General features: G+C 34.9%; 83 protein-coding genes and 1 rRNA gene (1 of these 84 running past the window's edge). 51 read left to right on the top strand and 33 right to left on the bottom strand.

Annotated elements, in window-relative coordinates; genetic code table 11:
- From AMQ68_RS07970 to AMQ68_RS07955, 4 genes are all read left to right on the top strand, one after another.
- Positions 1-681, top strand: the 3' end of a protein-coding gene (locus tag AMQ68_RS07970; RefSeq protein ID WP_054510125.1) for an ATP-binding protein. It extends 684 nt beyond the left edge of the window; 681 of the gene's 1,365 nt are visible here — the last part of the coding sequence; its start codon lies off the left edge, out of view; the stop codon is at positions 679-681.
- Between the two features lie 87 nt (positions 682-768).
- A complete protein-coding gene (locus AMQ68_RS07965; protein WP_054510124.1) occupies positions 769-1,809 on the top strand; it encodes a lipopolysaccharide assembly protein LapB in 1,041 nt (346 codons plus the stop codon).
- Between the two features lie 110 nt (positions 1,810-1,919).
- The gene (prfB, locus tag AMQ68_RS07960) at positions 1,920-3,029 is read left to right on the top strand and encodes a peptide chain release factor 2 (RefSeq protein ID WP_054510123.1); all 1,110 of its coding nucleotides are present in this window, start codon (positions 1,920-1,922) and stop codon (positions 3,027-3,029) included.
- A gap of 87 nt (positions 3,030-3,116) precedes the next feature.
- Positions 3,117-3,818 (top strand): DedA family protein, encoded by a 702-nt coding sequence (locus AMQ68_RS07955; protein ID WP_054510122.1) that lies wholly within the window; start codon positions 3,117-3,119, stop codon positions 3,816-3,818.
- A gap of 43 nt (positions 3,819-3,861) precedes the next feature.
- On the opposite strand, the gene AMQ68_RS07950 is transcribed toward AMQ68_RS07955, so the two are convergent.
- Positions 3,862-4,731, bottom strand: a complete 870-nt coding sequence (locus AMQ68_RS07950; RefSeq protein ID WP_054510121.1) for an alpha/beta hydrolase — start codon at positions 4,729-4,731, stop codon at positions 3,862-3,864.
- Between the two features lie 199 nt (positions 4,732-4,930).
- On the opposite strand from AMQ68_RS07950, the gene AMQ68_RS07945 reads away from it, so the two are divergent.
- Together AMQ68_RS07945 and AMQ68_RS07940 are read left to right on the top strand one after the other, a co-directional pair.
- Positions 4,931-5,815: a DUF808 domain-containing protein gene (locus tag AMQ68_RS07945; RefSeq protein ID WP_054510120.1), complete on the top strand. Its 885-nt coding sequence runs from the start codon at positions 4,931-4,933 to the stop codon at positions 5,813-5,815.
- 77 nt (positions 5,816-5,892) lie between these two features.
- Positions 5,893-6,810 carry an acyltransferase family protein gene (locus AMQ68_RS07940; protein WP_071254749.1) on the top strand — a complete coding sequence of 306 codons (918 nt, stop codon included), beginning with the start codon at positions 5,893-5,895 and terminating at the stop codon, positions 6,808-6,810.
- A gap of 2 nt (positions 6,811-6,812) precedes the next feature.
- On the opposite strand, the gene AMQ68_RS07935 is transcribed toward AMQ68_RS07940, so the two are convergent.
- The 6 genes from AMQ68_RS07935 to proS form a co-directional block, all read right to left on the bottom strand.
- The gene (locus tag AMQ68_RS07935; protein WP_054510118.1) at positions 6,813-7,493 is read right to left on the bottom strand and encodes a DUF4304 domain-containing protein; all 681 of its coding nucleotides are present in this window, start codon (positions 7,491-7,493) and stop codon (positions 6,813-6,815) included.
- Between the two features lie 103 nt (positions 7,494-7,596).
- Positions 7,597-8,724 (bottom strand): molecular chaperone DnaJ, encoded by a 1,128-nt coding sequence (dnaJ, locus tag AMQ68_RS07930; RefSeq protein ID WP_054510117.1) that lies wholly within the window; start codon positions 8,722-8,724, stop codon positions 7,597-7,599.
- A 79-nt stretch (positions 8,725-8,803) separates the two neighbouring features.
- Positions 8,804-9,340, bottom strand: a complete 537-nt coding sequence (locus tag AMQ68_RS07925) for a nucleotide exchange factor GrpE (protein ID WP_054510116.1) — start codon at positions 9,338-9,340, stop codon at positions 8,804-8,806.
- Positions 9,341-9,680: 340 nt separating this feature from the next.
- Positions 9,681-11,021: an Nramp family divalent metal transporter gene (locus AMQ68_RS07920; protein WP_054510115.1), complete on the bottom strand. Its 1,341-nt coding sequence runs from the start codon at positions 11,019-11,021 to the stop codon at positions 9,681-9,683.
- A 114-nt stretch (positions 11,022-11,135) separates the two neighbouring features.
- Positions 11,136-12,431: an OmpA family protein gene (locus tag AMQ68_RS07915; RefSeq protein WP_054510114.1), complete on the bottom strand. Its 1,296-nt coding sequence runs from the start codon at positions 12,429-12,431 to the stop codon at positions 11,136-11,138.
- A gap of 128 nt (positions 12,432-12,559) precedes the next feature.
- Positions 12,560-14,035, bottom strand: a complete 1,476-nt coding sequence (gene proS, locus AMQ68_RS07910; RefSeq protein ID WP_054510565.1) for a proline--tRNA ligase — start codon at positions 14,033-14,035, stop codon at positions 12,560-12,562.
- Between the two features lie 144 nt (positions 14,036-14,179).
- Between proS and AMQ68_RS25575 the strand changes: the two genes are divergently transcribed.
- Genes AMQ68_RS25575 through AMQ68_RS07900 form a run of 3 tightly spaced genes read left to right on the top strand, consistent with a single transcriptional unit; the run spans position 14,180 to position 16,700 of the window.
- A complete protein-coding gene (locus AMQ68_RS25575) occupies positions 14,180-14,833 on the top strand; it encodes a hypothetical protein (RefSeq protein ID WP_241775105.1) in 654 nt (217 codons plus the stop codon).
- Positions 14,830-15,264: a hypothetical protein gene (locus tag AMQ68_RS25570; protein ID WP_241775104.1), complete on the top strand. Its 435-nt coding sequence runs from the start codon at positions 14,830-14,832 to the stop codon at positions 15,262-15,264. The genes AMQ68_RS25575 and AMQ68_RS25570 overlap by 4 nt, the downstream gene beginning before the upstream one ends.
- A gap of 32 nt (positions 15,265-15,296) precedes the next feature.
- Positions 15,297-16,700, top strand: coding sequence for an OmpP1/FadL family transporter (locus tag AMQ68_RS07900; RefSeq protein WP_054510113.1), 1,404 nt, complete (start codon positions 15,297-15,299; stop codon positions 16,698-16,700).
- 73 nt (positions 16,701-16,773) lie between these two features.
- Here AMQ68_RS07900 and AMQ68_RS07895 read toward each other — a convergent pair whose 3' ends face one another.
- The 5 genes from AMQ68_RS07895 to AMQ68_RS07880 form a co-directional block, all read right to left on the bottom strand.
- On the bottom strand, positions 16,774-18,426 hold the full coding sequence (locus AMQ68_RS07895) for a RagB/SusD family nutrient uptake outer membrane protein (RefSeq protein ID WP_054510112.1): 1,653 nt from the start codon (positions 18,424-18,426) through the stop codon (positions 16,774-16,776).
- 12 nt (positions 18,427-18,438) lie between these two features.
- Entirely contained in the window at positions 18,439-19,692 is a 1,254-nt protein-coding gene (locus AMQ68_RS25565; RefSeq protein WP_369678625.1) for a TonB-dependent receptor, read from the bottom strand.
- Complete coding sequence (locus AMQ68_RS25915) at positions 19,587-21,182, bottom strand: TonB-dependent receptor plug domain-containing protein (protein ID WP_369678624.1); 1,596 nt, start codon at positions 21,180-21,182, stop codon at positions 19,587-19,589. The genes AMQ68_RS25565 and AMQ68_RS25915 overlap by 106 nt, the downstream gene beginning before the upstream one ends.
- A 363-nt stretch (positions 21,183-21,545) precedes the next feature.
- Positions 21,546-22,271, bottom strand: a complete 726-nt coding sequence (locus AMQ68_RS07885) for a ZIP family metal transporter (RefSeq protein WP_054510564.1) — start codon at positions 22,269-22,271, stop codon at positions 21,546-21,548.
- On the bottom strand, positions 22,271-22,999 hold the full coding sequence (locus tag AMQ68_RS07880) for a cyclopropane-fatty-acyl-phospholipid synthase family protein (RefSeq protein ID WP_054510111.1): 729 nt from the start codon (positions 22,997-22,999) through the stop codon (positions 22,271-22,273). The genes AMQ68_RS07885 and AMQ68_RS07880 overlap by 1 nt, the downstream gene beginning before the upstream one ends.
- A gap of 136 nt (positions 23,000-23,135) precedes the next feature.
- On the opposite strand from AMQ68_RS07880, the gene AMQ68_RS07875 reads away from it, so the two are divergent.
- Positions 23,136-24,299: a class I SAM-dependent RNA methyltransferase gene (locus tag AMQ68_RS07875; RefSeq protein ID WP_054510110.1), complete on the top strand. Its 1,164-nt coding sequence runs from the start codon at positions 23,136-23,138 to the stop codon at positions 24,297-24,299.
- Positions 24,300-24,369: 70 nt separating this feature from the next.
- On the opposite strand, the gene AMQ68_RS07870 is transcribed toward AMQ68_RS07875, so the two are convergent.
- The gene (locus AMQ68_RS07870) at positions 24,370-25,800 is read right to left on the bottom strand and encodes a hypothetical protein (RefSeq protein ID WP_123905647.1); all 1,431 of its coding nucleotides are present in this window, start codon (positions 25,798-25,800) and stop codon (positions 24,370-24,372) included.
- Positions 25,801-26,325: 525 nt separating this feature from the next.
- On the opposite strand from AMQ68_RS07870, the gene AMQ68_RS07865 reads away from it, so the two are divergent.
- Entirely contained in the window at positions 26,326-26,736 is a 411-nt protein-coding gene (locus AMQ68_RS07865; RefSeq protein ID WP_054510108.1) for a hypothetical protein, read from the top strand.
- Positions 26,737-26,745: 9 nt separating this feature from the next.
- Here AMQ68_RS07865 and AMQ68_RS07860 read toward each other — a convergent pair whose 3' ends face one another.
- On the bottom strand, positions 26,746-27,552 hold the full coding sequence (locus AMQ68_RS07860; protein ID WP_054510107.1) for an AraC family transcriptional regulator: 807 nt from the start codon (positions 27,550-27,552) through the stop codon (positions 26,746-26,748).
- Between the two features lie 42 nt (positions 27,553-27,594).
- On the bottom strand, positions 27,595-28,602 hold the full coding sequence (locus AMQ68_RS07855) for an SDR family NAD(P)-dependent oxidoreductase (protein ID WP_054510106.1): 1,008 nt from the start codon (positions 28,600-28,602) through the stop codon (positions 27,595-27,597).
- Between the two features lie 198 nt (positions 28,603-28,800).
- On the opposite strand from AMQ68_RS07855, the gene AMQ68_RS07850 reads away from it, so the two are divergent.
- Positions 28,801-29,805 carry a glycosyltransferase family 2 protein gene (locus AMQ68_RS07850; RefSeq protein ID WP_054510105.1) on the top strand — a complete coding sequence of 335 codons (1,005 nt, stop codon included), beginning with the start codon at positions 28,801-28,803 and terminating at the stop codon, positions 29,803-29,805.
- Positions 29,806-30,431: 626 nt separating this feature from the next.
- Here the strand turns inward: AMQ68_RS07850 and AMQ68_RS07845 are convergent.
- Positions 30,432-31,658, bottom strand: coding sequence for an aminotransferase class I/II-fold pyridoxal phosphate-dependent enzyme (locus AMQ68_RS07845; protein ID WP_054510104.1), 1,227 nt, complete (start codon positions 31,656-31,658; stop codon positions 30,432-30,434).
- A 157-nt stretch (positions 31,659-31,815) separates the two neighbouring features.
- Here AMQ68_RS07845 and AMQ68_RS07840 point away from each other — a divergent pair, with 157 nt between their 5' ends.
- The gene (locus AMQ68_RS07840; protein WP_054510103.1) at positions 31,816-32,274 is read left to right on the top strand and encodes an Lrp/AsnC family transcriptional regulator; all 459 of its coding nucleotides are present in this window, start codon (positions 31,816-31,818) and stop codon (positions 32,272-32,274) included.
- Between the two features lie 3 nt (positions 32,275-32,277).
- On the opposite strand, the gene AMQ68_RS07835 is transcribed toward AMQ68_RS07840, so the two are convergent.
- From AMQ68_RS07835 to AMQ68_RS07825, 3 genes are all read right to left on the bottom strand, one after another.
- Positions 32,278-33,309 carry a bestrophin family protein gene (locus tag AMQ68_RS07835; protein WP_054510102.1) on the bottom strand — a complete coding sequence of 344 codons (1,032 nt, stop codon included), beginning with the start codon at positions 33,307-33,309 and terminating at the stop codon, positions 32,278-32,280.
- A 231-nt stretch (positions 33,310-33,540) separates the two neighbouring features.
- Positions 33,541-35,616, bottom strand: coding sequence for a thiamine pyrophosphate-dependent enzyme (locus AMQ68_RS07830; RefSeq protein ID WP_054510101.1), 2,076 nt, complete (start codon positions 35,614-35,616; stop codon positions 33,541-33,543).
- 75 nt (positions 35,617-35,691) lie between these two features.
- Complete coding sequence (locus tag AMQ68_RS07825; RefSeq protein ID WP_054510100.1) at positions 35,692-37,812, bottom strand: S8 family peptidase; 2,121 nt, start codon at positions 37,810-37,812, stop codon at positions 35,692-35,694.
- Between the two features lie 294 nt (positions 37,813-38,106).
- Between AMQ68_RS07825 and dnaE the strand changes: the two genes are divergently transcribed.
- From dnaE to AMQ68_RS07800, 5 genes are all read left to right on the top strand, one after another.
- Entirely contained in the window at positions 38,107-42,768 is a 4,662-nt protein-coding gene (gene dnaE, locus AMQ68_RS07820) for a DNA polymerase III subunit alpha (protein WP_054510099.1), read from the top strand.
- Positions 42,769-43,130: 362 nt separating this feature from the next.
- Complete coding sequence (locus AMQ68_RS07815) at positions 43,131-45,644, top strand: T9SS type A sorting domain-containing protein (protein WP_054510098.1); 2,514 nt, start codon at positions 43,131-43,133, stop codon at positions 45,642-45,644.
- 185 nt (positions 45,645-45,829) lie between these two features.
- Positions 45,830-49,411, top strand: coding sequence for a T9SS type A sorting domain-containing protein (locus AMQ68_RS07810; protein ID WP_082384001.1), 3,582 nt, complete (start codon positions 45,830-45,832; stop codon positions 49,409-49,411).
- Positions 49,412-49,549: 138 nt separating this feature from the next.
- Positions 49,550-51,514, top strand: a complete 1,965-nt coding sequence (locus tag AMQ68_RS07805) for a T9SS type A sorting domain-containing protein (protein WP_082384000.1) — start codon at positions 49,550-49,552, stop codon at positions 51,512-51,514.
- 272 nt (positions 51,515-51,786) lie between these two features.
- The gene (locus AMQ68_RS07800) at positions 51,787-52,989 is read left to right on the top strand and encodes a choice-of-anchor J domain-containing protein (protein ID WP_054510095.1); all 1,203 of its coding nucleotides are present in this window, start codon (positions 51,787-51,789) and stop codon (positions 52,987-52,989) included.
- Between the two features lie 60 nt (positions 52,990-53,049).
- Here the strand turns inward: AMQ68_RS07800 and AMQ68_RS25300 are convergent, their stop codons facing one another.
- Together AMQ68_RS25300 and AMQ68_RS07795 are read right to left on the bottom strand one after the other, a co-directional pair.
- Positions 53,050-53,208: a hypothetical protein gene (locus AMQ68_RS25300; RefSeq protein WP_160317982.1), complete on the bottom strand. Its 159-nt coding sequence runs from the start codon at positions 53,206-53,208 to the stop codon at positions 53,050-53,052.
- Between the two features lie 44 nt (positions 53,209-53,252).
- Positions 53,253-54,080 carry an ion transporter gene (locus AMQ68_RS07795; RefSeq protein WP_054510094.1) on the bottom strand — a complete coding sequence of 276 codons (828 nt, stop codon included), beginning with the start codon at positions 54,078-54,080 and terminating at the stop codon, positions 53,253-53,255.
- A gap of 62 nt (positions 54,081-54,142) precedes the next feature.
- Between AMQ68_RS07795 and AMQ68_RS07790 the strand changes: the two genes are divergently transcribed.
- From AMQ68_RS07790 to AMQ68_RS07745, 10 genes are all read left to right on the top strand, one after another.
- Positions 54,143-55,240, top strand: coding sequence for a Nif3-like dinuclear metal center hexameric protein (locus AMQ68_RS07790; RefSeq protein ID WP_054510093.1), 1,098 nt, complete (start codon positions 54,143-54,145; stop codon positions 55,238-55,240).
- Between the two features lie 2 nt (positions 55,241-55,242).
- Positions 55,243-56,022: a zinc ribbon domain-containing protein gene (locus tag AMQ68_RS07785; protein ID WP_054510092.1), complete on the top strand. Its 780-nt coding sequence runs from the start codon at positions 55,243-55,245 to the stop codon at positions 56,020-56,022.
- A 193-nt stretch (positions 56,023-56,215) separates the two neighbouring features.
- The gene (locus tag AMQ68_RS07780; RefSeq protein WP_054510091.1) at positions 56,216-57,205 is read left to right on the top strand and encodes a hypothetical protein; all 990 of its coding nucleotides are present in this window, start codon (positions 56,216-56,218) and stop codon (positions 57,203-57,205) included.
- A 148-nt stretch (positions 57,206-57,353) separates the two neighbouring features.
- The gene (locus AMQ68_RS07775; protein WP_369678633.1) at positions 57,354-57,725 is read left to right on the top strand and encodes a PAAR-like protein; all 372 of its coding nucleotides are present in this window, start codon (positions 57,354-57,356) and stop codon (positions 57,723-57,725) included.
- The gene (locus AMQ68_RS07770) at positions 57,725-60,781 is read left to right on the top strand and encodes a hypothetical protein (RefSeq protein WP_054510090.1); all 3,057 of its coding nucleotides are present in this window, start codon (positions 57,725-57,727) and stop codon (positions 60,779-60,781) included. Before AMQ68_RS07775 ends, AMQ68_RS07770 begins: the two co-directional genes overlap by 1 nt.
- Positions 60,782-60,863: 82 nt before the next feature.
- Positions 60,864-61,727 (top strand): hypothetical protein, encoded by an 864-nt coding sequence (locus AMQ68_RS07765; RefSeq protein ID WP_123905646.1) that lies wholly within the window; start codon positions 60,864-60,866, stop codon positions 61,725-61,727.
- 68 nt (positions 61,728-61,795) lie between these two features.
- Complete coding sequence (locus tag AMQ68_RS07760) at positions 61,796-62,659, top strand: hypothetical protein (RefSeq protein WP_123905645.1); 864 nt, start codon at positions 61,796-61,798, stop codon at positions 62,657-62,659.
- On the top strand, positions 62,659-63,495 hold the full coding sequence (locus tag AMQ68_RS07755) for a hypothetical protein (RefSeq protein WP_054510087.1): 837 nt from the start codon (positions 62,659-62,661) through the stop codon (positions 63,493-63,495). Before AMQ68_RS07760 ends, AMQ68_RS07755 begins: the two co-directional genes overlap by 1 nt.
- Before the next feature lie 16 nt (positions 63,496-63,511).
- Positions 63,512-63,937, top strand: coding sequence for a DUF3592 domain-containing protein (locus AMQ68_RS07750; RefSeq protein WP_054510086.1), 426 nt, complete (start codon positions 63,512-63,514; stop codon positions 63,935-63,937).
- A 200-nt stretch (positions 63,938-64,137) separates the two neighbouring features.
- Positions 64,138-64,581 carry a DUF3592 domain-containing protein gene (locus AMQ68_RS07745; RefSeq protein ID WP_054510085.1) on the top strand — a complete coding sequence of 148 codons (444 nt, stop codon included), beginning with the start codon at positions 64,138-64,140 and terminating at the stop codon, positions 64,579-64,581.
- A gap of 296 nt (positions 64,582-64,877) precedes the next feature.
- Here the strand turns inward: AMQ68_RS07745 and AMQ68_RS07740 are convergent, their stop codons facing one another.
- Positions 64,878-65,804, bottom strand: a complete 927-nt coding sequence (locus AMQ68_RS07740) for a hypothetical protein (RefSeq protein WP_054510084.1) — start codon at positions 65,802-65,804, stop codon at positions 64,878-64,880.
- A 502-nt stretch (positions 65,805-66,306) separates the two neighbouring features.
- Positions 66,307-68,085: a long-chain fatty acid--CoA ligase gene (locus AMQ68_RS07735; RefSeq protein WP_054510083.1), complete on the bottom strand. Its 1,779-nt coding sequence runs from the start codon at positions 68,083-68,085 to the stop codon at positions 66,307-66,309.
- A gap of 241 nt (positions 68,086-68,326) precedes the next feature.
- Here AMQ68_RS07735 and AMQ68_RS07730 point away from each other — a divergent pair, with 241 nt between their 5' ends.
- Together AMQ68_RS07730 and AMQ68_RS07725 are read left to right on the top strand one after the other, a co-directional pair.
- A complete protein-coding gene (locus AMQ68_RS07730) occupies positions 68,327-69,466 on the top strand; it encodes an acyl-CoA dehydrogenase (RefSeq protein WP_054510082.1) in 1,140 nt (379 codons plus the stop codon).
- A 26-nt stretch (positions 69,467-69,492) separates the two neighbouring features.
- A complete protein-coding gene (locus AMQ68_RS07725; protein WP_054510081.1) occupies positions 69,493-69,858 on the top strand; it encodes a hypothetical protein in 366 nt (121 codons plus the stop codon).
- Positions 69,859-70,157: 299 nt separating this feature from the next.
- On the opposite strand, the gene AMQ68_RS07720 is transcribed toward AMQ68_RS07725, so the two are convergent.
- Positions 70,158-71,210: a cupin domain-containing protein gene (locus AMQ68_RS07720; protein ID WP_054510080.1), complete on the bottom strand. Its 1,053-nt coding sequence runs from the start codon at positions 71,208-71,210 to the stop codon at positions 70,158-70,160.
- 352 nt (positions 71,211-71,562) lie between these two features.
- Positions 71,563-72,501 carry a DUF4349 domain-containing protein gene (locus tag AMQ68_RS07715; RefSeq protein ID WP_054510079.1) on the bottom strand — a complete coding sequence of 313 codons (939 nt, stop codon included), beginning with the start codon at positions 72,499-72,501 and terminating at the stop codon, positions 71,563-71,565.
- A 428-nt stretch (positions 72,502-72,929) separates the two neighbouring features.
- Here AMQ68_RS07715 and AMQ68_RS07710 point away from each other — a divergent pair, with 428 nt between their 5' ends.
- Entirely contained in the window at positions 72,930-75,161 is a 2,232-nt protein-coding gene (locus tag AMQ68_RS07710; protein ID WP_054510078.1) for a reprolysin-like metallopeptidase, read from the top strand.
- A gap of 80 nt (positions 75,162-75,241) precedes the next feature.
- Here AMQ68_RS07710 and AMQ68_RS07705 read toward each other — a convergent pair whose 3' ends face one another.
- Entirely contained in the window at positions 75,242-76,837 is a 1,596-nt protein-coding gene (locus AMQ68_RS07705; protein WP_054510077.1) for a peptide chain release factor 3, read from the bottom strand.
- Between the two features lie 277 nt (positions 76,838-77,114).
- Positions 77,115-78,305 carry an MFS transporter gene (locus AMQ68_RS07700; RefSeq protein ID WP_054510076.1) on the bottom strand — a complete coding sequence of 397 codons (1,191 nt, stop codon included), beginning with the start codon at positions 78,303-78,305 and terminating at the stop codon, positions 77,115-77,117.
- Positions 78,306-78,463: 158 nt separating this feature from the next.
- On the opposite strand from AMQ68_RS07700, the gene AMQ68_RS07695 reads away from it, so the two are divergent.
- From AMQ68_RS07695 to AMQ68_RS07650, 10 genes are all read left to right on the top strand, one after another.
- The gene (locus tag AMQ68_RS07695; protein WP_054510075.1) at positions 78,464-79,294 is read left to right on the top strand and encodes a CPBP family intramembrane glutamic endopeptidase; all 831 of its coding nucleotides are present in this window, start codon (positions 78,464-78,466) and stop codon (positions 79,292-79,294) included.
- Between the two features lie 99 nt (positions 79,295-79,393).
- Positions 79,394-79,978: an RdgB/HAM1 family non-canonical purine NTP pyrophosphatase gene (gene rdgB, locus AMQ68_RS07690; protein ID WP_123905664.1), complete on the top strand. Its 585-nt coding sequence runs from the start codon at positions 79,394-79,396 to the stop codon at positions 79,976-79,978.
- A gap of 198 nt (positions 79,979-80,176) precedes the next feature.
- Positions 80,177-81,091: a ribonuclease Z gene (locus AMQ68_RS07685; RefSeq protein WP_054510074.1), complete on the top strand. Its 915-nt coding sequence runs from the start codon at positions 80,177-80,179 to the stop codon at positions 81,089-81,091.
- Between the two features lie 10 nt (positions 81,092-81,101).
- On the top strand, positions 81,102-81,869 hold the full coding sequence (locus tag AMQ68_RS07680; protein ID WP_123905663.1) for a TIGR02757 family protein: 768 nt from the start codon (positions 81,102-81,104) through the stop codon (positions 81,867-81,869).
- A gap of 9 nt (positions 81,870-81,878) precedes the next feature.
- Positions 81,879-82,409 carry a DUF1003 domain-containing protein gene (locus AMQ68_RS07675; protein WP_054510072.1) on the top strand — a complete coding sequence of 177 codons (531 nt, stop codon included), beginning with the start codon at positions 81,879-81,881 and terminating at the stop codon, positions 82,407-82,409.
- Positions 82,410-82,733: 324 nt separating this feature from the next.
- Entirely contained in the window at positions 82,734-84,980 is a 2,247-nt protein-coding gene (locus AMQ68_RS07670) for a choice-of-anchor L domain-containing protein (RefSeq protein WP_241775082.1), read from the top strand.
- Positions 84,981-85,166: 186 nt separating this feature from the next.
- On the top strand, positions 85,167-87,533 hold the full coding sequence (locus AMQ68_RS07665) for a choice-of-anchor L domain-containing protein (protein ID WP_054510070.1): 2,367 nt from the start codon (positions 85,167-85,169) through the stop codon (positions 87,531-87,533).
- Positions 87,534-87,692: 159 nt separating this feature from the next.
- A complete protein-coding gene (locus AMQ68_RS07660; RefSeq protein WP_054510069.1) occupies positions 87,693-91,280 on the top strand; it encodes a choice-of-anchor L domain-containing protein in 3,588 nt (1,195 codons plus the stop codon).
- A gap of 125 nt (positions 91,281-91,405) precedes the next feature.
- Positions 91,406-93,784 carry a choice-of-anchor L domain-containing protein gene (locus tag AMQ68_RS07655; protein WP_054510068.1) on the top strand — a complete coding sequence of 793 codons (2,379 nt, stop codon included), beginning with the start codon at positions 91,406-91,408 and terminating at the stop codon, positions 93,782-93,784.
- 489 nt (positions 93,785-94,273) lie between these two features.
- Positions 94,274-96,652: a choice-of-anchor L domain-containing protein gene (locus tag AMQ68_RS07650; protein WP_054510067.1), complete on the top strand. Its 2,379-nt coding sequence runs from the start codon at positions 94,274-94,276 to the stop codon at positions 96,650-96,652.
- Between the two features lie 68 nt (positions 96,653-96,720).
- Here AMQ68_RS07650 and rsmA read toward each other — a convergent pair whose 3' ends face one another.
- The gene (rsmA, locus tag AMQ68_RS07645; RefSeq protein ID WP_054510066.1) at positions 96,721-97,491 is read right to left on the bottom strand and encodes a 16S rRNA (adenine(1518)-N(6)/adenine(1519)-N(6))-dimethyltransferase RsmA; all 771 of its coding nucleotides are present in this window, start codon (positions 97,489-97,491) and stop codon (positions 96,721-96,723) included.
- A gap of 91 nt (positions 97,492-97,582) precedes the next feature.
- On the opposite strand from rsmA, the gene AMQ68_RS07640 reads away from it, so the two are divergent.
- The 5 genes from AMQ68_RS07640 (at position 97,583) to rluF (ending at position 101,169) form a co-directional block, all read left to right on the top strand.
- Positions 97,583-98,482, top strand: coding sequence for an ABC transporter permease (locus tag AMQ68_RS07640; protein ID WP_054510065.1), 900 nt, complete (start codon positions 97,583-97,585; stop codon positions 98,480-98,482).
- Between the two features lie 2 nt (positions 98,483-98,484).
- Positions 98,485-98,781 (top strand): DUF3098 domain-containing protein, encoded by a 297-nt coding sequence (locus AMQ68_RS07635; RefSeq protein WP_054510064.1) that lies wholly within the window; start codon positions 98,485-98,487, stop codon positions 98,779-98,781.
- 89 nt (positions 98,782-98,870) lie between these two features.
- Positions 98,871-99,689, top strand: a complete 819-nt coding sequence (locus AMQ68_RS07630) for an undecaprenyl-diphosphate phosphatase (RefSeq protein WP_054510063.1) — start codon at positions 98,871-98,873, stop codon at positions 99,687-99,689.
- A gap of 44 nt (positions 99,690-99,733) precedes the next feature.
- Positions 99,734-100,432, top strand: a complete 699-nt coding sequence (gene truB / locus AMQ68_RS07625) for a tRNA pseudouridine(55) synthase TruB (RefSeq protein WP_054510062.1) — start codon at positions 99,734-99,736, stop codon at positions 100,430-100,432.
- A gap of 11 nt (positions 100,433-100,443) precedes the next feature.
- Complete coding sequence (rluF, locus tag AMQ68_RS07620; protein WP_054510061.1) at positions 100,444-101,169, top strand: 23S rRNA pseudouridine(2604) synthase RluF; 726 nt, start codon at positions 100,444-100,446, stop codon at positions 101,167-101,169.
- 136 nt (positions 101,170-101,305) lie between these two features.
- Here rluF and AMQ68_RS07615 read toward each other — a convergent pair whose 3' ends face one another.
- Complete coding sequence (locus tag AMQ68_RS07615; RefSeq protein WP_123905644.1) at positions 101,306-102,610, bottom strand: helix-hairpin-helix domain-containing protein; 1,305 nt, start codon at positions 102,608-102,610, stop codon at positions 101,306-101,308.
- 207 nt (positions 102,611-102,817) lie between these two features.
- Between AMQ68_RS07615 and AMQ68_RS07610 the strand changes: the two genes are divergently transcribed.
- Positions 102,818-103,903 (top strand): serine hydrolase, encoded by a 1,086-nt coding sequence (locus tag AMQ68_RS07610; RefSeq protein ID WP_054510060.1) that lies wholly within the window; start codon positions 102,818-102,820, stop codon positions 103,901-103,903.
- Between the two features lie 78 nt (positions 103,904-103,981).
- Here AMQ68_RS07610 and AMQ68_RS07605 read toward each other — a convergent pair whose 3' ends face one another.
- On the bottom strand, positions 103,982-104,323 hold the full coding sequence (locus AMQ68_RS07605) for a MerR family transcriptional regulator (RefSeq protein ID WP_054510561.1): 342 nt from the start codon (positions 104,321-104,323) through the stop codon (positions 103,982-103,984).
- 150 nt (positions 104,324-104,473) lie between these two features.
- Between AMQ68_RS07605 and AMQ68_RS07600 the strand changes: the two genes are divergently transcribed.
- Positions 104,474-105,355 (top strand): AraC family transcriptional regulator, encoded by an 882-nt coding sequence (locus tag AMQ68_RS07600; RefSeq protein ID WP_054510059.1) that lies wholly within the window; start codon positions 104,474-104,476, stop codon positions 105,353-105,355.
- Between the two features lie 222 nt (positions 105,356-105,577).
- Here the strand turns inward: AMQ68_RS07600 and ccoG are convergent, their stop codons facing one another.
- Entirely contained in the window at positions 105,578-107,020 is a 1,443-nt protein-coding gene (ccoG, locus tag AMQ68_RS07595; RefSeq protein ID WP_054510058.1) for a cytochrome c oxidase accessory protein CcoG, read from the bottom strand.
- Positions 107,021-107,280: 260 nt separating this feature from the next.
- On the opposite strand from ccoG, the gene AMQ68_RS07590 reads away from it, so the two are divergent.
- Positions 107,281-108,174 carry an SMP-30/gluconolactonase/LRE family protein gene (locus AMQ68_RS07590; protein WP_054510057.1) on the top strand — a complete coding sequence of 298 codons (894 nt, stop codon included), beginning with the start codon at positions 107,281-107,283 and terminating at the stop codon, positions 108,172-108,174.
- A 311-nt stretch (positions 108,175-108,485) separates the two neighbouring features.
- Here AMQ68_RS07590 and AMQ68_RS07585 read toward each other — a convergent pair whose 3' ends face one another.
- A complete protein-coding gene (locus tag AMQ68_RS07585; RefSeq protein WP_054510056.1) occupies positions 108,486-109,793 on the bottom strand; it encodes a DEAD/DEAH box helicase in 1,308 nt (435 codons plus the stop codon).
- A 688-nt stretch (positions 109,794-110,481) separates the two neighbouring features.
- Here AMQ68_RS07585 and rpsA point away from each other — a divergent pair.
- Positions 110,482-112,284 (top strand): 30S ribosomal protein S1, encoded by a 1,803-nt coding sequence (gene rpsA / locus AMQ68_RS07580; protein WP_054510055.1) that lies wholly within the window; start codon positions 110,482-110,484, stop codon positions 112,282-112,284.
- A gap of 118 nt (positions 112,285-112,402) precedes the next feature.
- Here the strand turns inward: rpsA and AMQ68_RS07575 are convergent, their stop codons facing one another.
- Positions 112,403-112,873, bottom strand: a complete 471-nt coding sequence (locus AMQ68_RS07575; protein ID WP_054510054.1) for a VanZ family protein — start codon at positions 112,871-112,873, stop codon at positions 112,403-112,405.
- 1,385 nt (positions 112,874-114,258) lie between these two features.
- Between AMQ68_RS07575 and AMQ68_RS07570 the strand changes: the two genes are divergently transcribed.
- A 16S ribosomal RNA gene (locus AMQ68_RS07570) occupies positions 114,259-115,343 on the top strand; the annotation flags it as partial.

Genomic DNA, 115,343 nt, shown 5'->3' with positions numbered 1-115,343 from the left:
GATGATTTTGATGAAATTATGATGCAGAGAACGGCGGAAACCGATATTGCTTCATGCAATCTTGAAACGCAGGAAATTATTCTTCATCACATCGGAAAATTTGAAAAAGAAGATTTGTTGATGGTCGGTTCAGCGAATACGGTTTCGGAAATTGATGAAGAAATTCTCGCTCCTGGAAGGTTTGATGTCATGATTCCTATTTTCCCTCCTAATGCTTTGGAACGTTCAGAAATTATTCTGTATGCCATGACGAAAGGTCTTGAACAAGATTCATTATTATATAAGATTCTTAAAAATAATAAAGCGGATAAAATTCCTTTCTGGCAAGATATTTCATCTAAAATGAAGGTTTTCAGCAATACGATGTTGATTGATTTTACCCAGAGTTTAAAAAAACGCATTAAAAATTTATATCAAAGATCTAAAAATGAAAATCTAAAGATTGACCAAAATCTTTTGGATGGCGCTTTCAGAGATGCAGGAGGAAAACTTACAGAAGAATATCTGGAGCAGATTGCAAGATTTTTAGCGGATGTTGTCATCAATAATTTTGACGATTTTCAATACAGAGTTCAATCTCTAAAAGTAGAGTTGGAGTCTTATAGAGTCGTTGAAGAACCGCAAAGAATTATTGGGTTTTCTCATAATGGGGAAGAAGAAAAAGGGAAGGATAAAGGGTGATTTTTAGGAGTTATCTAATAGAACATTTAGTTGTTAAAATTGCAGAGGTTTTATTGAAAATAATTTAATTTGCAATAAAAACACACAATGAAAAAAGGGTTATTAATTTTTCTTCTAGCAAATTCAATGCTTTGCTTTTCTCAAAAGAAAGAAATGGCGGAGGCTATGAAAAATAAAAACTATCAGAAAGCTATTTCTTTAGGATATAAATTACTTAGTGAGAATCCTGATGATTTTGAAATTAATCTTGGAATGTCAATGGTTTATAATGGATATTCAGATCATAAAAATGCTCTTTTTTATTCAGAGAAGCTTGAAAAATTAGCCCAACAAGATTGGGAATATTGTTGGGCATTTATTCAATTGATGCGGACTCATTATGAGGTTGGAAACAACATAGTTTCTAGGGGATATTATACCAAAGCAAAAAATAATAAAGGAACCAAAAATGCAGACTTAGAATTAAATTATTTAGGGAGGTTGCTTGGTTTTGATACAATGTATGATAGCTGGAGAACTATAGAAACAGCAAATATTATATTTCATTTTGAAGGTTCTATCAACCAAGATAAGATTAATGAAATTGTAAAGTCTAGACAAAATTCTTTTATAAAGATTAATGATTTCTTTAATTCAAAACTTCCAAAAAAAATTGATTTTTTTGTTTGGAATTCTGAAGATAGCTACAATTCATTTTTAAATAAAAAATTAGGCTTTGCAAATCCTATTTATTGTATAGCCCACAATAGATTAAACCAAAGCTCGGGACATGAAATTGCTCATAATATTAGCTTTTGGTCTGGAAATTACAAAAAAAATCAGACGAAATTTGTAAATGAAGGAATTGCTGTCTGCTTTGATCTGAATAGTGATGATAAGTTTAAGATTGCTAAAGAAGTATATAAAATTCATCCAATAGACATAAAGAAAACTTGGCAAGAAAATTTGGAAATTGATGAAGATATTTTGTATCCTATTTCAGGAGCTTTTGTTCAATATTTAATTAAGTATGATAAAGAGAAATTTCTTACACTTAATGATAATCAAACTTATGAAAATGCAAAGAAGATTTATGGAGATAAAATAGATTCTTTAATAAATGATTTTACTGCTACATTAAAAGAATAGCTACAATGAACTGTTTTTAATGTAAAACTCACGATAATTCATTATTCATAATGTATGACTTATCATTAATATAAAAACTTTATCCGTATTTTTGTAAAAAAGAAACATTCGTGATCAACAACGACCAGATAAAAGAAGTTCAATCCAGAATTGAAGCCCTATATAAATATCTTCAGATAGAAAAAAAGAAGATAGAGATTTCCAATGATGATGAAAAAACTGCCGCACCTGAATTTTGGGATAATCCTAAAACAGCTGAAACTTTTCTAAAACAGCTTCGTTCCAAGAAAAAATGGGTAGAAGGATATGATGAGATCAATTCTCAGTTTGAGGATTTGCAGGTTTTAATGGAATTTGCCAAAGAAGATCCAGATTCTGAAAAAGAATTGGATGAAACATTTCCTAAATTGGTAGAGAAAATTGAAGATCTTGAGTTTAAAAACATGCTTTCTAATGAAGGGGATGAGCTTTCTGCCGTTTTACAAATTACTGCAGGCGCCGGAGGTACAGAAAGTTGTGATTGGGCTGCAATGCTGATGAGAATGTACACCATGTGGGCAGAGAAGCAAGGCTATAAGATCAAAGAACTCAACTATCAGGAAGGGGATGTTGCCGGAGTAAAAACGGTAACCTTAGAAATTGAAGGGGAATATGCTTTCGGTTATCTGAAAGGTGAAAATGGAGTTCACAGACTGGTAAGAATTTCACCATTTGACAGTAATGCAAAACGCCATACCAGTTTCGTTTCTGTGTATGTTTATCCTCTGGTAGATGATACGATTGAAATTAATATTAATCCTGCTGATATTTCATTTGAAACCATGCGTAGCTCAGGAGCGGGTGGACAAAACGTAAACAAGGTGGAAACAGCGGTTCGTCTTCGTCACGCCCCAACAGGAATTATCATTGAAAACTCCGAATCTCGTTCACAGCTTCAGAATAAAGAAAAAGCGATGCAGTTGCTTCGTTCAAGACTATACGAAATGGAATTGGAAGAACGTTTGAAAGCCCGTAATGAGATTGAGGCCAACAAAATGAAAATCGAGTGGGGAAGTCAGATTAGAAACTACGTGATGCATCCTTATAAATTGATAAAAGATGTGCGCTCTGCTCATGAAACTTCAGATGTAGATTCTGTGATGAACGGAAATCTTACACCTTTCCTGAAAGCCTATCTGATGGCAGATGGAACGGCGGCTTCTGAGGATCTGGACCTATAAAATGTCATGCTTAAATTTTAGTTAAAATCGCCTAATAAATTTCCATTTGACATTTATTAGGCCTATTTTTGTTACTTATCAATATATATGGAAGATTTCACTAGCTGGAAAGATTTATTAAACCCGGAGTTTTATATAAAAATGGGAGGGTTTTGGCTTATTTTATTTATTGTTTTCGCTGAAACTGGTCTTTTTGTAGGATTTTTTCTACCTGGAGATTCTTTACTTTTTGTTTCAGGAATTTATGCTGTTGATATTATCAAAGAGACTTTTGGCTCCACAGGTAGTGACTTCTTAGATACCACAATTTTAGCTTCGGCAGTTGCCGTTGCTGCAATTATTGGGAACGAGGTAGGATATTACTTTGGGGTAAAAGCAGGACCTGCTTTATACAAAAAGCAAGATACGATGTTGTTTAAGAAAAAATACCTGTATCAGGCTCATGATTTTTTCGAGAAACATGGTGCATTAGCAATTATCATGGCTAGATTTTTACCTGTTGTAAGAACTTTTACACCAATGGTTGCTGGGATTGTAAAAATGGACAAAAAAGAGTTTTTGAGAGATAATATCATCGGAGCTGTTCTTTGGTCGTTTATATTAATTTTTGCAGGACATTATCTTGACAAATTGTTTATGGAACAATTTGGAATCAATTTAAAGCAAAAACTGGAATATATAATCATTATTATCGTTTTAGTAACAACGCTGCCAGTGGTCGTTAAATTCCTATTTGGCAAGAAAGCAGATCATTCTAAATACGAGAATAAAGATCAAGATTCAGAGTAATATAAAATAAGATAACATATTAATAACCTGCTATTAAAGCGGGTTATTTTTTTATCCAATCCAGAATATTGGGATAGATGATGCTGTCTCTTTTCGTTTTATTAAAAAACCGTGGAACGTGACCTGTCTTTTTCATAAAGATTAATTTATGGGGAATATTTTTCTCAGTAAGAACAGAATCCAGCAATAATCCCTGATGTTGATTGACTAAAAAATCCGTATTTCCTTGAAATAATAACGTAGGAACGTTCGTAACATTCGCAATCGGACTAGCTTTTTGAAATTCCTCAGACAGATTTTTTCGGTCAAATTTTATTCCGACCACCTTTTGAAAAGTAGGTGAAGTATATTTAGAGTAAAATGAATTTAAATATTCTTGAGAATAAAAATCAGTCGGCCCACTTAAGGAGATAATCTTTTTAACTTGATCAGGATGTTGATAACCATACAGTAATGACAAATGTCCACCCGCACTTTCGCCTAAAAGAATATAATTGTTGGATTGCAGTTCTGCTTTATCGGCTAGAGAATTAAATTTCTCAATGGCTAAACCTATATCTTCTAACTGCTGCTTGTAAGTGATTTTTTTTGCTGTTGAAACCAGTCGGTAATTCATATTAATGCTTGGAATGTTATTCTTAAAAAGCATTTTCTGAATTTGGATCATGTGTTCTTTTTTTCCGAGTGTCCACGCACCGCCATGTACAATAAGAACGACGGGAGAATCTACAGGATATTCTGTTGGTAAGAAAATATCCATTTTCTGTCTTTTATGTTCTCCGTATTTTAGGTTATAGATCTTTTGTTGATTATTGGTTCCCACCCAGACTCTGAATTTTGTATTACAAGAATTTAATAAAAAGCTAGTGCATCCTAACACTAAAAAATGATATCGGAGAATGAGCTTTTTCATAGGTTAAAATTACAGAAAAATAATAGCAAAAAATATTTCTGATGAATGATTTTTATAGATGTGTAAATGATTTAGGAATATCTTTTTTAGAATTCAAGAATCTTTTCTTTAGTAAATTGCCCTTAAAAGAAAATGAAAAATGGAATTAAAACATTATTTTTGCTGAACTTAACATATATTAAAAAAACATTAAAATAATATGGCATCTGGTTTTTTTGCAATTTTAGATGATATCGCAGCGCTGATGGATGATGTAGCAGTGACTACTAAAATAGCGACTCAAAAAACAGCAGGGATCTTAGGAGATGACTTGGCTGTAAATGCAGAAAAGGCCACCGGCTTCCTTTCTTCGCGTGAGCTACCTGTTTTGTGGGCGATTACTAAAGGTTCTTTCATCAATAAACTAATCATTTTACCTATTGTGTTTTTGCTCAATTGGTTGTATGCTCCGGCGATTAATTATGTATTAATTCTTGGAGGATTATATTTAGCTTTCGAAGGGGTTGAAAAAGTGATAGAATTTCTTTTTCACGGTGATAAAAAAGGTCATGAAGTTGTAAAAGAAATTGAAGTATCCGAAAAAAGTGCTGAAGAAATAGAAAAAACAAAAGTGAAATCTGCAATTACTACAGATTTTATTTTATCAATCGAGATTGTAATTATTGCTTTGGGAACCGTATTGGAAGAAAGTCATCCTTTCATTACACAGATTTTAGTAACAAGTTTAGTGGCGTTTATTGCGACTGTGGGAGTTTATGGAATTGTTGCGCTTATTGTAAGAATGGATGATGCAGGATTTAAATTAATCAAAAAAAGTAATGACAAAGGTTTCTTCGGAAAGCTGGGACATTTATTGGTGAAGGCTTTACCTGTTATTATTAAAGTTTTAGGTGTAGTGGGTACAGTTGCTTTAATAATGGTAGCAGGGAGTATTTTTGCCCATAGAATAGAATATTTTCATGAATTATTTCCAACGTGGCCGGATGTTTTAAAAGAACTTACTTTCGGAATTGTAGGCGGACTAGGAGCGGTGGCCTTATTTACACTAGGAAAGAAAGGATATTCTTTAGCTACCCGAAAATAATTTTTCTGAAAAAAATAAAACTTATATTAGCTTATGAATACATCTAAACCTTGTATTCATAAGCTTTATTAATAAATATGAGAAATTTAGCGGTTGACATATTAAAAATTATACTCGCATTTTTTGTGGTTTTTTTGCATATGCACTTGCTGAGAGATTCTTATCCTTCATTAAGTTATGTTTTGGTGAACGGGCTTTTCAGAATAGGAGTTCCTGTTTTTTTAATAATAACAGGATATTATTTTTATCATGTAGATGACATTAATAAATTAAAAAAATGGCTGATAAGAATATTCTTGCTGTATGCAATATGGTCTATCATCTATATTCCTTTCTGGAAAGAAGATAAAGTATTCATTAATATACTATTTGGTTATCATCATTTATGGTATCTTATCGGGACGTTCTTCGCAGGTATTATATTGTTTGCCTTAAAAAATAAATCGCCTCAATTTCTTTTACTAACAATTTTGTTTCTATTTGGGTGTGGGTACATGATACAAATGTTGGGGAATCTTCATTATTTTACGGGAGAGTTAGATACAACATTGAATTTATTTCCTTCGTATAGAAATTTCCTGTTTGTCTGTTTTCCTTTTCTGGGAATAGGTTTTCTTATTAAAAAGTTAAATATTGATGTAAAACAAAAGCCGTCATTGCTACTTGTTGCAGGCTCAGTAGGCCTTGTTGTGTTAGAAGCTTTTTTGAATTATAAAGTGATAGGATTGGATAAAAAAGAAAGTATAGATCTATTGATTTCCCTACTCATTGCCTGCCCAATTGTATTTTTATACTGTAAAAGTATCCCCGTAAAAACAGATTCTAAAATTTTAGCAAGTATCTCCACCGCTATTTATTTGGTGCATCCTCTGATCATGGAATGGATTTTTAATCTTCACCTTCCTTCATTCGAGTTTGTGATCTTTATAACTGTATTGTTAATTGTAAGCTTGATATTGGTGTTGATCAATAGAAAGATAAAATACCTGCTGTAGATCTACTTTATTTTTAAGCCGTTTACAAAAGCCAATGTAATCTTATCTGCTCCGTGGAATTCAGAATAATTGAGATCAATTTCATCCTGAGTTTTTAGTTTCTCATAAAGTTTAAGAATATTTGCTTTGTAAGGGCAACTATTTACAAAATTATTTAAGAAGATTTCGGCGGTCTCTTTTTCAGAAAAGCAGAGGAGAAAGTCTAAAGGAGAGATAGAATCTTCTGACCATTGATTAAACTTTGTTCCGTTCTTCTTTAAAAAATCAATGGCTGTTTCTTTTGAATTAAAGATTTCAAAAATAGGGAAGAGGTATTGTTGTATGTTTTCTGTGATTTCGTTGATTGATTTTTCATACGATAAACCAGCTAAATTCCATTCTTTCCAATTATTAAATGGAGTTAAATAACCAATCTGATTTCCAAAAATTAAACCTTGTGAATACTCATTTTTTGTCTGTTCTATCTGCCATTTCTTTAAACTTTTAGAATAAATATTGAGATGAGGAAGTATCTGGATAGATGAAGAATCATTTCTAAAACTCGACTGAAAATAAATCTCAAAATAGAGGTCTTTATCAAGAGAACTTTTCTTAAGTCTTTGTCCTTTTTCTAGAATTTTAAATCCTTCAAGGGTATTGGCGATTTCGTTGCAGGCATTTAAAAATACAGTTCTTGTGTCCATTAGTTTCTTAAGATAGTTTTGATTAATTCAAATAAAAACAAATATAAAAGAAAATAAGAAAGCATAAAAAAAGAGACTTGCAATAAGTCTCTTTTAAATATTTTTAGTTGAATAAATCTTTCACTTTATCAAAGAAAGTTTTTTCTTTTCCGGAAGGTTCTGCAACCATTTCTCCGCTAGACATCTGCTTTTCGAAGAAGTCTTTTTGTTCTTTCGTAAGTTTTTGAGGAGTCCATACATTAATGTGGATGAACATATCTCCTTTTCCGTAGCTGTCGATGCTTGGTAAGCCTTTTCCTGCCAGTCTTAGGATCTTTCCTGATTGTGTACCAGGCTCAATGGTAATTTTTACTTTTCCGCCAACAGTAGGAATTTCTCTTTTGGTTCCTAATGAAGCTTCAGCAAATGAAATATATAATTCTTGGTGAAGATTATCACCTTCTCTTTTAATTACTTGGTCTACTTCTTCCTCTACAATCACCAATAGGTCTCCGGGAATTCCTCCAAATGGAGCGTCATTACCTTTTCCTCTTACATTAAGCTGAATTCCGTCTCTTGCTCCTGCTGGAATGTTGATCGTGATTTCTTCTTCATCTTTTATTAAACCTTGTGCATTGGCTCCTGCTGGAATTTTATCGGCAACTTTACCGATTCCCTGACAAGTTCCACACGTAGTCTGTGTCTGCATTTGTCCGAACATCGTGTTCATTACTTTCAACTGAACACCAGATCCGTTACATGTAGGACACGTTTTTGAAGTCGCACCAGGTGCCGTCTTCATTTTTTTTACTTTAAGAGTTTTTTGGGTTCCATTCACCATCTCTTCAAGGTTCAGCTTGATTCTGATTCTTAAGTTAGAACCTTTCACTTGCTGTTGTCCTCCGCCACCAAAGCCACCGCCACCGCCGAAATGACCACCGAAAATATCTCCAAACTGACTGAAAATATCTTCCATATTCATTCCGCCGCCGAAACCGCCTCCGCCGCCTCCAAAGCCGCCGTTTCCTCCAACTCCTGCATGGCCATACTGGTCATATCTTGCACGCTTATTGTCGTCGCTTAATATTTCATATGCTTCTGCAGCTTCTTTGAATTTCTCTTCGGCTTCTTTATCTCCCGGATTTTTATCTGGGTGAAATTTGATCGCCATTTTACGGTATGCTTTCTTTATTTCTTCGGCTGATGCAGATTTGCTAAGTTCAAGAACCTCGTAATAATCTCTTTTTGACATGTCTTTATATGAGTGATTTGTAATGAGTAATAGGTAATAAGCAATTTTGAATATTACCTATTATTCATTGCTTATATTTTTAATTTCCTGTTACTACTTTTGCAAAACGAATAACTCTTTCGCCTAACATATATCCTGTTTCGATAACGTCTACAATTTTACCTTTCAAATCTTCTGAAGGAGAAGGAATCTGAGTAATAGCCTCATGAAGATCTACATTAAAAGTATCTCCGGCTCTTACTTCCATCACTTTTAAGCCCTTTTCAGTAAGTTTGTTTTTAAGTTTTTGGTAAATAAGCTCAACTCCTTGAAGGTCTGATTCATTTCCGTTTTTAGCGATTTCTTTTAGCGCTCTTTCAAAATCATCCAATACCCCAAGCATAGAGATCATCATCTCCTGATTTGCATACTGGAAAAACTCCATTTTCTCTTTAGAAGTTCTTTTTTTATAATTTTCAAATTCAGCGTAAAGACGGATGTAACGGTCTTTCTCTTCTGCCAAAAGTTCTTCTGGAGTAGGAGCGTTTGTCACATTTTCTTCAGAAACTGTTTCATTCTGAGTATTCGTATCTTGTTGTGTATTGATATTTTCTTCGTTGATATCCTGATTTTCCATTTTCAATAACTATTTTAATGAATTATTTGGCAAAGATACTGCCAAAGAAAAAATCAGGACATTAAGGCAGGATTAACGATAAATGATCAATAAGAAATGGTCATTTTTTCCTACTTGATTAATTTACGACTTCACAGTAAAATATTTTTTCAGAAGCTATTCTCGCTATCCACTCATACTCCTCGCGCCAGCACACGCCAAGGCTAAAATCCTCCAACGCTCCCATTTTCTTGCTGTGGGGTAACCGTTCCTATCGAGGCTAAAAAGTCAATAGAGAATTTCAATTGTCAATTTTTCCAGTTTGATTGTAGATTCACAATTGATCATTCACCATTCACATTTAAAACTGTTCTCCGAAAAAGGTTTGATACAGCAAATAAAGATTTAAAATAATAATAACAAATGAAATAATCCAGATGCAGACTTTCATCAATGGTTTATTGACGAATTCTCCCATTTTAGCTTTGTCGTTGGTAAACATCACCAACGGAACAACAGCAAAACTCAGTTGCATAGAAAGGATAACCTGACTCAAAACCAATAATTCAGTCGTTCCTTTTTCACCATATAATATAGCGACAATTAAGGCAGGAATTACAGCGATTAATCTTGTAATCAATCTTCTTAGCCAAGGTTTTAATTTAATGTTTAAAAAACCTTCCATTACGATCTGTCCGGCAAGAGTTCCCGTTAATGTAGAGTTTTGCCCGGAAGCCAGTAAGGCAATCGCAAAAGCAATACTTGCCATGGAAGCTCCCAAGATCGGTGTCAGCATTTTATAAGCATCATGAATATCTGCAACACCATGATTTCCTGTGGTATGGAATGTAGCTGCTGCTAAAATAAGAATGGCAGCATTAATAAAAAAAGCAAGCATCAAAGAAACCGTACTGTCTAACGTTGCAAATTTTATCGCTTCTTTTTTACCTTCTCTGTCACGAGTATAATCTCTTGTCTGTACAATACTGCTGTGCAAATAAAGATTGTGAGGCATAACGGTAGCCCCCAAAATCCCGATGGCAATATAAAGCATGGCCGGATTTTGAAGGATCTCTTTTTGAGGAACCAAACCGCCTAGAATTTCATTAAAAGCAGGTTGAGAAATTACGATTTCATAAATGAAACAGGCTAGAATGACAAAAATTAGTCCACCAACAATGCTTTCAATCCACCTGAAACCTTTTGCCTGAAGTAAAAGAATAATTAAAACATCTACAGTAGTAATCACAATTCCCCATGTTAGAGGAATATGGAACAGTAAATTCAATGCAATGGCCGAACCAATGACCTCGGCGAGATCACAGGCGGCAATGGCTATTTCACAAAATACCCAAAGCATGAAATTGGTTTTTGGACCAAAATGATCTCTACAAGCCTGAGCGAGATCTCTTTCTGCAACAACTCCTAATTTTACAGACAAATGCTGTAAAACCATCGCAAAAATATTAGAAATAAGAATGACCGAAAGTAAAGTATACCCAAATTGTGCGCCTCCGGCAATATCGGTAGCCCAGTTTCCGGGGTCCATATATCCAACGGCAATCATCAAACCAGGGCCTGCAAAAGCAAGATATTTCCTCCAAAAACTTCCGTTTTTAGGGACTTTTATTGAAGCATAAACTTCTGATAGAGAGTGGGATGTTTTATCTTTACGCCAAGCGTTTTTTATATTCAAACTCATAAATGTTAGAAATGACTAACAAATTTAATTAAATAAATGAAAATACAAAGTATATGACAAAAAAAATCCCGAAAATTATTTTCGGGATTTTCTATATAATATTGCTCGCAAAGATTATTTTGCAAATCTTACAGACATTTTTCTGTCAACTGCTCTTTCAGCATCAGAAGCTTTAGCGTCTACTTTAGCAAATTTGCTTCCGTATCCTTCAGCTCCTAAAACTTGTCCACCAAGATTTTGTTTTGCCAACCAATCCTTAATGTAGGCTGCTCTCGCAGTTGAAAGTTTTACGTTATTTGCTTCGTTACCTGTCTTGTCAGTATAACCACCAATTTTTATTTTAGCATCAGGGAAAGCTTTTAAAATAGCTGCTAAATTCTCCAATTGTCCTTGAGAACCCGCTTCTAATTCTGTTGAACTCCCTAATTTGAAATTTACATGGTCAAAATCATACCATTTATCCTTTAATGCACTATCATCTTTAGCATTTTTATAACTATCAGACTTTAGGAAAGCAATCATTTGATCTTCCATTCCACCTTTGTAACCTTTAAGAGCTGTACCGTTAAGATCAATGTTTTCATCAACTTTAGCTGTTGTAGCTCCGGCTGCAGTATCTGGTGAAGAAACTGTTGCTGCAGTATCAGTAGGCATCGCCGTTGAATCTGTAGCGACCATTGTAGTCGTTGTTTCTTTTTTCTCACACTGTTTCCATAGGAAATACCCCGCTGCAATCAGTAATAATAAAGGAAGCAACCATTTCCAGATAGATCCGCCTCCTTCGGGAGTATTTCTATCAGGATCAGTCCCTACAGGAGTTGTACTTCTTGTTACTTCTATTTTAGGCTCTGCACTAGGGGTTGGCTTTGGAGTGTCGTTATCAAACTTATAGCCTTTCGCCCAGTCTCCAATGTTTAATGAAGCTAAAGAAAGTCCTGCAGGTAATAATGAAGAGACAATACCTTTTTGATCACTCAATAAATTTGAGATCCCTGATTTGTCTAAATTATTATCAGCAGCATATTTTCCAACGGAACCTAATGTAGCACCTGTAACAAGGTTGAGCAAAGAGCTTGAAGAATTATTGCTAATTCCTGCAAATGTTGAGATAGAATTTACCAATCCGCTCAGTTTGTCACCAAAAATTGAGGACAAAAGACCAGAGATCGTAGAGTTACTGGAAGAGTTTCCTAACAGATCTCCTAAAATTCCACTCGATGAAGCACTTGAAATTGCATCTAAAACACCGGGACTGCTAGAATTATTTGCTAATCCACCCACGACTGCAGGCAATAAACCTCCAATTGCTTTAGAAATTCCAGATTCACTTTCTCCAAGCTGAGAGGCAGCCTGAGTTACTAAGGCGGGACCTAATTGTCCTTTAATTAAATCAATGACATTTAAAGACATAATAAATTATTTTGGGATTAATGTGAGATAAATTTAATCAAAAATTCTTCCAAATGGTTCATTTCAAAAAAAAATCTTTAAAAATTGCAAGAATTTTTAAAGATTTGTTAATTTTATTAAGTTGGATTTTAATATGCTTTTGCAAATAAAACTCGTCTTTTAGATGGTTTTCCTGAAATAAGAGAAATACCTTCTTCTGTGTCATCATCTGAAGGAATACATCTGATGGTAGCCTTCGTTTCGTCTTTTATTTGTTCTTCCTCTTCTTCTGTACCATCCCAATGTGCAGAAATGAAACCTCCTTTTTCTTCTAAAACCTTTTTAAACTCTTCATAGCTATCAACTTTAGTGATATGATCTTCTCTGAAGTTTAATGCTTTCGTGTAAATATCTTTCTGAATTGTTTTTAATAATTCTTCAATATAAGTATCTAAACCTTCAATAGAATGAGTTTCTTTGGTAAGGTTATCTCTTCTTGCGATCTCAACAGATTTGTTTTCTAGATCTCTTGGTCCCATTGCGATTCTTACAGGAACACCTTTTAATTCGTATTCTGCAAATTTCCAACCTGGTTTGTTATGGGTGTCATTGTCAAATTTCACAGAAATACCTTTAGCTTTCAATTTAGCCTGAATTTCTAAAGCGACTGCACTGATTTGCTCTAATTGCTCTTCTCCTTTAAAGATAGGAACAATCACCACCTGAATTGGCGCCAATGTTGGAGGCAATACCAATCCGAAATCATCAGAGTGCGTCATAATTAAAGCTCCCATCAAACGAGTTGAAGTTCCCCAAGATGTTGCCCAAGCATGTTCTATTTTACCTTCTTTGTTGGTGAATTTTACATCAAAAGCTTTCGCGAAATTCTGACCTAAAAAGTGAGAAGTTCCAGCTTGCAATGCTTTTCCATCCTGCATTAATGCTTCAATACAGTATGTTTCATCTGCTCCTGCAAATCTTTCAGAAGGTGTTTTTACCCCTTGAATAACAGGCATTGCCATGAAGTTTTCTGCAAAATCTGCATATACTTTGTTCATTTTTTCAGCTTCTTCCACTGCTTCATCTTTTGTAGCGTGAGCGGTGTGGCCTTCCTGCCATAAGAATTCTGCTGTTCTTAAAAATAAACGGGTTCTCATTTCCCAACGTACAACGTTTGCCCATTGGTTAATTAATATAGGTAAATCTCTGTAAGATTGGATCCAGTTTTTATACGTACTCCAGATAATCGCTTCTGATGTTGGACGAACGATAAGCTCTTCTTCCAATTTAGCATCTGGGTCTACAATTAATTTTGCAGGATTATTTGGATCTGTTTTTAATCTGTAATGGGTAACAACCGCGCATTCTTTTGCAAAACCTGCAGCATTTTTTTCTTCAGCTTCAAACAAACTTTTGGGCACAAAAAGCGGGAAATAAGCATTAACGTGACCTGTTTCTTTGAATTTTTTATCCATTTCATCACGCATTTTTTCCCAGATCGCATATCCGTATGGTTTTATAACCATGCATCCTCGCACCCCTGAGTTTTCAGCTAGGTCTGCTTTAACAACTAACTCGTTATACCATTTGCTGTAATCTTCGCTTCTTGAGGTTAATTTTGCCATTATTCTTAAAATTTTTTTTAACTTTTCCCTATTATTGTTATCTAAAAAATAAAATCTATTTTTGATAGATTTTATTGTCGATATTTTGGTACATTTTTGGTACCGATTGCAAATATAATTTAAATTAAAAATCTTTACGTTATCATGAAAAGAAATATACATAAAAATTTGCTTGGTATGTTGAAATCTAAAGGGATTTTGGCGGTGTCAGGTGGATTATTGCTTATGTCTTGTGGTGCTCAGATGGGAGGATACACGGAGACAGATGGGGTTTACTATGACCCGAATAAAGATACACTACCTGAAGGCGTTATTATTAATAATGATAACGGTAATAGAGTAGGTGAATATTATGACTATTACCAGGATTCAAATATTGTTCAAAATGCACAGTTGAATTCTCAGGAGCAAAATAATAAGTATGACTCTTGGAGTGATAACAACTGGAGTTCAAATGCAACCGATTCTGATTGGGGTAACTTTGCAGGATCTCAAACCAACTACTATGACAATTCTTGGAATATGTATGGTGGCTATAACCCATATTGGGGATGGAACAGAGGTTGGGGACTTGGCATGTCATTCGGATGGGGTAGCTCATTTGGATGGGGCTGGGGAGGTTCTTGGGGATATAACCCTTGGGGCTTTGGATATGGAGGCTTCTACGATCCTTTCTGGGTGGTGGTGGATACTACGGATACGGTGGATGGTATGGCGGTGGATACTGGGGTAATGGCTATTACAACAGACCTTTATACAGAAGAAGCGGTAGCAATGGAACTAGCTTTAACAGAATGAGTAATGGTTTCGCTCCTAGTAGAGATACTGGTAGAGGAGGTTTCAGAGATAATAACGGATCTGCTATAAGAAATAATACAGGAGGCTTCAGAAACGGAAATGGTAACAACGGAGGTTTCAGAAATGGAAACGGTAATAATGGAGGTTTCAGACAGCAAGGAAGTAATGGAGGTTTCAGAAATGGACAGTCTGGAGGATTTAGAGATAACAGCCAGTCTGGTGGGTTCCGTAACGGAAATTCTCAACCAAGACAAAACTATAATTACAATCAGCAACAATCACAACCTAGATACAGAAATGATGGTGGATTTAGATCTAACGATAACGGAGGATACAGATCTAGCGGAGGTTTCAATTCTGGTGGAGGCGGAGGCTTCAGATCAGGAGGTTCTGGCGGCGGCGGAGGCGGCGGCTTCAGAGGCGGCAGATAAAATATAAAATGTAATAACTATTCAAAAAAATAATGTTAAAAAAATCTTTAGTAATAATGAGTATTTCTGCTGCATTTTTTGCGCAGGCTCAGGATATTTCGATCATAAGAAATTCTATTGATGTATATTCTAACTCTCCAATGGTTGGGTCTTCTAAGTTTAATGCGATGGGAGGTGCTAATGGAGCTTTAGGAGGAGATGCCAATTCTTTATTAACTAACCCTGCAGGGTTAGGTGTTGCCATTGCTGGTGGGGTTTCTGGGACATTGTCGATCATGGGGAATAAAAATACTTCATCATTGGCAGGTTCTTCTGCAAGTTATAGCAATACAAAAGGAGATATTGGAAACGTTGGTGGGGTGATGACTTTTCAATTGCTGACATCTAGTGCATGGAAGTTTATTAATGTAGGGGTGAATTTCTCTAACCAGTCACTTGATAACTATGTTGAAAGCCCGGGGAACAGCAATATCATTTATGATTTCCCTAATAGTACTAATTCATCATCATATGACAGGCATGCTTATAACAGATACGGAAACTTATCTAAAACGAGTTTTGGGGTAGGTGCCAATTATAACCACAGTCTTTATATTGGTGCAGGTTTGAATTTCTTAAATGCATCACTTGATCAGTCGGATACGGCTTCTTTTAGATCGCTTAACAGTAATTCAACAGAACTTTTCAGTAAGAATGGAACGCCTTATTATGAAAGATCTAATGGTTTTTCAGCTTCCCTTGGGGTAATAGGAAAACTAGGTCCTAATTTCAGATTAGGGGCATCTGTAGAAACGCCAACTTTCTGGAATATAGATAAAAGTTACAATTTCTATAATGATCCTAAATATGGAGATGATGTAGGATTTGAAAGTAATAAATTTAGATCGCCTCTTAAGGCAACGGTGAGTGCTGCGTTTGTAGCAACTAAGAATTTCTCAATAGATGTAGATTATACATTGGGTTTAACAAAGCCTAAATATAAAGTCTATACTCAGACAGAAGTAGATATCAATAATTTCTTTAAAGATAATTCTAAGAACTTATCAGAGCTAAGAGTAGGAGCGGAGTATAGAGTAAAACAAGTGAGATTAAGAGGTGGATATTCTTACGCTTCAAGTCCGTTTGATGCATTAACGATCGGTAGATTTACAGATGCAGGTACTCAGGACGAAAGATCATATGACAACCTTATTCTTAACAATAGAAATGCATTGTCATTCGGTATTGGATATGATTTCAAATCATTCTATATTGATGCAGCGTATCAAAATATAACATCTAAATACAGCAATCCTTTTATGTTTGGGGTATTGGATGATTCTACTAATTCTGCGTATTATTCAGCGAATAGAACCATAACAAGTGATTCTTTCATTGTTTCAGATGTGAAGAATATTAGAAATAACTTCTTCCTTACATTTGGATGGAAATTTTAATTTCCTCCAGCGTATGTAATGAGTGATTAAATTGAGGCTCCGAATCTAATGATTCGGAGCTTTTTTATTTTTATTAATCAGGGTTTTGAATCAAATTGGGTTGAATTTGAATCTGTTGCTCCGGAATGTATTCTATGATTCTGTTGTGGGTGTAAGGTATGGTGTAAAACGGATTGTTTCCATTTAAATGAGAACCTGGATATTCTCTGTTCAGATTTAATTTATTTCTAAATATATCATATTTTCTGTGCGCTTCAAAGGCTAGTTCCAATCTTCTTTCCTGAAGAACAATATCTAAAATTGTTTGTCCTGCAGGAAGTGAAGCGTATGTTGGGATTCCTGCTCTTGTTCTGATGGTGTTTACATCGGTTAATGCAGAAGTTGTGATTCCTTTTTTGGCATAAGCTTCAGCTCTGTTCAAATAAATTTCCGCTAATCTTACCACAACCGGTGACCATAATTGGGCAACTCCTTCCTGTAGTGAACATTTTAGAACAAAGAACTTAGGGTATCCTTGTCTTTTATCGATGTCATTGTCTAACGTAACATAAGTTTTTTCACCGTTTGAATTTGTAAAATAGTAACTCGTTTTATTAGGCTGAATTTCGGAGTATACTTGATAATTAACATTACTCATTGTAAAATAAGTGTTTCCACTTTGCTGAAATGTTTTTTGAAATTTATATTCGTAAGCAACTTGCCCTGATGCATTGGTGCCTTTTTGTACCCAATACGCAGCGGGGCTTAATGGACTGTCGTATTTCGGAGAAATAAATTTCAACCTTGCGTCCTGAGGATTTTTGTTGATCAGATCTAAATAAGAAGAAGAGGCAAACATTTCTCCCCAACCTACGCCTTGGATATTAGAATACATGCTTCCTATGGTGCCCCAACCATCACTGTAATCGCCATCTTTATTGTATTTAAATGCAAGAATAGTTTCGGTATTGTTTTCTGGTGTTTTTGTTGCATAAGAAGGAAGCTCAGCATTAGATAACATCGTATATTTTCCGGAATTGATTACTTTATCAGCATATTCAATGGCCTTATCGTTGTTTTCCATGTACAGGTATACTCGGGAGAACAGTGCTTGAGCAGCTTCTTTTGAGGCGTAAATATTTTTCTTATTAAGCGTCATCAATTGTTCTGCTTTTTTTAAGTCATTAATAACCTGATCATAAATTGCTCCTACAGTAGCTCTTGGAGGTAACTCATTTACATCATCAGAGGTTTTTAAGGGAACTCCCAGATTACCTGTTCCCTGATTGTAGGGTCTGCCAAATACATTCACTAAAGAGAAGTATACATAGGCTCTTAGGAAATAATTTTCACCAATCAATTGATCTGTATCTGCATCTTTTCCTTCGGGAAACTTAGAGATCGCTCTATTACAGCCTATAATGGTTTTATATCCGTCATTCCAGATGTCATTGGTTTTTGTATTCGTTTTAATGCTTTGGTAATTATAATAAAAGAAAAACGGGTCTGTTGTTACCCCACTAATATTGATGTTGTCTCCGCTGTACTCGCCAACTCTATATGTATTGTTAGCAAAGCCTTCTCCTTTAGCATTGCCTTTCAGAATTGCATAATTTCCCAAGGTGATGGTTTTTAGTCCTGTCGGGTCTGTTAATATCTCCTGAGATTCCTTAGAGTCAAATGGAGATCGGTCTATGTTGCATGAAACTAATGCTAATGCTATGAAGGGTATAAATATTTTTTTCATGATGTTTAAATTTTAAAAAGAGAAACTAAAGCCTAAAGAAAATCTTCTTGGAATTGGGTAGATTGCTCCTGCGTTGCCGGAATATGTAGATTGGCCATCTGAAGGTCCAACTTCCGGATCAACCCCTGAAAATTTGGTAATTGTGAATAGGTTTTCACCCATTATGTAAATACTTGCAGATTTAATTTTGATCTTTTCGGTTAAAGAGGTAGGGAAATTGTATCCGAATCTTATGGATCTTAATTTAATATAGCTGGCATCTTCTAGGTATCTAGAGGATGGTTTGTTGGCTAGATCATTATTGTTGTAGGCTCCTGCCGGATGTGTCGCTATATCTCCAGGTTTTTCCCATCTTTTCCAACCGTTTTGCATGACCATTTGGTTGTAATAAGGGTAAGCGCCATCAGAATCAAACAGTTCTCTATAATAATTGTATATGTATCCTCCTTGTGAGAAATATACACTAGCGTTGAAGTAAAAGTTTTTTATATTAAGATTGGTATTAAAAGATCCGTAATAATCAGGGGTGGTATTGCCAACGACTTGTACTGTGGCTTCGTTGTATTTTGAGGTTAAGCTTTTGCTTCCATCAGCATTCAAAACTTCCCACTGTCCTTGGCCGTTATCAGGATTTACGCCCATCCATTTTCTCATGTAGAATGAGGTAACATCATAACCTGGTATTGCTGCCTGTTTATTTTCTAATTGTTGAATGCTGTTGTTTCTGGTAGAAAGAACTACGTTTTTATAGGTACTGATATTAAATCCTAGATCCCAGGATATATTTTCAGATTTGATAACCGTGTAATTGAAATTAAATTCCCAACCTTTGTTCTGTACGTCTCCAATGTTTAGATATTGTTTGTCGACTCCTGTTAATGAAGATAATTTAACCAAGGCTAATAGGTTTTTAGTCTTGTTGCTAAAGTAGTCAACATTTAAGGTCAATCTGTTATTAAATGCTTTGATATCGGTACCAATATTATTTTGATAAATAGATTCCCATGTCAGATCCGGATTTCCTAATTGGTACCATGTTCCCCCGATTTGTCCGTCATATACTTGTGTTAAAGCGTATAAATCCTGCCATCCGTATTCTGGTTTTGGAGTATTTCCTACCAAGCCTCTGCTGCCTCTTAATTTCCATTCATTGATTGCTTTTACATTGAAAAATTTTTCTTTATGAATATTCCATCCTGCGCTGTAAGAATAAAAGAGCCCGTTTCTTTTGTCTTTACCAAATGCTGAAGAAGATTCGCTGCGCAAAGATCCCTGTACAAAGTATTTTTTATCATAAATATATTCTGCATTGAATAAAAGGGCATTGTAGGCTCTTTCATTTTTTTTCCTACTGGTTTTTCTCCTGATGTGGCGCCCGTATCAAAAATATCTGTTCCGGGAACTACGCCATATACACCTGCTATGGTTTTTTTATAAAACCGGTCTGTGTATTCATAGGCTGCCAGAGCGTTTACGCTATGAATACCAAAGTCTTTATCAAACCTCAGCATTTGATTGAAGAATTTGCTAATATCTTTTTCGTATGTTTCTGTTAATCCCCCTTTAATGCTTGTTCCAGCTACTGACCTTGGATCAGTATATTTCATCTTGTCGTAGTTTTTATAAGTAACATTATTGGTGGTGACAAATTTTAAATAATCGGTTAATTTGATTTCTGCATCTAAATTTCCTATTAAGTCTAACTGATTACTTTTGCCATAATTCCATTGTAAATCGTATAAGTAGTTATTTTGATCTCTTCCATACCACTTTCCGGCGTAAGTATTCGGGTTGATTAAATTGCCCTCGGGATCTCTTGGGTTGTCCCACGGTAAGTTGATATACATGCTGGAAAGATCTCCTTGTTGGTCTTTTATTGCGGTATAGGATAAACTCACTTTAGGTTTAATAGTTAACCACGATTTTATTTTTTGTTCATGGTTGATTCTGAATGAAAATCGGTTGAAATCTTTACTTTTTACGGTTCCGCTTTCGTTATAGTAATTCCCTGAAATATAGGTTTTAGAATTTTCAGAACCCCCTCTGAAGTCTATGGTGTAATTTTGTACAACGCCTGTTTGTGTGCCATTTTTAAGCCAGTTGTAACCATCATTTCGAAGTTCTTTTGGTACAGTAGGTGCGTTTTTTAAGGAGGTGAAGTAATCATAGAACTGGGTTCCATCCATGAGTTTGAAACGACCGTTATTAAAAGTATTAAAGGAATTATTTAATGAAATGTTCAACGTTCCTTTTCCGGAATATCCAGATTTTGTGAATACCTGAACGATACCATTTGCACCTCTTGATCCATATAATGCGGTTGAGGTGGCGTCTTTCAATATATTAATACTTTCAATTTGATTGGGATCTAAATTGGGAGTTCCTTCCATGATTGCACCGTCTACTACCCATAAAGCCTGAGTAGGGCCATTGATTGTAGAAGTTCCTCTTATTTTTACGGTAGCTGTAGATCCTGGAGAGCCACCCTCTAGGCTAATTTGAGCTCCTGCCGCTTTCCCTTGTAGCATACTTGAGACGTCGGAAGTGCTTTCATCTTTTAGCTTTTTATCGGAAATTGTGGAAACTGCTGCGGTAAGACTTGATTTTTTTTGAGCTTTATAACCGATAATAACTACATCTTCAATTTCTTTTTCTCTTAACGTATCTTTGTTTTTTCCGGTTTGTGCCGATATAAAGCCGGACATTAAAAAAAAGCACACTCCTGCTTTCTTTAATTTTTCGAATTTGTTTTTCATACATCTGCTATTTGTGATTGCTAATGTACAAAAAATGATAAATATTTATTGTTTTTATCTTAAATTGTGTTAAATATTTGAATTATAAATATTTTTTAAGATTTAATATTTGTTAATTATTAAATATAACGGTAAAATAAATGCTTTTTAATAAATAATTAAATTGAATTTTAACTTATTTCTTTTTTAGGGTGAATGTTTTTTTTAATGAAAAATAATTAGAAAAATATTGAGAGCATTCAGAAAGGAGAACTGAAAATTATAGGATGAAATAAATAAAAAATAGCCATTTGGTGAAAATGGCTATTGATATTTCGATTACTATATGTTGCTCTTTTTATAATTAATTAAAAAAGATCATTTTTAATGATGATGCCCCACATGCTCATGATTATGGAAAAGATGCATAATTAAGGCTAAAGAAACCCCTAAAATAACGAGTCCTATTTTTACCCAATCAATATTGTGGTTTTTGTTGCTTTCAAAAATAATCACGGAAGAGATATGTAGGAAAATTCCCCCTACGATTGCCAAGAAATAAGGCTGCAGATCCGGATTAAAATAATTTCCTAATAACATTCCGAAAGGAGATGCTAAAGCAAACAAGGCTACAATAAGCATGGACGGATAAGATGAGCTTTTAGATCCTTCTTTCCTGTTAAATAAAAATGCTCCCAAAATAAATGAGATCGGAAGGTTGTGAAATAAAATTCCCAACAGATAAGGAGAAAGTGAATGCTCTTCATTGGCTAAAGGAATTCCTTCAATAAATGCATGAACGAAAAGCCCGACCATTAACGCCACAGGAAGAATATTATGCTCACTGTGATGATGAACGTGTCCGTGTTCAAAACCTTTCGTTAAAGCTTCCAGTATCATTTGTAAAAGGACTCCTGCAATAACAAATATTCCCAAATTACTACTTCCTTCAACAGCGTATACTTGAGGGAAAACTTCATTTAAACAAATCGTAATCAGGAAACCTGCGCTTAAAACCAATAAATTTTTTGCTAATTTTTCTTTTTTGCCAAAATGCTTTCCAAGAAAAACCCCTGCAATTACACTTAAAATCAGTAAAATAACGGTTATCATGCTTTTTTCTTAAATAAATTGATGCAACGAGTAGATCCTTCTTTGTTAAAATCGTTCAATTGATAATCTCCCCAGATCTTAACTCTTTCAAAACCGCATTCCGTTGCGTAAGAATTAATAGCGTCTAGGGTGTGAAGTTTTACTTTTTCGAAGAAATGAAACGGTTTTCCGTCTGCTTCAAACTGAATATCTTTAACAATATGTCTTCCTTCGATTTTTTTACAGATCTTAAAATCAATATCGCCACGGGTAATGATCGATTCAGGAACGATGTTTTTTCTTACATATTCTTCATTCAGATAATCCAACACAAAATATCCTCCAGGTTTTAAAACATTATAAACCGATTGGAATACATTTTTATCATCTTTTTCATTATCAAAATATCCAAAACTTGTAAATAAATTGAAAACGGCGTCCATAGGATCTGCATCGATAGGATTTCTCATATCGTGAACATCAAAAAGTAAAGTTTGATTTTCAAATTGTTTATCAAATTCTATACTCTGTCTGGAGAGGTCAAGACCCAACACATCATAGCCTAATTTATTAAGGAAAACCGAGTGTCTTCCCTTTCCACAAGCGAGATCAATGATCTTCGAAGAAGGGGGTAACTGAAGCTCCGCAGTAAGCTTTGTTATAAAGTTTTCTGCCTCAGTATAATCTCTATTACTGTAAAGCAAATGATAATAAGGTGTATCAAACCAAGATTCAAACCATTCCATAATGCAAAAATAACTAAATTTGTGGTCTTAAAAGAAATGTATTTAAATATTGAAGGATTGAAAATTTCAATAAATAGTAAAATTGAAGGCTTAATCTTTTCGTTTTTAAATCATTAAATCTTTTAATGATAAAATTATGGATATAGAAAATCTAAAGATTCAGATCAAGACATTCTTCGGTCTGGAGCCGATCTTGGCGGAAGAGATCAAAAAATTAGGTGGGCGTAATGTCGAAATTAAAAATCGTGCAGTAAATTGTGAAGGAGATTTGGGTTTCCTTTATAAAATTAATTATTCTTCGAGAACGGCTTTAAAAATTTTAGTTCCTATTTTGGAATTCAAAGCTTTTAATCAGCATCAGTTCTACGATAAATTGTTTAAAGTAGATTGGGAGCAGTTCATGGATGTAGATCAGTCTTTTGCGATTGACTCAACGGTGAATTCTGATACTTTTAAACATTCACAGTTTGTAACCTTGAAAATGAAAGACGCTATTGTTGATTATTTTCAGGAGAAAGTAAAAAAGCGTCCGAATGTAGAAGCAAAAAGTCCGGAAATTAAGTTTCACCTTCATATCGACAGAGAATTGGTGACCATTTCTTTGGATTCTTCGGGAGATGCTTTATTCAAAAGAGGGTACAGAAAAGAGCAGGGTGAAGCTCCGATCAATGAAGTATTGGCAAGCGGAATGTTGCAGCTAGCAGGTTGGGACGGAAAAGGAAACTTCCTTGACCCAATGTGTGGTTCGGGAACCCTTTTAATAGAAGCAGCAATGATCGCACTAGATCTTCCTGCGCAGATCTTTAGAAAAAGATTTGCTTTCCAGAACTGGCAAAATTATGATTCTGAATTATTTGCAAGAATTAAAGAAGTTAGAATCGGTAGAATTAAAGAATTTACAGGTAAAATTGTAGGTTACGATATCGATGGAAGAATGCTTAGCGCTGCAATAACCAATATTGAAGCTGCAGAAATGGAAGATATCATTGAAGTGAAAAGACAGGATTTCTTTGATACTAAAAAAGAACTTTTCCCATTATTGATGGTGTTTAATCCACCTTATGATGAGCGAATTTCTATTAATGATGATGATTTCTACAAGAAAATAGGGGATACCTTCAAAACGCATTATCCTAATACATTGGCTTGGTTGATTTCTTCGGATTTAGAAGCAGTGAAAAAAATTGGTCTTCGTCCTTCAAGAAAGATCAAACTTTTCAACGGAAAACTGGAAACCAGATTCTTACAGTACGAAATGTACGAGGGAACCAAAAAGATCCATAAACTTGAGAATAAGTAAACAATATTACAATAAAACCTTCCACAACTGGAAGGTTTTATTTTTTGTTCTAGATAGATGATTGAAAAAATTAATTTCCTAACCTGAATATTAATAGCTGAGTAGATAAATTTCTTAATTCCATCCCGGGACCAGAGCAGTTTCCGGATTGGCCTCTGCCTAAATAAATTTGCCAGGTTTTATTAGCAGGAATTGTTGTTGCATAGGTTATGGTTCCTCCATGGTTGGAGCTTCCTCCAATAGCATGCGAAGCAGTATTGTGGATTCTTGTACTGGTTGAATTAAGGGGGAAATCTATGAAATATGAGCTGATGTTACAATTCGCTGCATCATGAGTAGCCTCATATACAAAGGTAATTTGATAAGTTCCTGCAGGAAAGGTAATGGTACTTGTAGCCTGATTATAAGATAAGCCTGGAATAGCATTTTTTATCAGCGTCATAGGAATTGTCTGGCTTACGCCAGCCCCTGCACTTGAAAGAAAATTAGTTTGAAGTGTTTCTAATCTAAAAATGGTGGGTGTTGGTATAGATAACGAACCTAGAGAACCTATCTTTTTTATGATTCCGGTATTATCCAAAACCATAATATCATCTGTTGCGCTATTACCCATCGTTATTCCTTCCATACGTACGGGATTGGTTCCTGTAATATGGAGTTTGTTCGTAGGAGTTGATGTTCCTATTCCAACACTGCCATCCGGCTTAATCCTGATGCGTTCTACATAATTTCCGCCGGTAGAATTTCCAACAAAAAAGTCTTCTTCATTTCCATTGGTAAGGGTAGCTCCGGAGCGGATAGATCCTATTCCCCAGTTGGCACCTCCTGCGGTGGGACCATTGTTGGCAAATCCTATCAAAGAACGATTTCCGGTAGCTAATGATGAGGTATTTCTAAATCCTGTAATGACATTATCCAGAGTCCCCTCAGGAGCATCAAATAAATTAAATTTACCAGCTGATGCTGTAGAAGCTACTACATGAAGTTTATTGGAAGGTGATGCAGTTCCTATACCCACTTTGTCATCGGCTGCACTTACAGAGAAAGTGTTTCCGTCTACAGAAAAAGCATTTACTGCAGTTCCTGTGAAGGCTAATGTATGAGCTCCTTGGGTGACAATTCTGTTTGTAGTAAGTGTGCCATCTGAGTTGTAAATATTATTATCTGGGACGGTTGCAGTTGATGGGTTTAGTTTTGCCCAGTTCGTACCATTGTAGTAATAATAGCCTACATCATCTACATTGACGGTTAACCCGGTTTGTGTACCTGTAGCAATACTGTTTACATAGATAAGAGTGGAGGTTTCTATATTGGTCATAGATTGGGCACGCTCTCGGTCAACTCTTGGAATAAGGATGCCTTCTGCTGATGAGCTTGTGCCTGTCGCGCTTTTAGCTGTAATATCTAGGGTCGTTTTTGGGTTTGCAGTGTTAATTCCAACTTGAGAATACAGGAGGGGTGAAGTTATCAGTGCGAATATACTTAGGTAATTTTTTTTCATTTTCTTAGGTTTGTTGTTAAAATTTTTGTTTCCTTGTGTGTTTAGAATCTCAAAAAGTACCGGCACTTTTTATTCGTTTCAATTTCGAAGCGCAAATGTATTCTGGATAATCGAATTATTAATTACTACACAGATACTTCGTACATGAGTAGCAGTAGATTACTTATTATATTAAGTATAAATGCAGTATTGTTAGGTATATTATTAATTGTAATTACGTTAATTGTGATAAAATTTTAAAGGGAATTGCATAGTATTTTTGCAGTGTATTATCCTATTATAATCGGTTGCCTGATTTCTTTGAACTAAGAATTGGTCAATACAATTGGTATTTATTGATTAAGAAAGATCAAACTTTTCAACGAAAAACTAGAAATCAGATTTTTACAATACGAAATGTGCGAGGGAACCAAAAAGGTTGATAAACTTGAGAATAAGTAAACATTATTTTACGATAAAACCTTCCACAGCTGAAAGGTTTTAGTTTTGAAAATTCTATTTTTGTTTAAAATGTAAAACGAATGTATGTCTTGGAATATTCTTGATGCGGTAGGGCTTGTGTTTGAAGCTTTAGATCTTTTGGGTAGCGGTTCATCTAAAACTGAAAGCCTTAATTATAATGAATCTACAAAATCATCAAAACGCAAAGAGTCCAAATATTTTGTGGAATGGGTGAGTACTAGTTTTGTATTGATAAGTTGTGTTCTGCTATTTATCGTTTTTAAAGATCCTTTATTGGTTGACAGCTTCTTTCAAACTGTATGTATTGCCATTTTGATTGGCTTTGTCATTGCATTTATTTGCTGCTTTGCGCTCTATATTGTAGAGTTTTTCTACTTCAAAAGTTTCTTTTCAATGTTGTTCTTCTGTACTTCTATGATTGTATTGGGGACGGCTTCTGTTTTATGTTTGTATTTTAGGGCAGGACTGTTTTAATGAATTAATTTATTTCAAAGCAGACGGTGCACATCCAAATTGCTTTTTAAAAGCATAAGAAAAATGTGATAAATCCTCAAACCCTACTTCCAGAAAAACGTCTGATGGTTTTTTATTCTTTTCGGTTAAATGATAATAGGCCAGTTCCAGACGTTTGTGGGTAAGCCAGCGCTGAGGTGTTGCTTTAAATATCTTTCTGAAATCCCGATTAAAGGTTGAGAGACTTCTTCCTGTGAGATAACCAAACCTTTCCAATGACATATTAAACATATAATTCTTTTCCATGAAGTTGGTTAGATTAATCTTTCCGGGTTCTTCAAAATTAGCTAATAATGAATCTGTATTTTTATCAATAATTCTTAAAATACTGATCGCTTCCGTGATCTTTAATGAGGCTATATTTTCAGGGAAGTTTTCTTTTACATCAAAATAAGGAATTAAGGAAGCCAGGCAGCTTTCAAGTAAAGGATGCTTATCAAAACTGAAAATTTTAGAATCTTCCTTGTTAAGGTTTTGAGGGAAATGGATGGTAGAGTAGAACTCTTTTAATCGTTCAGTCGTAAGATGCATGACTACGGCTTTGTGTGGAAGTCCGGCTTTTGGATAATTGATGATAGTTGCCAATGTATTTCTTGGAATAAGAAAAATATCACCAGCTTTAAAAACATAAACCTGGTCAGCCTGAATGATTTTAGTTTCACCGGAAATAAACCACACCAGCATGTGAAATTCAAAAACGGTTTCTGTTTTAAAAAGCTTGTCCTCATACGAGGAAAGCTTAATGTCTGGTGTGATATATTGTATATGGAAATCCATTGTGGTTAATTTCTAATGACAAAATTATTTATTTAAGACAGATTATTCTACATCAAATTGTATTCCCAGCATTTCTTCGCTCAATTTCCATAAACGCTCAGCATTTTCTTTGTTTATGGAATAGGGTTGAACGCCTCGTATAGTTGATGGATTGTCATATCTGTGCTCAATTTGACCTAAATCAATTTCTGCAATATCGCAATTTTCACAATAAACTCCACCCAAATTTTCAAGCAAAGGGCTGGTTGCACACCAGATTGTAGTGGCTGCACCTTGAGGAACTGTTTTTAATTTGGCTTCAACTTCAGGTTTTATTGTTCCCGTTTCATCATGAGTTCCCATTTGGATGTACAGATCAATTGGTTCATCTCTTCCAAGATCGGTTCCGTACACAGAACCTGGATGTAGAGAATAGGCTCGTACATTAAATTCTTTTGCTCTTTTGTCTAATTCCACAGCAAAAAGATTACACGCGGTTTTTGATTGTCCGTACCCCAAAAGGGTTTGATATTCTCTTTTCTCAAAATTAGGATCTTCAAAATTAAAAGGCGACATCTGATGGCCAAAAGATGAAACATTAATTACTCTTGCTCCGTCTGCCTTTTTAAGAGCAGGCCATAATTTGAAAGTAAGGTGAAATTGACCTAAATAATTAACTGCCAGTTGAGATTCAATTCCTCTGCTGTCTCTTTGTAGTGGAACCCACATGATACCTGCATTATTGATCAATAAATCAAGCGGTCTGCCTGAGGTAAGAAATTTTTCGGCAAAATTTTCAATAGATTCCGGATTCATCAGATCTAATTTTTCTAATTCAATATTAGAAATTCCTGCTAGGTTTTTCTCTGCTTTTTCGAGGTCTCTTACGGGAATGATTACTTTTGCTCCTGCAGAAACCAATATTCTTGTAGTTTCTAAGCCAATTCCTGCATAACCTCCGGTTACGATTGCAATTTTTCCTGAAAAATCAATTCCTTTAATAACTTCCTGCGCAGTTGATTCTGCATCAAAGCCCGAATTGATAGGTTGTTGTACTGTTGTAGGTTTCATTTTTAAATGTTTTAGTTTGTTGAGACAAAATTAGAGCGTAAAATCGTGGATGAATTTGTTTACAATGCCAAATAGTTTTGTTTAAAATGTCATTTTTGAAAGAATGATTAGCCAAGATATTTTTATAATTAAATCATAATGTCGGGTAAAGAGTTTGCGAGTTCCTTCATGAATAATTAATTTTGAAAAATTTTCAATTTGAAACCTACAATTTCCATCGTCGTTGCTATTTTTAACCGAAAAGATGAACTTTTTGAGTTATTAAATTCTCTTACTCAACAAACAGATAAAGATTTTGAGATCATTATCGTGGATGATGGTTCTTTTATGGATCTTAAGCCAACCATTAAAAACTTTGAAGAAATATTGGATCTTAAGTATTTCCGAAAAGATAATTCCGGACCTGGTTTATCAAGAAATTATGGCGCAAAAAGAGCAGAAAATGAATGGCTTGTTTTTGTAGATAGCGATGTGATTGTAGAGAAAGATTATATTGAGAATATTAAAAAGGATATTGTAGAAATTCCATGTGACGCTTTTGGTGGAGCAGATAAAGCGCATAAAGGCTTTAATTTAATGCAGAAAGCCATCTCATATTCCATGACCTCTGTTTTTACGACGGGTGGAATTAGAGGAAATAAAAAAGCGGTTTCAAAATTTCAGCCACGAAGTTTCAACATGGGGGTAAAGAAAGAAGTTTTTGAAAAAGTAGGTGGATTTTCTGAAATGCGAATCGGTGAAGATCCAGACTTGTCGATGACCCTTTGGGAGAATGGATTTACCACTGCTTTTTTTGATACGATTGCTGTATATCACAAGCGTAGAGTAGATTTTGGTAAATTTTCAAAGCAAGTGTATCAGTTTGGCTGTGCCAGACCGATTCTTAATCAAAGACATCCGAACTATGTGAAAATTTCGTTTGCCTTTCCCACTTTATTTATGTTGGGTTATATTTTGGGGTTCATTGAATATTTTTTACTTGGAAGAGGAATTATTCTGGCATTTTATGGATTATATACAGTGATGGTGCTTTTCCATGCTTTAATAGTGACTAAAAATATCAGTATTGCCGGAATGGCGGTTATTTCAACCTACATTCAGATGTTTTCCTACGGATATGGATTTTTAAAATCTTGGGTTTTATTAAATATTTTGAGAATGAAACCGGAAGATGCTTTCCCTAAGCATTTTCATAAGAAGTAATTTGTTCGGGAGCTATTTGGCTTTGTTGAATTATCGTTTTATTCTTATTTTTTGAAGCTATTTCCAGCTTTCCGTTACAATCTTTTTTTCAAAAAAGGATTTTCTCTTCAATCTGGGCTAGGGTTGTGGTCGTTCTTATTAGATTATCATCTTCACTATAAATTTTGTCCTTGATTATATGTCAAATCTAAACCTAACAGGTTTCAAAAACCTGTTAGGTTTGCTCTAACTTAAAAAAATAACCTAGAACATCTGAGTTAGGTATTTGTCGCCTTTTTACATTTCCGTCATCATCTCAACGGTCAGTTTGTCATTCTGAAAGAATCTATACATCGTTTTAAAATTGCGTTGTTGAGATCCTTACAGGATGACAAATGTTATGGATAAAATATGAGATGAAAATAGATTCTTCACTGCGCTTTGCTTTGTTCAGAATGACAGATTCGCTTTAAGATCTTAGCTGAGTGAATAGCCATTGCCAACAAAAAATATACGGAATCATTTTAAAATAAACGTTGCGAACATTGCGTTAAAAAAGAAAAACATTCACTCCAAAAATGATTTACGATAGAAGAAGAATCAAAATAATAAAAGCTGTTGAAATTCAACAGCTTTTATAACAATAATTAGAATATAGAGATGGTCTCATGGTTAAGAATGCCTACTTTATATATGCATTCCTTCATCTTTTCGTACGTTCGTTTGATGTCGTGATCTAATCCTATTGAGAATCTGATCAGTCCATCGGATATTCCCATTTCAGCGCGTTCCTCTTCCGGAATTTCAGAAGAAGTTGAGCTTCCTGAGCATGAGAATAATGTTTTATAGAAGCCTAAACTTACTGCCAGATAGCCTAAGTTTTCCTGCTGCATCATTTCCATCAATTCATTGGCTTTGTCTGTAGTTCCTGCATCTAAAGTCAGTAATCCGCCGAATCCGTATTCTTCATGCATCATGCTTTTCATTAATTCATGATTTCTATGAGATTTCAGACCGGGATAAACTACTCTTAATCCGTCTTTTTCAAATCTTTCAGCCAGATACATTGCGTTATGACTGTGTTGTTTGATTCTGATATGTAACGTTCTTAAATTCTTGAGAATACTTGCAGATCTGAAACTATCCATGGTAGGTCCAAGTAACATGCAAGCCCCTGAATTTACATTTTTGGTGTCATTAATAAACTCTTGTGTTCCGCAATAGACTCCGCCCACGGTATCACTGCTTCCATTGATGAATTTGGTTAAACTGTGAATTACAATATCAGCGCCTAATAAAGCAGGTGAGATTGAAAGAGGAGAGAAGGTGTTGTCAACAATCAGTTTTAAGTGGTGTTTTTTACAGATCTCAGAAAGTCTTTTAAGATCAGCAACTTCAAGAAGCGGATTGCTTACGCTTTCACAATAAATAACTTTTGTATTGGGTTGTATAGAAGCTTCAATGGCTTCAAAATCATTAATATCTAAAAATGAGGTTTCAATATGATAAGGAGGAAGAAAGTTTTTCAGGAAAGCATAGGTACCACCGTAAATTGTTCGGCTGGAAATAATATGATCACCACTTTTACAAATCTGCATTAAAACAGAGGTGATGGCTCCCATTCCTGATGCGGTAACGTTGGCGGTCTCTGTATTTTCCAGTTTTGCTAATGCTTGGGAAAGATATAAATTCATGGGCGATGAATGCCTTGAATATAAATAACATCCGTCTGCATTTCCTTCAAATGTATCAAACATTGTTTTTGCAGAAAGAAAAGTATAAGTAGAACTATCAGAAATTGATGGGTTTACTCCGCCAAATTCACCGAAATATTGTAAATCCTGTATTTCATTGGCTGCATTAAAGTCATTCATGATACTTTTGTTTTTTCGTTTGGTTAAATTTGAATTAATTCAACAATTATTACAATATATTTTTGAAATATTAGAATATAAAACTGCATATTGTTATTTATGCCGAAAAAAAGTTTTTTATATTTGAGTATTGTAAATTGTAACCAAAAAATTATCTATGGCGTTTGATGAAATTGATAAGAAACTGCTTCTTTTTTTGCAACAGGACTCTAAACAAACCACCAAAGAGTTGTCTTATAAACTTGGATTGTCGATAACTGCTGTTTATGAGCGAATTAAAAAGCTTGAAAATACAGGTGTAATTTCAAAATATGTAGCCATTCTCGACAGGCATAAGGTTGATAAAGATTTTATAGTTCTGTGTCATGTAAAACTGACTCAGCATAAAAAAGAATATGTGCTTCAGTTTGAAAGAGAAATAATGAGTTTACAAGAAGTGACCGAGTGTTTTCATGTAAGCGGAGATTATGATTATATTCTTAAAATTGGGGTTAAGGATATGGCAGACTATCGTAATTTTATGTTGTCTAAACTCACGACTTTACAACATATCGCAAGTACCCACAGTTCATTTATGATCTCTGAGGTGAAAAATACAACGGCAATTGTTTTGTAATTTTTAAACTAAAACTCCGTTTTTAGAAGAAATAGATTCAGGTAAATCTGTTTCTCCTCCCATTTGTAAAAGATCAATCTCAATGGCTCTGCAAATGGAGAGCATCGGAACGTCGAACATCAAGCCTCCAAAAGGGTTTTCAGAATAGTCACCTACCAATTCCATAATAATGTAAACCCATCCGATAATGATACAGAAAGGAATAGAGGTCCAGATTCCCCAGTCACCCAATTTGGCGAATTCGTTGACCAAACCTAATGGAAGCAATAGAATAAAAAGAATATTAAAGACAAATGCTGTACTGGCAAACTGTCTTGGTGATGGGAATTTTTTAATTCTTTCTGCCTGTCCCTGATAATTGTAAAAATCATTTAAACAATCTTGTAGCTGCTTTTGATTAAATTCTGAGATTACGTTATCATTTTTTAAATCATTGATTTCTTTTGCCTGTTTCGATATTAAATAAGTCGCAAAATTTTTATAATCAGATTGTAATTCAAACTCTTCTTCTGAAAGATATTTATGTAAGAAAATAGGCGTTCTTCCATAATCCGGAAAACCTGCTTTTATTAATCTGTGACGTTTAAGGTCGATATTTTTAAAGCTTTCATCTTCATTGCTGATGTGTTCCCATTCTGCAGGAACCAAAAGTTGCTCACGGAAAGCATACAGCCATGCGATATGACGGTATATAATTCTTTTTCTTCGGTCAGCAAGATCAAAAGTTCCTATTTCTTCATTTTTTAGATCAAAAGCATAAACCATTGATGCAAATGATCGACTTGAGTTTACAATTCCACCCCATATTTTTCGGGCTTCCCAAAGTCTGTCATAGGCCTGATTGTTTTTAAAACCTACCAAGAACGCTTCTGCAGTACCAATCAACGCAACGGGAACCCAAGGAATAGTCATCCAATGCCAATTAAAGAAATAGAATAGGGCAGCAATCAGTGTACACCAGATTGAAACCCAGATCAAATGATGACCGGATAAGTTGAGAACCTGTTTGTAATTGACGTATTTGGTAGTAATCATCAGTGTGAAGTTTAAAAGTGAGGGAATGGGGTTAACAAAATAGATACCAAGAATAATTGGATGCTATGGCTGCAGATGCCGATTTGCGGGATAAATAGTTGCCATTGCTGAAATGTGTTTGGTTGTAAATGTTTTCTTAAATCAGATACTTAAATGTATGATAAGTTTTTTGATAAATAGAAAAAATGCATAAAAAAACCTCTAATAAATTTAGAGGTTCTGTTGGTATGTTTAGTATTGTAACATTTCTTCAATTTTTGCGGCTAATTTCTCCGCATTAGGAAGCATTTCTTTTTCCAATATCAAGTTGATCGGAACGGCTGGGGTATCTAAAGATCCCATTGTTTCTACAGGAGCATCCAGATATTTGAAGCAGTTTTTAGAAATACGATGAGCAAAGGCTTCAGCGAATGAATTGTTGAGTTGTTCTTCTGTTAAAACGATACATTTTCCATGAGCTTTCACTCTTTCAAAAACCAATTCTTCATCTAACGGAATGATTGTTCTTAGATCGATCACTTCAATTTTTCCATTAAAACTTTTCGAAGCTTCTTTAGCCCAGTAAACTCCCATTCCGTAAGTTACAACCAATAAAGTTCTGCCTTTTTCAATTTCATTTTTATCAGCTTCGATGATGATTTTTCCTTTTCCAAAAGGTAAAATATAATCTTCTGCAGGTTCTATTGTTTTGGCATCTTCAGTTCCTGGAACTTTACTCCAGTATAATCCTTTATGTTCAAGCATTACAACCGGATTCGGATCATAATAAGCTGCTTTTAATAAACCTTTAAAGTCGGCTGCATTACTTGGATAAGCGATTTTTATTCCTTTAATGTTCGCGAGAATGCTTTCAACGCTTCCACTGTGGTAAGGTCCGCCTCCTCCGTAAGCTCCGATAGGAACTCTGATAATATTGCTTACCGGAAATTTTCCGTTGCTTAAATAGTTTGATTTTGAAATTTCAGTAATTAACTGATTGATTCCAGGGTAAATGTAATCTGCAAACTGAACCTCAACAATCGGTTTTAAACCAACGGCACTCATTCCTGTTGTTGAACCGATGATATAAGCCTCCTGAATGGCAGTATTGAAAACTCTTTTGCTTCCGAATTTCTTACCTAATGTTACCGTTTCACGGAAAACTCCACCGATTCTCTCGCCCACATCCTGTCCATACAACAATGCTTCAGGATGCTTCCACATAATTTCCTGAATAGCATGAATGGCCGCATCCACCATTACGATTTTTTCACCACCTGCAGGTTCACGAGTTCCAACTTCCTCTGTAATTGGGGTTGGAGCAAAAATATGTTGCATTACCGTTTCAGGCTTTGGATCTTCTGCTTTTTGAGCTCTTTGGAAAGCTTCTTCCGCTTCTAATCTTGCCTTTTTTGTAATTTGTTTTAATAATTCTTCATCTACACCAGATTCCAGTAATTGATTTCTGAGGATCTCTCCCGGATCTTTTGCTCTATGTTTTGTTAAATCTTCTTCATCTCTGTAGAATTCTCTTCTTACTCCTGAAGTATGGTGACCAATTAATACGGTTTTAGCACAAACAACTAAAGGCTTTCTTTCTGTTCTTACAAATTCAAAAGCTTTTTCCATCACTTCGAAACTTTCAGTGAAATCTGTTCCGTCAACTCTCATTCTGCTTAAACCTGTAAATCCTGATACGAAATCGTAAGCATCACATGTTCTCGCTTCTTCTTTAGTTACAGAAATTCCCCATTCATTATCCTGAACCAGGAAAATAATAGGAAGTTGGTGCAAAGCAGCAAACTGTAATGCTTCACTTACTTCACCTTCAGTTACCGAATTGTCTCCAAGGCTACATACTACAACAGGATTGTTTTCGAAAGTTTGTAATTCGAAATCCTGAATATATTTAATTCCCTGAGCAACTCCGGTGGTAGGGATGGTTTGCATTCCCGTTGCAGAGCTCTGATGAATGATCTTTGGCATATTTTCATCCCTGCTTGAAGGGTGCGAATAATATGATCTACCTCCTGAAAAAGGATCATCAGCTTTTGCCAATAACTGTAGCATCAATTGGTAAGGCTCAAAACCAATCCCAAGAAGGATACTTTCGTCTCTGTAATAAGGAGAAACCCAGTCTTCTTTTTTTAATTGATAGGCTGTTGCCAACTGAATGGCTTCATGACCTCTAGACGTACTATGAACGTATTTACAGATGTTTCTGTTTTCTTCATATATGTCGGCCATTGCTTTTGCGAGCATCATATGGTTATAGGCCTTAAGTAAAATATCCTGAGAAACTTTTTCGTGAAGTGTATTATTTTCCATAGAAAGCAAATATACATAAAAAAACAAAACACTAACAAGTGTTAGTGTTTTGCTGTTATCTATTTGTAGTATTGATTATTCTTTGATAACTTTTTTAGAAATTACCTCTTTATCAGTCTTTACTTCAATGATGTAAATTCCTTTAGTGAAAGAAGAAATATCGATAGCTTCTTTGTCACTATTAATTACTCCATTCTTTACTCTTTTACCAGATAAGTCATAAATAGTGAAAGTAGATTTTACAGGAGCTTTCAATACATTTACAATATCTTTAGTAATGGTTGGTGCAATTGCAATACCATTTGCTTTACTTACTTCGCCTGTTCCTAAAACAAGTTGTTCAGAATATCCTGTAACAATAATAGAATAATTTTGAGGAGCGTTTGCTCCCGCATTATTTTTTAAAGTTCCTTTGTTGCCAATCTCAATTCTGTATTCTCTACCAGTAACCGGAGCGTCAACAATAACTTGTTCTACGTTATCAACTGTATTATCACCTTTCGTTGCAGGGCTCATTGGGCTTAATGCGTTTAGTTTCCAAGGTTGATAGATTGTACCTGTTACGGTGTCAATGATTCTTAAATCTAAATCGTTTACCAATCTTGAAGCTCTGTTGTTGTAAGCATCATCCCATGATAAATTTGCAGGAAGAGCGTATTCAGGATCAATCCATGAAATGGTAACTTTCAAAGGCTCGCTAGCAGATGCAGCCTTAAGTCTTTTTATGTTAGGCGTACCACTAGTTAATGTTTCATTATTGAAAATTACTGTATTATTAGCTTTACCAACTAATAGTTCAGCACCTTTTTTAGCGTTTATATATCCCCATCCGAACCATGCATCTGGACCAATATTTCCTGCTTCAGAAGCAGAATGAATCATTAGTGTTTTTGCACTAGCAGCATTTAATACTTGGTTAGTGAAAAGTTCTTTGTTTATTTGTGTCCATAAGCCAATAACTCCTGTTACAACTGGTGCAGAATAAGATGTTCCACTTCCATAGCTATATGATATACTTCCAACCGTATCTTCTGCGGTAGCAGCAGAGAATACATTTGTTCCTGTAGTAGAAATATCTGGTTTGATTCCTCCGTCATCTCTTGGTCCTGCACTGCTGTAATCAGAATGAACAACATCAGCTGCAGTTGTGTATTTAAAATTATTCGTTGAAATTACATCAGTAGCGCCAACAACAATAATGTTTTTTGCTAAAGATCCAGGTCCTATACAGTCTGCTCCATTGCTACAGTTTGTTGTAGGAAGTGTATCTGTTGCTGCAAATTGTACTGGGGTACCATTATCATCAGTATAATATTTAAGGAAAGCAGATGTTCCTGGATAGTCTGGTCCATAACCAAAATAATTACCAGCAGACTTTACAATAATATAGGATGGATTATTATATACAATTTGATCATAGCTCTGATCATTTGTGAAATAAGTTCCTTGTAAATCTAAAGCTTCAGACGGGCTATCAAATACACCATTCCATACCCATGCATTTGCACCATTCACGGTTTTTATGTCCCAACCTACATTGCTTCCGTAAGAGTGATTAGAAATAGCCGGTTGAGCTGCTAATATCTTTTGGAATACAGTACTCGTTGTTGTGTTACCAGGAAGTGTAGTTGTAGCAAATCTATAAGAATCCATGATAGAATTAATAGCAACCCCTTTGGTATTTCCACTAAGGCCACCACCACTCACGTTGATGCTTTTACCTCCAATAAAACTGGCAACACCAGTTGAATGTGCACTGTATATATTGCTAGCTGCTTCTTTATTGGTGATTCTTCCAGTTCCATTATCAAATGCAGGATGAGCTGCATAGATTCTCCCTCCGTCGAAAATAGTATATTTGATACCTTCACCATTATAAGCGTTAGATAATCCAACTATTCCACCTGCAGTGTTAAGGTTGTCTGCATTAGCATTAGAAACTTGTCTGGAATCCTCTTTTTGATAAAAATAAGGCTTACCATTAGGTAAAAAACCTGCCAAATTGCTTCTTTGCTCTTCAATCTCCTTTAAAGCTTCTGGAGATTTACTTGCTCCGTAATGCTTTGAAACATAAGAGTCAAACTTTGCAGTATTCTCTCTGTTTTGTTTTTCAAACTCTCTTTTTAATCCTTCATTGTTTTGCGCACTTAGTAATGTTATAGCCAAAGTGCCGACCAAAAGTAAATGTTTCTTCATAACTTTTTAGTAAATTTTTAAAACGGTATATGAAGCAAATGTATATAAAATTATCCATTTACTTTTATTTTATGTAAAATAATTTACAAATAGTTTAAATCGTTTTTTATAATAGGTGAAATTATGTGTAGTTGTGTGTTTTTATACAATTTAAATGAAATTGATAAATGTGTAAAATTTATTTATTCAGTGTTAATTTGGCGGGTAAAATGTCATTGTCTAAATGGTTTAAATTTCCAAAAAAATGAAGTAACTTTACATTCTCTTTTTTTTAATAAAAGCTAGAAAAATTACATGTATTTAGTTTTTGACACAGAAACCACAGGTTTACCAAAGAATTTTAACGCACCACTCTCAGATTCAGACAACTGGCCAAGAATGGTTCAGATTGCATGGCAATTGCATGACGATGATGGTGTTTTAATTGAGAACCAGGATTATATAATAAAACCGGAAGGGTATGATATTCCCTTCAACGCCGCAAGGATTCACGGAATTACTACTAAAATTGCCAATGAAGAAGGAGTAGATCTTCAAGAGATTTTAGAGAAATTCTCCAAAGTATTAGATCGGGTAAGAGTTGTTTCTGGACATAATGTTGAATTTGATTATAATATTGTCGGAGCTGAGTTTTTCAGAAAGAATATAGAAAATAATCTCTTGGAGAAGCCTAAGGCAGATACCATGATTTTGGGGACAAATTATTGTCAACTTGGAGGTGGAAGAGGAGGAAGATATAAGTCTCCGAAGTTGGAAGAGTTGTATGAAAAATTATACGGGAATAAATTCGATGAAGCTCATAATGCGGCTGCCGACGTAAATGCTACGGCTCAGGTTTTCTTCGAAATGATGAGAATCGGGATTGTTCCTGCGGAGGTTTTAAAAATTTCTGAAGATCAGCTACAGTATTTTAAGACGCTATACCCGGATCCGATAAAACCTTTTGGTATTGTTATCAGAAGGCAGGTTGCAGAGTTCAATAATAAGAAAAAGCAAAGTGACGCTGGAAATGTAGATGATATAGATCTTGGTAAATATTTCAATTTCAATAATCACAGTGTTTTCTCAACGTTGATGGCTACTTCCAGTATTTCAGATTTAATAAAAAAAGCATCTGATGATCATTTTCCGGCTGTCGGAATGGTAGATACAGGAAATATGATGGGTGCCTTTAAATTTGTTTCAGCAGTTGAAGGGGCGAATGGAGACAGAGCAAAAAAGCATAAAGAATACATTGCTAAAAAGCAAGAAGCAGAAGAGAATGGGACTGATTTTAATGAAGTTGAACCTGATTCTGAACCTTTAATTCCTGTTGTGGGTTGTGAATTTTATATTTCAGACCGATACGAACAGAAGCAATTTACCAAAGATGATCCCGACAGAAGAACACAGGTTGTTATTTTGGCGAAAGATTTTAATGGATATAAAAATTTAGCGAAACTTTCAAGTATAGGATTTTTAAAAGGATTCTATTTTGGTGTTCCGAGGATTAGCCGTGAGCTGATTGCTGAATATAAAGAAGGATTAATTGCTTTAACTTCAGGGATTAATGGAAATATTCCCGATGCTATTTTAAATACGGGAGAGCAAAAAGGAGAAGAGTTGTTCAAATGGTGGAAAGATACTTTTGAGGATGATTTCTATGTTCAGCTTCAAAATCATAAACTTCCGGAAGAAGAGCATTTAAATGACGTTCTATTGCATTTTGCGGATAAATATAATGTTAAAATTTTAGCTCAAAACGAAACTTTTTACACCAATAAAGATGATTCTAATATTCAGGATATTGTAAGCTGTATTAAAGACGGTGAAAAGCAAACTACGCCTGTAGGAAAAGGTTTCGGTAAAAGAAGAGGATTGGCTAGCGGAGAATATTTTATTAAAAATTCTGATGAAATAAAAGGGTCATTCTTGGCTTATCCGGATGCTTTTGATGCATATGAAGAATTTACAGCAAAATTCAAACCTTATACTTTAAAAAGGGATGTTTTACTTCCGAAATTTGATATTCCTCAAGAATTTATTCATGCAGAAGATGAGGTTGATGGAGGGAAAAGAGGGGAGATGGCCTATTTAACTCACCTAACCTATGAAGGAGCAAGGAAAAGATATGCTGACACCGGAATTACAGATGAAATAAAAGAACGCCTTGATTTCGAATTGGAAGTTATTGCGAATACAGGGTATCCGGGCTATTTCTTGATTGTACAGGATTTTTGTAATGAAGCAAGAAATATGGGAGTTTGGGTAGGTCCGGGCCGTGGTTCTGCAGCGGGTTCTGCGGTAGCATATTGCACAGGAATTACCAATGTAGACCCCATTAAATATGATTTGCTTTTTGAGAGATTCTTGAATCCGGAAAGGATTTCAATGCCCGATATTGATATCGATTTTGATGATGAAGGTCGTGACAAGATTATAAAGTGGGTAGTTGAAAAATATGGAAAAAATCAGGTAGCGCAGATTATTACCTATTCTGTTTTAGGTGGAAAATCAGCGATTAAAGATGCGGGAAGAGTATTGGATGTTTCTATTCCTGAGACCAATAATATTGCTAAATTAATTCCTCCAAGTCCAGGGATGAATATTGCGAAAGCATTAGCCAAATATGATAAACTGAAACCTGAAGATCAAATGTTGGTTGATGAGATGAGGTTTATTCTAAATAATTCTGAAGATCCACGTTTTGGAGTGCTTGCAAGTGCTAAAAAGATGGAAGGTTGTATCAGAAATACCGGAATTCATGCTTGTGGAGTTATTATTACACCAGAAGATGTGAGTAATTTGGTTCCTGTTACCATCGCTGCGAAAGATGCCGATATTTTGGTGTCTCAGTTTGATAACTCGGTGGCAGAAAGTGCGGGACTTCTGAAAATGGACTTTTTGGGTCTTCGTACCTTAACGATTATTAAAGATGCTTTAAAATTAATTAAGCAACGTCATAATGTAGATATTGATCCGGATACCATTCCGCTTGATGATACAAAAACCTATCAATTATTTAAAGAAGGAAGAACGGTCGGGATTTTCCAATATGAAAGTCCGGGAATGCAAAAATACATGAGAGAGCTTAAGCCTACGGTTTTTGCCGATCTTATTGCGATGAACGCATTGTACCGTCCGGGTCCAATTAAATACATTCCACTTTTCATTAACAGAAAGCATGGAATTGAAGAAATTATCTATGATTTACCGGAAACCGAAGAGTATTTAAAAGAAACTTACGGAATTACTGTTTATCAGGAACAGGTAATGCTTTTATCTCAAAAACTTGCCAACTTTACAAAAGGTGAGGCAGATACGTTGAGGAAAGCGATGGGTAAAAAACAGATTGAAGTTCTTAATAAAATGTACCCAAAATTCATTGAAGGAGGACGAAAGAACAATCTTAATGAAGAACGGTTAGAAAAAATATGGAATGACTGGAAGGCCTTTGCAGAATATGCCTTCAACAAATCTCACTCTACTTGTTATGCTTTGATTGCTTATCATACAGCATATTTAAAAGCTAATTATCCTGCGGAATACATGGCAAGTGTAATGAGTAATAACATTAACAATACGGAATCAATTACCATGTTCATGGAAGATTGTAAAAGTATTGGCGTGGATGTTTTAGGTCCTGATGTGAATGAATCTCAGTATAAATTCTCGGTAAACGAAAAAGGTCAGATCCGTTTTGGATTAGGAGCGATTAAAGGGATTGGAGAAGGACCAAGTGAGGCCATTACAAGAGAAAAAGGAAACGGAAGATTTAAAAATATTTACGATTTCTTTGAAAGAATATTGCCTTCTCAAATGAATAAAAGAGTGTCTGAAAGTTTAGTGCTGGCAGGTGCTTTTGATGAATTGGACTCTTTCCACCGTGGTCAGTATTTCGATATTGATATGGCAGGAAAAACGAATCTTGAAAGGCTGATAAGATACGGACAGAGTTTTCAGGAAGGTAAAAATGAGATGGAATATTCTCTTTTTGCTGATTTCGCTGATGAAGTGCAGATCGAGCAGCCTAAATTAGCGCCATGTCCAGAATGGCCGAATATGCATAAACTTAATAAGGAAAAAGAAATCATTGGTTTCTATCTTTCTGCCCATCCATTGGATGATTATAAATATCAGTTCCAGTTTATGCAAGGTCGACTGACCAAAAAATCGGTGTTAGAGAAAGAAGAAGAGAAAGTAGTTACAGATGAGGTACCTCTTTTAGAGCAAGATACTCCAGATACGGTGGATCTTGTAGAAATAGTTTCTGATGAATTGTCTATTGGTGAGGAAGAGGTGATAGAAGAAGTAACTAAAAAAGCGGAGCCGAGAGGTAACTTTTTATTCTTGAACCTTGATGAGGTAGATGCTTATAAAGAACAAGCTTTCGCTAATAAAGGAGAAGAATTATTTGAAGAGAAGAAAAAGGACTGGAAAACGCTCCAAAAAGAAAGAGAAAACGGCGGTGCCGGAAAAGAATATACGGTTGCTGGTTTGATTACGGAGTATAGGGTTCAGGATGGTTTTAAAAGCGGTGAGAAAGTAGCTTTCGTTACGTTGGAAGATTATTCAGGATCATATTCTTTCAGATTGGGAGATCGTGATTATATGCGTTTGAAAGAAAAACTGGAGGTGCAGCGGTTTGTTATTTTTAAAATAAAATTTGCGCAGGTAAAAGATGGGCGTGTTTTCGTAAATGTAAATGATGTGATTGAACTTCAGGAAGCTTTTGAAAGGTTTGCAAAAAGTATTTCATTGGTGATGGATGTGATGGATTTCAGAGCTGAAGATCTTGATTTTTTCAAAACAGTACTCGATCGAAATAAAGGAGAGCAGAAACTGAAATTTTATATTAAAAATATAGAAGATGATTCTCAGATAGAATTACAGTCGATGAAACATTCGGTAGATCTTAATGGTGATTTGATTAAAGAAATTCAGTTACTCAATAAATATGAGTTTTATTTAAATTAAGATCAATAATTTATACTTACTAAAGTGGCTTTTCAGTCACTTTTTTTTGTTTAAAGATCTTAGAAAGAAAAATTTAAATCACAATTACATAAATTGAGTATTAAATTTAGAATTATTTTATTATGTTAAGTTGTAATAGTGCTGTATTTCAAGTATTTGTGACTAATATTTAAGTTGTTCATAATCAAATATTTAATTCTGTTTTTAAAATTGCATTTTTCGTAATTAAATTAAATGATTGTTTGTTTTATTTAATTAAAAGCAAATATATGTTTCGGATATTTTAATTATTTATGATATTTTAAGATTCGTGTTTTAATTAACGATACATTTGTTTCTACAATTTTTATTTTTACTTAGTTATGAAAAAACTTTTACTCGCATGTATGATTGCTATTGGGATAGGAATCACTGCACAGACTACTGTTACCATAGGTACAGGAGCTAGCACAAGTAGTACGACCGATAATGGTGCTCCCATTTATCGTTCGAGTAGTACAAGTAGCTATCTGTATTCTAAATCTGCAGAACTGCTTACTGCAGCAGATCTTACAGGGGCTTCCATCTTCTCGGGAGCAGTTATTAATTCTATTGCGTATTATAAGACAACCGCTTTTAATGTGTCTGGTACTAATGCCTGGACAATGAATGTGTATCTTAAAAATAGTGCTGCTACGGCATTAGCAAGTGGCACGGCTTGGGATACGATGACAAGTGGAAGTACTTTATTTTACAGTGCTACAATTAATAGTACAAATAACTTACCTGCTGCTGCAGGATGGGTGGCTTTTGCTAATAATACAGGGAATGTATTTAATTACAGTGGGGGAGCTATTGAAGTTTATATAGATTGGGTTCCTTCCGGCACGCCTGCAAGTCCTTATACAGGAGGAGCATTTCTATGGAAGTATGATACTTCAACTTCCGTACAAGCTATTGGAACGAGCAATACAACGGCTATTCCTGGAACTACTAACTCTTTTTCAACATCTTCAAGACGCTATCAAACTCAGTTAACGTATACTTCAGTGCCATGTTCTGGAACTCCTAGTCCTGGGAATACGGTTTCTTCAGGAAATGCAACATGCGCCGGGTCTTACGCTACAACATTAAGTCTACAGAATAATACGCAAGGAGCTGGTGTTACTTATCAGTGGTACTACAACGGAACTGCAGTTTCTGGTGCAACAAGTCCTACATTAAATGCTACTATTTCGGCTGCAAGTACTTATTATTGTGCAGTTACCTGCTCAGGAAGTGGGGCTACAGGTAACTCTACGCCAGTTAATTTAGCGGCACCAAGTAATGGTATCTCTTCTTTCCCTTGGAATGAAAATTTTGATGCAATGGTTGCAGTAGGTGCTAATATATTACCTTCATGTTGGTTGTCTGCAGGTGGAGGAAGCTCTTCTACAACGCATTATACTACAGCTACGAGTGCAGGGAATACTTATAATGATCCTAAATCTGCTCCAAATTATGTGACGATTTATTATCCAACTACGAATGCTGCAACGCTTTGGACTCCTAAGTTTTATTTAACGGCAGGACAGTCTTATGATTTCTCTTTCTATTGGGTAGGAGACGGTTATGCAGGATGGCAGGGTGATGTGCTTGTAAATGGTAATCAAGATGCTACAGGTGCTAGTAATCTTACGACTTTTATTACCTCTACACAAACTGCGGCAGGTGGTTCTAATAGTACAAATTATACAAAAGTAAAAGTAACGTATGTACCTACTGCAACAGGTAATTATACTTTTGGTGTGAAAACTTTAGCAACCACATCTGCTCCATATTATATGGGATTTGATGACTTTAATGTAATGGTAACGCCATCTTGTACAGAGCCTTCATTGGTTACTGTTTCTAATATAACTACAAGTGGAGCTACGGTTTCTTGGACGGCTCCTGCTACAGTACCTGCTAGTGGATATGATATTTATTATAGTACATCTAATACTTCTCCTACAAATACAACAACGCCAAACTTTACAGGAGTTGTGGCTACGACTCAGGTTTTAAATGGCCTTTCGTCTTCTTCAACGTATTATGTTTGGGTGAGATCAAGATGTAGTTCTGCAAACCAAAGTATCTGGTCTCTTGTGGCGTCGTTTAATACGCTTTGTAATGCAACATCAGTACCGTATACATTAAATTTTGATAATGTAACAACCCCTGCGTTGCCAAATTGTTCGTCAGCTGAAAATCTTGGTAATGGTAATCTTTGGACTACAGCAGCAGCACCAACAGATAGCCCTGGATTCACTACTCAGGTATTAGCATATGGCTTTAATTCTTCTAGCGCTGCAAATACTTGGTTTTATACGCAAGGGATTAACTTGACGGCTGGAACACAATATACAATAAGCTATACTTATGGTAATAATTCAACAACGTATGTTGAAAAATTAAAAGTAGCATACGGAACCTCTCAATCTTCTTCTGCGATGACGATTCCGTTAGCTGATCATTCAAATATCAATGATAAAATGGCACATACCGGAAGTGTTGGCTTTACCCCTGCAGTTTCTGGAACATATTATTTTGGATTTAATGCTTATTCAGCTGCAGATCAGTATAATTTATACCTTGATGATATCAGTGTCACATCATCGGTATTAGCAACAAGTGAAGTTTCTGCTGCTAAGAATACAGTTAAAATATATCCAAATCCTTTTACTGATGTTCTTACTATTTCAGATGTAACTAAAGTGAAGTCTGTTTTGGTAACGGATATTGCTGGAAGATTAGTAAAAACCATTACAAATCCTTCTTCATCTCTTCAGTTGGGAGAATTGAATTCCGGATTGTATTTAATTACTTTAGAAATGAATGATGGTTCTAAACAAACCCTAAAAGCAATAAAAAAATAAGAGTTAAAACTGAATTTTAACGATTGATAGCGGCTAGTTTTTAGCCGCTATTTTTCTTTAATTTATTTCGAATTGATAATAAAAAGAGTTAATTTATTTTTTTAAATGTAAAAAATTATGATGTTTTTTGATTTTAATTGAAATATTTTTTTACTTTTAACGCCTAATTTTTATTTTAACTAACCATGAAGAAACTTTTACTCACGTGCCTATTTTTTCTAATAGCCACCTTTATTAATGCCCAAATAGTATTGGGAAGTGGAACAACTACGGGGAATTATCCCATAACGTCAAATTTTGGATACAACTATACCCAGCAAATTATTTCCAAAGCAAATATCAATGCTGTTGGCCCGGGTAATATTACGGGCTTAAAGTTTTATTTACCAGCCGCCGCTGTTCTTGACAAATCCAATCAATGGGAGGTTTTTGTAGGTCATACTACGCTTACTGCTTTTGGTGGAGTAACAGCTGCTAGCTGGATTCCTACGTCAGCAATGACGCAGGTGTTTACAGGAGTTATTACGAATAATGCAGGAGTAGTTGAGGTTACTTTCACAACTCCATTTGCTTATAATAATACAGATAATCTGGTGATAGCAGTTCATGAAAATACACCAGGTTTTAATTCTACATCAGATTTTTTCTATGCATCAGCTTCGGGTACTGCTAACAGCAGTATGTATTATAGAAATGATACTACGGATTTCAACCCAGCAGCACCTGTTGCAGCGGGAAATCGTGCAGCTTCTACATCTAATGTTGCTCTTTTGGGGCTTATGCCTGCATCAGCACCAGTTTGTCCGGTAGTTTCTGCTCCAACAGCTGCCGCAACGGGCGTTGCTCTATTGCCAACAATCACTTGGGCTGCAGCATCCACAGCAGCATCTTATAAAATAAGCATAGGAACGACTCCGGGAGGCACAGATGTTATGAATATGACAGATGTGGGAAATGTAACAAGCTATACACTTGCTACGGCTCTTAATTATAGTACTCAGTATTATTATACTGTTTACGCGACTAATGTAGTGGGTACGTCTACGGGATGTGCAGAAAGAACCTTTACAACTGTTTCCGTAGCATGTCCTTCCGTTTCTGTACCCACTGCTGCTCAAGCAGGATTATCTGTAAGGCCTACATTTACTTGGTCTGCGGTATCAGGCGTAACAGGATATAGACTAAGTATTGGAACTTCTGCGGGTGCTAATAATGTACTCAATAATTTTGATCTTGGGAATGTATTAACGTATACATTAACCACAGCTCAACAGCTTACAGCCAACACGCAATATTTTTATACCGTTACGGCTTATAGTGGTAGTTATTCATCTACAGGATGTACAGAAAGAAACTTTAAAACGGCTAATGCAGCAATTCCTGCAAACGACGAATGTATTAATGCAGTAACACTTACTGTAAATCCTGATTTAGCATGTGGGGCTACAACTGCAGGAAATACATTGGGGGCTACGAATTCTTTAGCGGCAACACCGTGTTTTGGAAATCCTGATGATGATGTTTGGTTTAAATTTACAGCAACCAACAGTAGTCATTATCTGAAATTCTCAGGTATTGTTTCAACTGGGGCAATTAGTACAACAGATATCTATGTGCAGGTCTTAAGCGGAACTTGTGGCGCTCTTACAAGTGTGATCTGCTCTGATTCTGACGACAACACAATTGTAAATGGATTAACTCCGGGAACAACCTATTATGTAAGAGTTTATACTTACGGTGGACAGGGGAATAATGCAAGTTTCAACATTTGTGTTGGTACTCCTCCTGCAGCTCCAGCTAATGATGAATGTAATAATGCTGTAACGGTAGCTGTAAATCCTGATATGAACTGTAGTTCAGTGATTTCAGGAACAACGCTTTCTGCTACCAATTCTAGTGTTGCGGTATCTCCTTGTACGGGAGTTGCTGATGATGATGTGTGGTACAAATTCACCGCGGTAGGTACTACTCACACCATTTGGTTGAAAAATATTGTTTCTGTAGGTTTAAGTTCAGATACATCATTATATGCACAAGTATTTAGTGGAACTTGCGGAACATTAGCAAGCATTAAATGTATTACTTCAAACACAGCGTATACCTCTCTAACGGGACTGAACCCTGGTGGAACATATTATGTAAGAGTTTATAATTCTAATACAAACAGTACTTTGACTACCTATGCAAATACGTTTGATCTTTGTATTGGTACTCTGCCTCCTCCTCCGGCAAATGATGATTGTGTGAATGCAGTAACGGTAACGGTGAATCCGGATCTTAACTGTGGATCTACAACATCAGGAACAACTTTATCTGCAACCAATTCAGGATTAGCAGTAACGCCATGTACAGGAGTGGCTGATGATGATGTTTGGTTTAAATTTACAGCAGTAGGAGCTTCGCATACAATTTGGTTGAAAAATGTAGTTTCTGTAGGAAATTCTTCATCTACTTCTTTATATGCCCAAGTATTTAGTGGGGTTTGTGGAACCTTAACAAGTATTAAGTGTACAACTTCAAACACTGCTTATACTACCTTAACAGCATTAACGCCTGGTCAAACATATTATGTAAGAGTATATAATTCAAGTTCAAATACAACTACAAGTACTTATGCGAATACATTTGATCTTTGTATTGGGACTTTGCCTCCTCCTCCGGCAAATGATGATTGTATGAATGCAGTAACGGTAACGGTAAATCCGGATCTTAGCTGTGGATCTACAACATCAGGAACTACTTTGTCTGCTACCAATTCAGGATTAGCAGTATCTCCATGTACAGGAGTGGCTGATGATGATGTTTGGTTTAAGTTTACAGCGGTAGGAGCTTCACACACACTTTGGTTGAAGAATATAGTTTCTGTAGGGAACTCTTCATCTACTTCTTTATATGCACAAGTATTTAGTGGAGTTTGTGGAACCTTAACAAGCATGGCATGTATAACTTCAAATACTGCTTATACCCCATTAACAGGATTAACTCCTGGTCAAACGTATTATGTAAGAGTATATAACTCAAATACAAATTCTGCTACAACTATTTATGCCAATACATTTGATCTTTGTATCGGTACGCCACCGCCACCACCAGCAAATGACGGATGTACAGGTGCAGTAGCTTTAACGGTTGGGGGGAACTTCAGTGCTAATGCTGTTGTTGGAACAACTGCATTTGCTACGACAGATGGCACTACAACGTGTCAGACAAGTAGAGTAAACAACGTTTGGTATTCTGTAGTGGTTCCTGCATCAGGTTCTGTAACAGTAGAAACTGCGGCGGTTACCGGATCAGGATTTATAGATTCTGTGCTATCAGCTCATACAGGGGTTTGTGGAGCATTGGTAAATGCAGCTTGTAATGATGATATTGCTACAGGAAATACTTTTTCAAAACTTTCATTAGTTGGTCAAACGCCAGGAGCTGTAATTTACTTTAGTGTTTGGAGATTTTCTTCAGGAGCAGGGGTAGATGGTCAATTCCAGATCTCAGCTTACGATGCATCAATTAATTTGGCAACTTCTGAGACTTCAGGAGCTAAAAATATCATTAAAGTATATCCAAATCCTTTTGTAGATGATTTAAACATCTCAGACATCACTAAAGTGAAAACTGTTTTGGTAAATGATATTTCAGGAAGATTGGTGAAAACTATTGACAATCCGGGTTCTTCTCTTCATTTAGGAGATTTGAAATCAGGAATGTATTTATTGACACTAGAAATGAAAGATGGTACTAGACAATCGATCAAAGTGATCAAAAGATAAATTCTAATAAATATAATTAATTGAATAACGGCTAAATTTTTTTAGTCGTTATTTTTTTTAGTTAAATATTGTGTTTTAAAGTATTAAGTAGGTGGATTATTGTTAATTTGGTGCTCAAATCAATAAAAATATTAATTTATGACAAAATTTTTACTTTCATGTTTATTAATGATAAGCATGACATTGAGTGCTCAGATTAGTTTGGGTACGGGAAGTACGAATGTTGGAGTTGCTCCAATAAGCACTTATTATGGATATTCTTATGTTCAGCAAATTTTCACAAAACAGGAAATCAATGCGAACGCGGCAGGGAATATTACGGGACTGAAATTTTATCTTGATCCTTCCATGTCCATCACTAATTCTTCAAGTTGGGTGGTTTATTTGGGACAAACCGCTAAAACTGCTTTTACTTCAGAGTCAGACTGGATTCCTGCTTCCCAATTGACGCAGGTATATACAGGAAATGTAACCAACAATAATGGAGTAATAGAAATTACTTTTGCGACGCCTTTTCCATACAATAATACAAGTAATTTAGTGGTGGCGGCTGAGGAAAATTCTGCGGGTTACGATGCTAATAATAGCGCTGAAGCGATGTATGTTTTTTCTTCAGATCCTAGTTCTACTTTATATTTTAGAAGTGATACCGTAAACCCGGATCCTTTTGCTCCATCGGATGGAAATTTAGAAGACTATAAGTCGGTGATCACTTTTGTGGGATTATCTCCAGGTGCCATTCCGATTTGTCCTGTGATGACGTATCCTGCTAATAACTCAATGCTTATTCCTTTATCACCAACCATTACGTGGACTAATTCTTCGGGCGCTACAGGATACAAAATTTCTATAGGTACCACTCCGGGAGGAACGGATATTGTTAATCAACAATTGGTAACAACGAATAGTTTTACACCATCAGCAGCTCTTGCTGGAGATACCAATTTTTATGTGAGAGTAATTGCTGTAGGAACAGGAGGAGAATCTCTTGGCTGTTCTGAAATAACGTTTAAGACAACGCCGCCACCTCCAACTAATGATGAATGCTCATCTGCCATTACATTAACTGTAAATCCTGATCTAAATTGTGGAACGATGACCGCCGGATATACCTTAGGAGCTACCGATTCTGGTTTAGTACCGGATCCTTGCTTTGGAGATCCTGATGATGATGTCTGGTTTAAATTTGTTGCCACAGCAACGACGCATAAAATTTCATTGACAAATGTTCTTTCTATAGGTTCAGATGATGACGATGATACCTATTTTCAGGTATTTGATGGGTCTTGTAGTTCATTATCAAGTATTTTATGCTCTGATCCTAGTTCGTCTACCATCTCAGGGTTAACGGTGGGAAATACCTATTATGTAAGAGTATATAGTTATTATGGAGCAGGAAGTAATCAAAGTTTTGATATATGCATCGGAACATTCCCTGCACCACCGGCAAATGACAATTGTTCAGGAGCGTTACAGGCAACAACTTTCCCGTATAACTATATCCAATCTGATGGGGGAGGCGCTACCAATAACGGAGGGTTTGTTACTGCTTGTGGTAACGGAATGAATGACGGAACCTGGTTTACATTTACAGGTAATGGGAATGCTTATGATATTACAGTATCAATGCCTTCCGGAAGTGATTTTGATGCTAAAATTGGGGTATATACAGGAAGTTGTGGAAACTTCACTTGTGTAGACGGTGTAGATGACGAAGGAGAGGGAGGAACAGAAACCATTTCAATACCTACAGTTTCCGGAACTACTTATTTTGTAAATGTAGGATATTATAGTAGTTCTTCTGATGAACCTGAAGGAACATTTACTATTGATATTACGAATGGAACACTGGGAACATCTGAAGTTAAGGGAAATAAAAATGGAATTAAAGCATATCCAAATCCATTTACTGAGGTATTGACATTATCGGATATAGCTCATGTAAAATCGATTTCTATATCAGATGTTTCGGGAAGATTGGTGAAAACAATTGACCAACCTACTTCAACGCTTCAGCTAGGAGAACTAAAATCAGGATTGTATTTAGTAACCCTGATAATGAAAGATGGTTCGAAACAAACTATTAAAACGATTAAGAAATAATTGTATATAATAGGATAATTTAAAGGTAACCAATAGGTTGCCTTTTTTTTGTTTTAAAAAATATATTTAATTGAATTTTGAATGAAATAAATTATTTGAGTGAATTATTTGATAATGATATTAAATTTTTAATTAATGGTTAATTTTTTATTTAAATGAATTGAATATTAGATTGATAATTGTTTATATGGCAATGTATTATTTGACTGTTTTGTTTTGAAAACCGTAGAGGTATTGTTATTATTGTTATCATATTAATCTAATACTCAAATATGAAAAAACTTTTATTTCTTCTATTAGTATTGCCCATCATAAGCTTTGGGCAATGGACGGAAAATTTTGATGCAGGAACTACTTTACCTGCAGGTTGGGCGGTCATTAACAATGGTGGCGCCAACGGATGGGTTTTTGGGCCTCCCGAAAATGGAACTGCTCAGTCTGGTGATAACGTAGCTTCTATTAAATATGATTCTATAGCACATGATGATCATTTAATTACAAAGGCTATAAATGTTCAAGTTGGGATTAGTAATTATATTTCTTTTTATGTTAAATCAAGTCTGTCTTATTATCTGGAAAATTATGAAGTCCTGCTTTCCACCACAGATCAGACTGCAGCGTCATTTACAACAGTTCTTCAGGCTACAGAAAAGGCACCAAGTAGCTGGACGAAAAAATCTTTTAATTTATCGTCATATGCAGGGCAAACAGTATACGTGTCTATACATGCTACAGATACAGATCAATATGAACTTTATGCAGATACATTTGTAGTGAATGGCCTGCCTCCATCAGTTCCAGCCAATGATACTTGTAGTGGAGCAGTTCCTTTAGCTATAGGTAGTGATTTTAATTCAGGAGCAGTAACCTCTACAAATAAAGATGCTACAACTGATGGGACTGCAATATGCCAAACCAACAGTGGTAATAATGTTTGGTTCTCTGTAGTGGTACCTGCAAGTGGTAATATTACCCTTGAAACAGGTCCTGTTAGTGGGTCTACATTTACTGATACGGTAATGTCCGCCTATGGAGGTACTTGTGGCTCATTAACTCAAATTGCATGTAATGATGATGTGGCTCCTGGTATACTGTCTTCAAAGATTTCATTAACAGGACAGACTCCCGGAGAAACTTTATACATAAGTGTATGGAGATATACAGGAACTTCATCAAATACCACAGGGCAATTCCAAATCTCAGCTTATGATTCAGCGACTCTAGGAACTACAGAAGTTACTGCTAATAAAAATAATATTAACGTATATCCTAATCCTTTTGCAGAAGTACTGAATGTATCAGATGTTACGAAAGTAAGATCAGTTACCATATCAGATGTTTCGGGAAGATTGGTGAAAACAATTGATCAGCCTACTTCAACGCTTCAGTTAGGAGAGCTAAAATCAGGATTGTATTTAGTAACATTGAATATGAAAGATGGTTCTAAGCAAACGATTAAAACAATTAAAAAGTAAATAAATTTTGATTCAATAAAAACGAGACGGCTACATCAGTCGTCTCGTTTTATTTATAAATTATTTGTCAGGAACAGGCTGTATATCACCTGTGCTCATATGTTCAAAAATCGTAGGGAAAAACATTGCGAGTACAAAATAAATGATGATCATTAATGCAATTAAAGCAAAAAGAATAATTACTAAACTGTTTGGCTTATTTTTCTTTTGTGGTTCCATGATTTTGTGGTATTTGGTTAATAGATTAAACGTAATAAGATGTATTAAGCTAATTTCTTGCCACACTGTTTGCAATACCTTGCATCATCATCAATATCTTCATTTCCACATCTGTCACATACTTTTTCAAAATTTTGTCTTTTGTTTTGCATTTCGGCGGTTACAATTCCTGTCGGAACCGCAATAATAGAATAACCGGCCAGCATCAGAACAACGGCAAAAAACTTTCCTAGCGGGGTGATAGGGGATACATCACCATAGCCAACTGTGGTTACCGTAACTACCGCCCAATAAATAGATTGCGGGATGGTTTCAAATCCGGGTCTTCCTCCTTCTACCATAAACATCAAAGAACCAACAATGACCGAAAATATAATTAAGAATAAGAGGAAAATATAAATTTTTCTTGAACTGCCTTTTAAAGCTTTTACAATAACGCTTCCATCATTCATAAAATCAAGGAGGTTAAAAACTCTGAAGACCCTCAACATTCTCAGCATTCTGAAAATAAGAAAATACTTGGTGACCGGAAAGAAAAAACTTAAGTAAAACGGAACCAGTGCTAAAAAATCAATGATTCCAAAAAAACTGAAAATATAATGTTTCCTGTTTTTTACAACAGCGATTCTAGACCAATATTCTGCGGTAAAAAACAGGGAAATGATCCATTCAAGAATAATGAAAGTATAGTGAAATCTTTTATCAAGCTTAGGAACACTTTCCATCATGATGATAAAAGTGCTTATAAGGATCAGAGACAGTAATATAATGTCGAATAATTTTCCGAGTTTGGTGTCAGAACGGTAAATAATTCGGTAAACAAACCTTTTCCACAGCTTATCCTCAGGAATAAGATTATGCTCTCTTTCCATTTTTATTGTTTTTTTTAATGTAACAAATTATCGTTATTTTCGTAGCAAACATACATAATAAAATGACAGTAAGCGAAGTAATTTCAAAAATAGAAAAACGTATTCCGTTGCAGCAGGCAGAAGATTTTGATAATGTAGGATTGCTATGCGGAGTACCCACTCGTAATGTAAGCGGAATTCTGGTTTGTCACGATGCACTGGAAAATGTTGTAGATGAAGCGATTAATAAGAATTGTAATTTGATTGTATGTTTTCACCCAATTATTTTTTCTGGGTTAAAATCTATAACAGGGAAAAACTATGTTGAAAGAGCTGTTTTAAAAGCTATCGAAAATAAAATCGCTATTTATGCGATCCATACTGCCTGGGATAATGATATTTTTGGGGTAAATGCAGGAATTTGTAACCATTTAGGATTGAAAAATTTAAAAATTCTTCAGCCCAAGAAAAATAATTTAAAGCAATTAACAGTTTTCGTCCCTAATGATCATGCAGAGCAAGTAAAAGAAGCATTGTTTTTGGCAGGAGCAGGAAATATTGGTTTTTATGATGAGTGCAGTTTTACGATGGGCGGAAACGGAACTTTCAGACCGATTGAAGGTTCAAATCCTTTTTCAGGCCAACAGAATATTCGGGAGAATGCCGACGAAAGTATGATTTCGGTTATTTTTGAAGCCTATAAACAAGGTCAGATTATCGCCGCTATGAAATCTGCACATCCTTATGAAGAAGTTGCCCATCAGATTCATTCATTGGATAATGAAAATCAATATTCCGGATTAGGAATGTATGGTGAATTGGAGGAGGAAATGGATGAAAAAGATTTTTTAAAGTTTGTAAAGGAAAAATTTAATCTGGAAATTATTAAGCATTCAGATTTTACGCATAAAAAAATTAAAAGAGTAGGAGTATTGGGCGGTTCAGGAGCTAGTGGAATAAAATCTGCGCTTTCTAAGAACTGTGATGCCTATCTTACGGGAGATATTAAATACCACGATTATTTCTTGGCAGAATCAAAGATGCTGATTTGTGATATAGGTCATTATGAATCAGAGCAATTCGTAACTCAACAATTATTTGAAATTTTGTCACAAAAATTTAGTACATTTGCAATTTCGAAATCTAACGAAAAAACAAACCCAGTAAATTATTTCCTTTAGATATGGCAACAAAAACCAACGATATTTCAGTTGAAGAGAAGTTAAGAGCTTTATACGATTTACAGATCATAGATTCAAGATTGGATGAAATCCGAAATACAAGAGGAGAATTGCCAATTGAAGTTGAAGATCTTGAAATCGAGATTGAAGGTCTTGAAAAAAGAGCTGAAAAGTTTCATGCAGATATCAAAGATCAGGACGATCAGATCAAAACGAAGCATGAAGTTATAAACCATGCAAAAACCCTAATTGAAAAATACAAATCTCAACAAGATACGGTAAGAAACAATAAAGAGTTTGAAGCATTAGGAAAAGAAATGGAATTCCAAGATCTTGAAATTCAGCTTGCTGACAAAAGAATCAAAGAATTCGGAGTTAAAATTGCTCACAAAAACGAAACATTAAGTGAATTGAATACAAAGATCGGTGATCTTAAAAACCACTTAAAATTCAAAAAAGAAGAATTAGAGGATCTGGTTTCTGAAACTCAGAAAGAAGAAGATTATTTAATTGAGCAATCTAAAGAATACGCAAGTAAAATTGACGAGAGATTACTAGCTTCTTATACTAGAATCAGAACAAGTTCTCCTACTGGTTTAGCAGTTGTAGGGTTAGAAAGAGGAGCTCCAAAAGGATCTTTCTTCACTATTCCTCCTCAAAAGCAAATGGAGATCGCTCAGAGAAAGAAAATCATTATTGATGAGCATTCAGGGAAAATCCTTGTGGATGACGAATTGGTAATGGAAGAAAACGAAAGAATGAGAACAGTGATTAAGTTTTAATTACTGATTTTACGACCATATAAAAGCTGCTTCATATTTGAAGCAGCTTTTTTGTGGAATATATTTGCCATTGATTTGCTTGAATCTTCGATTTAAAAACGAAATGAAAAGGAGTCTTATTTTAAAAAAAACTTTCATCATATCGTGAGTTTTAGATATTTTCTTTAATTTTAAGAAACCAACACACAAATTGATGAAAGAAATAACACTCTCAAAAAAAGAAATTCTCAGCAGACTTAATAACATCATCATACAACCTCTAGGATTTAAACAGAGGAAATATGGAGTATCTGTAAAGCACTTTTCAAATCTCGAAGAAACTCCTTCAAAAAGGATAGACTATGAAGTAGCAGCAGATCTGAATATTGAAGACGGTAAAGGAATATTGAGGCTGAATAAAGAAAATATTTTCTATAACCAACATCAGCCTGACTTTATCAATGAAATTATTTCAACCGCGCTGTCCGGTGCTATTTATCCTGTAGAAACCTTTATGAATGAAAAAGGGATTCACACAGGAGAAATTAGTAACCATGACGAAATATTGAAAAGATGGGAGATCCAGAAATCCAACCTCTCACAAAAGTACAGCAGTGACAGCCTTACACATTTTTTCCTTGCTTTTGAGGAAAAACTCAATAATAAATTCTTGTTGGGTAAAAGTCTGCATCATGATTGGTTCTGGAATCTGTTCTTTCATCCCAGACTCATTAATTATGGTGATAAAAGAACCGTAGAAAAAGATGTATTTCTGTCAGTAATTCCTTATCAGGATCCATTAAAATTTTCAGGCATTCAAAAAATTGAAAAGATCCCTGTCAATAAGCATACTTTTACCATTCATTTTGAAAGCAAAGAAATATCGGCTCCCGCCTATTTTCATCCTGAAAATTATACTGCGGAAGCTCCTGTTTTGATGACGCTGAAAGTTATATTCGATCATGATCTGTACCATCATTTCCCTATGAATACAATTGCAGAATTAGAAATCTATTCTAAAGACGGTTGGAATCATAAAACACTAATTAAGAAGATTGTTTTCTCCATGTATCAGATTAATACGGACGAATATAAAACTAAAAAATTAAGTAATGACAGTCCTTTTATTACAGGAGGATTGGTTATTGTTCCCCCCAATAAATGGGGCTTTGATAATTTTGAAGGAATAGAAAATGACTGGTAATCATGTTTTTATTTAATAAAAAATTCTTATTTTTACCTAAAACACATCACAAAATGCTGAAAGAAAAAATTGTACAAGGAGCACTTTGCCAATGTAACTTTGGCACCTCCCAGATCAACTTAAAGTATTAACCCAAACGAAATACTATCTGAATGACCACCAAGGCAACAGTAAACTGGCGGCAACCCACAAAGATATTGGATCTACTTTTGAAAAAAATACCTTTGGATCTTGCTCCAAAATGAATAACAATCCCTGTACTGCTACCGTTACGGAATGGAGTGGATATTACGAAAAAGAAAAATATTCCCCACCTGATGGCTTTATTCTCTTGGAAGACAGTAAAGCGACATGTCCCGTGGGAGGAAAGGATTGTATCAGTATTACAAAAACAGGACAGATAGGGGAACCTTCTAAAACAAATTTTCAACGTGCGGATGAGGAATTGCTTTCTCATATAAATCCTTTAATGGATATGAAAGACTATGAGACAAAACAAGAAAACAAATCCGAGAAATAATGGGGAGCAAAGGAATAATACATGTAAAAGTTGAAGAGTCTACCTCTTATGCGATTGTAAAAAGAGATGATTATCAATATGTGGAATGTGAAAAACTGGGAGCTCCCATTACGGCTTTCATCGATGATTATTGTCTGGATAAAGGCACGGTAAATCCTCAATCAACCCTACAAAGTACAAAATGGATCGTGATTGAAGAAATTGTATGGGATAAACTGTTGGCAGAACACGTCAAAGAAACAGGAAAGCAATCATTCGGAGATCTTGAATTTTTCAAGAGCATTCCGGATCGGCATATTTTGGGGAAATTTAATGGTCCTAAAGCAAAGGTTAATCTGGCCAATTTTTCTACACCTCCTACACCGGGAAATATTTATCTGCTGATGCCTTACACCCATTATCCGGAAAACAGGTACAAATCACAGAATCTAAGATTGGTCTATCTAAAAGATCCCTACATCCGGTATATGTATATAGATCCGCCTTCTCAAAACGAGGCCGATATCCCTTTTGGATATGATAGCAAACTGCACTTATACGGGATGTACGCCCATGTTTATATTAGCACGCATCTTCTTCCCGACTTTAGAAAAGTAGGAGAGTTTGGTGGCGACAAAATAATTACAGAGATTAAGGGGGAAGTCTTTTTTGTAAATGATGCCAATGAAGAAGTGAAAATAGATGACTTTAGCATCGATATAGAAAATAATAAAAAAGGGTACAACAGCTATATAGACCTCAAAATTTTTATAAATTCTGAATGGAGGAATGTAGAAGGAGTGCACAATAAACCCAACCAATCTCAGAAATATTACCTCAGAGCAAGAGCTATTACCAAGGATGTCACAGTGAGTATTAATCCTACTCCTCATTATGATTACACCATAACAGATCATAAAACCATCCAACCTGCCTATTATAACACGTATAAGGATTTTCAGAAATGGTTTAAATTTAATGCTGATGAAGAAATGTGGCTGGAAATGGCTATGCAGGCTTTTATTGAAGTGAGATGGGATACGATGGAGATGATCTATAAAAAATTTGAGATTGAGAAAAACAACCAGATACAATATATTGGAGATGTTAAATACCGGGTAAAAGAATTTGACCCGTGTGGCTATAGTACAATTACCGTAAAAGACGAAGTTGATAAGAAAAGAGAGGCGTTAATTCTATTTGATGAAGATGCTTCAGTAATAGATAATACCGATAATTATTTTGAAATTACCACCGGAGAAAAGGCAAAATTGATTTCGATTACATTGGGTAATCTAAAACATAAAGGCGTCTATTGCCAAGGATTATTGTTGGAAGCCGGACAAAAGCATGATAATCTCAACAATGTTTTTCAGATTGAAAGAGCCACCTATGCTGCCATAAGAGATGAAAAGGGCTATAAAACAGAAAAAGATGAAACCCATCAGGATCAATTAGGAAAGGCCAATACCAAAGTAACCAAAGAAAACGAAACAGATTATGATGTCATTAAAAATCCCGACAATTCCAAAATAAAAACAGTACAACATGTGATGAATTGGAAGGAAGGGATCAATTACACCTTCAAAGAAGAAAATGAGCTTGATCTCAATCTCAGATACAATTACAACAAAACATTAACGATTTCTAATGATGAATTCAACCCTAATGTGGTAGGAAATCTTTTCGAGGAAGCTTGGCTGTTCAACTATCTGTGGCTTGATATCGATAAGCACAAGCAAGTGTATTATATTCCCATTGGCTCATGCCGATATCCAAATCAGATTGTAAAAATCAATGTATTACCTGATATAAAATGGACGCTTTTGTTTAAGTTCAATTTCAAGGAAGAAGATTTTAAGCAATTCAAAGAAGAACATCAGTACGAGGTCAATGCATTCTTCATTCACAGAAGCGAAACCACGGTTGCACATACTCCATCAGGAACAACCACCTCCCGATCCAGCATGACAGCGGGTGGTGTTACCCTGCGAAGAAATACAACAATAGTACCTGTACAACGGCAAGGTGGTGTTAAAAGATTGATAGAAATTCTTAAAAATATAAATGTAAGCCTCACTGCAGAATGGAAAGACGAGGAAGATAAAAAACAGGAAAAAGACGTTATTGAAGGATTTGCAACCCAAATTTGTAACTTCTTCGGGAAGATATCAGACATTGCCAAATTGGCGGGAAATCTTGTAGAAGGTGATTCTAATGAAGAAGACCGAAGTAATAAAGAGCAGCTGGAAAAAGAAATAAATAAAATGAAGGGAGGTCGCTCTTTAGACGGTATTTGGAATGCCCTTAACCAGAAAACCCAAGAAACAGAGATTCTCTATCCTTCCATTGCCATTGCTGCATCATGGTATTATGCGAATGCAGATGATCCCAAACAGCCCAATCTGATGGGCAGAAAATCTTTACAAATAGATGCTAAAGTAGAAGCCTCACCCATTATTGGACTTGAAATAAAATGGAATTTTCTTGAGATGTTAGCACGAAAGCATCCTCTTGCTTTTGTTATAAAAAAAGCATTAGATTTAACTTTATATCTTATAGATCCTAGAAATGGACCGAAAGTAACATTTAAATTATCTGGTGAATTAGGATTAAAAGCTAATTTTAAACACAATATGTTGGCGGGTAATGCCTATTCAAAAGGCTACTCAGCTAAAAAAGAAGAACTCATTTCTGGAGCAGCTACCATAAAAGCTGATTTACAAGGATCCATAATTGCCTATGCAACTACTTATTTAATTATAAGTGAGTACACCGTTGGAGGGGAAGCTAAAATTGGAGTCAAAGCAGAAGTAGTTAATAAGGTATACCTTGGAGCAGATATAGATGGGTTATATCTTGCTAATACCACTTCTTTTGACGGCTTTACATTTTATGTAGAATCTGAAGCTAAATTAGAAATCTCATTATTTGGAGTAAAAGTAGTTGATTGGAATCCTAAATACGATCCTGAGCCCAAGAATTGGGGGAAATGTTCTATGGATTGGATAAAAGTATATTTAAACAATCCTGATAAAAAAACTGAATTTGCAAAATTTAAGACCGATGAAAATTAATAGTTTATTAAAATTGGCTCTGCTGGGCATTTGTATCAGCTTCCAATCATGTGCCCAAAACAAAAATGATAATAAAAAAGAAATGAAAGAAATACAATATCAAAAAGAAGGAATGAAATTTAACCTAGAATATGAGCATTCTGATTGTTCATATGAAATCTTAGTGAATGATATGCCGGTCATGATTCATTTTGGATTAGGGGAAAGATCAGGCCTAACAGTAGATATAAACCAATATATACTAAAGCCTGGGAAACAAAATATAACAATCAGAATGTTTCCATCAAAAAACGATGAAAATACATTTTCTTTATCACTTACAGCTAATTCTTTTGTTAAAATAACGTTAGATAAAGTATCTCTTAGTTCCAATCCTATGGATGGTTGGGATGCAATTGCTAAAGGAGAAAAATATCAATGGGATGTTCTAGACTACCAAACACCCAAAATAGAAAAACCTGTTGCTTATGCAGAATATAAAACTTCATTTGAAGTAGATCCTAAAGATATAACTTGGAAAATAACAGGTTGGGCAGACAGCCAAAATCTTAAAAACGATCCTAATATCAGAAAAGAAGTAGATGCTTTTTATGAAGATTTTAAAAAGACGTTGGAATCGGGCAATCAGTCCAAATATGTTTCAATGCTTCAAAACAGTATTTATGAAGAAGCAGCTTCCACTCCTTGGGATAAAAATGCGCTCCCTCAGATCACCAAAAATATGACGGACTATGCCAATGAAAAAAGGAGCTTTATTTATCCTTGTAAAAATGCAGAGCTTAAGTTTTTCGGAGAGGGAAAAGTCGTTACGCTTGTTTGCACAGACATGCTCACTTTTGGATATTCCCCCCTGATCTCAAAATCAGCAAAAAGCATGATGCCAAAAGCACACACTTTTTACCTACATAAACCGAAAGGTTCGGATAAGCTTGAAATTATAAGATAATGAGACTGTATTTTCTATTTTTATTGGTGGCCCTTTCATTTCATAGTTGTGCGCAGAACAAAAGTGAAATGAAAGAAATACAATACCAAAAAGAAGGAATGTTATTTGAGCTAAAATATCAACATGCTGAATGTTCATATGAAATATTAGTCAATGATATGCCGGTCATGATTCACTTTGGATTAGGAGAAAGATCTGGACTTACAGTAGATATAAATCAATACATACTAAAGCCTGGAAAACAAGAGGTAATGATCAGGATGTTTCCTTCAAAGAAAGATGAAAATACATTTTCTTCATCCCTTACACTCGATTCTTTTGTTAAAATAACAATTGGGAAAATAATTGGCAGTTCAGATCCTATGCTTGGATGGAATAAAAGAGCTAAAGGAGAAAAAGTACAATGGGAACTTTTAACCTACCAAACCCCAAAAATAGAAAAACCTGTTGCTTACGCAGAATATAAAACTTCATTTGAAGTAGATCCTAAGGATATCACTTGGAAAATAAAAGGCTGGGGCGAAAGTCAAAACCTTAAAAATGATCCTAATATCAGAAAAGAAGTGGATGCTTTTTATGAAGATTTTAAAAAGACGTTGGAATCGGGGAATCAGTCTAAATATGTTTCAATGCTTCAAAATAGTATTTATGAAGAAGCAGCTTCTACGCCTTGGGATAAAAATGCGCTCCCTCAGATCACCAAAAATATGACGGAATATGCTAATGAAAAAAGAAGCTTTATTTATCCTTGTAAAAATGCAGAACTTAAGTTTTTCGGAGACGGAAAAGTCGTTATGCTTGTTTGCACAGACATGCTCACTTTTGGATATTCGCCCCTGATCTCAAAATCAGCAAAAAGCATGATGCCGAAAGCGCACACTTTTTACCTACACAAACCGAAAGGTTCAGATAAATTAGAAATTATAAGATAATGAGGTTATTAAAATTAATATTCTTGATTCTATTATTGCAAATCTACAAAGGACAAGATAAGAAAAGAACAATTAAATCAGAGGAAATAATCAGTTATGAATTTAATAGAAATAATAAATTGTTTAAACGCAGGGATATTAATTATGGAGAATTTAGCACCTTTAACCATAAAGGGCAATTACAAGAAAAAGGTGTTTTAATATGGGATTATAGTACTCAAAAGGACGAGAGGAGAATTATTGAAAGATATCACTACAAAGATACTCTCTTGGTAGGTATGGAAAAATTCAGAGAAAGCTCAGGCGAAAAGTATCAAGAAATGGAGAATCAGTTCAATGAGGCCCATAAGCTAGAAAAGAAGATTGTCAGAAGTTTTGAAAACGGGAAGGAGGTATTCAAAAAGAACAGTTCTTTATATATGAATATTGAATATGATAATAACTCTCAAATAGGAAAAATGTATGAATATGATGAAGATACAAAAGAATTTAAATTGGCAGAGACCTCAATAAGTACGTTTGATAATAAACAAAATCTGAAGGAAAAAAAAATAATCGACTCCGATAATAAAGTGTTTGAAATCAAGACTTTCGAATATAATAAAAATGAAAAAGTGATTAAGTATACTTCTACAATATCACAAGCTAATCCAAATATAACATACTATTCATACAATTCAAATAATGATCCTATAAAATTAACTAATACATTCGGAAATAATAAAATCGAAATAACGTGTTCTTATAAATATGATGATAATAGTAATTGGATAGAAAAAACACAATGCACTGATGGAGAAGAATATTTAGTCACTCGAAAAATAGAATATTATTAAAAACTAAGAAGAAAAGATGAATAAAGATAAACTTACTGTAGTACTATTTTCTATAATAGGCATAAGTCTTTTATTTTCCAGTATATTCCTTACCTACAGAAGTATTAAAGTCATTACTACCTATGAAACGGCTGAAGGAGTTGTAATTGATTTTCAAGAACAATTGAAAAAAGATAAAGATACAGGAAGAGAAACACTTCTATATGCACCAATTTATGAATATCAAGACAAGAAAGGAAATACCTACAAAGTAAATTCAGGTGAATATTCCAGTAGTAAATCTTATAGCGCTGTAAGACAAAAAATATACTATGAAAAAGATTTTCCTGATATGGCTATTACAGGAATGTTTCAATTATATATCGTCCCTTGCATTTCAATAGTTTTTTGTTTGATTTGCTTTCTTGTGGTGTATTTTGCTAGAAAGCCTTCTGTTATTTAGTTTATTTTCTTTTAGAACCATGTCAAGATTGGAAACCTTGACATGGTTTTTAGAGTCCTTATCAATAGAAACGGGTTTTAGCCCGTTTAAATAAAGAGAGAAAACCAATCGGTTTTAGCCAAAACATAAAAAATATGATGGTCTGTTTTGTAATCTAATTAAAAAAATACTGAAAGGCCTATGATGTTTTGCTGAGTGAAATGGCCTTGCGAATTCTAAAACAAGAAGATGTGGTTTATTATAGTATTAAGAAATATGTGAGGCATGTAAACTTAGTGGCTAACGGAGTTAAAACAACTGGGATAATAACAGAGTATAAAGAAAGTTGGTCATATGGTAAGGATAGTAAAAAGAGAAAAACCAAAACAAAGATGTATTCCCCAGTGATTCAGTATTATGATGATATGGGGAAATCTTATATACTTGATTCAGACTATAGCAGTAATAGTAAAGAATGGTCTGGTGATATAATCATTTATTATGACGTTAAAGATTCTCAAAAAGCAATACGGGGAGGATTTTGGCATTTATGGTTTGGGCCCTTCATCTTATTATGCTTATCTTTTATTCCTCTAGGAATCGGAGGGTATATTCTAAAATATTATATCGAATGCATTTTTCAAAGGGCTCGTAAAAATAAATAGTGTCTCTTTAAATCAACATTTTGAAATTACCACCGGAGAAAAGGCAAAATTGATTTCGATTACATTGGGCAATCTAAAACATAAAGGCGTCTATTCCAAAATAAAAAGAGTACAACATGTTATGTAATGTGGCAGGAAATCTTTTCGAGGAAGCTTGGCTATTTGTGGCTTCATACGTTTGGAGTATAAAGAACTACTTGCTAAAAAAGTTAATGACTCCGTTTAGGTCGTGAGATAAATTCTCCTGTTTTTTACTTTTCGTGAATGAGCTCATAACTCATGCTTATGTTTTGCTTCTATAATTTATCAGCAGGTTTTATAATTAATTTTTCATCTTTTCTTATAAACAATATCCAAATCCAAGCAAATGAAGCGAGTATAAAAGAAATAATAATATTCTCATAAAATAGGTCTTTTATTGCTTGGTTTGTTTGAAGTTCCCAAATTGAATGATGTATAGTTAAGCCCTGTTTTACAAGTAATGCAATTACAGTCATAATGTTTGCAATAATTATGCTTATAATATTGGTTATAAAAATAATATATTTTGTCAATTTTCCCTGTGGTCCTTTAAAATAATCATACCCTAAGAGTTCTGTAAATATGATAACCAATGCCATTCCAGAAGCAATCCGTCCTAAATATACTGCAAATAAAATCCAAAGTATAATTCCTGGAATAGAAAAAATAATTGAGCCTAAAAACCCTGTCAAATAATTTTTTTCTTTTGAAATTCTTTCTTTTTCAATTTCATGAAATCTGTTATTTTCCTGGTAGAAACAAGTGCTACAAAGTAATATGCCAGTATCATTTAGGGTATAATAGTTAATATTCTGATGTGTTCCACAGTTGTGACATTTGTTTTGCTCTGATATATTTAATTTTTTGAAAAGGTCAACCAAAAAGTCGAACAAAGAATAAATAGTCTTGAGCTTAGTAAAAATCAAGTTTTCGGTGAATTGAAAATAAACGCTATTGTCCGTAATTTCAAAGGATGTAAATTTTAGTTTTTTTTTGTTCGTGGCTAACTCTGTTTTGATTTGTGTCTTTTGTTCTTCTGTTAAGCCGCCAGTTGTCACTGTAACAAATTTAAATTGAGGGGTACTTAGTAAACTAGCGTCTGAAACGTTGAAAAAGTATCTTTTATAAAGTCCAAATACTCCGCTTTCTGTTTTATACCAGTCAAGATCTTTTGCTATTTTTTTTGCTTTTGGAAAAATCATCTTTGTTTATTTTGTGGATATACTAATTTAGGGGGCCAGTAAAAGTTAGGCATAAAACCTTATTTTTAATATATGAAAAGAGGCAGGAAAAATTTATGATCCGGCTTTTAAGACCATAGCGGTTGAATTAAGCAATGATATTATAAAACCCTATTTATTCTGTATATTTAAAAAGGCAAATATGTGTTGTTACAAACGTAGTAATTTTTTAAATTAATTATATTATAAAAATGCTGTAAATTTATTTTTTTAATATATATAGTATTTTGGTGATAATGTGATGAATTGTTTAAATGTTATTTTTATTTTTCACGAAAAAAGACTTACTGTAACTGTTTGATTAGATTGAGTTTTTTAAATATTATATTTCAAATTATTTAAGAAAAAAAATAGGTTTTAAAATGGATATGCATTATTAAAATATTTTTTGATCAGAATTTAATTAAACTTCTATCAGGTAATATGAAATAAAAAAACCGTTTCAATTGAAACGGTTTCTGTTTTATTCGTGATGTTCGTACATCTTATTATACAAATCTAAAAACTTCTCTTTTATGGCTTTTCTTTTTAGCTTTAAAGTCGGAGTAAGGAGTCCGGCATCAATGCTCCAGACTTCGGGAGTTAATTCAATTTTTTTAATCTTCTCCCAGTTTCCAAGATGTTCGTTGATTCCTTCGATTTCTTTTTCTATTCGATCTTTTAATTCAGGGCTTTTTGCAATTTCCTGAGGAGTAGAGCCAATGCTTAGATTGTTTCTCATGGCCCAGCTTTTTGCAAATTCAAAATCTGGCTGAACGAATGCGCAAGGCATTTTTTCACCATCACCCACCACCATAATCTGTTCGATAAATTTTGAAGCTTTGGCTAAATTTTCAATCGTTTGTGGAGCAATGTATTTTCCACCTGATGTTTTAAACATTTCCTTCTTACGGTCAGTGATCTGTAAAAATCCTTCGCTGTCGATATGTCCAATATCTCCAGTTTTGAAATATCCGTCATCTGTGAAGACCTCTTTGGTCATTTCGTCATTTTTAAAATACCCTTTAAAAATGGACGGTCCCTTTACGGTAATTTCTCCATCTGCCTGAATTTTCACGGTAAGATTATCCAAAGGTAATCCAACCGTTCCTATTTTCATTTTATCAAAACTGTTCACAGAAATTACAGGAGAAGTTTCTGTTAAGCCATAACCTTCCAAGATAGGAATACCGGCGTTTTGGAACATTAAATTCAATCTTGTAGACAAAGCCGCAGAACCTGAAACTAACGTGATAATTTCGCCTCCTAGACCTTCTCTCCACTTTTTAAAGACGAGCTTGTCTGCAATGATTTCCTGTAATCCCGATGGTCTTGAAATTTCTTTCTTTTTCTGAATTAAATGTAAGGCCCAGAAGAAGATTTTTGATTTCAATCCACCTGCAGAAGAACCTGTATTGTAAATTTTATCGTAAACTTTTTCTACCAATCTTGGGACCACGCTCATGTAGTGAGGCTTTATTTCTTTTACGTTTTCGCCCATCTTATCGATGCTTTCGGCGAAATAGATAGAAAACCCATTATATTGGAAGAGATAGAAAAGCATTCTTTCAAAAATATGGCAGATCGGTAAAAAGCTCAGTACTCTCGTATCTTTATAATCTAAGCTTTTTTTCTTAGGAATTCTTGGGATTGAACCCAATACATTAGAAACAATATTATGATGGGTTAATAATACACCTTTAGGTCTTCCTGTGGTTCCTGAAGTATAAATAATAGTAGCAAGATCTTCCGGATTAATGGCATTGGAAAGCTCTTCAATCTCAATTTGGGTAGAATCGTCTTCTCCAAGATCCAAAATTTCTCTCCAATTGGCAGCGCCACTTATCTTATCAAAAGTAAAAATACCCTGTAATGAAGGAATATTATGTTTCACTTTCATTACTTTGGCCAATAGATCTTTATCGGAAACAAAGCAGTATTGTATTTCAGCATTGGTGAAGATAAATTCATAATCTTCAGGGGAAATACTTGGGTAAACAGGTACGGAAACTACTCCGATCTGGGAAAGCCCAAGGTCCATGATTGCCCATTCTGTGCGGGAATTGGTGGTGATCAAAGCGATTTTATCTCCAGGCTTTATACCCAGCTTTAAAAGTCCTCTTGATATCTTATTTCCTTCATTGATAAACTCCTGTGTAGAAGTTTTTTTCCATTCTCCATGATATTTCGTCACAAACATATCAGCCTTAGGAAATTTTTCTAAAGCGTAGTGAGGTATATCAAATAATCTTTTGATCGTCATGATTTTTTATAAATTTTATAAAGAATTCTAAATATAAGCATTTTTTTTAATTACAGAAATTAGAAACAAGAAGTTATAAATTAATAAAATGTATGCCATAATATATTGAATTATTCATGGTAAAACGAGATATTATGAATATTTAAGAATCATAATTCTTCAACGAACCCCTAATTTGTAATACTATTTCCAGATTTCGTTAAAAAGTGTAAATTTACGACTATCTAATTATTAAATTTTTATGGACTTTAATTTATCAGAAGAACAGCTGATGATTCAGCAGGCTGCAAGAGATTTTGCGCAAACAGAACTTTTACCTGAAGTTATCGAGAGAGACAGAGAGCAGAAGTTTCCTACAGAGCAGGTGAAGAAAATGGGAGAAATGGGGCTTTTAGGAATGATGGTGGACCCTAAATACGGTGGAGCAGGTATGGACAGTGTCTCTTACGTTTTAGCAATGGAGGAGATCGCAAAAATCGATGCTTCTGCAGCTGTTGTAATGTCTGTAAACAATTCATTAGTTTGTGCAGGTCTTGAAAAATTTGCGTCTGAAGAGCAGAAAGTTAAATATCTTACGCCATTAGCAAGTGGTAAAGTGATTGGTGCTTTCGCTTTATCTGAGCCTGAGGCGGGTTCTGATGCTACTTCTCAGAAAACGACAGCAGAAGACAAAGGAGACTATTATCTTTTGAATGGGATCAAAAACTGGATCACCAACGGAGGAACTGCATCTTACTATATTGTAATTGCACAAACAGACCCTGAGAAAAAACATAAAGGTATCAACGCATTTATCGTAGAAAGAGGTTGGGAAGGTTTCGAGATCGGAGCAAAAGAAGACAAATTAGGAATCAGAGGAAGTGATACCCATTCTTTGATCTTTAATAACGTAAAAGTACCGAAGGAAAACAGAATTGGTGAAGACGGATTTGGATTCAATTTTGCTATGGCTGTATTGAACGGAGGTAGAATTGGTATTGCTTCTCAGGCGTTAGGAATTGCTTCCGGAGCTTACGAATTGGCACTTAAATATGCTAAAACAAGAAAAGCTTTCAAAACTGAAATCATCAACCACCAGGCAATTGCTTTCAAATTAGCTGATATGGCGACTCAGATCACAGCAGCAAGAATGCTTTGTTATAAAGCGGCTGTAGAAAAAGACGCTGGTAAAGACATCTCTGAAAGTGGAGCGATGGCAAAACTATACTCTTCTCAAGTGGCGATGGATACTACTATTGAAGCAGTACAGATCCACGGTGGATACGGTTACGTAAAAGAATACCATGTTGAAAGAATGATGCGTGATGCGAAAATCACTCAGATTTATGAAGGAACTTCTGAAATCCAAAGAATTGTGATTTCGAGAAGTATTGCAAAATAAAACCTTAACAAACACACGATATCACTATGAAAAAATCTTTTTGGATCACCCTCGGCGTTGTTTTACTGTTGTTAGGAGTATTTATCTGGTATAAATATTTCTTTGTTTTCGGAGAAGGAGTAAAATCCGGTTATCTGAATTATGCCATTAAAAAAGGTTATGTTTTCAAAACCTATGAAGGCAAATTAATTCAGGAAGGTTTCGGAAGAGGTAAAGCGGGAAGTATTACAAGTTATGAATTTGAGTTTTCTGTCTCAGATCCGGAAGTTTTTAAACAACTGGAGCTAAACAGCGGGAAATCTTTTGATCTTCATTATAAAGAGTACAACGGGGCTCTGCCATGGAGAGGAAATACAACCTATGTTGTAGACAAAATAGTGAATATGAAATAATAGCAAAAGGCTCTCAATTTGGGAGCCTTTTACTTTCACTAATCACATAACTTTAATACAATATTTTTGAATACTTTTTAGAGCTTTTAGTCATTCCGAAAAACGAACTCACCTCTATGTATTTTACTTAATTTATTCTTTTGTAAGCATTGTTTTCAAATAGCTCAACTTTATTAAATGATTCAATAATAGATTTTGTGCCTTTTGCGGTTAAATTTTGTAAATAATTTAAACAGGCTTATATTTAAAACCTTTGCTTCATTTAATGGTTAACGGTTTTAATAAAGACTTAGTATATATTATGTAATGATAAACTTATCTGAAGTTGGAAATTGATCAATAATTTCATCACCAACGCCAAAATTACCTTTCAAAATATCCTTAGGATTTCCACTGATCCAGCTGCTTAGATCAATGGCTTCATATAAACCATTATTAAATCCAAGCAAGACAATTAATTTTTCTGTACCTATATTTTTAATATAATGTCCGGCTCCCATGGGAACATAGCCAACATCACCTTTATTAAACTCATCTTTTACAAATTGTCCTTCCGCCAAGAAAACGCCCATTTCAGCTTTTCCCTGAATGTAATATTGCCATTCGTCTGCGTTAGGATGCCAGTGCATTTCTCGTAATCCACCAGGTTCTATCTCAAAAATGCTTCCGGTGATGGTTTTGGCAATATCAAATTCTTTTTGAGTAACCACTTTCTGCAAACCTCCACCAGGAACTACCACCGGCTGTTGAGCTCCAAGAGGGTAGCGGTGCTTAGAAACTAACGAAATCTCAGCTCTGGGCGACGCCAATCCGGAATGAATATCAGGAAGTTTACATTGTGCAAAATAAGCTTCCCCTTGATATAATTTTTTAACCTCTTCTTCAGTTATTCCTAAATTTTGTGCTGCAATTTCTACAGGAACACTGGAAATAAAATCGGTAATACTGAACGTATGATCTTCTGAAAAATCACCATTATCAAATATGAGAATAAAATCAAAATTGAAAAGAATAAAATGACAGGCTTCACTGCTGATACATTGCAAAACATGCCCAAACCCTCTTGGGAAATACCAGACGTCACCGGGATTAAAAGTGTCTATAGAAACATTCCCTTCAGGATCAATAACGGTAGTTCTCATTCTTCCTTCCAAAACATAGCCCCATTCTGCGGCGTTGGCATGCCAATGAAGCTCACGGATGGCTCCGGGTTCCAAATGCATACTTACTCCTGCCAGATTTTGCGAAGCTTCAAATTCCTTTACAGAAACACCTCTTGTAATTCCGCCAGGTCCAAGGCGAGGTTCTTTTTTCTCTAATTCATATTTAAAGTTGGGAAGTTCTTTGCTCATTGGTCATTATTTCTACAATAAAGTTAGAAATAAGTTATTATGTATTGCGTATAATTTTCATTAAAATATTATTAAAATAAAAATCCATCACGAGGATGGATTTAAATAATCAACTTGTTTAAACTTTTATTTTAACCGCAAAAGTGACAAAAGATTAACACATTAGTGACTTTAAGTTGAGCATTAAGCTACAAATAAGAGCACATAAGTTTTTAAAAATCTTTGCATATTGAGTGGAGTCGAAATATTATTCTTTTGTAGACTTTTGCTTTCTCAATAACCAATCCTTAATAAATCAACGATAGCTTTTGATTTTGCGGTTAAATTTTTAATTAGTTTAAACAGGTTCAATTTAATTAGAATCGTTATTTGGAAGATTTTTGTTTTTCTTTTTATAAAAATAATATCCAATTCCTGCAATTAAAAGTAAAGGCCATAACGGAAGGATAAAAAGGAAAATAGAAGTAATGACATTCCAACCTGAAGAAATGGCGGCTAAAGATTTACCTCCGAAAGATTCGGAATCTTCATTTTCGATGTAAGTATCTTTATTTCCATAGAGGGTTATATTTAATTCGCATAGGGTATTTTGTGCAAGATCCTGTCCGGAAACCTCAATGGTTTTATTTTCAACTTTTCCGATGTTATTATTGCTTAATTCATCCATTAAATATTCAAACTTCTGAATCGGAACTTTTACTTTTAAATAAGCTATTTTGTTTTCATTATTTAAGGATATGTTTTCACTTCTTATGAAACCGTCGTATTTTTTTACTTCTTCTTTTACAATTTCTTTTGCGGTTTCGGCATCGTTTACGGTAAGTTCTAAGGTTCCTGTTTTTACCATTTTATTCTTAGGAACATTGAGTTCATAATTTTCAGTTTTTGGTTTGTCTTTATAAATGATTTTGGTTTCCTTAATGACTTTCGGGGCTGGAACGTTCACCACAATTTTTTCAGATTTTTTTTGGAGAGAATCTTTCTTTTCAATTTTTGATTCCAATTTTGTAGCGGTAATTTTATCAGATAAAGAATCGACCATTTTTGAAGTAGCCTCTATTTTATCTTTCATTCCGTTTTTGGTGTCTTCAAATTCTTTTATTTTAACATTGGCGGAATCTAAAACAGCATTGGCAGAATGATTAACCGAATTAATAGTTTCGGACGCAACGGTTGCAGCGCTGTCTGCAGAATTCACTGCTTTTTCAAATTGAGACGACGTAGCAGCTTCTCCTTTTTTACACATAATGAAAGTGCTTGATAGAGCAACCAGTAAGATGAACTTTTTCATAACATTAATTTTTTTGATGAGGTAAAATTAGCGGTGAAGTTCTTGTAGCGCTTGTAAAAGGAGTGTATTGTGTTGGTAAATTTGTAAATATTTAAAAATCAATAATCTATTTCTGTTTTACAATTATTTTACAAGAGTTTTATCTCCATTTTTATGCTGATCAATGAGTTTTAGGACTCTCCTTAAATACTTTTTTTCTTATTAATAATTAAAATTCAATTCTTTTTTCTTTAAAATAAATAGAATGCTTTATAAAATCCATTAATATTTTTTAATTGTGTAAATATTTGAATTTCAGCTAATTATGTTTTGATTATTTTTATATTTGTTACATAGTAAATAATCTAGTTTTTTATTTACTTAAGAAAGAAGGAGAAAATGAAGGAGATTTTTATTTGATACTTTATTAACCTTAAACAACATAAATTATGAAGATTAAATTATTATTTTATTTGGGGATATTTCTTTTATCCTTCTCTGTCAAAGCGCAGGATTTTTTTACCACCATCAGTGAAAGGTCTATTAAGGCAGACCCCAAGAACAGAACTGTACAACCCGAAAAATTTCTTACGTATACATTAGATGTAGCAGGGATGAAAAGCTATTTCAATTCAGTTCCTGAACTTAGGGATACTGATTTTAAAGATAAAGCGCCCATCATTGTTTTACCGATGCCTGACGGTACGAAAGCAAAATTCAGAATTTGGAAGTCTTCAGTAATGGCTCCTGAATTAGCCCAAAAATTTCCTCAGTTGGTTACGTTAACAGGGCAGGGGATGGATGATAAATATGCAACCATAAAATTAGATTTCACAGAGTTAGGATTTCATGCTCAGGTAAAGTCTGTTATGACAGGGGATTTGTATATTGATCCGTATGCAAAAAACGATACTGATCATTATATCATTTACAAAAAGAATGATTTGGTTAATAAGAACCCAAGAATATGCGGAACGAAAGATGATGTGTTTAAATTAGAAAAAAAAAATCATCAAAAAACCGTTACCCCAAGCGTAGGTAATCAGATTAGAATTTTTAGGTTTGCGGTAGCGTGTACCGGTGAGTACGCACAAGCTGCAACAGGATTGTCTTCACCTACGGTTGCTCAAACGTTGTCGGCTATTGTAACAACGGTGAACAGAGTAAATGGAGTATTTGAGCAGGAAGTTGCTACTAGGTTGGTATTGGTAGCCAATGAATCTTCTATTGTTTTTACAAATCCATCTACAGATCCTTTTGATGGAAATGATGATCCGGATATATTGATTGAAGAAAGCCAAGAGCTAATTGATGCCATCATAGGAACGGCTAATTATGACATAGGACATACTTTTAGTACCGGAGGTGGCGGATTAGCAGGATTGGGAGTTATATGCGAGGAGGAGGAGAAAGCCTATGGAATTACAGGTTCCACTAATCCTGTAGGAGATCCTTATGATATTGATTATGTTTCTCATGAAGTAGGACATCAGTTTGGTGGACCTCATAGTTTTAATGCAGAAACAGGGAATTGCGGATGGGGAAATCGTGATGATGATAATGCGGTAGAACCTGGAAGCGGAATCACAATTATGGCTTATGCAGGTATTTGTGGGAGTGCAAATGATTTAGCACCTAATAGTATTCCTATTTTTCATACCAAATCATTTCAATCTATCACAGAAACCATTGAATCAACAGATTGTCAGGTTGTAAGTCCTGTTGCGAATACAGCTCCTGTTGTCAACGCAGGAAATAATTATACAATCCCTAAAAGTACGCCGTTTAAATTAACAGGTTCTGCCACGGATGCTCAAAATAATGCATTAACCTATGCTTGGGAACAAAATGATATAGGACCTGCTGGAAACTGGAATGCTCCATCCGGAAATGCTCCATTATTCAGATCATTTCTGCCTACTGACGTTCCTTACAGATACTTTCCAAAAATTACAGATGTTATCAATAATACGGTAACTAAAGGAGAAATTTTGCCATCGTATGCAAGAACCATGGAGTTCAGATTGACCGTGAGAGATAATAACGCTGGTTGTGGAGGGGTTGCCAATGATGATGCTGCAATTACGGTGGATGGTAATTCAGGGCCGTTTAAAGTAACCGCACCGAGCACAGCAGTAAACTGGACAGGCAATACTTCTCAAACCATAACATGGGATGTTGCCAATACAACCGCTGCACCTGTGAATTGTGCCAATGTAAGTATTTTACTTTCCACAGACGGCGGTCTTACCTATCCAACTATCATTATAGCTTCTACTCCAAATGATGGTTCTGAGGTTATTACTGTTCCGAATGTAAATACAACACAGGCCAGAATTATGGTTGCAGGAGAAGGAAATGTTTTTTATAATATCAATCCTGTTAACTTTACCATTACGCAGGTATTGGGTGTGAATGAAGTAGGAGGAAATAAAGAGGTATTTGTGGTTTACCCTAATCCGGGTAAAGATCTTGTAAACATCAAGTTTGTAAATCAAAATGAACCATATGATGTTACAATATACGATGTAAGTGGAAAATTAGTGTTTAGCAAGTTGAATAATAAATTGAACCATGATAAAGTGGGTACTTTTAATGTAGGTCATTTAATTAAAGGAGATTATGTGATCAGTATTAAATCTAAAAATATGGATAAGACCATAAAATGGATTAAAGAATAAGTAAATCATCAAGCCTATAGTAAGAAAGAAACCGTTCAGGATATTTGAACGGTTTCTTTTGTTTTATGTATAAATCAAATTTATTCTTGTTTAAATTCACTGATAAAATGCAGCTTCACATTCGGGAATTTTTCCTGAGTCATGTGAATTGTGAAAGATGAATCTGCTAAAAATACCAATTGATTGTATTTGTCTCTGGCTAAGAATCTTTGTTTTAATCTTGCAAATTCTTTAAATTCATCTGATTTTTCGTCGGCTTCTACCCAACACGCTTTATGCATGGAAAGAGGTTCATACGTACATTTTGCACCGTATTCATGTTCCAAACGATATTGAATAACTTCATACTGAAGGGCACCTACCGTTCCGATGATCTTTCTGTTGTTCATTTCAAGTATAAATAACTGAGCAACACCTTCGTCCATTAGCTGATCGATACCTTTAGCCAATTGCTTAGCTTTTAACGGATCACTGTTATTGATATAACGGAAATGTTCCGGAGAGAAGTTTGGAATTCCTTTAAAGCTTAGTTTTTCACCTCCTGTTAAAGTATCTCCAATCCTGAAACTTCCAGTATCATGAAGACCAACGATATCTCCCGGGAAACTTTCGTCTACCACTTCTTTTTTATCAGCGAAAAAGGCGTTTGGAGAAGAAAACTTCATCTTTTTACCTTCTCTTACCAATAGATAATTTTCATTTCTTTTAAATACTCCTGAAACAATTTTCACGAAAGCCAAACGGTCTCTGTGTTTCGGGTCCATATTCGCGTGGATCTTGAAAACAAATCCTGTAAATGTATTTTCTTCAGGCTTTACAATACGGCTATCACTTTCTTTTGGCTGAGGCATGGGTGCGATTTCAATAAAAGCATCCAATAATTCTCTTACCCCAAAATTATTTAAAGCAGAACCAAAGAAAACAGGTTGAAGATCACCATTCATGTATTCTTCACGGTTGAATTCCGGGTAAACAGATTGTACCAGATCAAGCTCTTCACGTAAATTTTTTGCTGCTTTCTCTCCAATAATTTCATCGATTGTTGGATCGTTGATATCATCAAATTTGATCGCTTCCCCAACTCTCTGTTTTTTCTCTTCTAAGAATAACTGAATATTGTTTTCCCAGATATTATAAATTCCCTGAAAATCAGCTCCCATCCCAATTGGAATAGAAAGAGGAACCACTCTTAATCCTAATTTTTGCTCAACTTCATCCAATAGATCGAAGGCATCTTTACCTTCACGGTCTAATTTATTAATGAAAACCAACATGGGGATGTTTCTCATTCTACAAACCTGAACCAATTTTTGAGTTTGTTCCTCAACCCCTTTTGCAACGTCAATGACAACAATTACAGAGTCAACTGCGGTTAATGTTCTGTACGTATCTTCTGCAAAGTCTTTGTGACCTGGTGTATCTAGGATGTTGATTTTATAGCCTTTATATTCGAAAGCCAATACAGAAGTTGCCACAGAGATCCCTCTCTGTCTTTCAATTTCCATAAAGTCGGAGGTAGCTCCTTTTTTTATTTTGTTGGATTTTACTGCACCCGCTTCCTGAATTGCCCCTCCGAAAAGTAGCAACTTTTCTGTAAGAGTGGTTTTTCCGGCATCGGGGTGAGAGATAATCCCGAAAGTTTTTCTTTTTTCTATTTCTTTGATTAAGTCTGACATATCGTATTTTGAAGTTGCAAAAATCGTGAATTTTGTCGAATCCTGAAAATTTGATTTTTAAAACATTTATTTAAACACAAATAACACGAATTATTATCACAAATAAGCACAATTAAATTTGTGAAAATTTGTGAACACATTTGTGTAATTAGTGTTTCATTTTATAAACTTGATTTTCTTCTTATGTAATCTTAATTATTTTCAAAGTTTCACACTTTCTTAAGTGTTCTAATGTGTTACTCTTTTGAATCTTTTGTGGTTCAATTTTTGAAAGTTTTTAAGCCTGATCAAATTTTGATTTATTTTTAAGAACAAAAGCCAATCCCAGTCCCACAAAAACCATGGCAGCACTGAAAGGGAAAATATATTTCATCCCAAAAATATCGGCTACTGCACCAATTAGTGGCCCTGCAACCCCAAGGGAAAGATCAATAAAAAGTCCGTAACCTGCCAATGCAGAACCCTGACTGGAAGGAGAAACACTTTTTATGGCAACAACTCCCAATGCAGGAAATAGTAATGAAAATCCTAAACCGGTAACGCCGGCGCCAAGAAGTGCCATTTGGGAAGTCGTGGCAAAAGCAATAATTAAAAGTCCGATGGTTTCTACTAAAAGACAGGCAATAGCGACTTTTATTCCGCCATAATTATTAATGACATTACTGAAAACTAATCTTCCGGCAACGAATAATCCTCCAAAAATACTAAGGCATAAAGCACCATTATTCCAGTGGAAATAATTGTAATATAAAGTAATAAAGGTAGAAATACACGCAAATCCGAGTCCTCCTAAAGCAAGACAAATTCCGAAAGGTGCCACTTTGCCCAATACTTTCCAGAAAGATTGTGACTCCTTAGGATGGGTATTGGTTTTATTTTCTTTGGTTCTAGCGAAAAGAAATCCCAAAATCCCTAAGATAATAGAAATAATTCCAATTCCATAAAGACTGAATTTGTGTTCAATGATAATCCCCAGCGAAGCGCCGATTGCCAAGGCTCCATAGCAGGCGACCCCGTTGTAAGAAATAATTTTTGCAGTATACTTTTCACCCAAAGCCATAATCGCCCAGTTGATCGGGCTTGCTCCCACCATTCCTTCTGCACAACCTGTAAGCAAGCGGGTTATTATAAGAAAGGTAAGACTGATAAATGGGGAGAGTCTAAAATAATAAGCAATCATTAAAAAGATTCCTGTTAATGAAAAACTCAACATACTAAATAAGACAGCGGGTTTTGGACCTTTTCCATCAATGATCTTTCCGGAGTATGCCCTCAAAAAAAATGTAGAAACATATTGTAAACTGATGACCAATCCGGCAACAACCAAACTAAAACCTAAACTTTTATTAATAAAAATCGGAAGAACAGACAGAGATAATCCTATGATAAAGTATCCTACGAATGTAAAAGATACATAACTCATCAAGGATAAATTAACATTCTCTGACCGATTTACTAAACTATCCATGTGAAAAAAAATTAAGCTACAAAGTTACTTCAGAAAAAAATAGTATCAAGATAATAAGGCTGCTAAAAAGGTAATATTTATCATTCAAAACTTCAATAATGATTTACAATTCCATAAAATCAGTTACCTTTGTTACTATAAATTATTACAATATAAACATGGAAAACAGCAAATATCCAAAGTTTACGTTCACATGGATCGGAGGGGTTGTTTTATTGGGTGGATTAATGGCGGGAACCATGTTCATTTCTCTTTTTAGTACTTTTTGTAAAATTGTTTTCGGACAAAATATACAACTGAAAGATTGGTTTTTAATGCTTTCTAATGCGGCTGGATTTCTAACAGCTATTGCATTTTTTGATTTTTTAGTGGTAAGACCAACTACAAAAAAGAAACTGAATTTTAATTTTTCTCCCACGAATTTTTATACCTATCTGCTGATTTTTCCATTGATGATTGGGATGATGTTTATTGCAGAATTCATTGCAGCTCAAATTCCTACAACAGGATCTTTCTTTGGGAAATACTATGATTTTTTCACAGACCTGATGAATCAGCTGACGAGTGAGCCTATTACTATGATTATCACAGCCGTTATTATGGCACCGATTTTTGAGGAAATAATTTTCAGAGGAATCATTCAGAAAGGATTAATGAATAAAGGCGTAAAACCCTGGAAGGCGATTTTATTTTCTTCCATTATTTTCGGATTGGTTCATGCGAATCCGTGGCAGTTTGTAGGGGCCGTTTTATTAGGATGTGTACTTGGTTTGGTATATTATAAAACCAAGTCTTTACTATTACCGATGTTGTTGCATGGGTTTAATAATTTATGCTCATCATTATTAATTACCTATACTAAAAATGAAAGTTTTGCAGAAGCTTTTAAAGTTTCTGAATGGGTTATATTAGCCATCGGAATTGTACTTTTTTCTTTATTCTATTACCTTTTTATGAAGAAATATAAAGTGCATTATGCTGAAATGTAAATCTAAACGCAAATACCACAAATGACAATCGTGTTATTCGTGAAAATTATTTGTGCCTTTCGTGTTTAAACAAAAAAATAGAATTTAAAAAAAATGAAATTGGATATGGAATTATTGGTAGCAACACACAACGAACATAAAAAAGAAGAAATTCAGCAAATTTTAGGTAACGATTTTGTCGTAAAAAGCTTAGCTGATTATAATATTCACGAAGAAATTGTAGAAGACGGAGATTCTTTCAACGCCAATGCTTTAATTAAAGCTAAATACTGCTTCGAAAAAACAGGAATTCCAAGTTTAGGAGATGATAGCGGTTTGGTGGTAGAATCTTTAGACGGAAGACCCGGGATTTTCTCAGCGCGCTATGCAGGAGATCATGATTTTGCTAAAAATATTGCAAAAGTTTTAAGTGAAATGGAAGGTGTTGAAAATAGAAAAGCTTATTTCATCACTGTTCTATGTTATTATGATGAAAACGGGGCGAAATATTTCGACGGCCGAGCGCATGGAAATTTATTAACAGAAAATAAAGGATTCAAAGGGTTTGGATATGATCCAATCTTCGTTCCTGAAGGCTACGACTATACTTTTGCAGAAATGAATCCTGAAGATAAAAACAAGATCAGCCACCGTAAACAGGCGTTGGATCTATTTCTAGATTTTTTGAAAGTTACGGATAAATAAGATGAATTTTGGCTGAAGCCATTTGATGTTTTGTCATATTGTCAACGGACTAAAGTCCGTTCCTGTTGATTTGTCTTTCTGACTGATGAAGAATCTAAACAGATTCAATAGATTCTTCATTTCACCTTGTTACGTTCAGAATGACAACGGTTAAGTTAAAAATCTGTCGTACATTTGTCGGCATAATAAACTATTGTTTTGAGTACTTATTTAACGATACTAGGCTTTAATTCAGCGATTCCCACAGTGAATACTTCACCCACATCTCAGCTTTTAGAAATGGAAGAAAGATGTTTTTTGATAGATTGTGGTGAAGGAACGCAGGTACAGCTAAGGAAAGCAAAAGCGAAATTTTCAAAGATCAATCATATTTTTATTTCGCATCTTCACGGGGATCATTGTTTTGGTCTTCCTGGGCTTATTGCGTCTTTTAGGTTATTGGGACGTGATACTCCTTTGCATGTGTATGGGCCGAAAGGAATTAAAAAAATGCTTGATACCATCTTTACCATTACCGAAACCCATCGTGGATTTGAGGTGGTTTATCATGAATTAGACAAAGACTATTCTGAAAAGATTTATGAAGACGCTAGAGTAGAGGTTCATACGATTCCTTTAGATCACAGGATTTACTGTAACGGCTATCTTTTTAAAGAAAAACCGAAAGACAGACATCTGAATATGCAGGAGATTGCAAAGTATAATGAAATAGAATCTTGTGATTATCACAACATAAAAGCAGGAAAGGATTTTGTATTGAGCGATGGATATGTACTTAAAAATGAGGTATTGACAATTGATCCTGCGCCGTGCGTTTCTTATGCGTTCTGCAGTGATACCAGATATCTTGAAAGCGTAATCCCTATTATTAAAAATGTAACGGTTCTGTATCATGAATCTACGTTTTTGCATGACTTAAAAGAAATGGCTGATTATACAGGACATTCAACAGCATTGGAAGCTGCGAGGATTGCCCGGAAAGCAGAAGTTGGAAAACTTATTTTAGGACATTTCTCTAACAGATACGGTGATTTAACGGTATTTACAGATGAAGCCAGAACTATTTTTACCAATTCATTTTTACCAAAAGCATTGGAAAGTGTAAAATTTTAAAAATTGTATGTTGAATTTTGAAGAGCTTAAAAGCTTCTTAGACGAAAAAGCCGATCAGTATAATAATCCGGATTTTATTGAACATGATCCGCTACAGATTCCACACCGTTTTTCTTTACAGCAGGATATAGAAATTGCAGGTTTTTTATCGGCTACCATTTCTTGGGGAAACAGGAAAGCGATTATAAAATCGGCTGAGAAAATGCTCGACATTATGGGCAATTCGCCTTATGATTTTGTGATGAATTATTCTGAAAAAGACCTAGAATCTATTCAGGATAAAAGTATTCACAGAACTTTCAATGGTCAGGATTTTTCTTACTTTATTAAACAGTTCAATAGAATTTATAAGGAAAATGAAAGCTTGGAAGATTTATTTTTAATTAAAGATTCTGAAACCAATTTTTCTCATTCCATTGAAAGATTCAGAACACAATTTCTGGGAATTGAAAAACACAGAACGCACAAACACGTAAGTTCGCCCTATAAAAACTCTTCTACTAAAAGGATCATCATGTTTTTACGTTGGATGGTTCGCCAAGATAAAAAGGGAGTAGATTTTGGGATCTGGAAGAATATTGATCAAAAATATTTATCAATTCCATTGGATGTTCACACAGGAAATATCTCCCGAAAATTAGGATTGATCTCAAGAACTCAAAACGATTGGAAAACGGTGGAAGAACTCGATCTTATGATTAGAAAATTTGATGAAAAAGATCCTGCCAAATATGATTTTGCTTTGTTTGGATTGGGAGTAACAAAAGAATTATTATAAAATATAAAGATGAAAACACACAATGAAAAAATAGAAGTTTTAGAAAAAATTGCAAACGGAATTACTTGGTGGATTGGTTCTATACCATCACTTATTGTTCACACACTTTTTTTTATTATTTCTTTTCTTCTTCCTTTGCTGCACATGGTGGAGTTTGATAAAATGCTTTTGATTCTTACCACTGTAGTTTCTTTGGAAGCCATTTATCTGGCAATTTTTATCCAGATGTCGGTGAATAGAAGCCATGAAAAGATTGAAGATATTCAGGAAGACATTGAAGATATTCAGGAAGATATTGAGGAAATCAGTGAAGATATAGAAGAAATCAGCGAAGATATCGAGGAGATTAATGAAGATATTGAAGACATTCAGGAAGATATTGAAGAGATTAATGAAGAGGAGGAAGACGAAGATCATAACGAACGTGCTAAAACGGTAATGCTTAAAAGCCACGTAAGTTCTAATAAGAATGAAATTAAAGCGTTAAAAGATCAAATTTCTGAACTTCAATATATGATTGATCAACTTAAAAAAGATTAATTTTTTTATCCGGATTTCATGGTTAATATGAGTAAATGATATAATTAAAGAAAAGACTAATATTTTATTAGTCTTTTTTTTGTTTGCTATGAATTATCGAAGAATTTGCCATGAAGATGAATTGAATTATTATCATTAATAATTAATATTAGGTAGGGATTTGTTTAATAAAAATGGTATTTTTGAATAAACACTCATGAAATGCTAAATTATAAACTGAAAAACTACCTTTTTTTCGTATTCCTTTTTTTGATCCCAACTTCTCTATTTTCACAGAGGAAGCCCCCTAAAAATATCATAACCTCGGTCAACAAAAAAGCAGGTGTGTATATAGATGTAAATGCAGCAGGATATGCGCCTTCTACCTACAGCCCGGAACAATTGGTAAAAGATATTCTTATTAATGGAGGATCAACGTGTTCGATTCCTAATGTGTCGAATGTAACAGTAACCCCCAACCAACCAGCAACTAATAACGATAGATTTTGGGGATATTTCCATAGAGGAACAACAAACTTCCCGTTTAAAGATGGGATTGTTCTAACGACAGGATACGCCAGACAGGCTGGAAACGTTGCATCTGAAGCTAGTGTTTCAGTAACCGGTGCTGGAATAAATGATCCGGATCTTGTAGCAGTTATTAATCCGGCACCCGATAGTTTTAAAGACAATGTGATGTTGGAGTTTGATTTTGTCCCCAACTCTAATCAGGTGAAGTTTAATTATCTTTTTGCTTCAGAAGAATATACCTATGATTATCCTTGCAGTTATTCAGATGCTTTTGCTTTATTGATAAAACCGGTTGCTGGTGGTCCTTATGTAAATGTGGCGATTCTTCCTAATAATGCAGGATTGGTAAGCATGACCAATATTCATGGAAGTACAACAGCAAGTGGAAGCCCATTATCGTGTCCTGCAATCAATGAACAGTATTTTGCAGGATATAATACAGTGCCTAAAGTGGTAACCAATTATAATGGGAGAACAGTTCCTTTGACAGCAGTCGCAGATGTTACACCGGGAGTTGCTTATCATTTTAAAATGGTTGTAGCTGATTTTAGAGATACTAGTTTTGATTCTGCTGTATTTATTGAAGGAGGTTCATTTGACATCGGAATTAAACTGGTTGATGGAAACGGAGTTCTTTTACCAAGTGAATTAAAAGTGTGTGATAATATTCCTCAGACTTTAGTTGCTCAGGTTTCAGGTATTACAGGAGCAACTTATCAATGGTACAAAGACGGAGTCGCAATACCTGGAGCCACAAGTGCAACCTATGTTGCAACCGCACCGGGTGTTTATACAATTAAAGTTATGGTTCCGGGAAATACCTGCCCCGCTGAAGCAACGGTTAAGATTATTGGCGGAACAACACCTGTAGCTCAGAATGCAGTGCTGAAACTTTGCACAACCCCAACTGTAAGCACCTTTAATTTAAATGATAGCAAGCTACTAATAAGTACAACTCCGGGAGCTGTATTTAGTTTTTATCCTACTCAGGCTGGTGCTCAGGCTCAGGATAATACTTTTATTCCTACTGCTGGTTTAGCGAGCTATAATGGAACAGATGGGCAGGTTTTATATGTCCTTGTTTCTAATGGTGCATTTTGTAGTAAGGTAGTCACGCTGACTCTACGAAAAGAAGCAAGCCCTATAGCTGCACTTATTTCTTCCAAATTGAAAATATGTAAAGGAGAATCTGTAACGTTAACAGCTTCCGGTGGGGTAACCTATCAATGGAATGTTCTTTCGGGGACTGCAGCTTTACAAACAGTAACTCCAAGCCAAACGACTACTTATACTGTATATGCAATAGGTGCACAAGGGTGTAAATCTTTACAACCTGCTACTGTAACCGTAGAAGTGGTACCTGCCATTACCTCTAATCTTAAAGGAGGAATGATTTGCGTAAGTGATAAAATTACCTTAGACGCAGGATCAGGCCCCAATTATACTTATACATGGAGCACGGGTGCTACTACACAAACGATCGAAGTAGGAACACCGGGTGCGTATACTGTGACGATTAATAATGGAGTTTGTGTTAAAGCCTATACAACGCAGGTTATCCAAGCTATTATTCCGCAAATTATTAATGTGAATTATAATGAAAACGGAACGATGATGATTACAGCAAGTAATCCAAGCAATGGACCTTTAGAATATTCTGCAGATAACGGATTGACATGGCAAAACTCTAACACCTTCACTAATATTGCTAGAAATATAGTGGTACAGATCAGAGTTCGTGTTAAAAATACAAGCTGTGTAGGATTTTTAGAGTACTTTACCTTTGTGATGCAAAATGTAATTACACCGAACGGAGATAATATCAATGATAAAATAGATTTCAGTGGGCTAATGACTTACAAAGATTTTAAAGCAAGTGTCTTTGACCGTTATGGACGTGAAGTATATAAAGCAGAAAAAATAAGACCGTATTGGGATGGTTTCTTCCAAGGAAAACGTTTACCAACGGCATCTTACTGGTATCAATTGAATTTTGATGATCCTGCAAGTAAAAAGCCGACCGTAAAAACAGGCTGGATATTGCTGAAGAATTTTGAATAATTAAAAAATTAACTTTAAATAAATAGACTACCTGAATTTTGAGGTAGTCTATTTTTGTCTACAATAAAATTTTAAATAAATTGATTATAGAAAATATTTTGATTTTTGTTGTTATTATTGTTAATAATTTGCGTGAAATATATATTTAATTAAAAAAAATAGTATTTTTGAACAAACAACAACAAAATGTTAAATTATAGACTAAAAAACTACCTTTTTCCCTTAGTGCTTTTGTTTATCTCAACTTCTCTATTTTCACAGAGGAAAGCTCCTAAACCTATCATAACATCGGTTAATAAAAAAGCTGGAGTTTTTATTGACGTAAACGCCGCAGGATACACACCTTCTACGTATAGTGCAGAACAATTGGTAAAAGATGTTCTAATTAATGGAGGATCTACCTGTTCGATTCCTAATGTATCGAATGTAACGATAACTCCTAATCATCCAGTGACTAATAACAATAGGTTTTGGGGATATTTTCACCGAGGAACAACGAACTTTCCGTTTAAAGATGGAATTGTTTTAACGACAGGATATGCCAGAGAGGCAGGAAATGTAGCAGCTTCCCCTAGTTGGCCTGTAACTGGAGCAGGAATGAATGATCCTGATCTGGTAGCGGCAGTTCCTATTACTATCCCTGGTGATAATTATAATGATAATGTGATGTTGGAGTTTGATTTTGTCCCCAACTCTAATCAGGTAAAGTTTAATTATCTTTTTGCTTCTGATGAATATACGAGTAATTATCCGTGTCAATATTCAGATGCATTTGCCTTGTTAATCAAACCTGTTTCAGGTGGTCCTTATGTAAATGTAGCAATTTTACCAGCAGGAGCTGGGCCTGTAAGTATGACGAATATACATCCTGTTGTAACAGGAGCTTTTGGCTGTCCTGCTATTAATGAACAGTATTTTGCGGGCTACAACCCGGCGCCTAAAGTGGTTACCAATTATAATGGAAGAACGGTTCCTTTGACAGCAATTGCTGATGTTACACCTGGAGTTGCTTATCATTTTAAAATGGTTTTGTCTGATTATAGAGATACTAGCTTTGATTCTGCTGTATTTATTGAAGGAGGGTCTTTTGACATCGGAATTAAACTGGTTGATGGAAGTGGGGTTCTTTTACCAAGTGAATTAAAAGTGTGTGATAATATTCCTCAGACTTTAGTTGCTCAGGTTTCAGGTATTACAGGAGCAACTTATCAATGGTACAAAGACGGAGTCGCAATACCTGGAGCCACAAGTGCAACCTATGTTGCAACCGCACCGGGTGTTTATACAATTAAAGTTATGGTTCCGGGAAATACCTGCCCCGCTGAAGCAACGGTTAAGATTATTGGCGGAACAACACCTGTAGCTCAGAATGCAGTGCTGAAACTTTGCACAACCCCAACTGTAAGCACCTTTAATTTAAATGATAGCAAGCTACTAATAAGTACAACTCCGGGAGCTGTATTTAGTTTTTATCCTACTCAGGCTGGTGCTCTGGCTCAGGATAATACTTTTATTCCTACTGCTGGTTTAGCGAGCTATAATGGAACAGATGGGCAGGTTTTATATGTCCTTGTTTCTAATGGTGCATTTTGTAGTAAGGTAGTGACATTAACCTTACAAAAAGAAGCAACTCCTACAGCAGTGCTTACCGCTTCCAAATTGAAAATATGTAAAGGAGAATCTGTAACGTTAACAGCTTCCGGTGGGGTAACCTATCAATGGAATGTTCTTTCGGGGACTGCAGCTTTACAAACAGTAACTCCAAGCCAAACGACTACTTATACTGTATATGCAATAGGTGCACAAGGGTGTAAATCTTTACAACCCGCTACTGTAACCGTAGAAGTGGTACCTGCCATTACCTCTAATCTTAAAGGAGGAATGATTTGCGTAAGTGATAAAATTACCTTAGACGCAGGATCAGGCCCCAATTATACTTATACATGGAGCACGGGTGCTACTACACAAACGATCGAAGTAGGAACACCGGGTGCGTATACTGTGACGATTAATAATGGAGTTTGTGTTAAAGCCTATACAACGCAGGTTATCCAAGCTATTATTCCGCAAATTATTAATGTGAATTATAATGAAAACGGAACGATGATGATTACAGCAAGTAATCCAAGCAATGGACCTTTAGAATATTCTGCAGATAACGGATTGACATGGCAAAACTCTAACACCTTCACTAATATTGCTAGAAATATAGTGGTACAGATCAGAGTTCGTGTTAAAAATACAAGCTGTGTAGGATTTTTAGAGTACTTTACCTTTGTGATGCAAAATGTAATTACACCGAACGGAGATAATATCAATGATAAAATAGATTTCAGTGGGCTGATGACTTACAAAGATTTTAAAGCAAGTGTCTTTGACCGTTACGGACGTGAAGTATATAAAGCTGAAAAAATAAGACCGTATTGGGATGGTTTCTTCCAAGGAAAACGTTTACCAACGGCATCTTACTGGTATCAATTGAATTTTGATGATCCTGCAAGTAAAAAGCCGACCGTAAAAACAGGCTGGATATTACTGAAGAATTTTGAATAATTAAATTAAATACTAAAAAGGGCTAACAATTTGTTAGCCTTTTTTAGTAAAGTGAAATTGATACGTGATAATAAATAAAATTGTATTCATAATAATGTAAATTCTCCATAATTGAATTTCAATCAAAAAAAATAGTATTTTTGTTTAAAATAATATAAAATGTTAAATTGGAGGACAAGAAGTTTATTTTTTGCTTTACTTTTAATACTTACGGGTACTTGTGCTTTTTCTCAAGAGAGAAAGATAATAGCAGGGAAGCCACCTCGGGCAGTATCAATGAAGGCAGGAGCATTTATAGATGTAAATACTCCGGGTTATCCTGAGTCAAATTATAATGTTACACAGCTTGTAAAGGATGTTTTAATCGCAGGAGGATCTACTTGTTCTACTGCCAATGTATCAAACGTTGTCGTTTTTCCAAATTTACCAGTCAGTGACCAAAATAGAAGCTGGGGTTATTTTAATAAAGCAAGTACCAACTTCCCATTCGCTAAAGGGATCATTCTTACAACAGGCTATGCAAGAAAGGCTGGTAATAATTATCAGGGAACATTAAATGATCATTTAATGTCAGGAGGAGATATTGATCTTGCCACTGCTTTGGGAGTTCCCAACTCTCAATTATTTGATGCTACCTATATAGAGTTTGATTTTGTTCCAACTTCTACCGAAGTTAAATTCAGATATATTTTTGCCTCGAAAGAATATACAGACAGTTTTACATGTACTGTTTCGGATGGTTTTGCTTTATTATTAAAAAAAGTTGGGGATCCGTCGTATACTAATCTTGCTGTTCTTCCCAACGGGGCACCTGTGAGTGTTACCAACATTGTTCCTGCAGGTTTGCCTTGTGGACCAAAGAATGCACAGTATTTTGGAGGATTAAATAATCCTCAGATTGAAACAAATTTTGCGGGACGTACAATTCCGTTAACAGCTACTGCAACAGTAATACCTGGGCAAACCTATCATTTTAAAATGGTTTTAGCTGATTATTCAGATATGAATTATGATTCTGGTGTGTTTTTAGAAGCAGGATCTTTTGATATAGGAGTTAAAATTTTGGATCCTGCGGGAGCTACACTTCCTGCCAATATTAATGTTTGTGGTAATGTACCACAGGTTCTTACAGCTTCGGCTAATATTCCGGGAGCTACCTATCAGTGGTTATTAAATAATGTGCCAATCGTTGGTGCTAACGGAGTTAGTTATACAGCTACACAGTCTGGAACCTATACGATTAATGTTTTAATTCCTGGAAATTCATGTCCGGGAACTGCCAGTGTAACCATTACAATGGGCGTTCCTCCTACAGCACAAAATGCGAGCTTAACTACTTGCTATGTACCTGGGAATGCTGTGTTTAATTTAACTACAGCTGAATCGCAAATTAACAATACCACTCCAGGAGCTACATTTACTTATTATTTGAACCAAGCAGATGCTAATGCGGGAAATGCAAATACAATTCCTACTCCTACAGCTTATTCAAGTGCTGGAGGGATTACAATATATGTTAGGGTAACCAGTGGATCGTGTTCAAATGTGGCTCAACTACAGCTCATAAAAGCTACTCAGATGACTGCTACCATTGCGCCTCCAACAGTTTTAACTTGTACAAATTCACAAATTACATTAGATGCCTCTGCATCAGTTTATCCAGCTGGTTCTACATTTAATTGGGCAACTACGGGTGGAAATATTGTCTCTGGTGGAAATACATTAACACCAGTTGTGAATAATGCAGGAACTTATACTTTAACGATTACAAAAAATTATCAGCCTGGAAATCTTAACTGTACAGCAACTTCAACAGTGACGGTAACTGGGGATAGTGCCCCACCTACAACAGGATTAACTGCGACTAAAGTTCTTATCTGCGCAGGGGAATCTGTTACTTTAACCGCTTCGGGTGGAGCTACATATAACTGGCAAGGCGGATTAACAGGTAATGGAAATACACAAATTGTAACTCCTACTGCTAATACGACCTATACAGTAACTGCTGTTGGTGCTAATGGTTGTGTATCTCAAAATGCGGCAACAATAACGATTGAAGTTTCGCAGCCTATTACAGTACAAAACGCAACTTTGCTAAAATGTTATCAGCAAGGAAATATTATTTATGATTTAACATCGGCACAACCCCAAATAACAACTGCTGGTACTGCTACTTTTGATTATTATGTTCTTCAGGCTGATGCCAATGCTGGAAATGGGAATACAATACCTACCCCTACAGCATATCCAAGTCCTGGAAATCAGACTATTTATGTATTGGTAAGAAATGGAGGCTGTAGCTATGTTGTTACTTTGCAATTAGTAAGTACGGCAGTAACAACATTAACGATAGCTGCTCCACAAACTATTACATGTACAACGAATCAGATTACGATAAATGCGGGTGCATCAGTAATTCCTACAGGTTCTACCATTGCCTGGACAACAACAGGTGGAGGGAATATTGTTTCGGGGGCTAATACTTTAACACCAACGGTAAATGCTGGTGGAGTTTATACATTAACAGTTTCAAACGTAACACAACCCGGAAATTTAACGTGTACATATACCGCAACAGTTACAGTAGCCCAGGATAAAACACCTCCAGTAGCAACTTTAATTTCTTCTGTCGCCCAGATTTGTGTAGGAGAATCTGTTACTTTAACCGCATCTGGCGGAGCAACTTATAATTGGGGTGGTGGTCTTACGGGTAATGGGAATACTCAGGTTGTTTCCCCTACGACGACTACGGTATATACCGTTTTTGCGGTAGGAGCAAATGGATGTATTTCTGCAAATCCAGCAACCGTTACGGTGATCGTTGGGCCTCCGATAGCGGGAATCTCAGCTTCTAAAACGAAAATATGTGCCGGAGAATCTGTTACTTTAACCGCTACAGGTGGTATTACCTATAGCTGGGCAGGATTAACAGGGAATGGTAATACTCAGATTGTTTCGCCTACGCTTACCACTATATATTCTGTACATGCATTGGGTGGAAATGGATGTAGTTCTATCAATCCCGCAACAATTACTATTGAAGTTGTTCCTGCAATTGTTTCAACATTACAAGATGTTTTTGTTTGTGCAGGAGATACAGGGATTTTAGATGCAGGTGCAGGACCAAACTATACGTATTTATGGAGTACTGGAGCTACCACCCAAACAATATCTACTAATATTACGGGAACTTATAGCGTTACGATTAGCAATGGAGTTTGTTCTAAAGTTTTCACGGCTCAAATTTTAAATCCAACCTTACCTCAGTTTACGAATATAGTCTATGAAAATCATGTTCTTACGCTTACGGCTTCAAATCCTACAGGTGGAATTTTAGAGTTTTCTATTGATGGTGGAGTAACCTGGCAGAATTCGAACATGTTTTATAATGTTTTGAATAATACCAATTATAATCTAATGGTTAGGGTTAAGGATGCGAAATGTAGTACATCATTACAATATTTTACATTCGTTATTAGTAATGCAATTACACCAAATGGGGATGGTAAAAATGATTTTATAGATTTCTCAGGAATAAGCGGATATAATAATTTTGCGGCCTCTGTCTTTAACAGATATGGTCAGGAAATTTTTAAAGCCACGAAATCTGAAACTACTTGGAGAGGAACAATAAAAGATCTTAACCTGCCTACAGCTACTTATTGGTACAAAGTACAATGGGATAACCCAGCGAGTAAAAAACTTGAGCTAAGAACGGGCTGGATATTACTGAAAAATAGAAATTAAAAATTTAAACCAAAATAACAATAAAACCTTCCAATTGGAAGGTTTTTGTTTTTATGATAATAAATAATTAAATATATGTGTGATATATTTAAAAAAAATTAAATTTGTTAAATAAAAATATTGTAATGAAGAGATATCTACTACTATTTTCTATTTTTCTTGTCACCTCTAATCTTTTTTATTCTCAAAAAAATCAACCCAGAAAACTCGTAAGAGAAACATCTATAACCTCCAAAAAAGCTGGAAATTTTATAGATGTTAATGTTCCTACATATCCGGCAGCTGCTTATACAGCTGCACAATTGGTAAAAGATGTATTAATATCATCGGGAACAAATTCTTGTGTTACGCCTACGGTGACTAATGTTCAGGTTAGTCCTAATGAAGGGCCAACTGTTACAGACAGAGCCTGGGGCTATTTTCATAGAGGGACCACCAATTTTCCTTTTAAAGATGGTATCGTGCTATCAACCGGCTTTGCTAGAAAAGCAGGAAATGATTTAGAACCATTTACTTTAGGGGATGATCTTTCTACTGGAAGTGATCCAGATTTAGCAGCAGCAATAGGATCTACAGGATATTTAACGAATTCTGTGATTTTAGAATTCGATTTTGTACCTACCTCATCTCAGGTAAAGTTTAATTATTTAATGGCTTCCGAAGAATATACAGGAAGTTTTCCTTGTAGTTATGCCGATGCTTTTGCTTTATTGCTAAGACCCGTTTCTGGCGGTCCTTATCAAAATATGGCTGTATTGCCTTCAGGAGCAGGTCCTGTAAGTGTTACGAATATTCACCCTGCAAATTCAGATTCAGGATTTCCTTTACTATGTGGGGCTGCCAACCCTTTATATTTCTTTGGGTATAATTCTAATCCATCTACCGTAACCAACTTTAATGGAAGAACAGTTCCTCTTACCGCAACCGCAACAGTAACTCCTGGGCAGGCGTATCATTTTAAAATGGTGGCTGCTGATTATGGGCAATTTGCAGTAGATCATGTTTATGATACTGCGGTATTCTTAGAAGGGGGCTCTTTTAATATTGGGGTAGATTTATTAGATCCTGCGGGAGCTACTTTACCTTCCGATATTAATGTTTGTGATAATGTACCGCAAGTGATCACAGCTTCTATTAGTGATCCTAATTTACTATATCAATGGTTTTTTAACGGAACTCCTATTACCGGCGCAACGACGAACTCTATTACTGCAGTTCAGCCGGGAACGTATACCATAGAAGTAAGTGTTCCCGGAAACCCTTGTCCGGGTAAAGCAACGATTCAAATTCATGGAGGGATAACTCCGGTAGCTCAGGATGCTACTTTGTTACTCTGCAGTACTCCGGATATTACAACTTTTGATTTATCGAATGCAATTCCATCAATAAGTACAACGCCTGGTGCTATATTTCATTTTTATGTAAATCAGGCAGATGCCATCGCTCAAAATAATAATTATATTACCACGCCATTAAATTACAATGGAAGTGATGGACAAATCTTATATGTTGTGGTTTCAAATGGAGGATTCTGTAGCAAATTAATTAAATTAAAATTATTAAAAGAGGTTACGCCTAAAGCAACATTGGTATCCTCTAGAATAAAAATATGTCCTGGAGAATCGGTCAATTTAACAGCTACAGGAGGAACTACCTACCTATGGAATAATTTCTTAGGTACCGGTGCTACTCAGACGGCTACTTTATACAATACAACTACATTTACGGTATACGCTATCGGAGCAAAAGGGTGTAAATCTTTACAACCAGCAACGGTAATAGTAGAAGTCGTTCCAGAGATTGTTCCACCATTAAAAGATGTTGAAATGTGTATTGGGGATAGGGTGATTTTGGATGCTGGTGCAGGTCCTAATTACAAATATTTATGGAGCACCGGAGCGGTTACCCAAACCATTGCAGTTGACCAATGGGGAATTTATACCGTTGAAATAGATAATGGATATTGTAAAAAGCTCTTCTCTGTAAAAGTAATGGGAGCGGCATCACCTTTTGTTTCTAATCTTAATTATGGAAATGGTACACTGACTATTACAGCTGAAAACCCACCCATTAATAATATTCAAGGTATTTTAGAATACTCTATTGACGGAGGAATATTGTGGCAGCAGTCTAATATCTTTACCGGATTACAGAATAATACCACCTATCATATTCAGGTAAGGGTAGTAGGTACGCATTGTGTGGGAGCGCTGGAATTCTTTACTCTAAACATTTCAAATATTATTACTCCTAACCAAGACGGGATTAATGATGTTTTGGATCTTAAGTCACTGGGAGATTTTAAAAACTTCACAGGTTCTATTTATGACAGATACGGAGTAGAAATGTTCAGATTCTCAAAACAACAACCTATTTGGGATGGAACGGTAGGAGGTAAAAGATTACCAACAGCTACGTATTGGTATAAGTTCAATTTTGAATATCCTAAATCAAAAGCTCAGATGAATTGGTCTGGGTGGATCTTACTAAAGAACAGAGAATAATATCATAGATAATGCAAATATCAAAAAAAGCCTTTCAATTAATTTTGGAAGGCTTTTTTGTTTAAATTTTGTTTTTTTAAATAAATTCATTATATTTATCTGTTTATCAATTTCTTGTGTTCATTTTAAAGGCTGTAATAAAAAACAGTTCTTTTTATTTCTCACACTTTTGAGGATCTAATAACCATTAATCATCTTGTTCGTATTTTTTTAAATGATGTGATTAATTAAGATTAAGAACTGATTCTTAATATCTATAAAAACTACATACCAACAGGATAAAATGTTATATATAAATTTCAGACCGTAGACTTTAAGCTTACAATCTGAGAAAGTAAGTAGCATAAAACAAAACCTTTATGAGATAGATCAAATAATTAGAAAAGTGTTTACTCACTTTTGTAGGGATACAGATTTTGTTTTTTGTAATGAATAGGTTGGTATGCTATGATACATTAAAGAAGAATAAATTTTAAAAACAAAAATGTTATGAAGAAATCTCTACTATTATTTTCTATTTTTCTTGTCACCTCCAATTTTATTTATTCCCAAAAAAATACATCTCGAAAATCGGTACGGGAAACCTCGGTAACCTCCAAAAAAGCTGGAAATTTTATAGAGATTAATGCTCCTACGTATCCAGCATCTGCTTATACGGCGGAACAATTGGTAAAAGATGTATTAATATCATCGGGTACAAATTCTTGTGTTACGCCTACAGTGACTAATGTTCAGGTTAGTCCTAATGAAGGGCCAACTGTTACAGACAGAGCCTGGGGCTATTTTCATAGAGGGACTACCAATTTTCCTTTTAAAGATGGTATCGTGCTATCAACCGGCTATGCTAGAAAAGGCGGTAATAGTTTAGAACAATTTACTTTAAGTGATAATCTTTCAACAGGAAGTGATCCAGATTTAGCAGCAGCAATAGGATCTACAGGATATTTAACGAATTCTGTGATTTTAGAATTCGATTTTGTACCTACCTCATCTCAGGTAAAGTTTAATTATTTAATGGCATCTGAAGAGTACACAACAACTTTTCCTTGTAGTTATGCCGATGTTTTTGCTTTATTGCTAAGACCCGTTTCTGGCGGTCCTTATCAAAATATGGCTGTATTGCCTTCAGGAGCAGGTCCTGTAAGTGTTACGAATATTCATCCGGCAGATTCAGATTCAGGATTCCCTTTACAATGTGGGGCTTCAAACCCTCAATATTTTTTTGGATACAATTCAAAACCGGCAACAGTAACCAATTTTAATGGAAGAACAGTTCCTCTTACGGCAACGGCAACAGTAATTCCTGGGCAGGCGTATCATTTTAAGATGGTGGTGGCTGATTATGGGCAGTATGGGGTAGATTATGCATATGATACTGCGGTATTCTTAGAAGGGGGCTCTTTTAATATTGGGGTAGATTTATTAGATCCTGCGGGGGCTACTTTACCTTCCGATATTAATGTTTGTGATAATGTACCGCAAGTGATCACGGCTTCTATCAGTGATCCTAATTTACTATATCAATGGTTTTTTAACGGAACTCCTATTACCGGCGCAACGACGAACTCTATTACTGCAGTTCAGCCGGGAACGTATACCATAGAAGTAAGTGTTCCCGGAAACCCTTGTCCGGGTAAAGCAACGATTCAAATTCATGGAGGGATAACTCCGGTAGCTCAGGATGCTACTTTGTTACTCTGCAGTACTCCGGATATTACAACTTTTGATTTATCGAATGCAATTCCATCAATAAGTACAACGCCTGGTGCTATATTTCATTTTTATGTAAATCAGGCAGATGCCATCGCTCAAAATAATAATTATATTACCACGCCATTAAATTACAATGGAAGTGATGGACAAATCTTATATGTTGTGGTTTCAAATGGAGGATTCTGTAGCAAATTAATTAAATTAAAATTATTAAAAGAGGTTACGCCTAAAGCAACATTGGTATCCTCTAGAATAAAAATATGTCCTGGAGAATCGGTCAATTTAACAGCTACAGGAGGAACTACCTACCTATGGAATAATTTCTTAGGTACCGGTGCTACTCAGACGGCTACTTTATACAATACAACTACATTTACGGTATACGCTATCGGAGCAAAAGGGTGTAAATCTTTACAACCGGCAACGGTAATAGTAGAAGTCGTTCCAGAGATTGTTCCACCATTAAAAGATGTTGAAATGTGTATCGGGGATAGTGTGATTTTGGATGCTGGTGCAGGTCCTAATTACAAATATTTATGGAGTACGGGAGCGGTTACCCAAACCATTGCAGTTGACCAATGGGGAATTTATACCGTTGAAATAGATAATGGATATTGTAAAAAGCTCTTCTCTGTAAAAGTAATGGGAGCGGCATCACCTTTTGTTTCTAATCTTAATTATGGAAATGGTACACTGACTATTACAGCTGAAAACCCACCCATTAATAATATTCAAGGTATTTTAGAATACTCTATTGACGGAGGAATATTGTGGCAGCAGTCTAATATCTTTACCGGATTACAGAATAATACCACCTATCATATTCAGGTAAGGGTAGTAGGCACGCATTGTGTGGGAGCACTTGAGTTCTTTACTCTAAACATTTCAAATATTATTACTCCTAACCAAGACGGGATTAATGATGTTCTGGATCTTAAGTCACTGGGAGATTTCAAAAACTTCACAGGCTCTATTTATGACAGATATGGAGTAGAAATGTTCAGATTCTCAAAACAACAACCTATTTGGGATGGAACGGTAGGAGGTAAAAGATTACCAACAGCTACGTATTGGTATAAGTTCAATTTTGAATATCCTAAATCAAAAGCTCAGATGAATTGGTCTGGGTGGATTTTACTAAAGAATAGAGAATAATATAGAGAATGCAAACATCAAAAAAAGCCTTTCAAAATTAATTGAAAGGCTTTTTAATTCTAAAATGCTTATCGGTTTTCTTTCCAAAGTTTAGTAAAGTTGATAAAATCACTCACGCTTAATTCTTCAGCTCTTTTATCCATAAACTCATGCGTTTTTAATTCTTCAGGGATTTCTAATACTTTTAAAGAATTGGAAAGTTTCTTTCTTCTTTGATTAAAACCTGCTTTTACAATTTGCTTGAAAAGGATTTCATTTCCTGCCAATCCTTCTTTTGGGTTTCGGGTTAGTTTTATAACTCCGGATTTTACCTTTGGAGGCGGATTGAACACGTTTTCATGCACCGTAAACAGATAAGTGACATCATAGTATGCCTGAACCAAAACAGAGAGAATTCCGTACTCTTTCGTTCTCGGTACAGATGCTGTTCTTTCTGCCACTTCTTTTTGAAACATTCCTACCATTTCCGGAATCAATTCATAATGATCGATGATCTTAAATAATATCTGTGAAGAAATATTATAAGGAAAGTTTCCAATAATAGCAATTTGATCGTTATTAATAAAATTGAAATCCTGTTTCAAAAAATCTCCTACAAAGATCTCTTCTGTGATCTTAGAATAGGTGTTTTTTAGGTACTCTATAGATTCGGTATCTATTTCTGCAAGATAAATATTTTGCTCTTTTTCCAGAAGGTATTTGGTAAGAACTCCCGTTCCGGGGCCTATTTCCATAATATTATTATAGTTCTCAAAACTAAGACCTTCTACGATTTTTCTTGCGATATTTTCATCTGTCAAAAAGTGTTGACCAAGATGCTTTTTTGCTTTTACACTCAAGTTTTTTTATGATTTTATTAACAATGATTTTCTCTATTTCGTCCCAAATTTCGGAAGTTTTTTTCTAATTTAGCCAAAAATTTTAATATTAATGGCTAAATCTGTAGATGAATTTAATAAAAAGAGACTTCGATCCAGCAATATTACAGTCGTAATAAGTATTGCCTTAGTGTTATTTTTGTTAGGATTAATGGGACTTATTTTGATCAACGCCCAGAAATATTCCGACTATATCAAGGAGCAATTGGTTGTCAATGCCTACTTTGATGAAAATTATGATGCTAAAGATTCTGTAAAAATTGCTAAACTTGAAGAAGAAACTTTAAAGAAAGTACAGACTTTGGTACCTGTAAAAAAGGCGACTTATATTTCGAGAGCGGCAGCAGCAATAGAGGCGAAAAAAAGTATGGGGATTGATAGTGATGCCCTTTTTGAGGAAAATATTTTCCCTTCTTCTATAGAAATTGCTTTAAAACCCGAGTATGTAGATCCTGCAAAAATTGATGCAGCGATAAAGATCATTAAATCTGTTCCGGGAATTGTAGATGTGAAAAACGACAGTACCTTAATGGTAGATGTTTACAATAACCTGAGTAGAATTTTAAAATGGATTTTTGGTTTCTCTCTCTTGTTCTTGGTTCTAGCGGTAGTTTTAATTAATAACTCTATCCGTCTAAAAATATTTTCAAAAAGATTTATTATCAAAACCATGCAGTTGGTAGGGGCAAAAAGAAGATTTATCTTAAAACCTTTTATCATTGAAGCTATCATTTTAGGAGCTATTGGCTCTTTTATAGGGCTTGCTGCTTTATGTGGTGTTTGGTATTATTTCACGAGCCAGATCGGTTCATCATTCGTACAGGATAATCAGCAGTATTTTTGGTTGATTGTACTTGTATTGGGAGTTGGAGTTTTAATTACGGTTCTAAGTACAATCATCGCAACATGGAGATTCTTGAAATCTAATGTTGACGATTTATATTATTCTTAAAAATGAGCAAACAAACAAATAAATTTTCTGCTGCAAGTTTCGGTAAAGAAACTGAGACGCCACAGGAAAATACGTTCTATTTCGGACAGCAAAACTTTAAATGGATGCTTATTGGTTTAGCATTTATTGTTGTCGGATTTTTATTAATGATGGGACCAGATGCGAATACTGTAGATGGGAAATTTGATCCTAATTCTTGGAATGAAGACATCTTTTCTATCAGAAGAATAAGAATTGCACCTCTATTCGTAGTAATAGGATTTGCAATTGAAGTGTACGCGATTTTAAAAAGAAAATAATTAATTTTTATTTTAAAGATTAAGAAATTGCGAGATTTAGAAGATTCTAGATTTCAATATCTCTTAATCTTTAAATTTTTATATATACTATGGATTTAATCAAAGCAATCATTATTGCCATTATTGAAGGACTGACAGAATATTTGCCAATCTCTTCTACCGCGCACATGGGTTTTGCAGCCAATTTAATGGGGATGCAGGAGGACGAATTTTTAAAAATGTTCCAGGTTTCCATTCAGTTTGGAGCCATCTTGTCTGTGGTGGTTGCCTATTGGAAAAAATTCTTTGATTTTAATAATATTAAGTTTTATTTTAAGTTGGCGTATGCGGTTATTCCTGCGTTGGTTTTAGGATATTTATTTGATGATAAGATTGAAGCTATTCTTGGAAATCAAATTGCAATTTCATCTGTTTTGGTTCTTGGAGGGGTCGTTTTATTATTTGCAGATAAATGGTTTAAAAATCCTACCATTGATGATGAAAAAGGAATTACCGTAAAAAAAGCAGTAACAATTGGTTTCTGGCAATGTCTTGCAATGATGCCTGGGACGAGTAGAAGTGCGGCTTCCATTATTGGAGGGATGACTCAGGGGTTAACAAGAAAAGCTGCTGCAGAATTTTCATTCTTCCTGGCGGTTCCTACCATGTTGGCTGTTACCGTATATTCTATTTTTGTTAAAACTTGGGGTAAAGAAACACCGAATCCTCAAAAAGGATATGAGATGATTATGGCATCAAACGATCATATTATGATCTTTGTGATTGGTAATGTTGTGGCATTTATTGTCGCATTAATTGCGATAAAAGCGTTCATCGGAGTGTTAAATAAATATGGTTTCAAACCTTGGGGATGGTACCGTATTTTTGTTGGATTGGCTTTGTTGATCTATTTTTATTTCTTTAAATAAAGCATACGCATTATTAATTACTTATTACACATTACCTATCATTCATGACAGCTGAAGAACTGCAATCAGGATATACTTTTTTATTAGACAAACCTCTGGATTGGACTTCTTTTCAGGCAGTCAATAAAATGAAATACAAACTCAAAAGAGAGTTTAATCTTCCGAAAAAATTTAAAATTGGTCACGCCGGAACATTAGATCCGAGAGCAACAGGACTTCTTATTGTTTGTTGTGGAAAATTTACCAAGAAGATTCCAGAAATACAGGATGCTCCGAAAGAATACTGGACAGAGATTAAAATTGGGGTACAGACAGAGTCTTACGACACTGAAAAGCCTGAGATCCTTCCACAGGATTATTCTCACATTTCAGAAGAGCAGATCAATGAAGCTGTAATGAAATTTTTAGGGGAAATAGATCAGACACCTCCTGTTTTTTCAGCAATAAAAATTGATGGAAAAAGAGCTTATAATTTGGCAAGAGCAGGAGAGGAAGTGGAAATGAAATCTAGAAAAACAACAATTCTCTATATTGAAGATATTAAAATAGATCTACCTTTGGTAAGCTTTACCGTAGGATGTTCTAAAGGAACTTATATTCGAAGTCTTGCTCATGATATCGGACAGGAACTGGGAGTAGGTGCGTATTTAACACAACTAAGACGTACGAAAATTGGCGAATATAAAATTGAGGATGCAACCACCCAATTTTTAGAAAATGACTTTAGATTTGATAACAATTAAAAACCAAACTTATGCAGGAGAAAACACGAATTAATAAATATTTATCGGAAGTTGGATATTGCTCAAGAAGAGCGGCAGATAAATTGTTAGAAGAAGGCAGAATAAAAATCAACGGAAAAGTTCCTGAATTGGGAACAAAAGTTTCTGATGAAGACGTAGTAGAAGTTGATGGAAAAGCAATTAGAGAATCTGAGGATAAACCAATTTATATTGCTTTCAATAAACCGGTAGGTATCGTTTGTACAACAGATACAAAACGTGAATTAGATAATATTATAGAGTTTATCAACCATCCTAAAAGAATATTTCCGATTGGAAGATTAGATAAACCGAGTGAAGGACTTATTCTCTTGACAAATGATGGAGATATTGTCAATAAAATTCTAAGAGCTAGAAATAATCACGAAAAAGAATATTTGGTAAGAGTAGATAAACCGACCAATCCAAAGTTCTTAGACAAAATGAGAAATGGAGTTCCAATTTTAGATACAGTCACAAAAAAATGTGAAGTGGAAAAAATTGATGATATGACTTTCAGAATCGTTCTTACCCAAGGATTAAACAGACAGATCCGTAGAATGTGTGAATACCTTGGTTATGAAGTAAAGAAGCTTAAAAGAATCCGTATCATGAATATTAAATTGGATATTCCCGTTGGAAAATGGAGAGATTTAACAGAGGAAGAACTTTCTACATTGAATTTACTTCTTGAAGATTCTAGCAAGACTATAGAATAATAGTTTAAACTCAATAAATAGATGCTTCGACTCCGCTCGGCATGACATTTCTAATACTAGCTGCATTATTTTAACAGTCAATTTTTAACGATGTCATGCTGGAGCGGAGTCTAAGCATTTAAGTGTAAAGAATTAATCAGTATTTCAAATACAGTTTCATTCTCGCCTCATATTCAGGTTTCAATTTCAACAATTTCCATATTTTCTTATCATCAGGATTGCTGAGACGATAAAAAATAATTTTATCTGCAGAATATTTAAAATAAGGATGATTTTTTAACCATTCTTCCGGAGCATCTACTAAAGTATATCTTGGAACGTTTGAGGTATTTAAAGGACATGTAGAAATTAGCTTGCCAACCAATTCTTTATCGATATTATAAGTGGTCAGAATTTGTTCTTTATTCATAAAACCGCCGAGCTTTTTTCTAAACCCGATGATAGAACCTGCAGCTTTTTCATCCAAACCAAACTCTAAAAGCTGTTTGAAAGTAATTGAATTCATATCTATTTTTGAAAAATCTGTTTCCTGTTGCTTGATCTCAACCTTCTTTCCTTCAGTTTTGGTGAAATTTGATGGATCAAGTTTAATATAAGGTTTTAACTCTTCAAATTTTTCTGCTGAAATCACAAAACATTTTTGAAGGTCTTCTATATTTTTAAAACTTCCTCTTAAGTTTCGATCACGATAATTAACGATGGTGTTGGCTTGCTTTTCTGAAAACCCGAAAGCTTTCCATCCTTCAATAGTCAATGTATTAGGATCAAAAGAGGAGTATTTGATTTTAGGTTTTTCTGTATTATAATTTTTACCATAGCTTTTATAATCTTCTGGAGTTTTTGAAGGCAAGATTAAATAAGGCTCCAATTTTTGATAGTTTTCATCATTAATAATAAAGCATTCTTTAAACTTTTCTTTGCTGATAAAACTTCCTCCCAAATAGCTTTTATATTTTACAATGGCTTCAGCCTGTCTTTCGCTAAAACCCATTTTCACCCAATCAGTTGTAGAATAATGATCTGGATTAAATTTCCCTGAAATACTAATGCTCTTTTTCTCAAAACTTTTAAAATGATTGGATTTAGAATCTTTATTAGTTTCTGGAAGCATGATGTAGGATTCTAATTCTGAAAATTTCTCAGGTGAAAAAGCATAACATTTTTTCAATTGCTCTTTAGAGGTAAATTTGCCTCCCACAATTTTTTTGTAGTTTAGAATCGTGGCAATTTGCTTTTCAGTAAAACCTAAATTTTGCCATTGCTTTTCATCGAGATCATTCGGTTCAAATTCTGATAAGTTGAGAGGAATGGTATTTTCAGAAATGAATTTTACATCAGAAAAATCTTCTTTTTCTTTGCTTGTGTATTTTTGAAAGGCCAATATAATAATCAGAAACATTCCCAAGAATGCCATTTTTTGGTAGTAGTTTTTTCTCATCATAGACTAAAATTAATGATATAATTAATTATGAGTCAATGACTAAGTTGGAATTGCTATTTTTTATAATATAAATTTGATGAATTAATAGAAAAGATTAATTAAAATGTTTTTTTAATCCTAATAATATTAATCTAAGTAGGTTCAGTTGTGTTGTTCATAGGAATGTAATATATTGGGCCTACTAATTTTAATGCTAATTGCTGCCAAATGAAAATAGTTAGAATACTATTAATAATCATTTTCTTATTATCCAATAAAGTTGCTGGACAGAATTTTGAAAATTCTGCTGAAAGAATTATGAGTAGAGATAGTATTCCCGAGATGACTTTTGCAGTAGTTACGAAAGATAGTATTTTGGTAAAAAGTATTTTAGGACATCATGAAATTAAAGAATTGGAAGGCAGGTCTAATGCTAATGTAAAAGACTTTTTTCATTTAGGCTCTAATACAAAAGCTATAACAGGATTTCTTGCAGGTTATTTGGTTGAAAAAGGAAAGATAAAATGGAGTACGAAGTTTTTTGATCTTTTTCCAGAATTTAAAAAAAAGTCAAATCCAGGTTATTATGATATCACTCTTGAAGATCTTCTGAGTCATAGAGCTAAAATACAGTCTTTTACAAGCGGGTCAGAATATAGGATACTTCCAAAATTCAAAGGTAATAAGTCTGAAAAAAGAAAACAGTTTGTTCAGCATCTACTCACTATTCTTCCTGTTGAAACCCATGAAAAATATCATTATTCGAATGCAGGATATAGTATTGCTGCTCTTATGCTTGAAAAAGTTTCAGGAGAATCTTGGGAAGCTCTTATGAAAGAAGTTTTAACAAAAAAATTAAAAATAGATTTTGTTTTTGGCTGGCCAAACCGGAATTTCAAAGAACAACCTTATGGGCATTGGATAGAAAAAGGAAAGATCGTTTCTGTTCCTGCTGACATTGAATACAATTTAGATTTGGCCGAACCTGCAGGAGATATAAGCATGGATATTGAAAACTATGCTAAATTCATTCAGCTAAATATAAAGGGATTATTAGGTGAAAATAATTTTTTAAAAGCTACAACCTATAAATTTCTACATGATGCTAAAGATGAATATGCTATAGGCTGGGGAAATTATAAAAAAGGAGGTAAACTTATTTCTGAACACGCAGGTTCTGACGGAACTTTTTTTTGTTATGTACAAATAGACAGGAAAAAGATGATTGGATATATTGTTATCGTTAATAGTGGAACTGAAGCAGCTCAGAATGGTGTATATGAAATGGTAAATATTCTAAAGAAAAAATTTTAATAAGGCCAGAGAATCTTCCTATGATTTTTAATACATAAGAATGAAGTAATTGTTGAAAAAACCGATAGGATATTTAAACTACTCCGGAGTATCTGCCAAAGACTCTTTAAGCTTTAGTAATTCAGCTTTTACAAACTCTAATCTGTCGATGATTGTCACAGTTTCAGAAATTTTAGAATTGGTTGTTAGGGCAATTCGGGCTCCGTCTAGCGTATAGCCTTTTTCTTTCACCAAATGGTAGATGATTTGAAGATTTTTAATGTCTTCCGGAGTGAAGTATCGGTTGCCTTTTTTGTTCTTTTTAGGTTTAATGATAGGGAATTCCTGCTCCCAATAACGTATCAATGAAGTGTTTACATCAAAAGCTTTCGCTACTTCTCCTATAGAATAATACAGTTTATCTGATAAATTTATCTTCATGTTACAAATCCTAAAACTCAAAGATAAATATTTTTTAAAGCTTGTTACAAATACAGTACATAAAATGTTGGTTTTTGTAGGATAAATCATGTAGAAAGTCATTCAGGAGCTTTGAATTTTTTCTTTATTTTTGAGGTAAATTAAAATAAGATGAATTCTATCTCAGTCTTACATATCGATCTTTTTCAGTCTGGGAAGAATGCGTCAGATTTTTATTTTAATACAATGAAAGATCATTTGGTTTCCAGCCATAAACATATTGAGAAACCACACCGTCATGATTTTTACGTTACCGTACTTTTTACCAAGGGAAAAGGAGTTCACGAAATCGATTTTCAGAAGTATGAAGTTTCTGAGGGAAGTATTTTCTTTTTATCGCCGGGGCAGGTTCACAGTTGGGAACTTTCGGAAGATACAGATGGTTATATTTTCTTTTGTTCGCAGGAATATTATGATATGCACTATGTCAACCGAAAATTACGAAGCTTTCCTTTTTTTAGTTCACCGGCGTTTCCTAGAAAGTTTCAGTTTGAATCGGGAGAGTTATTTAAAATAATCAGTCTGTTTCAGCAAATAGAAGAGGAGCATCATTCTCAAAACATGATGAAAGATGATCTTATTCTTTCTCTTATGTCTCAGATTTATATCAATACCACAAGGCAGTTTTCTAAAGATTGGGATACCATAAGTTCACCAACAAGCATTTCTTACTTTAAACATTATCAGGATTTTGAAAATTTGGTTGAACATTATTTTACAACCCAAAAATCAATTGCATATTATGCGTCTGTAATGGAAATTTCACCAAAGCATTTAAATAGAATTACCCAAACGGTAGTTCAAAAAACGGCAACAGAAGTGATTACCGAAAGAGTTATTCTGGAAGCAAAAAGAATGCTGATGTACCTTGATGAGAGCTTGGTAGAAATAGCTTTCCGATTGGGATATGAAGAATATTCTTATTTTGTGAGAGTCTTCCGAAAAGGTTCAGGAATGACTCCCACGCAATTTATTAAGAAATATAAGGTTTAAATTTTTTGTTTCTGGATCCTTTTTTCAACCAAAAAAGACAGGTAAAAGTTATTGTAAACTAATGTGTTCTTATCAGCAGTTTTAGATTAAACTATAAATAACTAAAGTGTCAAAAAAATTCTCTTTTTATGGTTAAAAGAAATAATTTTACACTCAAACACTCAAACACTCAAACACTCAAACACTCAAACACTCAAACACTCAAACACTCAAACCTAGAAACTACAGCGATAACTTAAAAGGTCCTTCAAAATTAGTCTCAAAAGAATCTAGCATTTTCCCATCTTCATCAAATACACCGATGGTCATATTTTGTTTTGAAAATTTAATATCTTCTTCAGGAAAAGTAATATTGATATTTCCTTTTAAAATTTCATCCCCTTTTAAGATGATTTTATCGGATCCAAAGAATGTTATTTCTGCATTTTTAGGATTCATTACTTTTATAGTTAATGTTTTCTTCTCATTTGTTTTGTTGAGTAGGGTATAGATAAAAGTATTCGTTATTTTTTCGTTTTTAATAAAGAAAGTAGATCCTGCAGGTTTGATGAATTTCGCTTCCATAGAACCTCGGTCGTACATCAAATATCCAAGGAAACCAATCAATAAAAGAAGAAAGGCAGTGGTAACCTTCATTCTTGAGGTAAATTTGAATTTCTCCTGGTTTTCAATCTCAGCTTCGGTTGCATATCGTACCAATCCTTTTGGAAGACCCACTTTTTCCATGATCTCATCGCAAGCATCAATACATGCTGTACAGTTCACGCATTCTAATTGTTGTCCGTTTCTAATATCAATTCCTGTTGGGCAAACAACCACACATTGCTGGCAATCGATGCAATCTCCTTTGCCTTCAGCTTTTCGGTCTTCTCCATTTCTCCATTTTGAACGGTTTTCTCCTCTTTTGAAATCGTAGTAAACATTTACGGTCTGTTTATCGATCAACACACCCTGAAGCCTCCCGTACGGACAAACCAAAGTACAAACCTGCTCGCGAAGCCAAGCAAAAACAAAATAAAAAGTCATGGCAAAGCCTACCATTCCTATGAATTTTAAAGAATGGTCGGCAGGACCTTCATTCATGATCTTGAAAACCTCTTCATAACCCACAATATACATGAACATAAAATGAGATATAATAATAGAAATCAAAGCAAAAATTGACCATTTTGTGACTCTCTTTCTTATTTTTTCAGCATCCCATTCCTGTCTGTCGAGTTTCATTTGTTTATTTCTGTCACCTTCGATCCAATAATCAATTTTTCTGAAAACACTTTCCATAAAAATCGTTTGCGGACAAAGCCAACCGCAGAATATTCTTCCGAAAACTACTGTAAAAAGCATGACAAAAATAACCGAAGTAACTGCTCCCAGCGCCAAAATAAAAAAGTCCTGGAGGTAGAATGGCTGTCCAAAAATGAAGAAACGCCTGTCGATAACATTGATCAGTAAAAAAGGATTGTTATTGATCTTTACAAAAGGTAATCCGAAGAATAAAGCTAAAAGAAAGTAGCTCACATAATTTCTGTAATTGGTGTATTTTCCTTTTGGCTTTCTTGGGAAAACCCATTTTCGGTTTCCGGTTTCATCCATCGTACCTACCGAATTTCTAAAAGCTTCATTTTCAATATCTGAAGTTTTAATTTCGCCGGATTGTGTGCTCATCGCTTAGATTGTTTTAAATTGAATAGCCCTTTTCAAACTTGATTTTTCTCTCATTTTACGTTTCAGATAATAAAGAAAACATCTTTTGATTAGACTCCTGCAAAGCTCTGCATTAAACCAATTAATTACTAATACCATCTACTTCAAAAATAGGACAATTAGGACATTGTGATTTCATGGTTTTTAATATCTCAAAATGATAAAATAAACTTTGAATCTTATCGTTGATATCGTAAATTGTAACCCTTAAATAATGAAGAATGAAAAATATCTTTAAAATAAGTTTGATTGGTTTGGTTTTCGCATTAGTAAATTGCAAATCAGTAAATTATAGTAAAATGTTCTATGAAGGTATAAAACCGGAAAAGGTTTCCGATAAATTTAGTTTTACGGAAGGTCCATCTTCGGATAAAGTAGGGAATGTATATTTTACAGACCAACCTAATGATAAGATTTATTATTGGGATTGGAAAACCAACCAGGTAATCGTTTTTTTAGATAAATCAGGGAGAGCCAACGGAACGCATTTCGATAAAGATGATAATTTAATCACTTGTTCGGATGATAATGGGGAAATCTGGAAGATATCAAAAGATAAAAAAGTACAAATTTTGTCGAAAGGTTTTGAAGGAAAAAGACTGAACGGACCAAACGATGTTTGGAATGACGAATTTGGAGGAATGTACTTCACCGATCCTTTATATAAAAGAGATTATTGGGTAAATTTCAAACAGGAAATTCCACACAAAAGTTTGTATTACAGAAATAAAGAAGGGAAAATAACGAAACTTGAAACATTCACCCAGCCTAACGGTATTGTAGGAAGTGAAAGGTATAAAAAGCTATATGTTTCGGATATTGATGCCGGAAAAACGTATATGTATGATATTTTGGGTGAAGGAAAGTTATCCGAGAAAAGATTATTCTGTGAAATGGGTTCAGACGGAATGACGCTTGACAAACACGGAAATCTCTATTTAACAGGTAAAGGAGTGACGATTTTTAATCGTGAAGGAAAAAAGATCTATCAAATTCCGATTGATGAAGAATGGACTTCCAATGTTACTTTCGGAGGAAAGAATAACGAGATCTTGTTTATTACGGCTTCAAAATCGGTATATACTTTACCGACAAGAGTGAGAGGAACGAGATAATATTAAAAAAGATTGTCATTGCGAGAAGCAAAGCAGCGAAGTAATCTCAACTTGAAATTAAGAGATTGCTTCACCTTCGGTTCGCAATGACAATTTTTGTTTACGAATAAACATATATCAATAGAAACGGGCTTTAGCCCGTTTTTTTATTACAAGTAAATCAATTTGGCTTTAGCCAAAACCTAAAAGATGTTTTAATCCTTAAGATTTTGCTTTGTTCTATTCGGAATGACAGTGCCAATGTCATTTCGATGATAGGAGAAATTTCTTACTATCCTTAAACTCTAAAACAAAATCATAATGGTTCAAATTTAGTAAGCTACTTCAATTTTCACTTTCTTACCTTTCAGTTTTTCAGTACTCAATTTATCAAGCAATGTTTTGACTTTCTTTCTTGAAACGGCAACATAAGAAGTTGTATCTTTTACTTCTATCAGGCCAATTTCTTCTTTTTTAAGTTGTCCTTTTTTTATAAGGTATCCAACGATATCTACTTTATTCACCTTGTCTTTCTTTCCGGCGCTGATGTAAATCGTTTGTAAAGAAGTCTTTTCTGGAAATGTATTAAATCCAGCAACACTTTCTTCAGGAGTATCACTTTTAATAAATGGGAAATTCTCTTCCGCAGTCATAATAAGATACGCAAAACCTTTGGCGTTCATTCTCGCGGTACGTCCGTTTCTGTGAATGAAAGCATCTTCTTTATAAGGCAATTGATAATGAACAATAGATTCAATTTCAGGAACGTCCAATCCTCTTGAAGCTAAATCTGTTGTAATTAAAATTCTTGCAGAATCATTTCTGAATTTCAGCAATGCACGTTCTCTCTCGTCCTGTTCCATTCCGCCGTGGAAAGTTTCTCTATCGATTCCTTTTTCAGCTAAAAGGTCAGAAATACGGTCTACAGCCTCACGGTGATTACAGAAAATCAACGTTCTTTTATTTCCTATTTTACAGATCAAATTAAATAAAGTATCTAGTTTTTCCTCAGAGATCGTCATTACTTTTCGCAATTGAATATCTGGTTTTGCATCACCTAACTTTAAGAAATCAATGATTTTTTCATCTTGCAATCCTGTGAACTTCGGAATTTCAGCCATTGCGGTAGCAGAAGTTAAAATTCTTTGAGAAAGACCTTTTAGAGAATTAGAAATGTATTCCATATCCTCCTGAAAACCTAATTCCAATGCTTTGTCAAATTCATCCAATACCAACGTCTGAATTGTTTCAGGATTGAAATTGTTATTTTTTAAATGGTAAGCAATTCTTCCCGGCGTTCCGATTAAAACTGCTGGAGCTTCAATTAAATTATTGATCTCAATTTTTTTATCGTGGCCTCCATAACAAACAGAAACTTTAAAATCTGTTCCCATTGATTTAAAAACCTGCTCAATTTGCAGCGCCAATTCTCTTGCGGGAACTAAGATTAAAGCTTGAATTCCTGAAGTCCCTTTTTTCAAATTTCGAAGGACCGGAAATAAAAAGGCAAGCGTTTTCCCTGAACCTGTAGGAGAAAGTAAAACAACATCAGTATTGTTTTCAGTGGTCTTGTATGTAGATTTCTGCATCTGATTCATATCCTGAATCTGCAGTTTTTGATATATTGATTCTAATTCCATTTTGCAAAGGTAGTAATTTTAGGTGGCAGGTTTTTTAGTTTATGAGTTTGAGGGTTTGAGAATTTTAGAGAGCGTTACTTTTCTATTGTAGACTTAGAAATTGTTTTTACGACTGTCATTCTGAAAGAAGCGAAGCGGAGTGAAGAATCTATTATTACTGATTACCTATTATTCATTAATTATATTTTTGTAGCTATTTCCCGCTTTCCACTGTATCTTTTTTGTTACGGCCTCTGCTTTGCTCCAGCCGCAACAAAAAAGGATGTCGTTTCAATCGGGGCTAGGGTATTTGTCGTAATTATAAATTCCCGTCATTACGAGGAGCGAAGCGACGAAGCAATCTCACTAATATATTAATAGGTTATTTTGCGTTGTCGAGATTCTTCCAGAATGACAAATTTTATGATTAAACTTGATGTTTTTAATACTTTTGATACTTCAAAGAGATTGCTTCGTCGCTTCGCTCCTCGCAATGACAAAATATTTATTGTTTGATTATTAGCGAGTTATATTTCAATTGAATGCCTTTAAAACTATTGTTCATTAAAAATAAATTTCATATCTTTGCACCACTTTTTGTGGCTAAGGTTTGAAAAGGTAAATTATTATAAATTAATTACTTCCGTATTTTTTAAAGCCGCATTTATTCGAACCATTAAAAAAGAAGGAATACAAATTTTATTAGAAAATGTCAAAAGAGACAAATTCAGCAGAGGTTATTTTAAACCAAAACGTAGCACCAGAACAATTTGATTGGGATTCTTTCGAATCAGGTCTTGATGCAGACGCAAGAAAAGAAAAAAGCGATTTAGAGGAAATCTACAACGGATCTCTTAGCAGTTTAAATGATAACGACGTTATCACTGGTAAAGTTGTAAGATTAACAGATAAAGAAGCTATCGTTGACATCGACTTCAAATCAGAAGGTGTTATTTCTCTTAACGAATTCCGTTACAACCCAGGCCTAAAAGTAGGTGATGATGTTGAAGTAATGGTAGACAGAAGAGAAGACAAAACAGGACAGTTACAGTTATCTCACAGAAAAGCTAGAACGCTTAAAGCTTGGGATAGAGTAAACGAACTTCACGAAACTGGAGAAATCGTTAACGGTTTTGTTAAGTCTAGAACTAAAGGAGGTATGATCGTTGACGTTCACGGAATCGAAGCATTCTTACCAGGTTCTCAAATTGATGTTAAGCCAATTAAAGATTACGATCAGTTCGTAGGTAAAACTATGGAGTTCAAAGTTGTGAAAATCAACCCTGAGTTCAAAAACGTAGTTGTATCTCACAAAGCATTGATCGAAGCAGATATCGAAGGTCAGAAAAAAGAAATCATCGCTCAACTTGAAAAAGGTCAGGTTCTTGAAGGTACTGTTAAGAATATTACTTCTTACGGTGTATTCATTGACTTAGGAGGTGTTGATGGATTGATCCACATTACAGACCTTTCTTGGTCTAGAGTGAACCACCCATCTGAAATCTTAGAAGACGGACAGACTGTAAAAGTTGTTATCCTTGATTTTGATGACGAGAAAACAAGAATCCAATTAGGTATGAAGCAATTAGAAGCTCATCCTTGGGATGCTCTTTCTGCTGACATGAAAGTTGGAGATAAAGTAAAAGGAAAAGTAGTAGTTCTTGCTGACTATGGTGCATTCGTAGAAATCGCTCCAGGTGTAGAAGGATTAATCCACGTTTCTGAAATGTCTTGGTCTACTCACTTAAGATCTGCAGGTGATTTCGTGAAAGTAGGTGATGAAGTTGAAGCTGAAGTATTAACTTTAGATAGAGAAGACAGAAAAATCTCTCTTGGTATCAAGCAATTGTCTAAAGATCCATGGGAAAACATTGAAACTAAGTACCCAGTTGCATCTAAGCATGTAGGAACTGTAAGAAACTTCACTAACTTCGGTGTATTCGTTGAGTTAGAAGAAGGTATCGACGGTTTAATCTATATCTCTGATCTTTCTTGGACTAAGAAAATCAAGCACCCATCTGAGTTCTGTGCAGTTGGTGATAAATTAGATGTTGTAGTTCTAGAACTAGACATCCAAGCTAGAAGATTATCTCTAGGTCACAAGCAATTGACTGAGAACCCATGGGATAAATTCGAAACGAAGTATGCTGAGGGAACTATCCACGCTGGTAAAGCGGTAGACGTTCACGATAAAGGAGCTTCTGTACAATTCGAAGATGCTGAAGTTGAAGCATTCTGTCCTTCAAGATTATTAGAGAAAGAAGATGGATCTAAAATCAAAAAAGGTGAAGATGCTCAATTCAAAGTAATTGAATTCAACAAAGAATTCAAAAGAGTAGTAGTATCTCATACTGGTATCTTCAGAGACGAAGAGAAGAAAAACGTAAGAGATAACTCTAGCAACAACAGATCTAACAATACATCGTCTTCTTCAAACAACGAAGAAAGATCAACTCTTGGTGATATCGATGCATTAGCAGAATTGAAAAGAAAAATGGAAGAAGGTAAATAATCCTTATCTCATTTCTAAATAATGAAGCCACTCGTAAGAGTGGCTTTTTTTATGGTGTTTATCTTTCTGAAGCTTTTAATAAATAAATTTTCATTATAATATAATAGATAGAAATAATTTAAGAAGCTTTTTGCAATGTATATTTTTCTTCTATAAGACCAAAATGGAATTTTATATTGCCAAGATTAATCCATGTTACATATTTAAATAGAAAGAAACCAATAGACATTCCCAATGTATTTAAAAGTATATCATCAATATCTGCAACGCCACGACCTGAGTAATATTGAGTGATTTCAATAGCTGTAATAGCAACAATGAAAAATAATGTTATAGGAAGAATAGAGTTGAATTTTTTCACCATCAATCCTAACCATCCAAATGGACTGAATACAAAAATATTTCCTATTATATTAATGATAAAATCTTTTGATGAAATATGAGCGCCAGAAAAGAATAAATGAATAGTATGGAAAGGTCTTATTTGCATGTAGCCAATTTCAGAAGCTTCTCTTCCTGATCCATAAAACATCATATATAATAATAGAAGAGTATAGATCGTAATGAATATTGCAAAATATTTTTTCATAAGTGTGTGTTTAAATTAGTACTAAAAAGGATTGTTCACTCATAAATGCTTCAATTTTTATCATTTACTAAGGATAAAGGTGCTGCAAGAATCCTACCTTATGACCTAATATTTGTAAACTTTATACTTCTTTACTATTATTTAACACAAAATAAGAATTGATAGATATTGAAAAATAACTCTCATACTTTCCAGTTCAAAATTTATCAGGAGCTCAATCCAGCTCTCCACTCATACTCCTCACGCCATCGCGCTCCAAGGCTCAATCCCTCTCACGCTCCAACGCAATGTTGCGGGGTACCCGTTTCTATCTGGGCTAGGGTATTGGTCATTCTTTTCAACAGTTAGCATTAGCATAAAGTTTGTCATCCTGTAAGGATCTCAACAGCGAAATTCAAAAAAAGGGTAGAGATTCTTCACTCCACTACATTCCATTCAGAATGACAGATTCATGAAATACTTTGAAATAAAATAAGACAACTATGTATTCGAGGATAAATACCTCAAGGCTTACCTCGGGGATTATTTATTGGTAATCCTCATTCTCTCTAAACCTAACAGGTTTCAAAAACCTGTTAGGTTTGCCTTAAGAGTAAAAAATCAACATTTCATCCATCCACTAATACCTATCCTCAATTCATTCTATACCTAACTTTTCAAACATCTGCGAAAATCTGTGGGAAACAAAAAACAGTAATTCCTTGAGGCCTCACATCTAAGCCCCAACCCAAACCTCATAGGTTTCAAAAACCTATGAGGTTATATATAATAGGAACACTTCCCAAAAGTATTTTAAGCAGTATAAAGCAGTCTTATAACATATTCAAAACCCCAATCGAATAATGTGGATAACTACAAAATACTACATAACGTTAATTAAATCAATTATTTAGAACGCTTACTTCTCCACAAACCAATCCCAATATAAACATTAAGTTAATAAAGTTTGGAGTGGTAGGTAAAAAGAGGCTACTTTTGCCCCACTGAAAAACGATATGTTGATTGGTAGCGCAGAAGATAGTAAGACAAGATCTACACAACAAAATACAGTCAAAAAATAACTTAAACTTTTTCTTAGAAAGAGTTGGAAAAGTTAAAAAGATTTGTATCTTTGCAGTCCGGTAAAACGGGAGCAGAGGAGTAGAAGATAAGGAGTGTTGAAAACGAGGTTAGGGTTATTTACAAGACACTAAATTAAGTTAGAAAACGCTTTGTCAATTAGAAATAAAGTTTTACTTTTGCACACGCAAATCTATACTGAAAACGACAGAAAATTAGGTATAGTAAAAAGCGTAAGATATAAGAAGATCATTGAAAAATAGATATAACAACCAAGTAAGGAAAAGACTAGAACGTTAATAACTTTGAGTGAGTCAGACAAACATACAATGGAGAGTTTGATCCTGGCTCAGGATGAACGCTAGCGGGAGGCCTAACACATGCAAGCCGAGCGGTATTTGTCTTTCGGGACAGAGAGAGCGGCGTACGGGTGCGGAACACGTGTGCAACCTGCCTTTATCTGGGGGATAGCCTTTCGAAAGGAAGATTAATACCCCATAACATATTAAGTGGCATCACTTGATATTGAAAACTCCGGTGGATAGAGATGGGCACGCGCAAGATTAGATAGTTGGTGAGGTAACGGCTCACCAAGTCAATGATCTTTAGGGGGCCTGAGAGGGTGATCCCCCACACTGGTACTGAGACACGGACCAGACTCCTACGGGAGGCAGCAGTGAGGAATATTGGACAATGGGTGAGAGCCTGATCCAGCCATCCCGCGTGAAGGACGACGGCCCTATGGGTTGTAAACTTCTTTTGTATAGGGATAAACCTTTCCACGTGTGGAAAGCTGAAGGTACTATACGAATAAGCACCGGCTAACTCCGTGCCAGCAGCCGCGGTAATACGGAGGGTGCAAGCGTTATCCGGATTTATTGGGTTTAAAGGGTCCGTAGGCGGGCTCGTAAGTCAGTGGTGAAATCTCATAGCTTAACTATGAAACTGCCATTGATACTGCGAGCCTTGAGTAAGGTAGAGGTAGCTGGAATAAGTAGTGTAGCGGTGAAATGCATAGATATTACTTAGAACACCAATTGCGAAGGCAGGTTACCATGTCTTAACTGACGCTGATGGACGAAAGCGTGGGGAGCGAACAGGATTAGATACCCTGGTAGTCCACGCCGTAAACGATGCTAACTCGTTTTTGGGGCTTTAAGCTTCAGAGACTAAGCGAAAGTGATAAGTTAGCCACCTGGGGAGTACGTTCGCAAGAATGAAACTCAAAGGAATTGACGGGGGCCCGCACAAGCGGTGGATTATGTGGTTTAATTCGATGATACGCGAGGAACCTTACCAAGGCTTAAATGGGAATTGACAGGTTTAGAAATAGACTTTTCTTCGGACAATTTTCAAGGTGCTGCATGGTTGTCGTCAGCTCGTGCCGTGAGGTGTTAGGTTAAGTCCTGCA

The sequence above is a fragment of the Chryseobacterium sp. ERMR1:04 genome (genome assembly GCF_001297705.1).
Taxonomy (GTDB): Bacteria; Bacteroidota; Bacteroidia; order Flavobacteriales; family Weeksellaceae; genus Chryseobacterium.
The sequence above is the reverse complement of the archived record's forward strand: the minus strand, read 5'-3'. Positions and strand labels throughout refer to the sequence as shown.

Excerpts from the sequence above, each read along its gene's own strand:
- AMQ68_RS07965 (WP_054510124.1), top strand. The coding sequence starts at position 769 with ATGAAAAAAGGGTTATTAATTTTTCTTCTAGCAAATTCAATGCTTTGC.
- AMQ68_RS07955 (WP_054510122.1), top strand. The coding sequence starts at position 3,117 with ATGGAAGATTTCACTAGCTGGAAAGATTTATTAAACCCGGAGTTTTAT.
- AMQ68_RS07950 (WP_054510121.1), bottom strand. The coding sequence starts at position 4,731 with ATGAAAAAGCTCATTCTCCGATATCATTTTTTAGTGTTAGGATGCACT.
- AMQ68_RS07945 (WP_054510120.1), top strand. The coding sequence starts at position 4,931 with ATGGCATCTGGTTTTTTTGCAATTTTAGATGATATCGCAGCGCTGATG.
- AMQ68_RS07940 (WP_071254749.1), top strand. The coding sequence starts at position 5,893 with ATGAGAAATTTAGCGGTTGACATATTAAAAATTATACTCGCATTTTTT.
- AMQ68_RS07935 (WP_054510118.1), bottom strand. The coding sequence starts at position 7,493 with ATGGACACAAGAACTGTATTTTTAAATGCCTGCAACGAAATCGCCAAT.
- dnaJ (WP_054510117.1), bottom strand. The coding sequence starts at position 8,724 with ATGTCAAAAAGAGATTATTACGAGGTTCTTGAACTTAGCAAATCTGCA.
- AMQ68_RS07925 (WP_054510116.1), bottom strand. The coding sequence starts at position 9,340 with ATGGAAAATCAGGATATCAACGAAGAAAATATCAATACACAACAAGAT.
- AMQ68_RS07920 (WP_054510115.1), bottom strand. The coding sequence starts at position 11,021 with ATGAGTTTGAATATAAAAAACGCTTGGCGTAAAGATAAAACATCCCAC.
- AMQ68_RS07915 (WP_054510114.1), bottom strand. The coding sequence starts at position 12,431 with ATGTCTTTAAATGTCATTGATTTAATTAAAGGACAATTAGGTCCCGCC.
- proS (WP_054510565.1), bottom strand. The coding sequence starts at position 14,035 with ATGGCAAAATTAACCTCAAGAAGCGAAGATTACAGCAAATGGTATAAC.
- AMQ68_RS25575 (WP_241775105.1), top strand. The coding sequence starts at position 14,180 with ATGAAAAGAAATATACATAAAAATTTGCTTGGTATGTTGAAATCTAAA.
- AMQ68_RS25570 (WP_241775104.1), top strand. The coding sequence starts at position 14,830 with ATGAGTAATGGTTTCGCTCCTAGTAGAGATACTGGTAGAGGAGGTTTC.
- AMQ68_RS07900 (WP_054510113.1), top strand. The coding sequence starts at position 15,297 with ATGTTAAAAAAATCTTTAGTAATAATGAGTATTTCTGCTGCATTTTTT.
- AMQ68_RS07895 (WP_054510112.1), bottom strand. The coding sequence starts at position 18,426 with ATGAAAAAAATATTTATACCCTTCATAGCATTAGCATTAGTTTCATGC.
- AMQ68_RS25915 (WP_369678624.1), bottom strand. The coding sequence starts at position 21,182 with ATGAAAAACAAATTCGAAAAATTAAAGAAAGCAGGAGTGTGCTTTTTT.
- AMQ68_RS07880 (WP_054510111.1), bottom strand. The coding sequence starts at position 22,999 with ATGGAATGGTTTGAATCTTGGTTTGATACACCTTATTATCATTTGCTT.
- AMQ68_RS07875 (WP_054510110.1), top strand. The coding sequence starts at position 23,136 with ATGGATATAGAAAATCTAAAGATTCAGATCAAGACATTCTTCGGTCTG.
- AMQ68_RS07870 (WP_123905647.1), bottom strand. The coding sequence starts at position 25,800 with ATGAAAAAAAATTACCTAAGTATATTCGCACTGATAACTTCACCCCTC.
- AMQ68_RS07865 (WP_054510108.1), top strand. The coding sequence starts at position 26,326 with ATGTCTTGGAATATTCTTGATGCGGTAGGGCTTGTGTTTGAAGCTTTA.
- AMQ68_RS07860 (WP_054510107.1), bottom strand. The coding sequence starts at position 27,552 with ATGGATTTCCATATACAATATATCACACCAGACATTAAGCTTTCCTCG.
- AMQ68_RS07855 (WP_054510106.1), bottom strand. The coding sequence starts at position 28,602 with ATGAAACCTACAACAGTACAACAACCTATCAATTCGGGCTTTGATGCA.
- AMQ68_RS07845 (WP_054510104.1), bottom strand. The coding sequence starts at position 31,658 with ATGAATGACTTTAATGCAGCCAATGAAATACAGGATTTACAATATTTC.
- AMQ68_RS07840 (WP_054510103.1), top strand. The coding sequence starts at position 31,816 with ATGGCGTTTGATGAAATTGATAAGAAACTGCTTCTTTTTTTGCAACAG.
- AMQ68_RS07835 (WP_054510102.1), bottom strand. The coding sequence starts at position 33,309 with ATGATTACTACCAAATACGTCAATTACAAACAGGTTCTCAACTTATCC.
- AMQ68_RS07830 (WP_054510101.1), bottom strand. The coding sequence starts at position 35,616 with ATGGAAAATAATACACTTCACGAAAAAGTTTCTCAGGATATTTTACTT.
- AMQ68_RS07825 (WP_054510100.1), bottom strand. The coding sequence starts at position 37,812 with ATGAAGAAACATTTACTTTTGGTCGGCACTTTGGCTATAACATTACTA.
- dnaE (WP_054510099.1), top strand. The coding sequence starts at position 38,107 with ATGTATTTAGTTTTTGACACAGAAACCACAGGTTTACCAAAGAATTTT.
- AMQ68_RS07815 (WP_054510098.1), top strand. The coding sequence starts at position 43,131 with ATGAAAAAACTTTTACTCGCATGTATGATTGCTATTGGGATAGGAATC.
- AMQ68_RS07810 (WP_082384001.1), top strand. The coding sequence starts at position 45,830 with ATGAAGAAACTTTTACTCACGTGCCTATTTTTTCTAATAGCCACCTTT.
- AMQ68_RS07805 (WP_082384000.1), top strand. The coding sequence starts at position 49,550 with ATGACAAAATTTTTACTTTCATGTTTATTAATGATAAGCATGACATTG.
- AMQ68_RS07800 (WP_054510095.1), top strand. The coding sequence starts at position 51,787 with ATGAAAAAACTTTTATTTCTTCTATTAGTATTGCCCATCATAAGCTTT.
- AMQ68_RS25300 (WP_160317982.1), bottom strand. The coding sequence starts at position 53,208 with ATGGAACCACAAAAGAAAAATAAGCCAAACAGTTTAGTAATTATTCTT.
- AMQ68_RS07795 (WP_054510094.1), bottom strand. The coding sequence starts at position 54,080 with ATGGAAAGAGAGCATAATCTTATTCCTGAGGATAAGCTGTGGAAAAGG.
- AMQ68_RS07790 (WP_054510093.1), top strand. The coding sequence starts at position 54,143 with ATGACAGTAAGCGAAGTAATTTCAAAAATAGAAAAACGTATTCCGTTG.
- AMQ68_RS07785 (WP_054510092.1), top strand. The coding sequence starts at position 55,243 with ATGGCAACAAAAACCAACGATATTTCAGTTGAAGAGAAGTTAAGAGCT.
- AMQ68_RS07780 (WP_054510091.1), top strand. The coding sequence starts at position 56,216 with ATGAAAGAAATAACACTCTCAAAAAAAGAAATTCTCAGCAGACTTAAT.
- AMQ68_RS07770 (WP_054510090.1), top strand. The coding sequence starts at position 57,725 with ATGGGGAGCAAAGGAATAATACATGTAAAAGTTGAAGAGTCTACCTCT.
- AMQ68_RS07765 (WP_123905646.1), top strand. The coding sequence starts at position 60,864 with ATGAAAGAAATACAATATCAAAAAGAAGGAATGAAATTTAACCTAGAA.
- AMQ68_RS07760 (WP_123905645.1), top strand. The coding sequence starts at position 61,796 with ATGAAAGAAATACAATACCAAAAAGAAGGAATGTTATTTGAGCTAAAA.
- AMQ68_RS07755 (WP_054510087.1), top strand. The coding sequence starts at position 62,659 with ATGAGGTTATTAAAATTAATATTCTTGATTCTATTATTGCAAATCTAC.
- AMQ68_RS07750 (WP_054510086.1), top strand. The coding sequence starts at position 63,512 with ATGAATAAAGATAAACTTACTGTAGTACTATTTTCTATAATAGGCATA.
- AMQ68_RS07745 (WP_054510085.1), top strand. The coding sequence starts at position 64,138 with ATGGCCTTGCGAATTCTAAAACAAGAAGATGTGGTTTATTATAGTATT.
- AMQ68_RS07740 (WP_054510084.1), bottom strand. The coding sequence starts at position 65,804 with ATGATTTTTCCAAAAGCAAAAAAAATAGCAAAAGATCTTGACTGGTAT.
- AMQ68_RS07735 (WP_054510083.1), bottom strand. The coding sequence starts at position 68,085 with ATGACGATCAAAAGATTATTTGATATACCTCACTACGCTTTAGAAAAA.
- AMQ68_RS07730 (WP_054510082.1), top strand. The coding sequence starts at position 68,327 with ATGGACTTTAATTTATCAGAAGAACAGCTGATGATTCAGCAGGCTGCA.
- AMQ68_RS07725 (WP_054510081.1), top strand. The coding sequence starts at position 69,493 with ATGAAAAAATCTTTTTGGATCACCCTCGGCGTTGTTTTACTGTTGTTA.
- AMQ68_RS07720 (WP_054510080.1), bottom strand. The coding sequence starts at position 71,210 with ATGAGCAAAGAACTTCCCAACTTTAAATATGAATTAGAGAAAAAAGAA.
- AMQ68_RS07715 (WP_054510079.1), bottom strand. The coding sequence starts at position 72,501 with ATGAAAAAGTTCATCTTACTGGTTGCTCTATCAAGCACTTTCATTATG.
- AMQ68_RS07710 (WP_054510078.1), top strand. The coding sequence starts at position 72,930 with ATGAAGATTAAATTATTATTTTATTTGGGGATATTTCTTTTATCCTTC.
- AMQ68_RS07705 (WP_054510077.1), bottom strand. The coding sequence starts at position 76,837 with ATGTCAGACTTAATCAAAGAAATAGAAAAAAGAAAAACTTTCGGGATT.
- AMQ68_RS07700 (WP_054510076.1), bottom strand. The coding sequence starts at position 78,305 with ATGGATAGTTTAGTAAATCGGTCAGAGAATGTTAATTTATCCTTGATG.
- AMQ68_RS07695 (WP_054510075.1), top strand. The coding sequence starts at position 78,464 with ATGGAAAACAGCAAATATCCAAAGTTTACGTTCACATGGATCGGAGGG.
- AMQ68_RS07675 (WP_054510072.1), top strand. The coding sequence starts at position 81,879 with ATGAAAACACACAATGAAAAAATAGAAGTTTTAGAAAAAATTGCAAAC.
- AMQ68_RS07665 (WP_054510070.1), top strand. The coding sequence starts at position 85,167 with ATGTTAAATTATAGACTAAAAAACTACCTTTTTCCCTTAGTGCTTTTG.
- AMQ68_RS07660 (WP_054510069.1), top strand. The coding sequence starts at position 87,693 with ATGTTAAATTGGAGGACAAGAAGTTTATTTTTTGCTTTACTTTTAATA.
- AMQ68_RS07655 (WP_054510068.1), top strand. The coding sequence starts at position 91,406 with ATGAAGAGATATCTACTACTATTTTCTATTTTTCTTGTCACCTCTAAT.
- AMQ68_RS07650 (WP_054510067.1), top strand. The coding sequence starts at position 94,274 with ATGAAGAAATCTCTACTATTATTTTCTATTTTTCTTGTCACCTCCAAT.
- AMQ68_RS07640 (WP_054510065.1), top strand. The coding sequence starts at position 97,583 with ATGGCTAAATCTGTAGATGAATTTAATAAAAAGAGACTTCGATCCAGC.
- AMQ68_RS07635 (WP_054510064.1), top strand. The coding sequence starts at position 98,485 with ATGAGCAAACAAACAAATAAATTTTCTGCTGCAAGTTTCGGTAAAGAA.
- AMQ68_RS07630 (WP_054510063.1), top strand. The coding sequence starts at position 98,871 with ATGGATTTAATCAAAGCAATCATTATTGCCATTATTGAAGGACTGACA.
- truB (WP_054510062.1), top strand. The coding sequence starts at position 99,734 with ATGACAGCTGAAGAACTGCAATCAGGATATACTTTTTTATTAGACAAA.
- rluF (WP_054510061.1), top strand. The coding sequence starts at position 100,444 with ATGCAGGAGAAAACACGAATTAATAAATATTTATCGGAAGTTGGATAT.
- AMQ68_RS07615 (WP_123905644.1), bottom strand. The coding sequence starts at position 102,610 with ATGATGAGAAAAAACTACTACCAAAAAATGGCATTCTTGGGAATGTTT.
- AMQ68_RS07610 (WP_054510060.1), top strand. The coding sequence starts at position 102,818 with ATGAAAATAGTTAGAATACTATTAATAATCATTTTCTTATTATCCAAT.
- AMQ68_RS07605 (WP_054510561.1), bottom strand. The coding sequence starts at position 104,323 with ATGAAGATAAATTTATCAGATAAACTGTATTATTCTATAGGAGAAGTA.
- AMQ68_RS07600 (WP_054510059.1), top strand. The coding sequence starts at position 104,474 with ATGAATTCTATCTCAGTCTTACATATCGATCTTTTTCAGTCTGGGAAG.
- ccoG (WP_054510058.1), bottom strand. The coding sequence starts at position 107,020 with ATGAGCACACAATCCGGCGAAATTAAAACTTCAGATATTGAAAATGAA.
- AMQ68_RS07590 (WP_054510057.1), top strand. The coding sequence starts at position 107,281 with ATGAAAAATATCTTTAAAATAAGTTTGATTGGTTTGGTTTTCGCATTA.
- AMQ68_RS07585 (WP_054510056.1), bottom strand. The coding sequence starts at position 109,793 with ATGGAATTAGAATCAATATATCAAAAACTGCAGATTCAGGATATGAAT.
- rpsA (WP_054510055.1), top strand. The coding sequence starts at position 110,482 with ATGTCAAAAGAGACAAATTCAGCAGAGGTTATTTTAAACCAAAACGTA.
- AMQ68_RS07575 (WP_054510054.1), bottom strand. The coding sequence starts at position 112,873 with ATGAAAAAATATTTTGCAATATTCATTACGATCTATACTCTTCTATTA.